Origin of the sequence: Pseudomonas sp. BN515, from assembly GCF_029873155.1 — a bacterium.
GTDB lineage: Bacteria > Pseudomonadota > Gammaproteobacteria > Pseudomonadales > Pseudomonadaceae > Metapseudomonas.
Genome location: NZ_SSOH01000093.1, coordinates 1 through 114,717 on the forward strand (window position 1 = coordinate 1; position 114,717 = coordinate 114,717).

Annotated in this window: 98 protein-coding genes and 2 tRNA genes (1 of these 100 only partly in view); 56 read left to right on the forward strand and 44 right to left on the reverse strand. The window is 65.5% G+C overall.

Annotated elements, in window-relative coordinates; all coding sequences use genetic code 11:
- The coding region (locus E8E91_RS27755; protein WP_280380374.1) for a cadherin-like domain-containing protein at window positions 1-2,314 on the forward strand (2,314 nt) is incomplete at its 5' end.
- Window positions 2,315-2,361: 47 nt separating this feature from the next.
- Here E8E91_RS27755 and E8E91_RS27760 read toward each other — a convergent pair.
- Window positions 2,362-7,266 carry an alpha-2-macroglobulin gene (locus tag E8E91_RS27760; RefSeq protein ID WP_280380376.1) on the reverse strand — a complete coding sequence of 1,635 codons (4,905 nt, stop codon included), beginning with the start codon at window positions 7,264-7,266 and terminating at the stop codon, window positions 2,362-2,364.
- A 141-nt stretch (window positions 7,267-7,407) separates the two neighbouring features.
- Here E8E91_RS27760 and E8E91_RS27765 point away from each other — a divergent pair, with 141 nt between their 5' ends.
- A complete protein-coding gene (locus tag E8E91_RS27765) occupies window positions 7,408-8,751 on the forward strand; it encodes an MATE family efflux transporter (RefSeq protein ID WP_280380378.1) in 1,344 nt (447 codons plus the stop codon).
- Window positions 8,752-8,786: 35 nt separating this feature from the next.
- Window positions 8,787-9,245, forward strand: coding sequence for a DUF2214 family protein (locus tag E8E91_RS27770; protein ID WP_280380380.1), 459 nt, complete (start codon window positions 8,787-8,789; stop codon window positions 9,243-9,245).
- A gap of 110 nt (window positions 9,246-9,355) precedes the next feature.
- Here the strand turns inward: E8E91_RS27770 and E8E91_RS27775 are convergent, their stop codons facing one another.
- The 5 genes from E8E91_RS27775 to E8E91_RS27795 form a co-directional block, all read right to left on the reverse strand.
- Window positions 9,356-9,979 carry an NAD(P)H-dependent oxidoreductase gene (locus E8E91_RS27775; RefSeq protein WP_280380381.1) on the reverse strand — a complete coding sequence of 208 codons (624 nt, stop codon included), beginning with the start codon at window positions 9,977-9,979 and terminating at the stop codon, window positions 9,356-9,358.
- Window positions 9,980-10,164: 185 nt separating this feature from the next.
- On the reverse strand, window positions 10,165-12,078 hold the full coding sequence (speA, locus tag E8E91_RS27780; RefSeq protein ID WP_280380383.1) for an arginine decarboxylase: 1,914 nt from the start codon (window positions 12,076-12,078) through the stop codon (window positions 10,165-10,167).
- Between the two features lie 132 nt (window positions 12,079-12,210).
- Complete coding sequence (locus E8E91_RS27785) at window positions 12,211-12,582, reverse strand: translation initiation factor Sui1 (RefSeq protein ID WP_280380385.1); 372 nt, start codon at window positions 12,580-12,582, stop codon at window positions 12,211-12,213.
- 460 nt (window positions 12,583-13,042) lie between these two features.
- Window positions 13,043-13,570, reverse strand: a complete 528-nt coding sequence (locus tag E8E91_RS27790) for an NUDIX hydrolase (RefSeq protein ID WP_280380387.1) — start codon at window positions 13,568-13,570, stop codon at window positions 13,043-13,045.
- Window positions 13,570-14,640, reverse strand: a complete 1,071-nt coding sequence (locus tag E8E91_RS27795; RefSeq protein ID WP_280380388.1) for a DUF2333 family protein — start codon at window positions 14,638-14,640, stop codon at window positions 13,570-13,572. Before E8E91_RS27795 ends, E8E91_RS27790 begins: the two co-directional genes overlap by 1 nt.
- A 282-nt stretch (window positions 14,641-14,922) precedes the next feature.
- Between E8E91_RS27795 and E8E91_RS27800 the strand changes: the two genes are divergently transcribed.
- The 13 genes from E8E91_RS27800 to E8E91_RS27860 all read left to right on the forward strand — a co-directional run bounded on the left by E8E91_RS27800 (window position 14,923) and on the right by E8E91_RS27860 (window position 33,105).
- Window positions 14,923-16,539, forward strand: a complete 1,617-nt coding sequence (locus E8E91_RS27800) for a PleD family two-component system response regulator (RefSeq protein WP_280380390.1) — start codon at window positions 14,923-14,925, stop codon at window positions 16,537-16,539.
- A gap of 75 nt (window positions 16,540-16,614) precedes the next feature.
- Window positions 16,615-18,579 carry a methyl-accepting chemotaxis protein gene (locus tag E8E91_RS27805; RefSeq protein ID WP_280380392.1) on the forward strand — a complete coding sequence of 655 codons (1,965 nt, stop codon included), beginning with the start codon at window positions 16,615-16,617 and terminating at the stop codon, window positions 18,577-18,579.
- A 211-nt stretch (window positions 18,580-18,790) separates the two neighbouring features.
- Window positions 18,791-20,569: a protein-disulfide reductase DsbD gene (locus tag E8E91_RS27810; protein ID WP_280380393.1), complete on the forward strand. Its 1,779-nt coding sequence runs from the start codon at window positions 18,791-18,793 to the stop codon at window positions 20,567-20,569.
- A gap of 122 nt (window positions 20,570-20,691) precedes the next feature.
- Window positions 20,692-21,135, forward strand: a complete 444-nt coding sequence (gene aroQ / locus E8E91_RS27815) for a type II 3-dehydroquinate dehydratase (protein ID WP_151137447.1) — start codon at window positions 20,692-20,694, stop codon at window positions 21,133-21,135.
- 25 nt (window positions 21,136-21,160) lie between these two features.
- On the forward strand, window positions 21,161-21,622 hold the full coding sequence (gene accB / locus E8E91_RS27820; protein WP_280370586.1) for an acetyl-CoA carboxylase biotin carboxyl carrier protein: 462 nt from the start codon (window positions 21,161-21,163) through the stop codon (window positions 21,620-21,622).
- A gap of 17 nt (window positions 21,623-21,639) precedes the next feature.
- Window positions 21,640-22,989, forward strand: coding sequence for an acetyl-CoA carboxylase biotin carboxylase subunit (gene accC / locus E8E91_RS27825; RefSeq protein ID WP_280380395.1), 1,350 nt, complete (start codon window positions 21,640-21,642; stop codon window positions 22,987-22,989).
- A 124-nt stretch (window positions 22,990-23,113) separates the two neighbouring features.
- Window positions 23,114-23,992 carry a 50S ribosomal protein L11 methyltransferase gene (prmA, locus tag E8E91_RS27830; RefSeq protein WP_280380397.1) on the forward strand — a complete coding sequence of 293 codons (879 nt, stop codon included), beginning with the start codon at window positions 23,114-23,116 and terminating at the stop codon, window positions 23,990-23,992.
- Between the two features lie 49 nt (window positions 23,993-24,041).
- On the forward strand, window positions 24,042-25,427 hold the full coding sequence (locus tag E8E91_RS27835; protein ID WP_280380399.1) for a DUF3426 domain-containing protein: 1,386 nt from the start codon (window positions 24,042-24,044) through the stop codon (window positions 25,425-25,427).
- 246 nt (window positions 25,428-25,673) lie between these two features.
- Window positions 25,674-26,669: a tRNA dihydrouridine synthase DusB gene (gene dusB / locus E8E91_RS27840; RefSeq protein ID WP_280380402.1), complete on the forward strand. Its 996-nt coding sequence runs from the start codon at window positions 25,674-25,676 to the stop codon at window positions 26,667-26,669.
- Window positions 26,666-26,986 carry a DNA-binding transcriptional regulator Fis gene (fis, locus tag E8E91_RS27845; protein ID WP_028630726.1) on the forward strand — a complete coding sequence of 107 codons (321 nt, stop codon included), beginning with the start codon at window positions 26,666-26,668 and terminating at the stop codon, window positions 26,984-26,986. The genes dusB and fis overlap by 4 nt, the downstream gene beginning before the upstream one ends.
- A gap of 113 nt (window positions 26,987-27,099) precedes the next feature.
- A complete protein-coding gene (gene purH, locus E8E91_RS27850) occupies window positions 27,100-28,707 on the forward strand; it encodes a bifunctional phosphoribosylaminoimidazolecarboxamide formyltransferase/IMP cyclohydrolase (RefSeq protein ID WP_280380404.1) in 1,608 nt (535 codons plus the stop codon).
- 219 nt (window positions 28,708-28,926) lie between these two features.
- Window positions 28,927-30,216, forward strand: coding sequence for a phosphoribosylamine--glycine ligase (gene purD, locus E8E91_RS27855; protein ID WP_280380406.1), 1,290 nt, complete (start codon window positions 28,927-28,929; stop codon window positions 30,214-30,216).
- Between the two features lie 153 nt (window positions 30,217-30,369).
- A complete protein-coding gene (locus E8E91_RS27860; RefSeq protein WP_280380751.1) occupies window positions 30,370-33,105 on the forward strand; it encodes a hybrid sensor histidine kinase/response regulator in 2,736 nt (911 codons plus the stop codon).
- A 340-nt stretch (window positions 33,106-33,445) separates the two neighbouring features.
- Here the strand turns inward: E8E91_RS27860 and E8E91_RS27865 are convergent, their stop codons facing one another.
- Window positions 33,446-34,525 (reverse strand): exo-alpha-sialidase, encoded by a 1,080-nt coding sequence (locus E8E91_RS27865; protein WP_280380408.1) that lies wholly within the window; start codon window positions 34,523-34,525, stop codon window positions 33,446-33,448.
- 21 nt (window positions 34,526-34,546) lie between these two features.
- Window positions 34,547-34,816, reverse strand: a complete 270-nt coding sequence (locus E8E91_RS27870; protein ID WP_280380410.1) for a MoaD/ThiS family protein — start codon at window positions 34,814-34,816, stop codon at window positions 34,547-34,549.
- A 140-nt stretch (window positions 34,817-34,956) separates the two neighbouring features.
- Between E8E91_RS27870 and E8E91_RS27875 the strand changes: the two genes are divergently transcribed.
- The 15 genes from E8E91_RS27875 (at window position 34,957) to E8E91_RS27945 (ending at window position 48,588) form a co-directional block, all read left to right on the forward strand.
- Entirely contained in the window at window positions 34,957-35,553 is a 597-nt protein-coding gene (locus E8E91_RS27875) for a MarC family protein (protein WP_280370566.1), read from the forward strand.
- Window positions 35,554-35,821: 268 nt separating this feature from the next.
- Window positions 35,822-37,624 (forward strand): allophanate hydrolase, encoded by a 1,803-nt coding sequence (atzF, locus tag E8E91_RS27880; RefSeq protein WP_280380412.1) that lies wholly within the window; start codon window positions 35,822-35,824, stop codon window positions 37,622-37,624.
- Window positions 37,625-37,628: 4 nt separating this feature from the next.
- Window positions 37,629-38,345 carry a GntR family transcriptional regulator gene (locus tag E8E91_RS27885; RefSeq protein ID WP_280380413.1) on the forward strand — a complete coding sequence of 239 codons (717 nt, stop codon included), beginning with the start codon at window positions 37,629-37,631 and terminating at the stop codon, window positions 38,343-38,345.
- A gap of 84 nt (window positions 38,346-38,429) precedes the next feature.
- Window positions 38,430-39,695: an urea ABC transporter substrate-binding protein gene (gene urtA, locus E8E91_RS27890; RefSeq protein WP_280380415.1), complete on the forward strand. Its 1,266-nt coding sequence runs from the start codon at window positions 38,430-38,432 to the stop codon at window positions 39,693-39,695.
- A 206-nt stretch (window positions 39,696-39,901) separates the two neighbouring features.
- Complete coding sequence (urtB, locus tag E8E91_RS27895) at window positions 39,902-41,470, forward strand: urea ABC transporter permease subunit UrtB (protein WP_280380416.1); 1,569 nt, start codon at window positions 39,902-39,904, stop codon at window positions 41,468-41,470.
- Window positions 41,470-42,558, forward strand: a complete 1,089-nt coding sequence (gene urtC, locus E8E91_RS27900; protein WP_280380418.1) for an urea ABC transporter permease subunit UrtC — start codon at window positions 41,470-41,472, stop codon at window positions 42,556-42,558. Before urtB ends, urtC begins: the two co-directional genes overlap by 1 nt.
- Complete coding sequence (gene urtD, locus E8E91_RS27905) at window positions 42,559-43,419, forward strand: urea ABC transporter ATP-binding protein UrtD (protein ID WP_280380420.1); 861 nt, start codon at window positions 42,559-42,561, stop codon at window positions 43,417-43,419.
- A 96-nt stretch (window positions 43,420-43,515) separates the two neighbouring features.
- Window positions 43,516-44,214 carry an urea ABC transporter ATP-binding subunit UrtE gene (gene urtE, locus E8E91_RS27910; protein ID WP_280380422.1) on the forward strand — a complete coding sequence of 233 codons (699 nt, stop codon included), beginning with the start codon at window positions 43,516-43,518 and terminating at the stop codon, window positions 44,212-44,214.
- A 22-nt stretch (window positions 44,215-44,236) separates the two neighbouring features.
- Entirely contained in the window at window positions 44,237-45,076 is an 840-nt protein-coding gene (locus E8E91_RS27915; RefSeq protein ID WP_280380423.1) for an urease accessory protein UreD, read from the forward strand.
- Window positions 45,076-45,378, forward strand: coding sequence for an urease subunit gamma (gene ureA, locus E8E91_RS27920; protein WP_077523691.1), 303 nt, complete (start codon window positions 45,076-45,078; stop codon window positions 45,376-45,378). The genes E8E91_RS27915 and ureA overlap by 1 nt, the downstream gene beginning before the upstream one ends.
- An 8-nt stretch (window positions 45,379-45,386) precedes the next feature.
- Window positions 45,387-45,887 (forward strand): N-acetyltransferase family protein, encoded by a 501-nt coding sequence (locus E8E91_RS27925; RefSeq protein WP_280380425.1) that lies wholly within the window; start codon window positions 45,387-45,389, stop codon window positions 45,885-45,887.
- A gap of 4 nt (window positions 45,888-45,891) precedes the next feature.
- Window positions 45,892-46,197: an urease subunit beta gene (locus E8E91_RS27930; protein WP_280380427.1), complete on the forward strand. Its 306-nt coding sequence runs from the start codon at window positions 45,892-45,894 to the stop codon at window positions 46,195-46,197.
- A 77-nt stretch (window positions 46,198-46,274) separates the two neighbouring features.
- Entirely contained in the window at window positions 46,275-47,975 is a 1,701-nt protein-coding gene (gene ureC / locus E8E91_RS27935; protein ID WP_280380429.1) for an urease subunit alpha, read from the forward strand.
- A 93-nt stretch (window positions 47,976-48,068) separates the two neighbouring features.
- Window positions 48,069-48,314, forward strand: a complete 246-nt coding sequence (locus tag E8E91_RS27940) for a type II toxin-antitoxin system Phd/YefM family antitoxin (protein WP_179062377.1) — start codon at window positions 48,069-48,071, stop codon at window positions 48,312-48,314.
- Window positions 48,304-48,588 carry a type II toxin-antitoxin system RelE/ParE family toxin gene (locus E8E91_RS27945; RefSeq protein WP_280380431.1) on the forward strand — a complete coding sequence of 95 codons (285 nt, stop codon included), beginning with the start codon at window positions 48,304-48,306 and terminating at the stop codon, window positions 48,586-48,588. The genes E8E91_RS27940 and E8E91_RS27945 overlap by 11 nt, the downstream gene beginning before the upstream one ends.
- Before the next feature lie 16 nt (window positions 48,589-48,604).
- Here E8E91_RS27945 and E8E91_RS27950 read toward each other — a convergent pair whose 3' ends face one another.
- Window positions 48,605-48,871 carry a DksA/TraR family C4-type zinc finger protein gene (locus E8E91_RS27950; RefSeq protein ID WP_280380433.1) on the reverse strand — a complete coding sequence of 89 codons (267 nt, stop codon included), beginning with the start codon at window positions 48,869-48,871 and terminating at the stop codon, window positions 48,605-48,607.
- A 97-nt stretch (window positions 48,872-48,968) separates the two neighbouring features.
- Window positions 48,969-49,835, reverse strand: coding sequence for an oxaloacetate decarboxylase (locus E8E91_RS27955; protein WP_226282820.1), 867 nt, complete (start codon window positions 49,833-49,835; stop codon window positions 48,969-48,971).
- 185 nt (window positions 49,836-50,020) lie between these two features.
- Between E8E91_RS27955 and E8E91_RS27960 the strand changes: the two genes are divergently transcribed.
- From E8E91_RS27960 to E8E91_RS27970, 3 genes are all read left to right on the forward strand, one after another.
- Complete coding sequence (locus tag E8E91_RS27960) at window positions 50,021-50,464, forward strand: YqaA family protein (RefSeq protein WP_280380435.1); 444 nt, start codon at window positions 50,021-50,023, stop codon at window positions 50,462-50,464.
- Window positions 50,465-50,604: 140 nt separating this feature from the next.
- A complete protein-coding gene (locus E8E91_RS27965; protein WP_280380437.1) occupies window positions 50,605-50,958 on the forward strand; it encodes a DUF6152 family protein in 354 nt (117 codons plus the stop codon).
- A gap of 7 nt (window positions 50,959-50,965) precedes the next feature.
- Complete coding sequence (locus E8E91_RS27970; protein ID WP_280380439.1) at window positions 50,966-51,448, forward strand: DUF6644 family protein; 483 nt, start codon at window positions 50,966-50,968, stop codon at window positions 51,446-51,448.
- Between the two features lie 23 nt (window positions 51,449-51,471).
- On the opposite strand, the gene E8E91_RS27975 is transcribed toward E8E91_RS27970, so the two are convergent.
- Window positions 51,472-51,741, reverse strand: coding sequence for a PsiF family protein (locus E8E91_RS27975; RefSeq protein ID WP_190831542.1), 270 nt, complete (start codon window positions 51,739-51,741; stop codon window positions 51,472-51,474).
- A gap of 119 nt (window positions 51,742-51,860) precedes the next feature.
- Between E8E91_RS27975 and E8E91_RS27980 the strand changes: the two genes are divergently transcribed.
- From E8E91_RS27980 to osmE (E8E91_RS27990), 3 genes are all read left to right on the forward strand, one after another.
- The gene (locus E8E91_RS27980) at window positions 51,861-53,126 is read left to right on the forward strand and encodes an Hsp70 family protein (protein WP_280380441.1); all 1,266 of its coding nucleotides are present in this window, start codon (window positions 51,861-51,863) and stop codon (window positions 53,124-53,126) included.
- Window positions 53,127-53,219: 93 nt separating this feature from the next.
- Window positions 53,220-53,579, forward strand: a complete 360-nt coding sequence (gene osmE, locus E8E91_RS27985; RefSeq protein ID WP_190831538.1) for an osmotically-inducible lipoprotein OsmE — start codon at window positions 53,220-53,222, stop codon at window positions 53,577-53,579.
- A 226-nt stretch (window positions 53,580-53,805) separates the two neighbouring features.
- Window positions 53,806-54,144 carry an osmotically-inducible lipoprotein OsmE gene (gene osmE / locus E8E91_RS27990; RefSeq protein WP_280380753.1) on the forward strand — a complete coding sequence of 113 codons (339 nt, stop codon included), beginning with the start codon at window positions 53,806-53,808 and terminating at the stop codon, window positions 54,142-54,144.
- Window positions 54,145-54,215: 71 nt separating this feature from the next.
- On the opposite strand, the gene E8E91_RS27995 is transcribed toward osmE (E8E91_RS27990), so the two are convergent.
- A complete protein-coding gene (locus E8E91_RS27995) occupies window positions 54,216-56,264 on the reverse strand; it encodes an AsmA family protein (RefSeq protein ID WP_280380444.1) in 2,049 nt (682 codons plus the stop codon).
- Window positions 56,265-56,548: 284 nt separating this feature from the next.
- On the opposite strand from E8E91_RS27995, the gene E8E91_RS28000 reads away from it, so the two are divergent.
- Window positions 56,549-57,034 (forward strand): phage infection protein, encoded by a 486-nt coding sequence (locus E8E91_RS28000; RefSeq protein WP_280380446.1) that lies wholly within the window; start codon window positions 56,549-56,551, stop codon window positions 57,032-57,034.
- Between the two features lie 563 nt (window positions 57,035-57,597).
- Here the strand turns inward: E8E91_RS28000 and E8E91_RS28005 are convergent.
- Together E8E91_RS28005 and E8E91_RS28010 are read right to left on the reverse strand one after the other, a co-directional pair.
- A complete protein-coding gene (locus E8E91_RS28005) occupies window positions 57,598-58,659 on the reverse strand; it encodes a fatty acid desaturase (RefSeq protein WP_280380448.1) in 1,062 nt (353 codons plus the stop codon).
- 8 nt (window positions 58,660-58,667) lie between these two features.
- A complete protein-coding gene (locus E8E91_RS28010; RefSeq protein ID WP_280380450.1) occupies window positions 58,668-59,768 on the reverse strand; it encodes a ferredoxin reductase in 1,101 nt (366 codons plus the stop codon).
- Between the two features lie 140 nt (window positions 59,769-59,908).
- Here E8E91_RS28010 and E8E91_RS28015 point away from each other — a divergent pair, with 140 nt between their 5' ends.
- The 6 genes from E8E91_RS28015 (at window position 59,909) to E8E91_RS28040 (ending at window position 64,295) form a co-directional block, all read left to right on the forward strand.
- A complete protein-coding gene (locus E8E91_RS28015) occupies window positions 59,909-60,544 on the forward strand; it encodes a TetR family transcriptional regulator (protein WP_190831530.1) in 636 nt (211 codons plus the stop codon).
- A gap of 171 nt (window positions 60,545-60,715) precedes the next feature.
- The gene (gene ureE, locus E8E91_RS28020) at window positions 60,716-61,216 is read left to right on the forward strand and encodes an urease accessory protein UreE (RefSeq protein WP_280380452.1); all 501 of its coding nucleotides are present in this window, start codon (window positions 60,716-60,718) and stop codon (window positions 61,214-61,216) included.
- Window positions 61,213-61,887, forward strand: coding sequence for an urease accessory UreF family protein (locus tag E8E91_RS28025; protein ID WP_280380454.1), 675 nt, complete (start codon window positions 61,213-61,215; stop codon window positions 61,885-61,887). Before ureE ends, E8E91_RS28025 begins: the two co-directional genes overlap by 4 nt.
- A 14-nt stretch (window positions 61,888-61,901) precedes the next feature.
- Entirely contained in the window at window positions 61,902-62,513 is a 612-nt protein-coding gene (ureG, locus tag E8E91_RS28030; RefSeq protein WP_280370515.1) for an urease accessory protein UreG, read from the forward strand.
- Between the two features lie 80 nt (window positions 62,514-62,593).
- Window positions 62,594-63,166, forward strand: a complete 573-nt coding sequence (locus E8E91_RS28035) for a HupE/UreJ family protein (protein ID WP_280380455.1) — start codon at window positions 62,594-62,596, stop codon at window positions 63,164-63,166.
- Window positions 63,167-63,380: 214 nt separating this feature from the next.
- A complete protein-coding gene (locus tag E8E91_RS28040) occupies window positions 63,381-64,295 on the forward strand; it encodes a glycerophosphodiester phosphodiesterase (protein ID WP_280380457.1) in 915 nt (304 codons plus the stop codon).
- A gap of 7 nt (window positions 64,296-64,302) precedes the next feature.
- Here E8E91_RS28040 and E8E91_RS28045 read toward each other — a convergent pair whose 3' ends face one another.
- On the reverse strand, window positions 64,303-65,529 hold the full coding sequence (locus E8E91_RS28045; protein WP_280380755.1) for an OprD family porin: 1,227 nt from the start codon (window positions 65,527-65,529) through the stop codon (window positions 64,303-64,305).
- A 97-nt stretch (window positions 65,530-65,626) separates the two neighbouring features.
- Entirely contained in the window at window positions 65,627-66,955 is a 1,329-nt protein-coding gene (locus tag E8E91_RS28050; RefSeq protein WP_280380459.1) for an MFS transporter, read from the reverse strand.
- Window positions 66,956-67,349: 394 nt separating this feature from the next.
- On the opposite strand from E8E91_RS28050, the gene E8E91_RS28055 reads away from it, so the two are divergent.
- Window positions 67,350-68,405: an aromatic ring-hydroxylating dioxygenase subunit alpha gene (locus tag E8E91_RS28055; RefSeq protein WP_280380460.1), complete on the forward strand. Its 1,056-nt coding sequence runs from the start codon at window positions 67,350-67,352 to the stop codon at window positions 68,403-68,405.
- A gap of 49 nt (window positions 68,406-68,454) precedes the next feature.
- Entirely contained in the window at window positions 68,455-69,402 is a 948-nt protein-coding gene (locus E8E91_RS28060; protein ID WP_280380462.1) for a PDR/VanB family oxidoreductase, read from the forward strand.
- Window positions 69,403-69,406: 4 nt separating this feature from the next.
- Here E8E91_RS28060 and E8E91_RS28065 read toward each other — a convergent pair whose 3' ends face one another.
- Together E8E91_RS28065 and E8E91_RS28070 are read right to left on the reverse strand one after the other, a co-directional pair.
- Window positions 69,407-70,111, reverse strand: a complete 705-nt coding sequence (locus tag E8E91_RS28065) for a GntR family transcriptional regulator (protein WP_280380463.1) — start codon at window positions 70,109-70,111, stop codon at window positions 69,407-69,409.
- A 31-nt stretch (window positions 70,112-70,142) separates the two neighbouring features.
- Window positions 70,143-70,907, reverse strand: a complete 765-nt coding sequence (locus tag E8E91_RS28070) for an SDR family oxidoreductase (RefSeq protein ID WP_280380466.1) — start codon at window positions 70,905-70,907, stop codon at window positions 70,143-70,145.
- 469 nt (window positions 70,908-71,376) lie between these two features.
- Here E8E91_RS28070 and E8E91_RS28075 point away from each other — a divergent pair, with 469 nt between their 5' ends.
- Window positions 71,377-71,700, forward strand: a complete 324-nt coding sequence (locus tag E8E91_RS28075; RefSeq protein ID WP_280380468.1) for an antibiotic biosynthesis monooxygenase — start codon at window positions 71,377-71,379, stop codon at window positions 71,698-71,700.
- A 330-nt stretch (window positions 71,701-72,030) separates the two neighbouring features.
- Here the strand turns inward: E8E91_RS28075 and E8E91_RS28080 are convergent, their stop codons facing one another.
- The 8 genes from E8E91_RS28080 to E8E91_RS28115 form a co-directional block, all read right to left on the reverse strand.
- On the reverse strand, window positions 72,031-72,963 hold the full coding sequence (locus E8E91_RS28080; RefSeq protein ID WP_280380469.1) for an ornithine cyclodeaminase family protein: 933 nt from the start codon (window positions 72,961-72,963) through the stop codon (window positions 72,031-72,033).
- Between the two features lie 104 nt (window positions 72,964-73,067).
- Complete coding sequence (locus E8E91_RS28085) at window positions 73,068-73,784, reverse strand: ABC transporter ATP-binding protein (protein WP_280380471.1); 717 nt, start codon at window positions 73,782-73,784, stop codon at window positions 73,068-73,070.
- Complete coding sequence (locus E8E91_RS28090) at window positions 73,781-74,656, reverse strand: ATP-binding cassette domain-containing protein (protein ID WP_280380473.1); 876 nt, start codon at window positions 74,654-74,656, stop codon at window positions 73,781-73,783. Before E8E91_RS28090 ends, E8E91_RS28085 begins: the two co-directional genes overlap by 4 nt.
- The gene (livM, locus tag E8E91_RS28095; RefSeq protein ID WP_280380475.1) at window positions 74,653-75,939 is read right to left on the reverse strand and encodes a high-affinity branched-chain amino acid ABC transporter permease LivM; all 1,287 of its coding nucleotides are present in this window, start codon (window positions 75,937-75,939) and stop codon (window positions 74,653-74,655) included. Before livM ends, E8E91_RS28090 begins: the two co-directional genes overlap by 4 nt.
- Window positions 75,940-75,942: 3 nt before the next feature.
- A complete protein-coding gene (locus E8E91_RS28100; protein ID WP_190831501.1) occupies window positions 75,943-76,857 on the reverse strand; it encodes a branched-chain amino acid ABC transporter permease LivH in 915 nt (304 codons plus the stop codon).
- A gap of 232 nt (window positions 76,858-77,089) precedes the next feature.
- Window positions 77,090-78,211 carry a branched-chain amino acid ABC transporter substrate-binding protein gene (locus E8E91_RS28105; protein ID WP_280380477.1) on the reverse strand — a complete coding sequence of 374 codons (1,122 nt, stop codon included), beginning with the start codon at window positions 78,209-78,211 and terminating at the stop codon, window positions 77,090-77,092.
- Between the two features lie 486 nt (window positions 78,212-78,697).
- Window positions 78,698-79,981, reverse strand: coding sequence for an FAD-binding oxidoreductase (locus E8E91_RS28110; RefSeq protein WP_280380478.1), 1,284 nt, complete (start codon window positions 79,979-79,981; stop codon window positions 78,698-78,700).
- 12 nt (window positions 79,982-79,993) lie between these two features.
- The gene (locus tag E8E91_RS28115) at window positions 79,994-81,484 is read right to left on the reverse strand and encodes an aldehyde dehydrogenase family protein (protein ID WP_280380480.1); all 1,491 of its coding nucleotides are present in this window, start codon (window positions 81,482-81,484) and stop codon (window positions 79,994-79,996) included.
- A gap of 209 nt (window positions 81,485-81,693) precedes the next feature.
- Between E8E91_RS28115 and E8E91_RS28120 the strand changes: the two genes are divergently transcribed.
- Together E8E91_RS28120 and E8E91_RS28125 are read left to right on the forward strand one after the other, a co-directional pair.
- Window positions 81,694-82,593, forward strand: a complete 900-nt coding sequence (locus E8E91_RS28120; RefSeq protein WP_280380482.1) for a LysR family transcriptional regulator — start codon at window positions 81,694-81,696, stop codon at window positions 82,591-82,593.
- Between the two features lie 221 nt (window positions 82,594-82,814).
- Entirely contained in the window at window positions 82,815-83,840 is a 1,026-nt protein-coding gene (locus E8E91_RS28125) for a DUF1338 domain-containing protein (protein WP_280380484.1), read from the forward strand.
- 142 nt (window positions 83,841-83,982) lie between these two features.
- Here E8E91_RS28125 and azu read toward each other — a convergent pair whose 3' ends face one another.
- Window positions 83,983-84,432 (reverse strand): azurin, encoded by a 450-nt coding sequence (gene azu, locus E8E91_RS28130; RefSeq protein WP_280370489.1) that lies wholly within the window; start codon window positions 84,430-84,432, stop codon window positions 83,983-83,985.
- Window positions 84,433-84,553: 121 nt separating this feature from the next.
- Here azu and E8E91_RS28135 point away from each other — a divergent pair, with 121 nt between their 5' ends.
- The 4 genes from E8E91_RS28135 (at window position 84,554) to E8E91_RS28150 (ending at window position 86,898) form a co-directional block, all read left to right on the forward strand.
- Complete coding sequence (locus tag E8E91_RS28135; protein ID WP_280380486.1) at window positions 84,554-85,177, forward strand: LysE family transporter; 624 nt, start codon at window positions 84,554-84,556, stop codon at window positions 85,175-85,177.
- A gap of 251 nt (window positions 85,178-85,428) precedes the next feature.
- On the forward strand, window positions 85,429-86,016 hold the full coding sequence (locus E8E91_RS28140) for a TIGR00730 family Rossman fold protein (RefSeq protein ID WP_280380488.1): 588 nt from the start codon (window positions 85,429-85,431) through the stop codon (window positions 86,014-86,016).
- Between the two features lie 58 nt (window positions 86,017-86,074).
- Window positions 86,075-86,446, forward strand: a complete 372-nt coding sequence (locus tag E8E91_RS28145) for a DUF393 domain-containing protein (RefSeq protein WP_280380490.1) — start codon at window positions 86,075-86,077, stop codon at window positions 86,444-86,446.
- A 5-nt stretch (window positions 86,447-86,451) separates the two neighbouring features.
- Window positions 86,452-86,898, forward strand: coding sequence for a GNAT family N-acetyltransferase (locus E8E91_RS28150; RefSeq protein ID WP_280380492.1), 447 nt, complete (start codon window positions 86,452-86,454; stop codon window positions 86,896-86,898).
- A gap of 210 nt (window positions 86,899-87,108) precedes the next feature.
- Here E8E91_RS28150 and E8E91_RS28155 read toward each other — a convergent pair whose 3' ends face one another.
- The 7 genes from E8E91_RS28155 to E8E91_RS28185 all read right to left on the reverse strand — a co-directional run bounded on the left by E8E91_RS28155 (window position 87,109) and on the right by E8E91_RS28185 (window position 100,114).
- A complete protein-coding gene (locus tag E8E91_RS28155) occupies window positions 87,109-87,951 on the reverse strand; it encodes a mechanosensitive ion channel family protein (RefSeq protein WP_280380493.1) in 843 nt (280 codons plus the stop codon).
- Window positions 87,952-88,142: 191 nt separating this feature from the next.
- Window positions 88,143-89,078, reverse strand: coding sequence for a transglutaminase family protein (locus tag E8E91_RS28160; RefSeq protein WP_280380495.1), 936 nt, complete (start codon window positions 89,076-89,078; stop codon window positions 88,143-88,145).
- Window positions 89,078-91,576: a circularly permuted type 2 ATP-grasp protein gene (locus tag E8E91_RS28165; protein WP_280380497.1), complete on the reverse strand. Its 2,499-nt coding sequence runs from the start codon at window positions 91,574-91,576 to the stop codon at window positions 89,078-89,080. The genes E8E91_RS28160 and E8E91_RS28165 overlap by 1 nt, the downstream gene beginning before the upstream one ends.
- 93 nt (window positions 91,577-91,669) lie before the next feature.
- Window positions 91,670-94,957 (reverse strand): transglutaminase family protein, encoded by a 3,288-nt coding sequence (locus E8E91_RS28170; RefSeq protein WP_280380499.1) that lies wholly within the window; start codon window positions 94,955-94,957, stop codon window positions 91,670-91,672.
- Between the two features lie 355 nt (window positions 94,958-95,312).
- On the reverse strand, window positions 95,313-96,422 hold the full coding sequence (locus E8E91_RS28175) for an SO2930 family diheme c-type cytochrome (protein ID WP_280380500.1): 1,110 nt from the start codon (window positions 96,420-96,422) through the stop codon (window positions 95,313-95,315).
- Window positions 96,419-97,654, reverse strand: a complete 1,236-nt coding sequence (locus tag E8E91_RS28180; protein WP_280380502.1) for a parallel beta-helix domain-containing protein — start codon at window positions 97,652-97,654, stop codon at window positions 96,419-96,421. Before E8E91_RS28180 ends, E8E91_RS28175 begins: the two co-directional genes overlap by 4 nt.
- 165 nt (window positions 97,655-97,819) lie before the next feature.
- Window positions 97,820-100,114: a YgiQ family radical SAM protein gene (locus E8E91_RS28185; RefSeq protein ID WP_280380504.1), complete on the reverse strand. Its 2,295-nt coding sequence runs from the start codon at window positions 100,112-100,114 to the stop codon at window positions 97,820-97,822.
- A 211-nt stretch (window positions 100,115-100,325) separates the two neighbouring features.
- On the opposite strand from E8E91_RS28185, the gene E8E91_RS28190 reads away from it, so the two are divergent.
- The gene (locus tag E8E91_RS28190; RefSeq protein ID WP_280380506.1) at window positions 100,326-102,233 is read left to right on the forward strand and encodes a diguanylate cyclase; all 1,908 of its coding nucleotides are present in this window, start codon (window positions 100,326-100,328) and stop codon (window positions 102,231-102,233) included.
- Between the two features lie 95 nt (window positions 102,234-102,328).
- Here the strand turns inward: E8E91_RS28190 and alr are convergent, their stop codons facing one another.
- The 8 genes from alr to rnr form a co-directional block, all read right to left on the reverse strand.
- The gene (gene alr, locus E8E91_RS28195; protein ID WP_280380508.1) at window positions 102,329-103,405 is read right to left on the reverse strand and encodes an alanine racemase; all 1,077 of its coding nucleotides are present in this window, start codon (window positions 103,403-103,405) and stop codon (window positions 102,329-102,331) included.
- Window positions 103,406-103,476: 71 nt separating this feature from the next.
- Window positions 103,477-104,871, reverse strand: a complete 1,395-nt coding sequence (gene dnaB / locus E8E91_RS28200) for a replicative DNA helicase (RefSeq protein WP_280380510.1) — start codon at window positions 104,869-104,871, stop codon at window positions 103,477-103,479.
- A gap of 113 nt (window positions 104,872-104,984) precedes the next feature.
- Entirely contained in the window at window positions 104,985-105,431 is a 447-nt protein-coding gene (rplI, locus tag E8E91_RS28205; protein WP_190831467.1) for a 50S ribosomal protein L9, read from the reverse strand.
- A gap of 21 nt (window positions 105,432-105,452) precedes the next feature.
- Complete coding sequence (locus tag E8E91_RS28210; RefSeq protein WP_190831465.1) at window positions 105,453-106,346, reverse strand: hypothetical protein; 894 nt, start codon at window positions 106,344-106,346, stop codon at window positions 105,453-105,455.
- Window positions 106,347-106,382: 36 nt separating this feature from the next.
- Entirely contained in the window at window positions 106,383-106,613 is a 231-nt protein-coding gene (gene rpsR, locus E8E91_RS28215) for a 30S ribosomal protein S18 (protein ID WP_016495030.1), read from the reverse strand.
- 28 nt (window positions 106,614-106,641) lie between these two features.
- Complete coding sequence (gene rpsF / locus E8E91_RS28220; protein ID WP_280370462.1) at window positions 106,642-107,049, reverse strand: 30S ribosomal protein S6; 408 nt, start codon at window positions 107,047-107,049, stop codon at window positions 106,642-106,644.
- 206 nt (window positions 107,050-107,255) lie between these two features.
- The gene (gene rlmB, locus E8E91_RS28225; RefSeq protein WP_271471159.1) at window positions 107,256-108,005 is read right to left on the reverse strand and encodes a 23S rRNA (guanosine(2251)-2'-O)-methyltransferase RlmB; all 750 of its coding nucleotides are present in this window, start codon (window positions 108,003-108,005) and stop codon (window positions 107,256-107,258) included.
- Window positions 108,002-110,749, reverse strand: a complete 2,748-nt coding sequence (rnr, locus tag E8E91_RS28230) for a ribonuclease R (protein WP_280380512.1) — start codon at window positions 110,747-110,749, stop codon at window positions 108,002-108,004. The genes rlmB and rnr overlap by 4 nt, the downstream gene beginning before the upstream one ends.
- Before the next feature lie 208 nt (window positions 110,750-110,957).
- Between rnr and E8E91_RS28235 the strand changes: the two genes are divergently transcribed.
- Both E8E91_RS28235 and E8E91_RS28240 read left to right on the forward strand, forming a co-directional pair.
- Window positions 110,958-111,044 (forward strand) — tRNA-Leu (locus tag E8E91_RS28235).
- Window positions 111,045-111,153: 109 nt separating this feature from the next.
- Window positions 111,154-111,240, forward strand: a tRNA-Leu gene (locus tag E8E91_RS28240).
- A gap of 115 nt (window positions 111,241-111,355) precedes the next feature.
- Here E8E91_RS28240 and E8E91_RS28245 read toward each other — a convergent pair.
- On the reverse strand, window positions 111,356-113,290 hold the full coding sequence (locus E8E91_RS28245) for a methyl-accepting chemotaxis protein (protein WP_280380514.1): 1,935 nt from the start codon (window positions 113,288-113,290) through the stop codon (window positions 111,356-111,358).
- Window positions 113,291-113,445: 155 nt separating this feature from the next.
- Window positions 113,446-114,717, reverse strand: the 3' portion of a protein-coding gene (locus tag E8E91_RS28250; RefSeq protein ID WP_280380516.1) for an adenylosuccinate synthase. 24 nt of this gene lie beyond the right edge of the window; 1,272 of the gene's 1,296 nt are visible here — the last part of the coding sequence; the start codon falls outside the window, past its right edge; its stop codon occupies window positions 113,446-113,448.

Genomic DNA, 114,717 nt, shown 5'->3' on the forward strand with positions numbered 1-114,717 from the left:
TCCGGTCAACGATGCCCCCACCACCACCCCGGTAACCCTCGCCGCCATCGCTGAGGACAGTGGAGCCCGTCTGATCACCCAGGCCCAGTTGCTGGGTAATGCAGCGGATGTCGACGGCCCCGCCCTGACTGCGACCAACCTTCAGATCAGCGCCGGCAGCGGCAGCCTGGTCGACAATGGCAACGGCACCTGGAACTACACGCCGGCGCTCAACGACGACACCGCAGTCAGCTTCAGCTACACGGTCACTGACGGTTCGCTCAGCGCCGCCGGTAGCGCCAGCCTGGACATTACTCCGGTCAACGATGCCCCCACCACCACCCCGGTAACCCTCGCCGCCATCGCCGAGGACAGCGGTGTCCGCCTGATCACTCAGGCCCAGTTGCTGGGCAATGCTGCGGATGTCGACGGCCCGGCACTGACGGCTACCAATCTGCAAATCAGCGCCGGCAGCGGCAGCCTGGTCGATAATGGCAACGGCACCTGGAACTACACGCCGGCACTGAACGACGACACGTCCGTCAACTTCAGCTATACGGTCAGCGACGGCTCGCTCAGCGCCACCGGCAGTGCCAGCCTGGATATCACCCCGGTGAACGACGCACCGGTCAACACCCTGCCCGGCGCCCAGACCACTCCGGCCGGAATACCCAAGAGCATCAGTGGCCTGAGCGTCGCCGATGTGGACGCAGGTTCAAGCAACCTGACCGTGACGCTGCAGGTCGCCCACGGCACGCTGTCCGCGCAGTCCATTTCGGGCGGGGCCTCCATTGGGGGGCTCAACACTGCGATGCTCACCCTCAGCGGCACGCTCGCCCAGATCAACACGACGCTGGCCGCCAATATCGGCTACCTGTCTGCCGCGAACTTCAGCGGCAACGACACCCTGACCATGACCACCAGCGACGGCAGCGCCAGCGACGTCGACAACCTGGGCATCACGGTCACGGCTACCCAGGTGAACGCTGCGCCAGTCGCGGTCAACGATGTGCTTTACGTGTCCAACAACACGGCGGCCTACAGCACAGCCAATGGCACGGGCATCGTCTTCTCGGTCGCCGCCTTGCTGGGCAATGACTCCGATGTCGATGGGTCGTTCCTGTCCATCACCGGTCTTGGCCTGGGAGCAGGCGCGATCTCCGAGGTGAAATTCGTCGAAGGCTCGAACAACAGCCTGATCACCTTCGCCAGCGGCAATAACCCGTCCTCCCCCACCGGCACATTCACCTACACCCTTTCGGACAATGCCGGCGGAACGGCCACGGGAACCGTGACGGTAAATCTCGTCTCCACCAATGGTGCGTCCAGCGTCAACCTGTCCGGCAACAGTTATCAGGCAGCCTTTCTCGACGGCGGCAGCAACGTGGACGCCCTGACCGGAGCGGCCGCAAGTGATCTGTTCGTCGGCGGGAATGGGGTGGACACACTCATCGGCGGTAGTGGCGAAGATCGCCTTCGCGGGGGCGAAGACAACGACGTACTGGATGGCGGTGACGGCATCGATATGCTCGATTTCTCCGATGCCACCGGCGCCCTCACCTTCACGCTCAGTCAGGGCAGCAACCCGGCTGCTGGCACCAACGGTTTCTGGGGCACGGGAGCCCTGGCCGGAATCGGCACAGACACCTACAAGAACATGGAAGGCGTGATCGGTTCGGCCTTCAGCGACACCCTGACCGGCAGCAGCGGAAATGACATTCTTCGCGGAGGCGGTGGAAGCGATGTCCTGGATGGCGGTGCAGGTAGCGATCTGCTCGATCTGTCCGACGCTACTGCAGCACTCAGCCTCACGCTGGTGCAAAGCAACAGCAACACCACTGTCGACTTGTCCACGGTTGGCCTGGGGTCCGACACCTACAAGAACATGGAAGGGCTGATTGGTTCGGCATTCAATGACAGTCTGACTGGCAGCGGCGGCGCCGATGAGCTGCGCGGCGGTGCCGGCAACGACACGCTCGTTGGCGGAGCTGGCAACGATGTGTTGTACGGCGGCCTGGGTGCGGATGTGCTGACCGGCGGCAACGGCGCTGACCTGTTCAGGTTCAACAGCCTCAGCGAGGCCGAGGACATCATCTCCGACTACAGCGCGCTCCAGGGAGACAAGCTCGACTTTTCAGGGCTGCTCGGCACCAGCGCACTGCCGCAGGCGATTGCCAACTACGTCAAGGCGGTGCAGGTAGGCGGCGACGTCTCTGTCCAGGTGGATGTCGACGGCAATGGCGCAGGAGCGACGTTCGTGGAGGTGGTCACCATCACCGGCGTCCAGCAGGTAACGGCGATCTTCGGGGGCACTGACCACATCATTCCGAGCTGAGGGTGTGCCCCCTCTCCCGACGGGGAGAGGGGGCTCCGGTTCGGTTCTTACTTGCCGCGCACCACCAGGTGCTCCGGCGCCTCGCCCAGTGCCTGCCAGTTCGGCCGGTACATGGACTCCACCGTGGGCGGCGGCACGCGGTATTTGCCGGGAGTGACGGCGCGGGCCAGGTACAGCAGGTGGGTGGTGCCGTACTCGCTGACATCCAGGGCCGCCACGTAACGGTCGTCGCGGAACTCCTGGTGTTTGATCGAGGCGTTCTGCATGGACTTCTGCCATTCCTTCACCGCGCTGCTGGCGTCGTCCAGGCTGGCGGCACTCTGGGCGAGGTTCTGGTTCTCCAGTTCCAGGCCGGCCGGCAGCAGGTCGACCACCAGGGCGTCGGGCACGCGCTCCTTCGCTTCGATGGCCAGGTGCACCAGCACCAGTTCGCCGCTGTCCAGGTTATTGAGGTCGAGGCGCTCACCATTCGCGCCGAGGAACTCGCGGTAGATGGCGAGGTTCTCGCCGCCGGCCTGCGGGGCCGTCAGCGGATAACCGGAGAGGGTCAGCTGCTGGTAGAGCGGCTCGCTGCCGGCGGAGGTGATGCTCAGCGGCTCGGTCAGCAGGGCGCCGTCCAGTTTCAGGCCGGGTTGCTGGTTGCTCAGCTCGCGCTGCTGGCCACCCGCGCTGAGCTGCGCGCTCCAGTTCGGTTCGGGCTTGCCCAGCAGGCCGCGGCCAGCCAGGTACAGCGCATTGCGCTCCTGGGTGGAGAGCCAGCGCTCGCCGGCCACCAGGTCGGCCAGGTCGAACAGGCGCTGTTCACGGGCGCTGGCAGCCAGGTCGTTCTCCTCCAGCAAGGCGAGGATCAGCGCCTGGTCGCGCAGCGGACTGCCGTAGTCGGCCAACCAGTCGTGGCTGTCACGCTGGAAGCGCAGGCCCAACTCCAGGGCCTCGTCGGCGCGCGGTGCATCGCCCATCAGCTTGAAGGCCACCGCCAGTTGCACCAGCGGCAGGCCTGAGCGGGCATCGGCACGGCGTTCCCACAGACTGCGCAATGCGCCCAGCGGCGCCTGCTGACTGCGGGCCAGGACGTAGCCGGCGTAGGCCTGCACGGCGAAGCGGGTGTGGTCGGCGTTCTGGCTGTAGCTGACTTCGATCAGGCTGCGCTCCTGCAGGTAGCGCAGCAGGCGCTCGCTGGCTTTCGTCAGGGCCTCCGGCGGCACGGCGAAGCCCTGGTCACGGGCGCGCAGGAGGAAGTCGGTGACATAGGCGGTCAGCCAGTATTCCTCTTCGCTGTCGGCGCTCCACAGGCCGAAACTGCCGTTGTAGCGCTGCATGCCCAGCAGGCGTTCGATGCCGAGGTCGATGGACTTGCGACGGGTGTCGTCCGGCTCACCTTCCAGGCCAAGGCGCTTGAGGGAGGCGGCGTCGGCATAGAGCGACGGGTAGAGGCCGCTGGTGGTCTGCTCAGCGCAGCCGTACGGGTAGGCCTTGAGGGCACGGACCTGCTCACCGAGATTCAGCGGCGGGCGGCTGGACAGCTGCAGCAGGGCCTCGCGGCCGTCCGGCTCGTACGCATCCAGCGTGCCGGCCGGCAGGCTCCAGGCATCGCCCTTGAGCACTGCGCGGAACTGCTTGAGCTGCGCCGGATAGGCCGGGCGCACGCCCAGGGTCCATTCGCGGCTGAACGGCGGCAGGTTCTCGCCTGGCAGCTCCAGGCCGTTGACCGTCACCTTGAACTGGCCCTGGCCATAACCGCCCACCGCGCGCACCGGAATGCGCAGGGTGGTGCGCTGGCCATCCTTGAGCTGGATGGGCGCGGTCTGGCCACCGGCGCTCTGGGCGAGGTCCAGTTGACCGCTGCTTTCCAGTTGCACATCCAGGCGCTGGGGTTTGCCGGAGAGGTTGGTGAGGTCCAGCGCCAGGGTGGTCTGGTCGCCACCGGCGAGGAAGCGCGGCGCCGCCAGTTCCGCCACCAGGGGCGCGGCCACCACCGTCTTCGCCTCGGCCATGCCGTAGCGTTCGTCGGTCCAGGCCTGGGCCATCAGGCGCAGCTCACCGTTGAAGTCGGGAATGTCGACGCTGACTTCGCCCTGGCCCTGCTCATCCAGGACCACCGGCGCACTTTGAAGGGCGACGATGGTGACGCTGGTCTGCGGACGCTTGCCGCCACCGGCCAGCGCGGCGTCGCCACCGAAGGCCATGGTGGCCAGGCGGCCCTGGCCGGCTTCGATCAGCTGGCCATAGACGTCGAGCTGGTCGGCGCCATAGCCCTTGCGGCCGAACAGGCTGGCGAAGGGGTCGGGCGTTGCGTAGCTGGTGATATTGAGGATGCCCACATCCACCGCGGCCACCAGCACATTCACTGACTTCGGCACGCTGCCATCGGCGTTCTTCGCCTGCACCTGGACCTTCAGCGGCTGCTTGGGCCGCATCTTCTCCGGTGCGCTGAGGGACACCGCCAGCTTGCGCGGCGCGCGATCCAGCGGCAGGTGCAGCAGGCCCACGGCGCGCTTGGGCGTGACGCTGGCCTTGCGCTCGCCGGGGCGGATCACCAGGGCGCTGACGTAGAGGTCATGGCGGGCCCATTCCTTGGCCACCGGGATGTCGAAGCTCTTGCCTTCGGCCGGCACCTCGATGGGTTGCCACCAGAGCGGGCCCTCGGCGGATTCCACCAGCAGGTAGCCGCTGCCGGCGCTGGGCGGGGTGACGGTGACTTTCGCGGTGTCGCCAGCGGTATAGCCCGGCTTGTCCAGCGCCAGCTTCACCTGATCCGGACGTACTGCGCCGCCTTCGGCGTTGTCCTGCCAGCGATAGCCGGCCCAGAAGCGCAGGCTGCTGGTGATGCCGGTCTGCGGGTCTTCCACTTCGACTCGGTAGGGGCCCCACTCCACCGGGAAACTGACCTTGGCGGTGCCGCCGGCGGCCACCTGCACCTGCTCTTCAGAGAGGTTCAGGTACTTCTCGTTGTAGTGGTAGGTCCAGCCGTCGCTCTCGGAGTAGTTCCAGTAGTAGTCGCGGCGCTCGCGCACCAGGCGCACCTTGAGGTCGTCGACGGCCAGCTTGTTACCGTCGGGGTCGGCCACCAGCAGTTCGAACTCGGCGACGCTGTCGGCGTCGGTTTCTTCACCGTCGAACAGCGCGCGCGCACCCGGCAGGCGCTCGGCCGGCCACACCGGTTGCACCAGGCGGCGGGTGATCGGGCGGCCGCCGGATTCCTGCAGGCTGGCCTGGAGGATCAACTGCACGGGCGACTTGGCCTCGGCCCAGCGGGTTTCGATGTTCAGCTCGGTCTTGCCGTCGGCATCCAGCTGGGTCTCGTCCAGTTCGATGTCCTGGCTCAGTTCGCCCTCCATCACCGAGCCGAACTGGTAGCCGGGCAGCGCCTTCACCGCTTCGCGCAGCGGACGCACGTAGAGCTGGCCGGTCAGGCGGTTGCCGGAAGCCGGCGCGCCATAGAGGTAGCGGCCGCTGACCTGGAAGCGCGCGTTGTCGCCGGGCGCATAGGGCTGATCGCTGCCCTTGAGCTCCAGGGCCATGCGTTCGGGCAGGAAGTCTTCCACGAGGAATTCATAGAGCTGCGGCTTGCCGTCGCCCAGGTCGAAGAGCAGTTGCCAGCGGCCGGTGGGCGCCTCGGCGGCGAGCGGCAGCTGGTATTGGTAGAAACCGCCCTCCCCGGCCTCCCAGACGAAGCGGCGGCTGACTTGTTCGTCGGGGCGGCGCACTTCCACGGTCACTGGCTGGCCGTCCACTGCGCGGCCATCGGCGTCGCGCAGCAGGGCGTTGAGCAGCACGGTCTCGCCGGGGCGGTAGAGGTCGCGCGGGCCGAAGACGAAGAACTGCAGGGCATGGCTGGCGGGACCGGCGATGTCGAACTCGGCCAGGTCCAGTGCCGGTGCGGACAGGCGCAGCAGGCTGGTCTGTTCATCCTTGCGGGCGATCAGCACTTCGGCCTTGGGCGCAAGCGGCAGTTCGGCGTGGCCCTTGCCGTCGGTCTTGCCTTCGGCCAGCACGCGGCCTTCGCCGTCCAGCAGTTCCAGGGCGATATCGGCCTGCGCGGCGCCGCCTTCCAGGGCCTGGGTGAAGATGTCCAGGCGATCGCTGTAACGGTGGGCGGAAAGGCCGATGTCGCTCAGGGTGAAGAGGGTCGCCGGGTTGGAGTAGGTGTAGCTGCCGGCCTCCTTCATCACCGCGAGGTAGACGCCCGGCTGCTTCATCGGTTCAAGGTTGGCAATGGGCAGCAGTAGGGTCTCGCGGGTGTTGCGCGCGGGCTTGAGGTCGAAGCGGCCGGTGTAGACCAGGTCGGCCATTTTCAGCATGTCGCGGGCCTCCCAGACGTCCAAGGCGCCACGCTTGCCCCAGCGGGCGAGGAAGCCCGGCAGGGACTCAGTCTTCACGCGGAAGAAGTCCACATCCACCTTGTCGACGTTCAGCGCGATCACCGGCAGGCCTTCGGCGAGGCGGGTGGGCAGTAGCGAACCACGGCTGGCGAAGCCGACGGTGGCCTGCAGGTCGCGGGTTTCCAGGCGGGTGACGTGCTCTTCGGCCAGCCGCGCGTCATTCACTGCGCGCAAGCCGGGGTCGATGGTCAGCACCAACTGGCGCTTGGGCTCCAGGTGACGCAGGCGCAGCTCCATCAGGTTATCGGAGAGCTCCCAGGCGCCGTCCACCGTGCCGTCCCGGCTGTCCACCAGGTGCAGCCGCTCGGCGAACGTCTGTTCCGGGTCGAGCGGCACGGAGAAGGTCACTGACAAGGCGCTGGCGCCGTCGAGCTGCACTTCGGAGACGTCTATCACCTGCAGTTCGCGGCCGGCGTAGCGTTTGGCCAGGGAGGCGGTGTCGGCGGCGGGGCGCGCCGCAGATTGATCGGCAGCCGGTGGCGACTTGCTTGCGGCTTGCTCGGGGGTGGAGGAATCGCAGGCGCTGAGCAGGCTCAGCACCAGGGCCAGAAGTAGTCCTTTCTTCGGCATGACAGGCTCTCGTTGGGGAGTGCGTACAAGCCGCGAACTATAGACCAGCCGGGCGTTCCGGTGGCATCCGGATGACGGCAGGAGCGATGCAGCTCACGAAACATCGCGCCGCTATACTGCGCGGCCTGACTGGAGCCCTGCATGAGCCTGTTCCTCGACGCCTGGCGGCATTCCCCGACCCACCGCAAGGTCTGGGCACTGGCCGCGCCCATGATCCTCTCGAATATTTCCGTGCCCCTGGTCGCCCTGGTGGACAGCACGGTGGTGGGCCATCTGCCCCACGCTCACCAGTTGGGCGCCGTGGCGGTGGGCAGCACGCTGTACATGCTGCTGCTCGGGGTGCTGGGCTTCCTGCGCATGGGCACCACCGGCTTCGCCGCCCAGGCCGCGGGCCGCGCGGATGGCGGCGCCCTGCGCCAGGTGCTGCTGCAAGGGCTTGGCCTGGCAATGGGCCTGGCGCTGTTGCTGGGCGTGCTGGCGGTTCCCTTCAGCGACCTGGCCCTGAAGCTGATGAACCCCTCGACCGAACTGGACTCGCTGACCCGCGAGTTCTTCCACCTGCGCCTGCTTGGCCTGCCGGCTGCCCTGGCCAACTACGCCCTGGTGGGCTGGTTCCTCGGCACGCAGAACGCGCGTGCGCCGCTGGCCATCCTGCTGGGTACCAACCTGGCCAATATCGCGCTGGCACTGTGGTTCGTCCTCGGGCTGGACTGGGGCGTAGCCGGTGCGGCACGCGCGGCGGTAATCGCCGAATGGAGCGGCGCGCTGATCGGCCTGGCGCTCACCCGTGGCGCGCTGCACCGTTATCCGGGCCACATCGACTGGCCGGCGCTGCAACGGTGGCGCAACTGGCGGCCACTGTTGGCGGTGAACCGCGACATTTTCATCCGTTCCCTGGCGCTGCAACTGGTGTTCTTCCTGCTGACGGTGCAGGGAGCCCGGATGGGCGACGCCACCGTGGCGGCCAACGCCCTGCTGCTCAACGGCCTGCTGGTGACCGCCTACGCCCTGGACGGCCTGGCCCATGCCGTGGAGGCCCTGTGCGGCCATGCCATCGGCGCCCGCGACCGCCTGACCCTGCGCCGCTCACTGCTGGTGGCGGGGGGCTGGTCGCTGCTGGCGAGCCTGGGCTTCGCGCTGTTCTTCGCGTTAGCCGGCGGGCTGTTCATCAACATGCAGAGCGATATCGCGACGGTCCGCGAGGTCGCCCACACCTACCTGCCCTACCTCGCGCTGCTGCCTCTGATCGCCGTCTGGAGCTACCTGCTGGACGGCCTGTTCATCGGCGCCACGCGGGCCCGCGAGATGCGCGACGCCATGCTGGTCGCCGTCGTCCTTAGCCTGCCACTGGGTTGGGGGCTACAGTTTCTCGGCAATCACGGACTCTGGCTGGCGTTCCTCGCCTTCATGGCGGTGCGCGGGCTCAGCCTGGGTTACCTGGCGTGGCACCTGCAACGCCGCGACGCCTGGTTCGCCGCACGATAACGACAACGAAAACCTGATGACCTGAAGGAGTTTCCATGGGACAAGCCGTCGCCGCCTACCTGCATTTCCTCTCGATCTTCGTGCTCTTCGCCCTGCTCGTCCTGGAGCATCGCCTGTTCAAGCAGCCACTGGACCTTGAGCGCGCGCGCAGCCTGGTGCGCATCGACATCGCCTACGGCCTGGCGGCCGGGGTGGTGCTGCTCACCGGCCTGGCGCGGGTGGTCTGGTACGGCAAGGGGCTGGATTACTACCTGCACAACTCCATGTTCCACGCCAAGATGGGGCTGTTCGCACTGATCGCCCTGTTTTCGGGCTTCCCCACCTTCGTCTTCCTCAACTGGCGCAACGCGCTGAAGGCCGGCCGCGTACCCGAGGTCAGCCCTGGCAAGGCCAAGGCGGTGATCATGGTGATCCGCCTGGAACTGCTGCTGGTGCTTCTGCTGCCGCTGTTCGCGGTACTGATGGCGCGGGGTTATGGGGTGATGGGTAACTGAGGCTGACAGCGTTTCCCCGTAGGGTGCGCTGCGCGCACCGATTCCAGGCTGGCTCCGGCGCAATGCTCAACCGCAGGTGCGCACGGCGCACCCTACCGGCGTCTCTGCCCCTACAACTGCACGTCAGGGAAGGGCTCGGGGGCGAACACCGGGTTGAATGACAGGCGCTCTCTGGCTTGCTGGAGCGCGGCGTTCACGGCTTCCTCGCCATCGGCCAGCCCCTGCAGGTGGAGGTATTCCACATGGTGCAAGCCGATGATGCCCAACACGTGGCGCAGGTAGGGGGAGAGGAAATCCATCTGCTTGGCCTTGGCGCCCAGGTAGTGGCCGCCTGAACTCAGCACCACGAAGGTCGGCCGGTCCTCCAGCAGGCCGATGCGCTGGCCGCCGTGCATTTCGAAGGTGCGGCGGATACGCACCACGTAGTCCAGCCAGAGCTTCAGCGCCGCCGGCACCATGTAGTTGTGCATGGGCGTGGAGATGATCAGGTAGTGGCTGCGTTCCAGCTCGCCGATCAGTTGCTCGGACAGGGCGAAGCACGCGTCCGACCGATCCGAGTGGCGCACCACTGCCTCGGCATATTCGGCGCAAATTGGCAGCAACGGTTCGCGCACCAGGTTGCGCACTATCACCTCGGCCTTGGGGTGGATGCGTCGGGCCATTTCCCGGGCCAACTGACCGCCGGGCGAGGCCAGGTCGTTGGGGCTGCATTCGAGCAACAGGACGCGCGGCATGGTGGGGCTCCCGACAGGTTGAAAAGGCTGGAGGGTATGAAAGCGCCGGATGAGGAATTTTGCCAGGGGGTTGGTCGGGTGGTGTCCGGAATGGGCAGGCCTACGGCCCGCATGGCGAATGAATTCGCCCCCACAAGAACCCACAAAAAAGCCCGGCACATGGCCGGGCTTTTTTCATTCACCTGTCAGGAAGACAGGTAGGACGAGCGGGTCAGCCCCAGGCGCAGGGCGTCGACGTACTGGGTGCGCTCGCGCGGGCTCAGCTTGGCGCTGGAGACCTTGTCGCGATACAGCGCCATCAGCTCCTCGGGGGACAGGTGCACATAGCGCAGCATGTCTTCGATGGTGTCGTGGGTTTCGATTCCCGCGTGGTACACGCTGCCGTCGTCATGCTGGTAGACGTTCACCGAGTCGGTGTCGCCGAACAGGTTGTGCATGTCGCCGAGGATTTCCTGGTAGGCGCCCACCAGGAACACGCCCAGCAGGTAGTCCTCGCCTTCGCGCACTTCGTGCACCGGCATGCTGGTCTCGATGCTTTGCTCGTCGACGTACTGGTTGATCTTGCCGTCGGAGTCGCAGGTCAGGTCCTGCAGCACGGCACGGCGCAGGGGTTCTTCGTCCAGGCGGTGCAGCGGGATGATCGGCAGCACCTGGCCGATGGCCCAGGTGTCCGGCAGGCTCTGGAACACCGAGAAGTTGCAGATGTACTTCTCGGCCAGCTTGTCGTTCAGCTCGTCGAGCACCTGGCGGTGGGAACGCTGGCGTGCTTTCAGCTGGTTGTGCAGACGGCGGCAGATGGCGAAGTAGGTCTGCTCGGCCAGGGCCTTCTCGGCCAGGCTCAGCTTGCCTTCGGCGTACTGGGCGGCGGCGTCGCTCATGTAATGGGTGGCGCGCCAGTAGGTCTCGGTGACCATCTCGGCGTCGGTCGGGCCCAGCAGCTCGGCCAGCCAGCGGACGATTTCCGGCTGCTCTTCCAGGTTGGAGAACTTCGGCACTTCGTCGTTGTGGCGCTCGACGTCGGTCACCTGCATTACCAGCACCGCGTGGTGCGCGGTCATGGCGCGACCGCTCTCGGAGAAGATGTGCGGGTGCGGCAGGCCCTGCGCGTCGCAGAACTCCTTGAGCATGCCCACGACCACGCCGGCGTAGTCGTCCATGTCGTAGTTGATGGAGCTGGCATTGCGCGAGTGGGTGCCGTCGTAGTCGACGCCCAGGCCGCCACCGACGTCGATGTGGTCGACTGGCAGGCCGAGGTTGCGCAGTTCGGCGTAGTAGCGGATGGCTTCCTTGAAGCCGTGCTGGTAGTCGGCCAGGTTGGCGATCTGCGAGCCCATGTGGAAGTGCAGCAGGCGCACGCCCTGGTCCAGGCCAGCCTTGCGGAAGCGCTCGACCACCGAGAGGATCTGCGCGGCGGAGAGGCCGAACTTGGATTTCTCGCCACCGGTGTCGGCCCACTTGGACGAGGCCAGGGACGACAGGCGCACGCGCAGGCCCACCTGGGGAGCGACCTTGAGTTCGGCGGCGACGTCGATGACGTACTCAACCTCGGCTTCTTTCTCGATGACGATGAAGACGTTGTGGCCGAGCTTCTGGCCCATCAGCGCCAGGCGGATGAACTCGCGGTCCTTGTAGCCGTTGCAGACGATGGTGCCGCCTTTCGGCGCCAGGGCCAGCACGGCCAGCAGCTCGGGCTTGGAGCCGGCTTCCAGGCCGATGGAGACGTTCTGGGTGGCGATGATGTTTTCCACCACCGCTTCCTGCTGGTTGACCTTGATCGGGTACAGGGCGGTGTACTTGCTCTGGTATTCCAGGCGCTCGATGTTGGCGTCGAAGGCACCGGTCAGCTGGCGCACACGGTCCTGCAGGATGTCGGGGAAGCGCACCAGCAACGGCAGCGACAGGCCCGTCTCGCGCAGGTCGCTGACGATGTCGAAGAAATCCACCGGCGCGCTGCCGGCGCCACGTGGGCGCACTTCGACGCGGCCCGCTTCGTTGATCGCGAAATAGCCGGCCCCCCAATGGCGAATGCCATAGACACTGCGGCTGTCGGCCACGGTCCAGCTGGTGCCATCGTCCTTGCGAGTGCGTCGTGCAGACATCGGTTTCCCCCTATGGGATAGAAAAGGGCCATGCCCGCCGGATCGTGCCGGGCGGGCGCAGACAGGTTAATTCGGTCGTGTGACGTTGGAGTGTTGACCGTTGCAATGACGGTCAGTTTAGAAAGCCGTGGCTCAGCCGCCGGATTTCTTGGCCTTGAAGCCGCGCTTGGCGAGTTCTTCAAGCAACAGGTCCACGTGGTCGCCCTGGATCTCGATCACGCCGTCCTTCAAGGCTCCACCGGTTCCGCAACGACGCTTGAGCGCAGTGGCCAGCTCCTTGAGCTCGTCGCCCGCCAGCGGCACGCCGCTGATGGTGGTGACGGTCTTGCCGCCACGGCCCTTGGATTCGCGGCGCACGCGGGCAATGCCATCGCCAGCAGGCACGACGGCTTGCTTGCAGATGCAGGCATCGATGGGTTGGCGGCAATCCGGGCAATGCCGGCCGCTGTCGGTGGAGTACACCAGGCCGCCCAGGGCGGCAAAGGACGAAGCTTTCTTGACCACCGGCTTTCCTCGTAGGGGTCAGGATAGCGACTGGTCGGCGGGAGCCGACCGCGAAGCCCCACTCTGGCAGGGGCAGCGCAACCCGGTGTGTGGCCGGGCTTGAAAGGCGGCGAAATTTATCAGCATTCGCGGCGAATGCTAAGTACGAAAATGCGCCATTGATCGACAGATTGGCGACCTCGTGCAGCATCCCGCACGAAAGGGTCCGGAATATTGCACAAACCCGCGCTGGGCGCGGGTTTGGCCGGGGTTAATGATGCATTTCACTGTGGATGCGATTTCTTGTAGGGGCGAATTTATTCGCCAAGCAGGCCGAAGGTCTGCCCTTCGAGATCGCGGGGCTGCTACGCAACCCTTGGCGATTGAAATCGCCCCTACAGGAAGGGCTCGCCAGCAAGCTGGCTCCTACAGGAACACTCAACCCCGCAGGTTGGGTGGAGCGCAGCGATACCCAATGGCATTACGACCGTGATGCGAGGTACAGCTTCAGCGCCTTGAGGGAGTCCGGGCAGCAGGGCTCGACGGCCAGCGCCTCGTCCACGCTCATGAAGCGCGCTTCCATCACTTCTTCCGGCTGCAGTTTCAGCGGCGCGTCGGACACAGCGGAAAACACCGCGCCCCAGAGACGGTTACCCGGCTCGTCGAAATAGAAGCGGCCATGCTCGCGCAGGGGAACCCCGCCGACGCCGAGTTCTTCTTCCAGCTCACGGGCGGCGGATTCAGCGTAGCCCTCGCCTTCCTGCACCATGCCGCCAGCGGCCACGTCCCAGTAGCCCGGGTACAGCGCCTTGCTCAGGGTGCGGCGATGCACGCAGAGCTGGCCGGCGGAGTTGAACAGCAGGATGAAGGTGCCACGGGAGATCAGCCCGCGCTCACGCAGCTCGGCGCGGGGCAGGCCGCCGAGGGGGCGGTCCTGCTCGTCGACCCAGGCGACCCGCTCGGCATCCGAGGCGGCGCGATGGGCCGCCTCGCGCGCGTCGATGGCCATCAGCCCTGCTCCAGCAACTGGCGCAGGTCGATCACGGCGGCGTTGGCGCGGGAAATGTAGTTGGCCATCACCAGCGAGTGGTTGGCCAGCACACCGTAGCCGCTGCCATTGAGCACCATCGGGCTCCACAGCGGCTCCTGGGCGGCCTCCAGTTCACGGATGATCTGGCGCACGCTGATGGTGGCGTTCTTCTTCGCCAGCACATCGGCGAAGTCGACTTCGATGGCGCGCAGGATGTGGGACAGCGCCCAGGCCTGGCCACGGGCTTCATAGAAGACGTTGTCGATCTGCAGCCAAGGGGTCTCGACGATCTCTTCGTTCACTTCCGGCACCTTGCCGGAGGCAGCGGCGGCTTCCGGGCTGATATCGGTGTTCAGGCGCACGCGGCCAACGCTGGCGGACAGGCGCTGGGACAGCGAACCCAGGCGGGTGGCAACGTCGCCCAGCCAGTTGTTCAGGTTGTCGGCGCGGGTATAGAACTGGGCATTGGGCTGGTTCGGGTTGGCCAGGCGGGCCAGGTAGCGATCCAGCGAGCGGATGCCTTCACGGTACTCGGACTCGGAGGCCGGCAGCGCCCAGCTCTTGTTGTCGAAGTTGAAGCGCGGTTCGGCCTTGGCCAGGTCCGGGTCTTCGGTGGACTGCGACTGAGAGCGGGCGAAGTCCTTGCGCAGGGCGCGGGACAGGTCACGCACCTGGACCAGCACGCCATATTCCCAGCTCGGCATGTTGTCCAGCCAGAGACCGGGCGGGGCCAGGTCGTTGGAAACGTAGCCGCCGCTCTTGTCCAGCAGGGTCTGGCCGACGGTCTTGAGGGTTTCCACGGTGGTATAGCCACTGACCATCTGGCGGCCGGCACGATCGGCGGCGGCCTGGGCGTTCTGCTGCACGGGGAAGAGGTCGGGCTCGCGGCTCCAGTACCAGCCCACCACCACACAGGCGATCAGATAGACCACCAGCAGGCTGCCGAGGGCGCGACTCATCCACATGCCACCGAGGTAGCTGCGCACATCGTCAACCGAATCATCGACGCGCTCACGCGCATCGCCCATACGCTTCTTCCAGTCCAGCATGGCAGTGTCCTTCGAATTTCGATCAGCAAGGGAAGGTTCGACCACGGTCCTTCGCGGTGGTTGTGGTCGAGTTCAGCACTATAAGGGATGAGCACGCGCGGCGCAGTGGCCGCGAGCCAAACCATCATCCGGTGCGCGCAGGTTATCGACCCTGGCGCCACCTTGCTGGCGATGCTTATCTGACGAATCACGCACATCCGGGACAGATGGCACTGGCGTACCTTCTACAAGGTGATAGCATGGCGCCATCACTTAGATCGTCTCCAGGCGACACTTCCGGCCATGACCGAGCACGAAGACCCCAGCCGCGACCGACTCAAGAACCACTTCGCCCAGCGGGTGATCAACCAGGCGCGGCACGTGCTGGAAATCTGGCAGCGCCTGCAACGCAGCGAGTGGAGTCCGGCCTGCATGACCGAGCTGGCCGAGGCCAGCCTGTACCTGCAGCGCTATGCGGAGCGCTTCGAGCAGCCCGAGCACACACGCCTGGCGATGGCCATCGGCAATTGCCTGCGCGGCGTCGAGGAAAATCGTGGCCGGTTGTCCAGCGACCTGATCACCGAACTCAGCCTGCTGATGCAGCGCCTGTCGCGCACCGGCCTGCGGCAAGGCGACCAGTTCGAGCAGACCTTCCTGCCGCCCCTGCGCAAGCCGGTGTACCTGGCGCTGCAGAGTGAGGACCGCGCCGAGCGCCTGGTCCAGCAACTGGAATTCTTCGGTCTCAACGCCCAGCTCTTCGAGAGTGCCAATGCCTTTCGCTCGGCCATGACCGAGCGGCACCCGGCGGCCATCGTGCTGGAAGTGGATTTTTCCGGACCGGGCAAGGGCCTGGAGCTGGCCCGCGAAGCCCAGCAAGGGCTGGAGCAGAAGCTGCCGATCATCTTCTTCAGCCATGAGGAAGTTGACGCCCCGAACCGCCTGGCTGCAGTGCGCGCCGGCGGCCAGGAATTCTTCACCGGCGCCCTGGATGCCTCCAGCCTGCTGGAGAAACTGGAAACCCTGACCCGCACCGCCCACTACGACCCGTTCAAGGTGCTGATCGTCGACGACTCCCGCGCCCAGGCCACCCATACCGAGCTGGTCCTCAACTCCGCCGGCGTCGTCACCCGCGTCATCACCGAGCCGGTGCAGACCCTGCTGGCCCTGGCCGATTTCCAGCCGGACCTGATCATCCTCGACATGTACATGCCCGAGTGCCTCGGCACCGAGCTGGCCAAGGTGATCCGCCAGCACGAGCGCTATGTCAGCGTGCCGATCATCTATCTCTCGGCCGAAGACGACCTGAACAAGCAACTGGATGCGATGAGCGAAGGCGGCGACGACTTCCTCACCAAGCCGATCAAGCCGCGCCACCTGATCGCCACGGTGCGCACCCGCGCCAAGCGTGCGCGCAGCCTCAAGGCGCGCATGGTGCGCGACAGCCTCACCGGCCTGTTCAACCACACCCACACGCTGCAGTTGCTGGAAGACGCCAGCTCCCGCGCGCGTCGGGAAGGCAAACCGCTGTGCTTCGCGATGCTCGACATCGACCACTTCAAGAAGGTCAACGACACCTACGGCCACCCCATGGGCGACCGTGTGATCAAGAGCCTGGCGCTGTTCCTCAAGCAGCGCCTGCGCAAGACCGACCACATCGGCCGTTACGGCGGCGAGGAATTCGCCGTGGTCCTGCCCGATACCGACCTGGAGGCGGCGCATCGGGTGCTGGAGGAAATCCGCCGTCGTTTCGCCGAGATCCGCTACCCGGCACAGCCCAACGACCTGTCCTGCACGTTCAGTTGCGGCATCGCCCAGCTGCGGGACGATCTCGACATCAACCAGCTGTCCCAGCAGGCGGACGAAGCGCTCTACCGCGCCAAGCACGGCGGTCGGAACCGGGTCGAACTGCACCTGGACTGAAGCCCGCCGTCACAGGACTGTCACCAAACAGCAATATCATCTGGCCATCCCCCTCAGCCGTTCGAAGTGGACGCGATGCGCCTGAAACTGCTCACCAACCTGATTACGCTGCTGCTGGTCACCGTGTGCCTGGCGCTCGGAGCCACGCTGTGGTGGTCGCAACGGGCACTGGAGCGCCCGTATCAACTGATGGAGCAGTACCTCGAACTGGCCCAGCGCTTCCGCAGCGAAGTGGCGGACAACGTCCAGGGCTATCTCGGCAGTGGCGACGCCTTGCGCCACAGCGCCGCCAGCCAGGGCATCGATAGCCTGGAGCAGCGCCTCGGCCAACTTCCCACCGAGTTTTCCGAAGAGCTGCTGCCCAGCTTCAACGAACTGCGCGAATTCACCCGTGGCGAACTGCTGGCGGCCGGCAAGCTGGCGGGCGATCCCCAGGGCCTGCTGATCCAGGCCGAGCGGGAGATCGCCGGCTCCCTCGACCAACTCGCCCAATACGCCAACTCCGCCAATACCCCGACGGCCGCCGAGTACCGCGCGCCGCTGTTCGCCGCCGCACAGCACCTCAATCGCCTCAGCCAGGCCCGCGCCAAGCTCGTGGAGAGCGGCCGCGACGAACTGGCCGCCGACGTCGAACGCGAACTCGAAGCCCTGGGACAGGACAGCGTCAGACTGGAACAGCTGCCCCTGCTCGGCGTGGCCGACAGCAGCACCTCGGCCGCCGATGACTTCGCCGCCATGATGGGCCTGCAAAGCAGCAATGAAGCCAACCAGGCGGAAGACCGTGGCATCGCCCTCAAGCGCGAATTGAGCGGCCTGCTCAAACGTTACCCGGGCGAGCTGGCACGCACCCGCGAGCTGATCCAGCGCCGGGCCGAGCTGGCCAAGGCCACCGCCCAGCGGGTGGACGCCCTGCAAGGCGCGCTGGCCGCCCTGGAGCCCCAAGTGCGCGCCGAACATGGCCGCATCCAGGCCGAAGTTCGCGTGATGCAGGGCCTGATGATCGGCCTGATCCTGCTGATCGCCCTGTGCATCGACCGCATCCAGCGTCGCCTGACCAATGTCCTCGGCCGCCTGGTCAATGCCCTGGGCGCCTGGGCCGCCGGCGACTTCAGCCGTCCCATCGCACTCGGTTCCAACATCCACGACCTGCGTCGCATCGAGGAATCCCTCAACCGCCTGCGCGATTACCTGGGCGAGCTGGTGGGCACCATTCGCCTGCACGCCGAGCAGGTCGCTGGCAGCAGCAGCGCCCTGGCCGAACTGAACAACGGCCTGCACACAGGCGCCGAATACCAGGCCGGCGGCACCGCACAAATCCGCGACGCCCTGGGCGAGCTGGAAAACACCATCCAGCAAGTGGCCGGCGATGCCAGCCTGGCTGCCGACGCCAGCCGCGATGCTGGACTCGCCGTGGAACAGGGCCAGAGCGTGATCGACCAGAGCCTGGCCGGCCTGCACCAACTGGTGGGCGAAGTGCAGAACAACGCCCAGGCGGTGGAACGCCTGGCCGAAGAAACCGAAACCATCGACAAGGTGCTGACGGTGATCCGCGGCATCGCCGAACAGACCAACCTGCTGGCGCTCAACGCCGCCATCGAGGCGGCGCGCGCCGGTGAAATGGGCCGCGGCTTTGCCGTGGTCGCCGAGGAAGTGCGCTCCCTGTCCCAACGCACCACTGGCGCCACCACCGAGATCCAGCAGCTGATCACCCGTCTCCAGCACGCGGCGCGGCAGTCGGTGGAAGCCATGCGCATCCAGGTGGAGCACGCCGAGGCCAGTGCCGAACAGGCCGCCGCCGCCGATGGCGCGTTAATAGAGGTGGTCAGTTCCATCCGCACCATCGCCAGCATGGCCGAGCGCATCGCCGACGCCACCGCCCAGCAGAGCGGCGCGGTCAGCGAAATTCGCGACCACAGTGAGCAGATCCACCAGCTGGGTGGCGACAACCTGGCGCGCATTGGCGAAAGCCGCAGCCAGGGCGAGCGCCTGCTGCAACTGGGCGGAGAACTGCACACGGCGGTGAAGGCCTTCCGCGTCTGAGCCAGAGCGCGACCTATTGTCGCGCCTGACCTTTCTGTAGGAGCGAGCTTGCTCGCGAAACAACTGGCACCGCGGCCTTCGCGAGCAAGCTCGCTCCTGCAATCCCACGGCCGACCTTTCACGCCGAGGACAAAACCGCTTACAGCCTGGAACCTGCAGGAACGCGTCGAGGTCCGTTATGATGCGGACATTTTCTGCCCAAGAGACCTCCATGCGCCGCCTGCTGAGCCTGATCCTGCTGCTGGTGGCCCTGCCCGCCACCGCAGGGCTGCTGGATAACCGCCCGAACCCGACCCTGGGCGCCTCCCTCAATAACAGTGCCGATTTTCTGCCCGTGCGCGAGGCCTTCGGCCTCAGCCTGGTAGAAAGCACGCCCACGTCGGTGAAGCTGCGTTTCACCAACGCCGAGGGCTACTACCTCTACCGCCATCGTTTCCAGTTCCGCGCCGAGCCTGCCGACAGCGGCCTGGGCCAGCCCGTGCTGCCCGCCGGCAAGCACAAGACCGACGAGTACTTCGGCGATGTCGAGGTGTATTACGGCGTAACGGACGTCGACCTGCCGGTGGACCCGGCGCGGAAGGCGCCCGGCGAGCTGCGGGTGACCTACCAGGGCTGCGCCGACAAGGGCCTTTGCTATCCGCCGGAAACCGAAGTGATCAGGCTGGCCGATGGTGCCGCAGCCAGTGGTGGCAATGATGTCGGCAGCGGCACCGCCGGCAAGGCCTGGAGCTGGCACGAGCTGGCGCTGTTCTTCCTCGCCGGCCTCGGCCTGACCTTCACCCCCTGCGTGCTGCCCATGCTGCCGATCCTTTCCGGCGTGGTGCTGCGTGGCCAGGCGGGCGGCAGCCGGGGGCTGGTGCTGTCGCTGGCCTACGTGCTGCCGATGGCCGCCTGCTTCGCCCTGCTGGGTGCGCTGATGGGCGTGTTCGGCGCCGAACTCAATCTCCAGGCGCGACTGCAATCCCCCTGGGTGCTGGTGCCCTTCGCCGGCTTCTTCACCCTCTTCGCACTGGCCATGTTCGGCCTCTACGAACTGCGCCTGCCGCGCTTCATCAGCGGTCCGCTGGACACCCTGGCCGGCAGCACCAAAGGCGGCTCGATCTGGAGCGCAGCCCTGCTCGGCGTGGTCTCCAGCCTGCTGGTATCCCCCTGCGTTTCCGCACCGCTGGCCGGCGCCCTGCTCTATATCAGTGCCAGCGGCGATGCCCTGGGCGGCGGCCTGAAACTCTTCGCCCTTGGCCTGGGCATGGGCGCCCCCCTGGTGCTCTTCGCCACTGGCGGCGGCGCGCTGCTGCCCAAGGTCGGCCACTGGATGATTGCCGTGCGCAACGCCTTCGGCGTACTGCTGCTGGCCGTGGCGGTGTGGATGCTCGAACGCGTCCTGCCCGGCCCGCTGGCCCTTGGCCTCTGGGGCCTGCTGGCCGGTGGTGTGGCGCTGTTCCTCGGCGCGCTGGAATTTACCCCCAAGGCCCCGCGCGAACGCCTCGCGCAATTGGGCGGCCTGGTCTTGCTGGTTTATGCCGTAGCCGCCTGGGCCGGCGCTCTCCAGGGCGAATCGGACCCGTTGCGCCCGCTGGGCCGCACGCACCTGGTTGGTGCACCGTCCGTCTCCCCGGCCACGGGCGAGTGGCAAACCATCAAGACACCGGCGGAACTCACCGGCGCCCTCGCCGCCGCCAAGAGCGCTGGCCAGCCCCTGCTGCTGGACTGGTATGCCGACTGGTGCATTAGTTGCAAGGTCATCGAGCGTGAAGTCCTTATCGCCCCGGAGGTCACCTCGCAGCTCGGCGGCTACCACCTGATCCGTTTCGACATGACCGAGAGCAACGCGGAGCAACGCGCCCTGCTCGACCGCTACAAGCTGTTCGGACCGCCGGCCATCCTGTTCTTCGACGGCAAGGGTGACGAATTGGCCGAACTGCGTGTCGTAGGTGAAGTCGATGCCAAGGCCTTCGCCGCTCGTCTGCAACAGGCGAACGCATCGCACTGATGCATGTAACGTCATATATTTGCCGTAAACACCGGGCATCTTGTCGGCTATTGTCGACAACTGGACAGCCATTTCAGCTATCCGGCATAGTGCCGCCTGGCCTCCAATAAGGAACAATCAGCATGGCCACCCTGCTCGTCCTGCACGGCCCCAACCTCAACCTGCTGGGCACCCGCGAACCCGACAAATACGGGGCTACCACCCTGGCGGAGATCAACCAGGACCTGGAGCGCCGTGCCCGCGAGGCTGGGCATCACCTGATGTACCTGCAGAGCAATGCCGAGTACGAACTGATCGACCGGATTCATGCGGCCCGTGGTGAAGGAGTGGACTTCATCATCATCAATCCTGCTGCTTTCACGCATACAAGTGTCGCCCTACGTGACGCGATGCTCGCAGTGAGCATCCCATTCATCGAAGTGCACCTGTCCAACGTGCACAAACGAGAACCTTTTCGCCATCACTCCTACTTTTCCGACGTAGCCGTGGGAGTGATCTGCGGTCTGGGTGCCACCGGCTACCGCCTGGCCCTGGACGCGGCGCTAGAACACCTTGAACGCCCCTGACCTCACCCTTGGGAGTTGATGATTAATGGATATCCGTAAAGTCAAAAAGCTGATCGAACTGCTGGAAGAATCCGGTATCGACGAACTGGAGATCCGCGAGGGCGAAGAGTCCGTGCGCATCAGCCGTCACAGCAACAAGGCCATGGCCGCCCAACCGATCTACGCCGCCGCCCCCGTGCCGATGGCCGCCCCGGTTGCCGCTGCTCCGGCTGCTGCCGCTGAAGCCGCTGCCCCCGCAGCGCCGAAACTGAACGGCAATGTCGTGCGTTCGCCGATGGTCGGCACCTTCTACCGCTCGCCGTCCCCGACTACTGCTGCCTTCGTTGAAGTTGGCCAGAGCGTGAAGAAAGGCGACATCCTCTGCATCGTTGAAGCCATGAAGATGATGAACCACATCGAGGCCGAGGCCAGCGGCGTGATCGAATCCATCCTGGTGGAAAACGGTCAGCCGGTTGAATACGACCAGCCGCTGTTCACCATCGTCTGAACCGCGGAGAGCCTGCGATGTTGGAAAAAGTCCTGATCGCCAACCGTGGCGAGATTGCCCTGCGCATCCTGCGCGCCTGCAAAGAGCTGGGCATCAAGACGGTGGCAGTGCACTCCACGGCCGACCGTGAGCTGATGCACCTGTCCCTGGCCGACGAGACCGTCTGCATCGGCCCGGCTTCGGCCGCCCAGTCCTACCTGAGCATCCCGGCGATCATCAGCGCCGCCGAACTGACCGGCGCGACTGCGATCCACCCGGGCTACGGCTTCCTCGCCGAGAACGCCGACTTCGCCGAACAGGTGGAGAAATCCGGCTTCGCCTTCATCGGCCCGAAAGCGGACACCATTCGCCTGATGGGTGACAAGGTTTCCGCCAAGGACGCCATGAAGCGTTCCGGCGTACCGACCGTGCCGGGCTCCGACGGCCCGCTGCCGGAGGACGAGGAAACCGCACTGGCCATCGCCCGCGAAGTGGGTTACCCGGTGATCATCAAGGCCGCCGGTGGCGGTGGTGGTCGCGGCATGCGCGTGGTCTTCGAGGAAGAAGAGCTGATCAAGTCGGCCAAGCTGACCCGCACCGAAGCCGGTGCAGCGTTCGGCAACTCCATGGTCTACCTGGAGAAGTTCCTCACCAACCCGCGCCACGTCGAAGTGCAAGTCCTGTCCGACGGCCAGGGCAACGCCATCCACCTCGGTGACCGCGACTGCTCCCTGCAGCGCCGCCACCAGAAGGTGCTGGAAGAAGCCCCAGCCCCCGGCATCGACGAGAAAGCCCGCGCCGAAGTGCTGGACCGCTGCGTCCAGGCCTGCATCGAGATCGGCTACCGTGGCGCCGGCACCTTCGAGTTCCTCTACGAGAACGGTCGCTTCTACTTCATCGAGATGAACACTCGCGTGCAGGTGGAGCACCCGGTTACCGAAATGGTCACCGGCATCGACATCGTCAAGGAAATGCTCAGCATCGCTGCCGGCAACAAGCTGTCGATCAAGCAGGACGACGTGGTCATCCGTGGCCATGCGCTGGAATGCCGGATCAACGCCGAAGACCCGGACAACTTCATGCCCTGCCCCGGCAAGGTGAACTACTTCCACGCACCGGGCGGCAACGGCGTTCGCGTCGATTCGCACCTGTACAGCGGCTACGCGGTTCCGCCGAACTACGACTCGCTGATCGGCAAGCTGATCACCTACGGCAAGGACCGCGACGAAGCCATGGCGCGCATGCGCAATGCGCTGGACGAGATCGTCGTCGACGGGATCAAGACCAACATCCCGCTGCACCGCGACCTCACTCGCGACAAGGGTTTCTGCAAGGGTGGGATCAACATCCACTACCTGGAAAAGAAACTCGGCATGGACAAGCACTGATCGCCAGTGCCTGATCCACGACACAGGGGCTGCCACATGGCGGCCCTTGTGTTTTTCCGGCCTGTGCTCAAGTAAGCTTGCGCGCCTGCCGAATGTGCACGCTGAATTTTCAAGAGGTCCCGCCATGCCCTGGTTACAAGTTCGACTCGCCATCACCCCGGAACAGGCCGAAACCTACGAGGACGCCCTGCTGGAAGTGGGCGCCGTCTCGGTAACCTTCATGGACGCCGAAGACCAGCCGATCTTCGAGCCGGACCTGGGCACCACCCCGCTGTGGTCCCACACCCACCTGCTCGCCCTGTTCGAGGCCGATACCGACGAAACCGCCCTGGTGGCGCACCTGGAACTGCTGACCGGCGGCGCGCTACCGACGCACCAGATCGAACGCATCGAAGACCAGGACTGGGAACGCAGCTGGATGGACAACTTCCAGCCCATGCGCTTCGGCCGCCGCCTGTGGATCGTCCCGAGCTGGCACGATGCCCCCGAGCCGGATGCGGTGAACCTGCTGCTGGACCCGGGCCTGGCCTTCGGCACCGGCACCCACCCGACCACCGCCCTCTGCCTGGAATGGCTGGACGGCCAGGACCTGAACGGTTGCGAGGTACTGGATTTCGGCTGCGGCTCGGGCATCCTCGCCATCGCCGCGCTGCTCCTGGGCGCGCGCCAGGCTGTCGGTACCGATATCGACCCGCAGGCCCTGGAAGCCTCCCGCGACAATGCCTCGCGCAACGGCATCGACCCGGCGCGCTTCCCGGTCTACCTCCCCGCCGACCTGCCTGCCAAACCCGCCGAAGTGGTGGTGGCGAACATCCTCGCCGGCCCGCTGGTGTCGTTGGCCCCGCAGATCACCAGCCTGGTGGCGCCGGGTGGACGCCTGGCGCTGTCCGGCATCCTTGCCGAGCAGGCCGAGGAAGTGCGCGCCGCCTACGCTGACGCTTTCGATCTCGATCCCACTGCAGAGAAGGACGGCTGGGTACGCATCAGTGGCGTGCGCCGCTGATTTCCAGCAGATCGAGTAAAATAGCCTTTCGTTTCGACCGGATCGCCGCATGACCGACAGCTTCGTCACCCAGTGCCCGCATTGCCAGACCAGTTTCCGCGTCAGCCGCGCCCAGCTGGCAGTGGCCCACGGCGCCGTGCGCTGCGGTGCCTGCCTGCATGTATTCAATGCAGCGCAGCAGTTGCTGGAGTCCCAGGGCCAGGCGGCCGCTCCGTCATCTCCCAAACCCAAGGCACCCGCCGCCGCAACCGCCCCGACACCCAAGCCGGCAGCGCCGCTGGCACCGGCCGCTCCAGCGGCGCCTGCAGCCCCGGTACCCAGTGTCGCCGCCGTGCTCAAGCAGCCGGTTGCAGTACAAGCCAAGCCGCCGGCCCAACCGGCCAGCAGCGAAACCCTGTGGATCCACGACGATCTGGACCTCGACAGCCTCGACCTGGACGAAGAACTGGCCAAGCTGGAGCAGGAAGAGCAACGCCTGTCCCGGGACCTGCTCGGCCCGGGCGCACCGGCGCGCAACGAGGCGCAACCGGAACCGCGCCAGGACGAAGGCTGGGCCGAAGCCCTGCTGGAAACCGAGGAACGCACGCCTCCCATGACCGCCGATGCGGATGCGGACCCGGAGCCCGACTTCGAGCTGCGCGCCGAACCCGTTGCCGAGCCGGTCAGCCGTACCCCGGCCGAACCGCCCAAGCCCACGCCGGCGCCGCGCACCGAACCGCGCCTGTCCATGGACCTGGTGGAAGACGAACCGGGCCCGGACTTCAGCCTGGGCTCCGCCCGCGACGACGAGCCGGAAGACCTGCGTGACGATTTCGACGACGACCAGGACGAACCGCAGGCCGCCGAGCCGGCGCGCCTGCAGCCCCAGCGCAATGAGCCCGGCTTGCGCGACGACGGCCTGCTCGAGCTCAACGAAGAGCCGCTGCAGCTGGACTGGCAGGAACACAAGCGCCCCTGGGGCCGCTGGATCGGCTGGACGCTGCTGAACCTGTTCGCCGTCCTGGCCCTGACCGGCCAGTACGTCTGGTACCACTTCGCTGAACTGGCCAGGCAAGACCAGTACCGCCCCTGGTTCCAGCAGATCTGCCCGGAAATCGGCTGCCAGATGCCCTCCAAGGTGGACATCGAGCTGATCAAGAGCAGCAACCTCGTGGTGCGCAGCCATCCCGAGTTCTCCGGCGCCCTGGTGGTGGACGCCATCCTCTACAACCGCGCGGCCTTCGCCCAGCCGTTCCCGCTGCTGGAACTGCGCTTCGCCGACATCAACGGCCAGCTGCTGGCCAGTCGCCGCTTCAAGCCGGGCGAGTACCTCTCCGGCGAGCTGGCCGGACAGGCGGAAATGCCGCCGCAAACCCCCATCCACATCAGCCTGGACATCCTCGACCCGGGCACCAAGGCCGTGAACTACAGCCTCAGCTTCCACTCCCCAGAATGAGCCGAAAGCGCCGGATTCCGGCGCTTCCAGCCCACCGCTAACTCCCGGCGATAAGTATGGGGCTGTTCAGAATTTGTTCAAAACAGCCTTTATCCAGTCATCGAGAGCGGGTATCATGCCCACCCTTTTTCGAACTCCCTCAGGTTCCTTGCAGAACGTCGGCGAGCACTGGCAAAACCAGGTGCAGCCCGCTTCCGTATTGACCCTGGCAGTCAACAGAGCACAGGCCCCAAACAGGGAAGACCCATGTCGGCGGTTAGCATTGGCCCATATGCCTTGCCCAATCAGGTGATCCTCGCCCCCATGGCGGGTGTGACCGACCAGCCGTTCCGTCAGCTTTGCCGCCGCCTCGGCGCCGGCCTGGTGGTATCGGAGATGGTCACCAGTGACGTGCGCCTGTGGAACAGCCGCAAGTCGCGGCTGCGCCTGCTCCACGAGGGGGATCCGGAGCCCCGCTCCGTCCAGATAGCCGGTGGTGATCCGGAGATGCTGGCGGAAGCGGCCAGGGCCAATGTCGAACTCGGTGCACAGATCATCGACATCAACATGGGCTGCCCGGCGAAGAAGGTCTGCAACAAGGCCGCCGGCTCGGCGCTGATGAAGGACGAAGCCCTGGTGGCCGACATCCTCCACGCCGTGGTCAAGGCCGTCGATGTACCCGTCACCCTGAAGATCCGCACCGGTTGGGACCGATCGAACAGGAACGGCATCAATGTGGCGAAGATCGCCGAACAGGCCGGTATCCAGGCCCTGGCCGTCCACGGCCGGACCCGCGCCGACCTGTACACCGGCGAAGCCGAGTACGACACCATCGCTGCGATCAAGCAGGCGGTGTCCATTCCGGTCTTTGCCAACGGCGATATCGATTCGCCACAGAAAGCCAAGCAGGTTCTCGACGCCACCGGCGCCGATGCCCTGCTGATCGGTCGAGCGGCCCAGGGGCGACCCTGGATTTTCCGCGAGATCGCGCATTACCTGGCGACCGGTGAACTACTGCCGGCACCAGGCTTGATCGAAGTGGAACGGATACTGCTGGAGCACCTGGCCGCATTGCACGCCTTCTACGGCGACGAGATGGGCGTTCGCATCGCCCGCAAGCATGTCGGCTGGTATCTGGCAACCCTGCCGGGCGCCAGGGAGTTTCGCGCCAAGTTCAATCGTTTGGAGTCCACGGACGCGCAGTGCGCCAACGTTCGGGAGTTCTTCGCCGAGCGTCATAACGAAGGGGAAAAGGCCGCATGACGACGATGACCGAGAATTTTTTTGATGGGGCAACACCCGTGAGCGACAACGCCAACCTGAAACAGCACCTGACGGCGCCGACCGCTGAGGGCCAGACCCTTCGCGGCAGCGTCGAAAAGGCACTGCACAACTATTTCGCCCATCTTGAGGGCGCCGCCGTCACGGACGTGTACAACCTGGTGCTTTCCGAAGTGGAGGCGCCGCTGCTGGAATCCGTGATGAATTACGTCAAGGGTAACCAGACCAAGGCTTCCGAAATGCTCGGCCTCAACCGGGGCACGCTGCGCAAGAAGCTCAAGCAATACGACCTGCTTTGACGGGCGGGAGCTGGAAGCCGGAAGCCTGAAGCGGGAAAACCCCGACGATCACGCTTCCGGCTTTCAGTTTCAGGCCTGACCGCTTAACCCTCTCCCACTCGAATGGTTCCGAAATGACCGACCAGACCACCCGCCTTCCCGTACGCCGCGCCCTGATCAGCGTCTCCGACAAGACCGGCATCGTCGAATTCGCCCGTGAACTGGCTGCCCTTGGCGTGGAAATCCTTTCCACTGGCGGCACCTACAAGCTGCTCAAGGACAACGCCATCGCTGCCGTGGAAGTCGCTGACTACACCGGTTTCCCGGAAATGATGGACGGCCGCGTGAAGACCCTGCACCCGAAGATCCACGGTGGCATCCTCGGTCGTCGCGACCTCGACGGCTCGGTCATGGAACAGCACGGCATCAAGCCGATCGACCTGGTTGCGGTCAACCTCTACCCCTTCGAGGCCACCGTCGCCAAGCCTGACTGCGACCTGCCGAACGCGATCGAGAACATCGACATCGGCGGCCCGACCATGGTCCGCAGCGCAGCGAAGAACCACAAGGACGTCGCCATCGTGGTCAACGCCAGCGACTACGCCAGCGTCCTCGAAGGCCTGAAGGCCGGCGGCCTGACCTACGCCCAGCGCTTCGACCTGGCCCTCAAGGCGTTCGAGCACACCTCCGCCTACGACGGCATGATCGCCAACTACCTGGGCACCATCGACCAGGCGCGCGACACCCTGTCCACTGAAGACCGTGGCGCCTTCCCGCGCACCTTCAACAGCCAGTTCGTCAAGGCCCAGGAAATGCGCTACGGCGAGAACCCGCACCAGAGCGCGGCGTTCTACGTGGAAGCGAAGAAGGGCGAGGCCAGCGTATCCACCGCCGTGCAACTGCAGGGCAAGGAACTCTCCTTCAACAACGTGGCCGACACCGACGCCGCGCTGGAGTGCGTGAAGAGCTTCATCAAGCCGGCCTGCGTCATCGTCAAGCACGCCAACCCCTGCGGCGTGGCTGTGGTGCCGGAAAACGAAGGCGGCATCCGCAAGGCCTACGACCTGGCCTACGCCACCGACACCGAATCCGCCTTCGGCGGCATCATCGCCTTCAACCGCGAGCTGGACGGTGAAACCGCCAAGGCCATCGTCGAGCGCCAGTTCGTCGAAGTGATCATCGCCCCGAAAATCTCCGCTGCCGCCCGTGAAGTGGTCGCCGCCAAAGCCAACGTTCGCCTGCTGGAGTGCGGCGAGTGGTCGGCTGAGCGTGCTGCTGGCTGGGACTTCAAGCGCGTCAACGGCGGTCTGCTGGTACAGAGCCGCGACATCGGCATGATCAAGGCTGAAGACCTGAAGATCGTGACCCAGCGCGCCCCGAGCGAGCAGGAAATCCACGACCTGATCTTTGCCTGGAAAGTGGCCAAGTTCGTCAAATCCAACGCCATCGTCTACGCGAAGAACCGTCAAACCGTTGGTGTCGGCGCTGGCCAGATGAGCCGCGTGAACTCTGCCCGCATCGCCGCCATCAAGGCCGAGCATGCTGGTCTGGAAGTAAAAGGCGCGGTCATGGCTTCCGACGCCTTCTTCCCCTTCCGCGACGGCATCGACAACGCCGCCAAGGCCGGCATCACCGCCGTGATCCAGCCGGGCGGTTCCATGCGTGACAACGAAGTGATCGCCGCCGCCGACGAAGCGGGCATCGCGATGGTATTTACCGGCATGCGCCACTTCCGCCACTAAGCGGATACGGCCGCACTCGGACAGGCATCTGCGGCGTTGCCCGGCCCTTCCCCCATGCTCATTGCCAGAAGGCAACTCCGCTGGGTGAAGGTCCGGGCGCCTTGCATCTACCAGCCCGATCGCGGCCTCGACTTTCGTGCGTAAGTGCTTTTGTAGGGTGGATAACGCTCTTCTTATCCACCAAACGGGCCGCAGGCCCGCCTCCTGAAGGAGAATTCAATGAACGTACTCATCATCGGCAGCGGCGGTCGTGAACACGCCCTGGCCTGGAAAGTGGCCCAGGACCCGCGCGTCGAGAAGGTCTTCGTCGCCCCGGGCAACGCCGGCACCGCGACCGAAGCCAAGTGCGAAAACGTCGCCATCGACGTGCTGGCCCTGGAACAACTGGCCGACTTCGCCGCCAAGAACGTGCAGCTGACCATCGTTGGCCCGGAAGCGCCGCTGGTGAAAGGCGTGGTCGACCTGTTCCGCAGCCGCGGCCTGGATATCTTCGGCCCCACCGCCGGCGCCGCCCAGCTGGAAGGCTCCAAGGCCTTCACCAAGGACTTCCTGGCGCGTCACAAGATTCCCACCGCCGACTACCAGAACTTCACCGAGGTTGAGCCTGCGCTGGCCTACCTGCGCGAGAAAGGCGCCCCCATCGTGATCAAGGCCGACGGCCTGGCGGCGGGCAAGGGCGTGATCGTCGCCATGACCCTCGCCGAGGCCGAAGACGCCGTGCGCGACATGCTCGCCGGCAACGCCTTCGGTGACGCCGGTTCGCGCGTGGTGATCGAGGAATTCCTCGATGGCGAAGAAGCCAGCTTCATCGTCATGGTCGACGGCAAGAACGTGCTGCCCATGGCCACCAGCCAGGACCACAAGCGCGTCGGCGACGGCGACAGCGGTCCGAACACCGGCGGCATGGGCGCCTACTCCCCGGCCCCGGTGGTCACCGCCGACGTGCACCAGCGCGTGATGGACGAAGTGATCTACCCGACCGTGCGCGGCATGGCCGAGGAAGGCAACGTCTACACCGGCTTCCTCTACGCCGGCCTGATGATCGACAAGAGCGGCGCGCCCAAGGTCATCGAGTTCAACTGCCGCTTCGGCGACCCGGAAACCCAGCCCATCATGGTGCGTCTGGAAAGCTCCCTGGTCCTGCTGGTCGAGGCCGCCCTGGCCAAGGCCCTGGACAAGGTCGAAGCCACCTGGGACCCGCGCCCCACCGTAGGCGTGGTGCTGGCCGCAGGCGGTTACCCGGGCGACTACGCCAAGGGTGACGTGATCGAGGGCCTGGCCGACGCCGCAGCCCTGGACGGCAAGGTGTTCCACGCCGGTACCGCGCAGAAGGACGGCAATATCGTCACCGCCGGCGGCCGCGTGCTCTGCGCCACCGCCATCGGCGCCAGCGTGTCCGACGCGCAGCAGCAGGCCTATCGCCTGGCGGAGAAGATCCGCTGGAACGGCTGCTTCTACCGCAAGGACATCGGCTACCGGGCCATTGCCCGGGAACGCGGCGAAGGGTAAGAAGTCAATAAATAGTGCTCACCAAGGCGGCCCGATGGCCGCCTTGGTCATATTCCGCCCGAGAAGGCCTTGTCTATAATCCGGCCACTCACCCACGAAGGGACCTCGACCGTGCCCCGGCTCAGGATTGCCACAGGATTGATCGCCAGTCTGATGCTGGCCCTGATTTATCTGCTGCCCGCCCAGGCGGCCGAGCAGCGGCAATGGAGCATGCTGCTCGATCCCAGTGCCAACCTGCAGTTGCAGGAAATCCGCACTCAGCAAGCCCTTTCCCAGTTCGCCCCGATCGACCTCGACCAGCTCTACACCCCCGGCGGCAACAGCGCCCTGTGGCTGCACTACCAGCTTCCGCCCGGCCAGCACGAGCAATTGCTGCGGGTCTTCGCCCCCTACCTGGCCTACCTCGACCTCTACGTCCTCAAGGGCGACGAGCTGGTAGCCCATACCCGCACCGGCAGCCGCCTGCCCTTCAGCGAACGCCCGCTGCCCAGCCGCGATTTCCTTCTGCCCCTGCCCGTCCAGCAGGAGCCCCTCGATCTCTACCTGCGCATGGCCTCGGAACACGCCCTGCGCCCCACCGTGACGCTGCAATCCGCTGCACTGATGGCCGCCGACGACACCCGTCCGCTGCTCTTCGGCCTGCTGCTCGGCGGCCTCGGCATGCTGATCTACTACAACCTGGTGCGCTACGCGTACTCACGCGCCGCCGTCAGCCTCTGGCTCGCCGCCGCACAGAGCGGCCTGATGGTCACCGGCATCAGCCTGTTGGGCATCAGCTCGCCCTGGCTGGGTGACTGGCAGAGCGCGCAGCCGCAGATCGCCAACCTGGCCATGCTGACCGCCATGGTCTGCGCCCTGGCCTTCACCGTCAGCTTCTTCCACAAGGTCTGCCCGAGCACGCCACTCACCGGCCTGCTGCTGGGCGAGATCGTGATGATCGGCCTGACCGCGATCCTGCTGCTGATCATCACCGAGCTGCAGTTCAACCAGCTGGTCTACGTACTGGCCGCCATCGCCAGCCTCAGCATGTTCGCCCTCGCCATCGTCCACTGGCGCCATGGCTATCGTCCGGCGCGGCTGTTCAGCCTGGCCCTGGGCGTGTTCTGCATCGCCATCCTCGGCGCCCTGCCGGCCCTGTTCGGTTACTGGCACATGCAGTCCGACTGGCTGGCCTACGCCCTGCTGGCGATTTCCACCATCAGCGGCGTGTTCCTCAGCATGGCCCTGAGCGAACGCCAGCGACGCCTCCAGCACGAAGCCTTCAGCGCCAGCCGCGCCCTGGCCGCCAGTTCCGCCGAACTCAAGGCCAAGGGTGAGTTCCTCGCCAAGATCAGCCATGAAATCCGCACCCCGATGAACGGCGTGCTGGGCATGACCGAGCTGCTCCTGGGCACCCCGCTATCGGCCAAGCAGCGCGACTACGTGCAGACCATCCACAGCTCCGGCAACGAACTGCTCACCCTGATCAACGAGATCCTCGACATCTCCAAGCTCGAATCCGGCCAGATCGAGCTGGACGACGTACAGTTCGACCTCAACGCCCTGATCGATGACTGCCTCGACATCTTCCGCGCCAAGGCCGAGCAGCAGCGGGTCGAGCTCATCAGCTTCATGCAGCCCCAGGTTCCCCGCGTCGTCAGCGGCGACCCCACCCGCCTGCGGCAGATCCTCCTCAGCCTGCTGGACAACGCCTTCAAGCAGACCGACGAAGGGGAAATCCTCCTGGTGGTGGCCCTGGACAACAGCGCCCCCCAGCCGCGCCTGCGCATCGCCGTGCAGGACAGCGGCCGGCCCCTGGACGCCAGCGAACGCGAGGCGCTGCTCAACGCGGAACTGCAGAGCAGCGACTTCCTCGCCACCTCCAAGCTCGGCGGCCGCCTGGGGCTGGTCATCGCTCGCCAACTGGTACGCCTGATGAACGGCGAGTTCGGCATCCAGAGCGGCTCCGGCCAGGGCAGCACGCTCTGGCTGACCCTGCCGCTGGACGCCCAGCACCTGATACGCCCCACCGCCGACCTCGACAGCCCGCTGGAAGGCGCCCGCCTGCTGGTGGTGGACGACAACGACACCTGCCGCAAGGTGCTGGTGCAGCAGTGCAGCGCCTGGGGCCTGCAGGTCAGCGCCGTGCCTTCCGGCAAGGAGGCCCTGGCCCTGCTGCGCACCAAGGCGCACCTGCGCGAATATTTCGACGTGGTCCTGCTGGACCAGGACATGCCCGGCATGACCGGCATGCAGTTGGCGGCCAAGATCAAGGAAGACCCCAGCCTCAGCCACGACATCCTGATCATCATGCTCACCGGCATCAGCAACGCGCCGAGCAAGATCATCGCGCGCAACGCCGGCATCAAGCGCATCCTCGCCAAGCCGGTGGCCGGCTACACGCTGAAGACCACGCTGGCGGACGAGCTCAACCAGCGCAAGGACGGCGGCGCCATCTCCCTGCCGGGCTCGCAGGTCAGCGAACCGCTGCATGTACCCAGTGACTTCCGCATCCTGGTGGCCGAGGACAACAGCATTTCCACCAAGGTCATCCGCGGCATGCTGAGCAAGCTCAACCTCGAGCCGGATACCGCCAGCAACGGCGAAGAAGCCCTGAGCGCGATGAAGAACCAGCACTACGACCTGGTGCTGATGGACTGCGAAATGCCGGTGCTCGACGGCTTCACCGCCACCGAAATGCTGCGCAACTGGGAAAACCTGGAGCAGCGCCCGCGCACCCCGGTAGTCGCCCTGACCGCCCACATCCTCAGCGAACACAAGGAACGCGCCCGCCTCGCCGGCATGGACGGCCACATGGCCAAGCCGGTGGAACTCTCGCAACTGCGCGAGCTGATCGAGTACTGGGTGGCCGAAAAGGAAATGCGCGACCGCCACGCGATGCATAGCTGATTGGGCAAACGCCCTGCAGGGGCCCCTGTAGGAGCGAATTCATTCGCGAAAGCAGGACGCAGTCCTGCCATTCAACTCCCTGCCGAACTCACCCTCCCTCTCCCCTGTCCCCTCTCCCTGAAGAGGAGAGGGGGGACTCGCGCCGGCAAGCTCGCGCAGTACCTGTAGGGGCGAATTCATTCGCCAAGCAGGACGCAGTCCTGCCATTCAACTCCCTGCCGAACTCACCCTCCCTCTCCCCCGGCCCCTCTCCCTGAAGAGGAGAGGGGGGACTCGCGCCGGCAAGCTCGCGCTGTACCTGTAGGGGCGAATTCATTCGCCAAGCAGGCCGCAGGCCTGCCTACCCCCACCTCACCGCAAAAATCGGCGGCAAATGCCCCGCCACCAGCTTCCAGCTGTCCCCCTGGTCCTCGGATATCCACAGATGCCCTGTGGTGGAGCCCATTGCCAGGCACTGCCCGCTGCCATCCACGTCCAGCCCGTGGCGATACACCAGGTCGTAGCAGAGCTGCTGCGGCAGCCCCTGCTCCAGCACATCGAAACGCTTGCCACCATCGCGGGTACGGGTAACCCGCAGACGCTGGTCGGCGGGCACGCGGCATTCATCCTTCACCGCCGGCACGAACCAGGCGCAGTCCGGGTCGGACGGGTGCACCGCCACCGCGAAGCCGAAGGTAGAGGGACCGGCCTGCTCGATCTCCCGCCAGTTCAAACCACGATCGGAACTGACGAAAATGCCGCTGTGATGCTGCACCCAGAGTCGCTCTGGGCCTGCCGGGCAGGCCACCATGCGGTGCGGGTCCTGGATGTCCGGGTCTTCGGCGCGTTCCGGCGGCATGTAGGCGGCGCGCATGCCACGGGTTCGGTGGTTCCAGCTGGCGCCTTCGTCCTCGCTGTGCCAGATGCCGCCGCAGGACACCGCCAGGGTCAGGTGTCGGCTGTTGCGCGGGTCGACGCAGATGGAGTGGATGCCCGGCTTGTCATAACCGCCGCCGAACCAGTTGGCCCGCTCCGGACGCTGCCAGAGGCTGTCCACCAGCTCCCAGGAACTGCCCCGGTCGCGGGACTTGAACAGGCCGCCGGGAATGGTGCCCGCCCAGAGCACGCCGGGCTGGTCGGCGCCCCCCGGTTCCAGGCACCAGATCATCTCCACCGAGGGCCCTTCCTCGCCCTCCGCTGCCGGGGCGAAGGCCGGGGCGGCCACTTCCGTCCAGCTCTGACCGGCGTCCGCCGAGCGCCACAACTTGGGGCCGAAATGGCCCAGGTTCAGGGCGGCATAGAGGTGGCCGTCACGCGGGTCGGCCAGCAGCATGCTCACGGGTTCGCCAAGAAAATCCTGGCGCGCCAGGCGCCAGCCGTCGCCCTCGGGCTCGAAACGCAGCAGCCCCTTGCGGGTTGCCACATGGATGCATCGGCTCATGGTGATTCTCCTTGTGCCGGCTCAACCGCCGGACAGCGCCTGGACAACGAAGATGTCGCTGGCCGGCCCCACCGAATCGGTGAGGCGGCGACGGTCGCTGACTTGCTGGGCATCGACGAAGATCGCCACATGACGGCGCAGGCGGCCCTGGTCATCCAGCAGGTAGCTGCGCAGGCGCGGATTGGCGACGAAGGCGGCTTCCAGCGCCTCGGCCACGGAAGCCGCCGCGACGTCAAGTTCGGGGACATCGAGGTGACGTTGCAGGTTGGGAGTGAAGCTCATGTGCGCCATCAACGGCTCCCTGCGCGACGAAACAACCCGGTTGAATCAGGTTAGCCGACGACCTTGACGCGGTTATAGTTGTGCGCCCAATGGCAGGGCAGCCTCTACACTCATCAGCGGCCCTCGCAGTCACGAACGGATGCCCCCCAATGCTCGAAAGCCTTTCCAGCCTGTACCTGAAGATGCTGGTGCTCTACAGCCCCTTCTTCGTGCTCTCCTGCTTCATCAGCCTGACCCGTGGCTACACGGTGAAGGAGCGCAAGAAGCTCGCCTGGAAAGTCGCCCTGGGCACCTTGATCGCCAGTGCCCTGCTCTACCTGTTCGGCCAGGCCATCTTCAATGTCTTCGGCATCACCATCGACGCCTTCCGCATCGGCGCCGGTACCGTGCTGTTCATCTCCGCCCTTGGTATGGCCCAGGGCAAACCGGCGGTGCAGGCAGACAACGTGCAGCAGGACGTCACCATCGTGCCGCTGACCATCCCGCTGACCGTCGGCCCCGGCACCATCGGCGCCATGCTGGTGATGGGCGCCGGACACGTGCAGTGGGCGGACAAGCTCACCGCCCTTATCGCCATCGCCATTGCTGCCGCCACCGTGGGCGCCATCCTCTACCTCTCCGACCGCATCGAACGCATCCTTGGCGACCAGGGCCTGCAGATCGTCAGCCGCCTGATGGGCCTGTTCGTCTGCGCCCTGGCTGCGCAGATCATCTTCACCGGGGTGAAAAACTACCTGGTGCTGTAGCTCCGTGCGCTCCAGCGCAGCCCCGTAGGATGGGTTGAGGTACGAAACCCATGCGGGCCATGGTCGATGGGTATCGCTGCTCTCAACCACCGCACATTGCACCAGCCAATGACCCTTGCGCCTTCGCGCGCCCCAGCGCAGTGCGCCAGATGCCCGGGGCACACCCGACTCTTCGCGACCGACGCCAGTAACCACGCGCCTTTCCGGAACCTGGCACCGCCCTTGCTCAAGGGAATTCCAACTTGGATACAAGATGGAACTCCAGAGTATGTCCGACGCCCCCCTCGCCTTCACCCTCGCCGACTGGCAACAGGCCTATCGCGACCAGATTCAACCCGCCGACCTGCTGCACGCCCTGCTCCAGCGCCTTGACGCGAACGACAACGCCTGGATCAGCCTGGCCAGCGCCGAGCAGCTCGACGCCCAGCTCGTCGAACTGGCGGCCCTGCTGGATGCCGTCGAGGGCCAGCGGGAGCGCCTGCCCCTCTACGGCATCCCCTTCGCCATCAAGGACAACATCAACGCCGCCGGCTGGACCACCACCGCCGCCTGCCCGGCCTTCGCCTATGAAGCTGCCGAGGACGCCACCGTGGTCGCCCGCCTGCGCGCGGCCGGCGCGATCCTGATCGGTAAGACCAACCTCGACCAGTTCGCCACCGGCCTGGTGGGCACGCGATCCCCCTATGGCGCCGTAGCCAATGCCTTCGATCCGGACTACGTCAGCGGCGGCTCCAGCTCAGGGTCGGCCTCGGTGGTCGCCCGTGGCCTGGTGCCCTTCGCCCTCGGCACCGACACCGCCGGCTCGGGCCGGGTACCCGCCGGCTTCAACAACATCGTCGGCCTGAAGCCCACCAAGGGCTGGCTGTCCACGACCGGCCTGGTGCCGGCCTGCCGCACCCTCGACTGCATATCGGTGTTCGCCCTGACCGTGGCCGACGCCGAAACCGTGGCACGCATCAGTGGCGGTTACGACGCCCGCGATCCTTACTCCCGGCAGAATCCCAACAGCGCCCCCGTGGGTATCGGCGCCCAGCCGAAATTCGCCGTGCCGGACACGCTGGAGTTCTTCGGCGACGAGCAGACCCGCGCGGTGTTCGAGTCGGCCCTGAACAGGCTCCGCACGCTCGGTGCCGAAATCACCCCGATCGACTTCAGCCCCTTCCGCCAACTGGCGGCGCAGCTCTACCAGGGCCCCTGGGTGGCGGAACGCACCGTGGCGGCCGGGGTGATCTTCACCGACCAGCCTGACGCCATGGACCCGGTGGTGCGCGGCATCCTCGACAACGGCCCGAACTACAGCGCCTGCGACGCCTATCGCGCCGAGTACCTGCGCGCTGAACTGGCACGACGCATCAACGACGCCCTGGCGCCCTTCGACGCCCTGGTAGTGCCCACCTCGCCGACCATCCGCCGCATCGCCGAAATGGCCGAGGAACCGGTGCTGTTCAACGCCCAGTTCGGCACCTATACCAACTTCACCAACTTCTCCGACCTCAGTGCCCTCGCCTTGCCCGCTGGGTTCCGCGCCGATGGCCTGCCCGCCGGCATCACATTGCTCGCCCCGGCTTGGCACGACGCGGCCCTGGCCAGCTTCGGAAAACGCTGGCAAGCCAGTCTCGACCTGCCCCTTGGCGCCACCGGCCGCGCCCTGCCACCCCAGCCCGCCGCCGCGCAGGCGCCCGGTTGTGTACGCGTCGCAGTAGTCGGCGCGCACCTTACCGGTATGCCGCTGAACTTCCAGCTCACGAGCCGCAACGCGGTGCTGGTGGAAGAAACCCGCACCGCCGCCGACTACCGCCTGTTCGCCCTGCCCGGCACCGTGCCGCCCAAGCCAGGGCTCGCCCGTAGCCAGGATGGCGCCGAGCTGATCGTCGAACTCTGGGATATCCCATTGGCGCGCTTCGGCGAATTCGTCGCAGAGATCCCGGCGCCGCTGGGTATCGGCAACCTGCAGCTGGCGGATGGCCGCTGGGTCAAAGGCTTCATCTGCGAGCCCTACGCACTGGAAGGCGCCCGCGACATCACCGCCTTCGGCGGTTGGCGCGCCTTCATCGCCAGCCAGGTGCGCTGAGGCCATGGAGCTCGCCAGCCCGCGCAGCAGGCGCCAGGAGCGCCCCGACAGCCTGGCCGGGCGCATCTACGCCCGGCTCAAGGACGACATCAGCGAATTTCGCCTACTGCCCGGTGACCGCTTCAGCGAGGGGGACGTGGCCGAGCGCATGGACGCCAGTCGCACGCCGGTGCGCCAGGCCCTGCATCGCCTGGAGCGCGAGGGCTACCTGGAGGTGCGCTTTCGCAGCGGCTGGCAGGTGAAAGCCTTCGACTTCGACCATTTCGAGGAGCTGTACGAGCTGCGCATCGTCCTCGAGATGGAGGCGGTACGTCGCCACTGCACCCGCCCTACCGAGGAGCAACTCGAAGCACTGCAACGGCTCGGGCGCACCTGGATGGTGCAACCGCGGCTGGAAGACGGCTTCGAGGTGTCGCGCCTGGACGAGGACTTCCACTGCCAATTGGTGGAGGCCGCAGGCAATCGCGAGATGGCCCGCATCCACCGCGAAGTCAGCGAAAAGATCCGCATCATCCGCCGCCTGGACTTCACCCAGGCGCCTCGCATCGACGCTACCTACGCCGAACACGCGGCGATTCTCCAGGCCATTGCGCGTCGTCGATGCGAAGAGGCACAGCAATTGCTGAGGACCCATATCGAAACCAGCAAGGCCGAAGTACGCAAGATCACCCTGCACATGTTGCACAGCGCTCGGCAAAGACCGCAGCCAGTCCAAGGGTGACGAGGAAGCCCCTTTGAAAACTGCCCTGACAAGAACGCAGAACAACGCAGTTATTCGAAAACTTGTGAGAATGGAGACCGACCCATGCAACGTCGCAGCCTGATCAAGGCCTTCACCCTTTCCGCATCCATCGCCGCCATGGGCATGTCCTGGACCATCCAGGCAGCCGAGACCATCAAGGTCGGCATCCTGCACTCCCTCTCCGGCACCATGGCGATCTCCGAGACCTCGCTGAAAGACATGGCGCTGATGACCATCGACGAGATCAACGCCAAGGGCGGCGTGAACGGCAAGCAGCTCGAACCGGTGGTGGTGGACCCGGCGTCCAACTGGCCGCTGTTCGCCGAGAAGGCCCGCCAGTTGCTGACCAAGGACAAGGTGGATGTGGTCTTCGGTTGCTGGACCTCGGTATCGCGCAAGTCCGTGCTGCCGGTTTTCGAGGAGCTGAACGGCCTGCTCTTCTACCCGGTGCAGTACGAGGGTGAAGAACTCTCCCCCAACGTCTTCTACACCGGCGCAGCGCCGAACCAGCAGGCCATCCCGGCGGTGGAATACCTGATGAGCGAGGACGGCGGCAGCGCCAAGCGCTTCTTCCTGCTGGGCACCGACTACGTCTACCCGCGCACCACCAACAAGATCCTGCGCAGCTTCCTGCACAGCAAAGGCATCGCCGACAAGGACATCGAAGAGGTCTACACCCCCTTCGGCCACAGCGATTACCAAACCATCGTCGCCAACATCAAGAAGTTCTCCGCCGGCGGCAAGACCGCGGTGATCTCCACCGTCAACGGCGACTCCAACGTGCCCTTCTACAAGGAACTGGCCAACCAGGGCCTGGAAGCGACCGACGTGCCCGTGGTGGCCTTCTCGGTGGGCGAAGAAGAACTGCGCGGCATCGACACCAAGCCGCTGGTGGGCCACCTGGCCGCCTGGAACTACTTCGAGTCCGTGGATAACCCGGTCAACGGCAAGTTCGTCGAGCAGTGGAAGGCCTACGCCAAGGCCAAGAACCTGCCCAACTACCAGACCGCCGTGACCAACGACCCCATGGAAGCCACTTACGTGGGCATCCACATGTGGGCCCAGGCCGTGGAGAAGGCCGGCACCACCGATGTGAACAAGGTCCGCGAGGCCCTGGCCGGCCAGTCCTTCGCCGCGCCGTCCGGCTACACCCTGACCATGGACAAGACCAACCACCACCTGCACAAGCCGGTGATGATCGGCGAGATCCAGGAAGACGGTCAGTTCTCGGTGGTCTGGCAGACCGAAGGCCCGCTGCGTGCCCAGCCGTGGAGCCCCTTCATTCCGGGCAACGACAAGAAGCCGGATTACGCGGTGAAGACGAACTGAGCTGAATGAGGCTGTCCGGGGAATCCGAGCTCGGCATGGCATCCCTCACCCCCGGCCCCTCTCCCAGGGGGAGAGGGGTGACGCGCTGCCGGGCACCGAGCTTTCCCCGAGACACCGGACGGTTCCCCTCTCCCTCCGGGAGAGGGGCTAGGGGTGAGGGCTGTGTCCGTTGGCACAGAGCCAGGCCCATCAACCAGGACCACCCAATGCCCAAAGCCCTATCCCAAATCCTCCTCGCCCTGGCCCTGCTACTTCCCCTCGAAGCCCTGGCCGGCGATGCCAACGACTTCGCCGCCGCCAACCCGGCGCAGCAGGCGAAGCTGCTGGAACATTGGGCCACCGAGCCCGACGCCGCGCGTCAGCCGCTGCTGGACGCCCTGCAACAAGGCCGCTTCGCCATCGACAGCAAGCTCGCCTTCATCGAACAGGACGGCACCTTCATCGCCGCCGAAGGTGATGCCTCCCCCGCCGGCACACCAAAAAAACTACGCCTCAACAACCGTCTGCGCGGCCTGCTGATCACCGCCCAGGCCAGCCACCTGTTGCTCGCCAGCGACCCCGCCACGCGCCTGGAGGCCGCCCGGCAATTGCAGAAGAGCGCCAAGCCCGCACAATTGCCGTTGCTCAACCAGCGCATGGTGGCCGAGGAAGATAGCGGCGTACGCGACGCCATCAGCCTCGCCCTGGCCAACCTGCAACTGGTCGACGCCGATCCGGCCATCCGCCTCAACGCGGTACGCCTGCTCGGCGAAACCGGCGACCCGTTGGCCCGCACCCGCCTCGAAGCGCTACTCGACCCGAGCGTGGAAACCGACGCCGGCGTACGCACCGCTGCCGAAACCAGCCTGGCCCAGGTCAAGCGCCGGTTGCTGGTGGGCGAGTTGCTCGGCCAGACCTTCAGCGGCCTGTCCCTCGGTTCCATCCTGCTGCTGGCAGCCCTCGGCCTGGCCATCACCTTCGGCCTGCTCGGGGTGATCAACATGGCCCACGGGGAGATGCTGATGCTCGGCGCCTACGCCACCTACATGGTGCAGCTCGGCTTCCAGCGTCTCGCCCCCGAGATGCTCGCCCTCTACCCGCTGGTGGCGCTGCCGGTGGCCTTCTTCGTCACCGCCCTGATGGGCATGGCGCTGGAGCGCACGGTGATCCGCCACCTCTACGGCCGTCCGCTGGAAACCCTGCTCGCCACCTGGGGCATCAGCCTGATCCTGATCCAGCTGGTGCGGGTGATCTTCGGCGCGCAGAACGTCGAGGTGGCCAACCCCGCCTGGCTGTCCGGCGGGATGCAGGTGCTGCCCAACCTGGTGCTGCCGTACAACCGCATCGTGATCATCGGCTTCGCCCTGTTCGTGGTCGCCCTGACCTGGCTGCTGCTGAACAAGACCCGCCTCGGCCTCAACGTTCGCGCCGTCACCCAGAACCGCAACATGGCCGCCTGCTGCGGCGTGCCCACCGGCCGCGTGGACATGCTCGCCTTCGGCCTGGGCTCGGGTATCGCCGGCCTTGGCGGCGTCGCCCTGTCGCAGATCGGCAACGTCGGCCCCGACCTCGGCCAGGGCTACATCATCGACTCCTTCCTGGTGGTGGTGCTGGGGGGCGTCGGCCAGCTCGCCGGCAGTGTCATGGCCGCCTTCGGGCTTGGTGTGGCGAACAAGATCCTGGAACCTTCGATCGGCGCCGTGCTGGGCAAGATTCTCATCCTCGCGCTGATCATTCTCTTCATCCAGAAGCGGCCCCAGGGTCTCTTCGCCCTGAAAGGACGGGTGATCGACTGATGACTCAACCCCTCAACCAGACCCTGCTCGCCCGCGCCACGGCCACCCTCGGCCCGCGCACTTCGCTGGCCATCGGCCTCGCCGTACTGGCGGTCCTGCTGGCCCTGCCGCTGTTGCACCTGCTGCCGGCGGACAACCCGCTGCAGGTCTCGGCCTACACCCTGACGCTGGTGGGCAAGATCCTCTGCTACGCCATCGTCGCCCTCGCCCTGGACCTGGTCTGGGGCTACGCGGGGCTGCTGTCCCTCGGTCACGGGCTGTTCTTCGCCCTCGGCGGTTACGCCATGGGCATGTACCTGATGCGCGAAGCGGCGGGCGACGGGCTGCCGGCCTTCATGAGCTTCCTCGCCTGGACCGAGCTGCCCTGGTACTGGGCCGGCACCCAGCACTTCCTCTGGGCCCTGTGCCTGGTGGTACTGGCGCCCGGCCTGCTGGCGCTGGTGTTCGGCTTCTTCGCCTTCCGCTCGCGGATCAAGGGCGTGTACTTCTCGATCATGACCCAGGCGCTGACCTTCGCCGGGATGCTGCTGTTCTTCCGCAACGAGACCGGCTTCGGCGGCAACAACGGCTTCACCGACTTCAAGCGCATCCTCGGTTTCGACGTCACCGCGCCCGGCACCCGCGCGGTGTTGTTCCTGGCCACGGTGGCGCTGCTGGTGGGCAGCCTGCTGCTGGGCTGGCGCCTGGCCCGGAGCAAGTTCGGCCGCGTGCTCACGGCGCTGCGTGATGCAGAGAACCGCCTGATGTTCTGCGGCTACGACCCGCGCGGTTACAAGCTGTTCATCTGGGTACTGTCGGCGGTGCTTTGCGGCTTGGCCGGCGCGCTCTACGTGCCGCAGGTGGGCATCATCAACCCCAGCGAGATGTCGCCCACCAACTCCATCGAAGCGGCCGTGTGGGTGGCACTCGGCGGTCGCGGTTCGTTGGTCGGCCCGCTGCTCGGCGCGGGCCTGGTCAACGGCATGAAGAGCTGGTTCACCGTGGCCTTCCCGGAGTACTGGCTGTTCTTCCTCGGCGCCCTGTTCATCCTGGTCACCCTCTATCTGCCCAAGGGCGTGATTGGCCTGGTGAAACGGGGGGACAAGTAAATGCGTGCAGCCCCGGTACCTGAACTCATGCTCGAGCCCGCCTTCGATCCCAACCGCGACGCCGGCAGTGGCCGCGACTCGCTGGGCCTCGGCCGTGTCGCCGGCCAGGGCCTGGACGTGCGCCACGGCACCATCCTCACCCTGGAAGACATCAGCGTCAGCTTCGATGGCTTCAAGGCCCTGCGCGACCTCAACCTCTACATCGGCGTCGGCGAACTGCGCTGCATCATCGGCCCCAACGGCGCAGGCAAGACCACGCTGATGGACGTGATCACCGGCAAGACCCGCCCCGACACCGGCAAGGCCTGGTTCGGCGAAACCCTCGACCTCACCCGCATGAGCGAAGTGGAAATCGCCCAGGCCGGCATCGGCCGCAAGTTCCAGAAGCCCACCGTGTTCGAGGCGCTCTCGGTGTTCGAGAACCTGGAGCTGGCGCAGAAGACCGACAAATCGGTGTGGGCCAGCCTGCGGGCGAAGCTCAGCGGCGAGCAGAAGGACCGCATCGACGAAGTGCTCGCCGTGATCCGCCTGGAAGCTTCGCGCAATCGCCCGGCGGGCCTGCTCTCCCACGGCCAGAAGCAGTTCCTGGAGATCGGCATGCTGCTGATGCAGGACCCGCAGTTGTTGCTGCTCGACGAACCGGTAGCGGGCATGACCGACGCCGAAACCGAATTCACCGCCGAGCTGTTCAAGGGCCTCGCCGGCCAGCATTCGCTGATGGTGGTGGAGCACGACATGGGCTTCGTCGGCAGCATCGCCGACCACGTCACCGTGCTGCACCAGGGCCATGTGCTGGCCGAAGGCTCCCTGGCCGAAGTACAGGCCAACGAACAGGTGATCGAGGTCTACCTGGGCCGCTGAAAGACGGTGCGCACCGCGCACCCTACCTGGCACGGCGTCACTCGTAGGGTGCGCCGCGCGCACCGAATCGCGCCGCATGGCAACAAGGACATACACATGCTGACAGTCGACAAGCTCCACCAGTACTACGGCGGCAGCCATATCCTTCGCGGCCTGTCGTTCGACGTGAAGATCGGCGAGGTGACCTGCCTGCTCGGGCGCAATGGCGTGGGCAAGACCACCCTGCTCAAATGCCTGATGGGGCTGATCCCGGCGAAAGAAGGCGCAGTGAACTGGGAAGGCCGCGCCATCACCGGCTTCAAGCCGCACCAGCGGGTGCATGCCGGCATCGCCTACGTACCCCAGGGCCGCGAGATCTTCCCGCGCCTGACAGTGGAAGAGAACCTGCTGATGGGGCTGTCACGCTTCAGCGCAAAAGAGGCCAAGACAGTGCCGGAATCCATCTACGAACTCTTCCCCGTGCTGCGGGAGATGAAGCATCGTCGTGGCGGTGATCTCTCCGGTGGCCAGCAGCAACAGCTCGCCATCGGCCGCGCGCTGGCCAGCCAGCCGCGCCTGCTGATCCTCGACGAGCCCACCGAAGGTATCCAGCCCTCGGTGATCAAGGAGATCGGCGCAGTGATCCGCAAGCTTGCCGAGCGTGGCGACATGGCCATCCTGCTGGTGGAGCAGTTCTACGACTTCGCCGCCGAACTGGCCGATCAGTACCTGGTGATGAGCCGGGGCGAAATCATCCAGCAGGGACGCGGAGAAAACATGGAAGCCGAAGGCGTGCGCGGCCTGGTGACCATCTGACGAAAGCACGACGACAGCAACCATGAACGCACCTGCCAACCCTGCCTTCTTCACCCCCAGCTGGCACGCCGAGCTGGAGCTGGCCTATGCCCTCGACGGCGCCACGACACGGCCCGTGCAGCGCCGCCACAAAGGTCCGCTGCGGGTGCAGAAACACCTGCACGCCGAGGGCCCGCAGGTGTGCCAGCACATCATCGTCCACCCACCCGGCGGCATTGCCGGTGGCGATCGTCTCGACCTGACCGCACGCGTTGGCGACGGCGCCTGGGCGCAGCTCACCACCCCCGGCGCGGCCAAGTGGTATCGCGCCGCCAGCCCGGCGTTCCAGGAGGTCGAACTCAAGGTCGAAGCCGGCGCCACACTGGAGTGGCTGCCGCAGGAAACCATCGTCTACTCCGGTGCGCGCGCCGAACTGGCCACCCGCATCGAACTGGCCGACGACGCCCGGCTGTTCTACTGGGACATGGTCGCCCTCGGCCGACCCGCTGCCGGCGAGCGTTTTGCCGCAGGCCACTTCCAGGCCCATCTGGATATCCACCGCAACGGCACCTTGATCTGGCACGAGCGCCAGCGCGTCGAAGGTGACGACGGCCTCCTCGATTCCCCCATCGGCCTCGCCGGCCAGCCGGTATTCGCGACCCTGATCGTCACCGGTGAAATCGACGCCCACCTGCTCGAACGCTGCCGCGAACGCCCCTGTGCCGGGCGCGGCGACCTGACCCAACTGCCCGGCCTGCTGGTGGCCCGCTGTCTCACCGCCGAGGCGCTGCACGCCCGCGCCTGGCTGATCGACCTCTGGCGCCTGTTGCGCCCTGCCTTGCTTGGCCGCGAAGCCAAGCCTCCGAGAATCTGGAGTACCTGATGGACCTCACCCCAAGAGAGAAAGACAAGCTGCTGATCTTCACCGCCGGGCTAGTGGCCGAACGGCGACTGGCTCGTGGCCTCAAGCTCAACTACCCCGAAGCCATGGCGTTGATTTCAGCCGCCCTTCTGGAAGGCGCCCGCGACGGCCAGACCGTGGCCGAGCTGATGCACTTCGGCACCACCCTGCTGTCCCGCGATCAGGTGATGGAGGGGGTGCCGGAGATGATTCCGGAGATCCAGATCGAAGCCACTTTCCCGGACGGGACCAAGCTGGTCACCGTCCACCAGCCCATTGCCTGAGTCCTGCCATGTCCTACGTCATTCGTGATGCTGCCGAAGCCGAGCTACCCGGCATCCTCGCCATCTACAACGACGCCGTGGAGAACACCACGGCGATCTGGAACGAAACCCTGGTGGACCTGGCCAACCGCCGAGCCTGGCTGGCCGATCGCGCAGCCGCCGGCTTCCCGGTGCTGGTAGCGGTGAACGCGGCAGGCGATGTGCTCGGCTACGCCAGCTATGGCACCTGGCGCACCATCGAAGGCTTCCGCCACACCGTCGAGCATTCGGTGTACGTACGCGGCGACCAGCGCGGCCAGGGCCTCGGTCCCGCACTGATGCAGGCGCTGGTCGAACGCGCCCGCCAAGCGGGACTGCACGTGATGGTCGCTGCCATCGAGAGCGAGAACACCGCCTCCATCCGCCTGCACGAGCGCCTCGGCTTCGTCATCACCGGGCAGATGCCCCAGGTGGGCCGCAAGTTCGACCGCTGGCTCGACCTCACCTTCATGCAACTGATCCTGGAGTGACGCGATGATCCCCGGCGAATACCAGATCCAGGACGGCGAGATCGAACTCAACGCCGGCCGCCGCACCCTGAGCCTTTCGGTGGCCAACACCGGCGACCGCCCGATCCAGGTCGGCTCGCACTACCACTTCTTCGAAACCAACGACGCGCTGGCCTTCGACCGCGCCAGCGCCCGCGGCATGCGCCTGAACATCCCGGCAGGCACCGCCGTGCGCTTCGAACCGGGCCAGAGCCGCGAGGTGGAGCTGGTGGAACTGGCCGGCCTGCGCCGCGTGTATGGCTTCGCCGGCCGGGTGATGGGCGACTTGTAACGAGTAGGGTGCGCCGTGCGCACCGGGGAATTGGCACAGCGATTCGGTGCGCGCAGCGCACCCTACGGGACGAACGAATGAAGATCAGCAGACAAGCCTACGCCGACATGTTCGGCCCCACTGTCGGCGACAAGGTGCGCCTGGCCGACACCGACCTGTGGATCGAAGTCGAGAAGGACTTCACCACCTACGGCGAAGAAGTGAAGTTCGGCGGCGGCAAGGTGATCCGCGATGGCATGGGCCAGGGCCAGCTGCTGGCGGCCGACGTGGTCGACACGCTGATCACCAACGCCCTGATCATCGATCATTGGGGCATCGTCAAAGCCGATGTCGGCCTCAAGGACGGCCGCATCAAAGCCATCGGCAAGGCCGGCAACCCGGACATCCAGCCCGACGTCACCATCGCCGTGGGTGCCAGCACCGAGGTGATCGCCGGCGAGGGCATGATCCTCACCGCCGGCGGCATCGACACGCACATCCACTTCATCTGCCCGCAGCAGATCGAAGAAGCGCTCATGAGCGGCGTCACCACCATGATCGGCGGCGGCACCGGCCCGGCCACCGGCACCAACGCCACCACCTGCACTTCGGGGCCCTGGCACATGGCGCGCATGCTCCAGGCCGCCGACGCCTTCCCGATGAACATCGGCTTCACCGGAAAGGGCAACGCCAGCCTGCCGGAACCGCTGATCGAGCAGGTGAAAGCCGGCGCCATTGGCCTGAAGCTGCACGAAGACTGGGGCACCACCCCGGCGGCCATCGACAATTGCCTGTCGGTCGCCGACCTGTACGACGTGCAAGTGGCGATCCACACCGACACGCTGAACGAATCGGGCTTCGTCGAAACCACCCTGGGCGCATTCAAGGGCCGCACCATCCACACCTATCACACGGAAGGCGCAGGCGGCGGCCACGCCCCGGACATCATCAAGGCCTGCGGCTTCCCCAACGTGCTGCCCAGCTCGACCAACCCGACCCGGCCCTTCACCCGCAACACCATCGACGAGCATCTGGACATGCTCATGGTCTGCCACCACCTGGACCCGAGCATCGCCGAGGACGTGGCCTTCGCGGAAAGCCGCATCCGCCGTGAGACCATCGCCGCCGAAGACATCCTCCATGACCTCGGCGCCTTCAGCATGATCAGCTCCGACAGCCAGGCCATGGGCCGCGTCGGCGAAGTCATCACCCGTACCTGGCAGAGTGCCGACAAGATGAAGAAACAGCGCGGCGCCCTGCCCGAGGACGCCCCCGGCAACGACAACTTCCGCGCCAAGCGCTACATCGCCAAATACACCATCAACCCGGCCATCACCCACGGCATCAGCCATGAAGTGGGCTCGGTGGAAGTGGGCAAATGGGCCGACCTGGTGCTCTGGCGCCCGACCTTCTTCGGCGTGAAGCCGACGCTGATCCTCAAGGGCGGGGCCATCGCCGCCAGCCTGATGGGCGACGCCAATGCCTCCATCCCCACCCCGCAGCCGGTGCACTACCGCCCGATGTTCGCCAGCTTCGCCGGCAGCCGTCATGCCACCAGCATCACCTTCATCAGCCGGGCGGCATTCGAGGCGGGCGTGCCGGAGCAATTGGGGTTGAAGAAGAAAATCGGCGTGGTGAAGGGTTGCCGCGACGTGCAGAAAAAGGACCTTATCCACAACGGCTACACGCCAACCATCGAGGTCGACCCGCAGAACTACCAGGTGAAAGCCGACGGCCAGCTGCTCTGGTGCGAGCCGGCGGACGTGCTGCCGATGGCGCAGCGGTATTTCTTGTTCTGAGTCATGACGCTGCGCAATTCACAGGCCAATCGACGACTTGAGTCCGAGCCATAAAAAGACCAGAATTTGGCTCCAAATACAGGAGCCAAATTCATGCAAAGCGTACTTGCCAACGTTGCCGTCAGCGTTTCCGAGCTGAAGAAAAATCCCTCGGCCGTGGTGTCGGGCGCCAAGGGTGCGCCTGTGGCTGTTCTCAACCACAACAAGGTCATGGCCTACATGGTTCCGGCTGAAACCTTCGAAGCACTGATGGAGTATCTGGACGATCAGGCACTCGCGGAAATTGTCCGCAGTCGTGCTCACGAGAAGGGAGTGAAAGTCAGCCTCGATGACCTATGAACTGGAGTTCTTGCCCTCGGCGCTAAAGGAATGGCGCAAGCTCGGCGATACCGTCCGGGACCAATTCAAGAAGAAGCTGAAAGAGCGGTTGCAACGGCCGCGGATCCAGGGCGATGCACTTCACGGGATGCCCGACTGCTTCAAGATCAAACTCCGCACCGCCGGTTACCGACTGGTGTACCGGGTGGAAGACCAACGCATCACGGTGGTGGTGATCGGAGTCGGCAAGCGCGAAGGTGGTGCGGTCTACGACAAGGCCAAAGGCCGTTTGTAACCCTGCAAGCCCTGCCTCAACGCAACTGACTATCCTTGCTCCCCCGCCGGTTGTAACCGGCATAGGCCGCGCTTTCCTTGTCGTGCTCGGTCTGGCAGGCGACGCACAGGTGCACGCCGGGGATCGCCTTGCGGCGGGCTTCGGGGATGGGGGCGTCGCACTCTTCGCAGTGCGTCAGGCTTTCGCCCTTCGGCAACTGGCTGCGCGCGCGCTGGATGGCATCTTCGATGGTGCTGTCGATCTGTTCCTGGACGGCGCCATCGCCGGCCCAACCACTGGCCATGCTGACCTCCCACTTGCTCAAGGCTCAATGGAAGATTTGGGCTTTCTTCCGGCCTTTTGCAAGGGGGGCGGTCGTCAGGCGACAAGTGGAGGTCGCGCTACTCCTTCACGTTCATGAATTCCTCGGCCCAGATGATGTAGTCCTCGGGCAAGGTGTACTTGTGGGTCAGTTCGGTGGCATTGAGCTCGGTGCCAGTGGCGACCTGGCGCTGTTCGCGCAGGCAGTCGTAGGTGGCCTTGATGGCAGCGAAGTAAGCCGCATGACCATTGACCACGATGCGCACGCCAAGGCGGGCGAGGCGTTCGTTGTCGCGCAGCTTGGGGTTGCCGTAGGTGACCAGCATCAGCGGAATGCTCAGGTGTTCGGCGATCTTTTCCAGGTGCTCGAAGTCGGCCACGCCGACCATGCAAATGCCGTCGGCGCCAGCGGCCTGGTAGGCCTTGGTGCGCTTGATCACTTCTTCGGTGCTGAGCACGCCGGCGTTGGTGCGGGCGATGATGGCGAGGTCCGGATCGACACGCGCTTCCAGAGCCGCGCGGATCTTGCCAACGCCTTCTTCCACAGGGATGAGGTCGGTGGACTTGCGGCCGAACTGGGCCGGCAACAGGGTGTCCTCGATGGTCAGCGCGGCGATGCCGGCACGCTCCAGCTCGACCACGGTGCGCATCACGTTGAGGGCGTTGCCGTAACCGTGGTCGGCATCGGCAATCACCGGCAGGCGCGAAACGCGGCCAATGCGGGTGGCCTGTTCGACGAATTCGCTCAGGGTGATCAGGGCGAAGTCGGGCGCGGCCAGCACTTGAAGGGAAGCGACCGAACCGCCGAGGATGCCGACTTCGAAACCGAGGTCGGCGGCGATACGGGCGGACATGGGGTCGAACACCGAGGCGGTGTGAAAACAGGAATCCGAGTCCAGCAGCGCACGAAAGGCCGTGCGCAACTCGTGATGAGAAGCTCTACGCATAAAGGCACCAAAGATCAGAGGGGGGTCAGGATGAAGCCGGCTCCGTAACTCTGGAGTCGGCGCCCCCGTATTTCCATTGTCAGACTGCGCCCATTCTAACGGATCAGCCTTTCAATTCGCTTACCGGCTTGTCCGCTCGTGCCGGGCTCGCCACACTGGCGCCCCTTTTCCCCGAGACACCCCGCGTGCTGGCACTCACCGCCTACCTGGGCCTGTTCCTGTCCGCCTTTGGCGCCGCCACACTGCTGCCCCTGCAGTCGGAAGCCGTGCTGGTCGGGCTGCTGCTGGCCAAGGCCTATCCGGCATGGGCGCTGGTGGCCGTGGCCACCTTCGGCAATGTGCTGGGCTCGCTGCTGAACTGGCTGTTGGGACGCTATGTCGAGCACTTTCGCGAACGCCGCTGGTTCCCGGTGAAGCCGGCGCAGATGGAGCGGGCGCAGGCCTTCTATCACCGCTACGGGCGCTGGTCACTGCTGCTGGCCTGGGTGCCGGTGATCGGCGACCCGCTGACTCTGGTGGCCGGGGTGATGCGGGAATCCTTCTGGACGTTCCTGGCGCTGGTGACCCTCGCCAAGGCGGGACGATACCTGGTGCTGGCGGCGCTGACCCTGGGCTGGAGCGCCCTGTAGGAGCGAGCTCTGCTCGCGAAGCGGTTCGCGAGCAAGCTCGCTCCTACCCAGCGCCGCCATTGTGTTTCGGAATACTGCCCGGGCGGCGACAGGCTGAACGAGGGCCTACGCTTTCCGGGTCGCAGACTGGAGGCCATCCCGTGAGAAAGCTCGCCCTGCTTATCGCCTTCTTCGCCCTGGTGCTCGGTGCTACCGCTGCCTTCGCCCACCACGGCTGGAGTTCCTACGATGCGGACAAGCCCCTGACCATCGAAGCACCGGTCAAGACGCTCTCCTACCGCAATCCCCACGCTCACATCACCATCGACTACGAAGGCCGCGAATGGCACGTGGTGCTGGCACCGATCAGCCGCATGGAATCGCGCGGGCTGCCGGAAAAAGACCTGGCACCGGGCAAGACGGTGACGGTGATTGGCTATCCACGCAAGGACGGCACGGCGGAAATCCGCGCCGAACGCCTGATCGTCGATGGGCGCACGGTGGAGCTGCGCTGAGGCGGCGATGGAGTTCATCCTGCGCTGGGCGGAACGCCTGGAGGCTTCGCACTTCGGTGAGCTGATGCGCGAATCCTCGTTGTTCTACCCGGCGGCCAACCTGCTGCACCTGCTCGGGTTGGTGATGCTGCTGGGCTCCATGCTGCTGCTCGACCTGCGCCTGCTCGGGTTCGCCCGCGAAGTGCCGCTGCTGGAGGCCTCGCGGCGCCTGACGCCCATCGGCATCGCCGGTCTGCTGCTCCAGTTGGCCACCGGTTTCTGCCTGTTCGCTGCCGACGCCGTCCCTCTCACGGGCAACTGGCTGCTGCAGCTCAAGCTGGCACTCGTAGGCGCCGGGATTGCCAATGCGCTGCTGTTCCGCGCCTGCTGGGCAAGGCGGCTGGCCGACTGGGACCGACGACCGCCCCTTGCGGGACGGCTGCAGGTAGCGTTGTCGATCCTGATCTGGTGCGGAGTAATGGCGGCCGGGCGATTGCTGGCGTACGTCTAGCCAACCTACACGCGAACCATGCGCTAATCCTTCTTCAGGCACTGGCTCATGAAGGTCTTGCGCTCGTCGCCTTTCAAGGCCTTTTCCGAAGCGTTCTTGTTGCAGGCGGTCATGCGCTCTTGCTGAGTCATGCTCAAGCACTTGCTCATGAAGGCTTTGCGTTCGTCGCCCTTGAGCGCCTTGGCCGTGGCGTCGGCGTTGCAGGTCTTCATCTTTTCCTGCTGGGTAGCGGCGAAGCCCTGGCCGGCGGCCAGCAGGGCGATGAGCATTACGGGCAGGCATAGTTTCTTCATGGAAGGGTCTCCCTGTTTATCCACTGCCAAGCAGTCTAGCCAGCACGACGAACTGTGCCGGACAACCTGATTCCGCTCGCGTAAACTGCGCGGCCGTTTTTTTCCGGAACACCCGCGACATGAACAACGTCCTCTCCGCCCAGGCCCTGGGCATCGACTTCGGAACCTCCAACTCCACCGTCGGCTGGTGGCGCCCGGACGTGGAGCCGCTGATCGCCCTGGAGGACGACAAGTTCACCCTGCCTTCGGTGGTGTTCTTCAACACCGAAGAACGTCGCCCGGCCTATGGTCGCCAGGCACTGCACGAGTACCTGGAAGGCTACGAAGGCCGCCTGATGCGCTCGCTGAAGAGCCTGCTGGGCTCGCCCCTGCTCAAGAGCGAAACCACGGTGCTCGGCAGTGCCATGCCCTTCAAGGACCTGCTGGGCCTGTTCATTGGCCAGCTCAAGCAGCGCGCCGAAGCCGCCGCCGGCCGGGAGTTCGAGCAGGTGGTGCTGGGCCGCCCGGTGTTCTTCGTGGACGACGACCCGGAAGCCGACCAGGAAGCCCAGAACACCCTGGTCGCCGTGGCGCAGAAGCTCGGTTTCAAGGACGTGTCCTTCCAGTTCGAACCCATCGCCGCGGCCTTCGACTACGAGCGCGGCATCCAGCGCGAGGAACTGGTGCTGATCGTCGACATCGGCGGCGGTACTTCGGACTTTTCCCTCGTGCGCCTGTCGCCCGAGCGCCGTGAAGTGGCCGAGCGCCAGGACGACATCCTCGCCACCGGTGGCGTGCACATCGGCGGTACCGACTTCGACAAGCAGCTCAGCCTGCAAGGCGTGATGCCGCTGTTCGGCTACGGCAGCCGGATGAAGAGCGACGCGCTGATGCCCACCAGCTTCCACCTGAACCTGGCCACCTGGCACACCATCAACGCCGTGTACGCGCAGAAGTCGCAACTGGCGCTGAAGAACATGCGCTACGACATCGTCGACGCCACCGGCATCGACCGCCTGTTCAGCCTGATCGAGCAGCGTGCCGGCCACTGGCTGGCCATGCAGGTGGAAGACAGCAAGATCGAGCTGACCGAGGCGCAGAGCCGCCGCATCGACCTGGCGCGCGTCGAGCCGGGGCTGGACGTGGAACTGACCCGCGCACTGTTCGAGAACGCCATCGACGACCTGCTGGTACGCATCCGCGCCAGCGTCGATGCCCTGCTGACCCAGGCCGGCGTGCGCGCCGACCAGGTCGACACCCTGTTCTTCACCGGCGGCTCCAGTGGCATCCCGGCGTTGCGCCAGAGCGTCGCGGCCATGCTGCCCAATGCCCGCCAGGTGGAAGGCAACCTGTTCGGCAGCATCGGCAGCGGCCTGGCCATCGAAGCGAAGAAACGCTACGGCTGACCGTTCATCGGCAAACCTGCTGTCCTCCGCTGGTCGGCGCCGACCAGCGGTCTAGGCTCAATCCCGACGAGTGACACACAGGGATATGCCTACATGAGCAAGCACGCGCTGATCCTGGGCTGCGCCCTGGCCGCCGTGGCCGGATGCGCCAGCAAGATGGAAAACCCCACCGACTTCTACACCTACCGCAACCAGCCGCTGGTCAAGCAGGTGGAGGAAGGCATGACCGAAACGCAGGTGCGCAACATCGGCGGACCGCCTTCATCTTCGATTCGCCGCAAGGTCAACGCGGGGCTCTGCAACAACTACATCCTCAACCAGGATGGCCACCAGCAGGCCTACCATGTCAGCTTCGACGGCAGTGGTCGGGTGGAGGAACAGGGCTTCATGAGCTGCGAGCAGCGGGAACAGGTGGAGCTGGAAAAGGCCAAGAAGGCCAGTTCGAGCTATTGATACCGCTTATGCAGATGGTATTGGCATCCGACATCAGGTAGCCATCAAGCCAAACTGAAAGCCGCGCCAGCCGCGGCTTTCCCGTCTTTCCCCCGGCATTTGGCCAGCTGCTGGCGCAATGCCGTCCATCGCCTGCTCCGTTTCGGGGCGTTCTCGGGCGAACTCTCCCCACTCTCCGATGTTCCAAGCGCAGTGTTTCAACTGCGTTAACCCACGAGGACCCATGATGTACAAGCAAGCGCTTGTCATGGCTTGTGCCCTGGCATCGATGGCGGGCTGCGCCAGCAAGTTAGAAAACCCGACGGACTACATCACCTTCCGTAACCAGCCCCTGGTGGAGGATGTCGAACCCGGCATGAGCCGACAGCAAGTGCTGATCATCGGCGGCCGCCCCTCTTCTGTCGTCCAGCGCAGCGTGCACCCGGGTTCCTGCAACAACTACATCCTCAACGAGAAAGGCCACCAGCAGCCTTACCACATCAGCTTCGACAGCACCGGCCGGGTCCGCCACAAGGGCTTCATGACCTGCGGCCAGCGCGAGCAGACGGAACGCGACCAGCTCTGAGTCGCGCCTGGCATCTGATTGAAAAAACGCTAACGATGCATTGGCAACGCAGGTAGTTTTTCAACGGCCTGCTAACGCTTGCGCATCTGCTGCAGCAGCGGCGCACAGGTATTGCCCTCCTCGCCACCAGCCGCCGGCGCCACCAGTGCCAACAGGGCCGCCGCCGGTGCCACCGCCACACCCAGCGCCAGCATGCCCGCCCCGCGAACCATCAGCGGCACCGTCTGTACCCCAGCCAGGGGATTCTTGAAGGTTCCGCGCACGTAGAGCGGCGAACGCAGGGAAAACAACCGCACCCCCTTGGACTCCGGCGTAACGCGCAGATCCAGCCGCTCATTGCGGAAGTTGGCGTTGCCGTCGATCTGCACCAGCGCATTCTCGGTATCGAAGACGAACAGCCGCGGCGTCATCAGCCCGTCTTTCAGGCCCAGATCCGCCGCCGCGCAGTTGATCTTCACCTCCTCGTCGCCGAACAGCCTGCCCACCACGTAGTTACCAACGTTGAGCCCGGCGATCTCCATCAGGTTGCGGCTGATGGTGCCGTCATTGACCAGCATCTGCAGGTTGCCGTTGGCGGTACCCAGCAGGGCCGCCACCGAATTGCCGGTGCCGGACAGGTCCGCCGTGCCGTTCAGCTCGCCCAGGCTGTTGCGCATGGCCTGGACGTTGGGAAACAGCTCCTTGAGCTTGAAGTGACGGGCCTTGAGCTGGGCCCTGCCAGTGAGCGGCGCGCGGCGCCCATCCAGGCGGACGACGGCGTCCAGGTTGCCACCGGCCACGCCGAAGCGCAGGGGGTCCAGGCTGAGCTGGCCATCGTCGAGCAGCACATGAGTAGACAGGTCGGTGACCGGCAGTTTCTCGCTGTGCTGGATGCGCTTGCCGGTAAAGCGGACATCGGCGTCCATCGTCCGCCAGCGCTCGGTGCGGAATGCTTCGACCGGCAGCACCTTGTCCGCCGGTTGGCGCGTGGCGACGCCTCTGGCCTTCTGACCGGCGCTGGAGTCGGCACCGATCAGCGGCGCCAGGTCAGCGAAACGCAGTTGCTCGGAAGTCAGGGTGCCGGAAAGTTTCGGTCGGGGCTGGCTGGCGACATAGGTGAGGTCGCCATGGATATCGCTGCCGCCGATGCGGCCGTTGAAGCCCTGGTAGTGGAACTTCGCCCCGGCGGGCTCATTCAGGCTGGCCACCAGCCGGCCATCGGTGGAATAGGCCGGCGTCTCCGGCAGGGTGACGCCGGTGAGGGAATAGAGCTGGGCCAGACTCTTGCCGGAGAGCTGCAGGCGCAGGTCCAGGGCACCCAGCTCGCGCGGATCGGTCAGGGTGCCCAGCAGGACGATGCGGGTGTCGCCGGCCCTGATCTCGGCCTGCAGCGGGAACGGCAGGTCGGCATTCTGCAGCGCCAGCAGACCACCTACCTTGCCTTTGCCATCCAGCGGTTGCCCCTTGTAGCTGCCCTTGGCCTGCCAGCCGAAGGCGTAATCCTGGGCGGTGACCTTTTTCGGCCTGGCGCCCTTGGCTGGCAGCAGTTCGCTGAACGGGATCGGCTTGCCGAGGGGGTCGATGACCAGGTCCAGGCGGGTGCCGGTCTGGGCGTCATCCACCTGCACCTGACCCTTGTCGAAACCGATGGTGCCGATGTCCAGGGTCCAGCCGGAGGGTTGTTGCGCTTCGCCTTCCGGCTTGGCCGGCAGCTCGAAGGTCCAGTTATTGCGACCGTCGGCCAGGCGACGGACGCTGGCCCGCGGGCCACCCAGTTCGATACGCGGAATGCTCAGTTGCTGCCAGAGCAGGGGCAGCGGCGCGATACGGAATTCCACCCGGTCGAGGCTGACGAAATCGCCACCCTTGGCCCATTCCGGATTTCCCAGGCGCAGCTTTTCAGCAGCGAAGTGCGGCCAGGGCACCAGTGCGCGCCAGCCACCCTCGCCTTCCTCACGTTGCCAGATGACGCGGAGGTCCCCTTCGATGGCGAACTCGCGCCCCAGCTCGGCGGACGCCCGCTCGTTGAGCGCGGGTTTGATGCGGTTCCAGTCGAAGGTGGCGACCAGCACCAGCAAGGCCGCCAGCAGCAGCACCAGCGCCAGGACCGTCCTGGCCAGGATGCGAAGACCTCGTGTCATGCACTTCTCCCCTTTATCCACGACAACCCCTGGGGGCTGTGTGAAGTCCATGCCTTATCGACCCACGAACGTGCCGAGATGCTCCATTCAATGACCTGGCTTTCATTGCCGGAGCCCCGCCAAGCGGCCTTAAAAATACCGCAAGAGCTTGATTATAAAAGCCTCTTCACAACATCAATGGCGTTGATGTTCTCTATCGGGAGTGATCACTTTTTAATCGACGCCCCATCCGTAAGATTGGCTCCGTACCCAGTTTCCAGCCCCCCATCGAGGAGCCCACGATCATGAAAACCCAAGCCTTCGCCGCCCTGTTCATCGCCGCCCTGAGCACCAGCGTGTTTGCCCTGCCGTCGGATTCCCAGCCGGTTCTGGGCGAGTCGAAGGAAGGCACCTACATCCAGGTCATCGACCCGGTTGCCGCTGAAGGTAGCTTCATGGTCCTGGACCGCGTGGCTGAAGGTGGTGCCGACCGTACCGGTGCCAACCGCATCGCCGAAAGTGGCTCTGACCGCACTGGCGCCAACCGCGTCGCCGAAAGCGGTGCCGACCGCACCGGCGCCAACCGCGTCGCCGAAAGCGGTGCCGACCGTACCGGCGCCAATCGTGTCGCCGAAAGCGGTGCCGACCGCACTGGCGCCAACCGCATCGCCGAAAGTGGCTCTGACCGCACTGGCACCAACCGCGTCGCTGAAAGTGGCTCTGACCGTACTGGCGCCAACCGCGTCGCTGAAAGTGGCTCTGACCGTACTGGCGCCAACCGTATCGCCTGATCGCACACTGCAAAACCTCAAAGCCCGGCAAATGCCGGGCTTTGTGTTTATGGGCGCTTATACCCTGTAGGGGCGAATTCATTCGCCAGGGGTCGCAGCGCGGCCCCGTAGGTTGGTCCGGGCCACGCTGGTCGAGCAGAGCGAGGCCCAACGAAGCATCGCTCGACCCCGCACCGTTGGGCTTCGCTGCGCTCTGCGGAACGCCGCCCGGCCCAACCTACAAGAGCCAGTTCATTCGCCAAGGGGCGCAACGCAGCCCCACAAGAGCGCGTTCGTTTGAACTTGGGAAACCACGTCCTGAGGACGTGGTCATGAGTCATCGGCTCTGCCTGTGACGATTCGACTGCTTGGGCTAGCAGGATGAAAGCGATCGGGTAGGGTGCGCCGTGCGCACCGGCGGTTTGGCCTGGTGCCGAAGCGGGTCCTGAAGTCGGTGCGCACAGCGCACCCTACGGTCCAGACCGGGCGAAAGAGGTCGGCGTTGTGCTCGGTAGTGGATTCGCCCCCTTCCAGGGGGCTACCGCAAGTCCACGTTCTACGAACGTGGATGTTTACTCGCGAAATCACGCCAACCGGTACTTCCAGATGCGCTTCATCACGCTGCCGAACTGCACCGACAGCCGCCCGCTGTTGTAGACCTGCCCATACCGTCCGGCGATCTCCCTCACCACCTTGGCCATCTCGGCATAGCGCCGCGCCGGCAGGTCGGGGAACAGGTGGTGTTCGATCTGGTGGCTGAGGTTGCCGGTGAGTATGTGAAACAGCGGTCCGCCTTCCAGATTGCTGGAGCCGCGCAATTGGCGCAGGTACCAATGACCTCGGCTTTCTCCTTCCAGAACGCTGGGTGGAAAGACTGCCGCGCGCTCGGTGAAGTGGCCGCAGAAGATCACAGTGAAGGTCCACAAGTTGCGGATCAGATTGGCCAGCAGGTTGCCCACCAGCACCGCTGTCGCGCTCCCGCCCACCAGCAATGCCAGCACGGGAAACAGCAGGTAATCCTTCACCGACTGGCGCAGCACCTTGGCGTTGAACTGGCGCAGTCGCGGGCGCAGCTCATCGCGGCTCATGCGGCCCTTGAAGTACTGGTCCAGGCGCAGGTGCTGCACCGCCACCGAGTACTGGAACAGCGCCGCCTGCAGCGTCACCCACAGCGGTTGCCAGCGATAGAAAGGCTTCCAGCGTTGTTCGGGGAAGAGCCGCACCACGCCGTAGCCCACATCGTCGTCCTTGCCCAGCACATTGGTGTAGCTGTGATGGATGTGGTTGTGGGTATGCCGCCAAAAGTCGGAAGGGCCGGCGATATCCCACTCATAGCGGGTGCCACGCAGCTCGGGGTCGTTCATCCAGTCGTACTGGCCATGCATGACGTTGTGGCCCAGCTCCATGTTCTCGAGGATCTTGCCCAGACCGAGCAGGGCCACGCCCAGCAGCCAGGTGGGCGGGAACCAGCCGAGCAGCAGAAGCGCGCGGCCGCTCCAGCAGCAGACGCGCACGGCTGTGCGGATACGGCGGATATAGCGGGCATCACGTTCGCCCAGATCATCCAGAGTGCGCTGGCGCAGGGCATCCAGCTCGGCGCCGAAGGCATCGAGTTCGGCAAGGGTGAGTTCGCGGTCGAATCGCATCGCAAGTCCTAGAGTTCCAGTTCCACATCGCCTACCGGCGCGCTGACGCAGAGGCGGATCGGCAGCCCCGGTCCGTGGGTCATGGCGCCGGTGCGCAGGTCACGCACGCTGCCGGCCAGCAACTGGCAGGTGCAGCCGGTGCAGATGCCCTGGCGGCAGCCGTGAGATGGACGCAGGCCATGGGCTTCGGCCTGCTCCAGCAGATTGGCGGCGCTGTTGCCGGGCAGCTCCCGATGGGAGCGGGCAAAACGCAGGCGCACCGCCTCCCCCGCTTCGGCGGTCGACGCCGGGGCAGTGAACGCCTCCCATTGCAGACGCCCGTCGCGCGGCTTCGCCTGCCACCAGTCGCGCACACTCGCGACGAATCCGTGGGGTCCGCAGGCCAGCAGGCTGTGAGCCGGCAGCCCGGCCAGGTGATCCACCTGGAAGCGCCCGGCCAGCTCATCGGCCGCCGCCTCGCCGCTGATGGCCCAACGCACCTGGAAGTTGGGGTAGCGCGCCATCAGCCCCTGCAACTCTTCGCTGAAGGCGCGCTGGGCGCGGTGGCGCACGTAATGCAGCAGGGTCACCGGCGCGGTGAAGCCACGAGCCAGGGCCTGGCGCAGCAGGCCGAGCAAGGGCGTGATGCCGCTGCCGGCAGCCAGCAACAACACCGAGGCAGCATCCTGCGGCCAATCCAGGTCGCCCTGGGCCGGGTCCAGCTCCAGCACGGAGCCGACCTCCAGCCGGTCCAGCAGCCAGTTGGACAGCCGCCCTTGCGGCTGGCGCTTCACCGCCAGTTCGAGGCGCCCGTTCTCCCGCACGCTCACCAGGCTGTAGCTGCGGCCCTGGCGCACGCCATCCAGCTCCAGGTAGAGGCGTACATGCTGGCCGGGCCGCCAGCCACGGGCGTTGCCGTTGGTACGCAGGCCAATGGCGAGCATGTCGTCGGCCACCCAGCGGCGGGATTCGACACGGGCGAATACGCGGTTGAGGCGCAGAACGGGATGTACGCGGCGCAGCAGGCAGTCCAGGTCGGCTTCCTGCAGCCAGCCGCCGCCGGCCAGCGCGCGCAAGGGGCCCAGCGCGGAGCCGAATTGGCGCGCCAGGGAGAGAGGTACGAGGGGCATGACAAGACTCTAGTGAACACTCGTGCACTAGGCTGCCCGAAGACACGAAATACAGTCAACAGTTGTTCACTGAAGCAGGTTCGACGCCCGCGAAGCCCTTTTGCTAGAGTGCGCCGCACATTCGCCAACGGCCGCGCCCCATGACCCAACGCTCGGAACAGAAGCAGCAGACCCGCCACGCCCTGATGGATGCCGCGCGCCTCCTGATGGACAGCGGCCGTGGCTTCGGCAGCCTGAGCCTGCGGGAAGTGGCGCGCAACGCCGGCATCGTGCCCACTGGCTTCTACCGCCACTTCAACGACATGGATGAACTGGGCCTGGCCCTGGTCGAAGAGGTGGGCGAAACCTTCCGCGCCACCATCCGCAAGGTGCGCCAGAACGAGTTCGAGCTGGGCGGCATCATCGAAGCCTCCGTGCGCATCTTCCTCGACGCGGTGCTCGCCAACCGTGGCCAGTTCCTGTTCCTCGCCCGCGAGCAGTACGGCGGCTCGCAGCCCGTGCGTCAGGCCATCGGCGCCCTGCGCCAGCGCATCACCGACGACCTGGCCGCCGACCTCAAGCTCATCAACCGCATGCCGCAACTGGACGAGGAAGGCGTCGACCTGGTGGCCGACCTGGTGGTGAAAACGGTATTCGCCACGCTCCCCGAGCTGATCGACCCGCCGGCGGACAACCTGCCGCCGCACCTCCTGCCCGCCGCCAAGATCACCCAGCAGCTGCGCTTCATCATGATCGGCGGCAAGCACTGGCTGGGACCGGGCCAGCCGAAAAACTGACCGCATCGCCAGCATCCGCGCACTGCATCGGTGCGCTGCGCACCATCGCGGACCAGCCGCACGCCCCACAGACAGGCACAGTACCGCGCAAGGCCCGGTGAACGGGCGTCTGGCCATTTTGGCAAGGGGCTTGCTCGGCATCCCGGCATTGCACACTGCCGGATCCATCCGATGCTGGTCATCCACGAACGAATCGAAGCCCGGTCGAGCTGGGACGAAGAGCTGCTGCTGACCTATGAAGCGCGCAGCAAGAGCCGCTTGCGCTGCTTCACGGCAAAAGGCGAAGACGTCGGCCTGTTCCTCGAACGCGGCCAGCCGCCCCTGCGCGACGGCGATTGCCTGCGCAGCAAGGATGGCCGCGTCGTACGAGTCAGCGCGCGCCCGGAAGCCCTGCTCCACGTCACCTGCGCCAGCGCCTTCGAACTGACCCGCGCCGCCTACCACCTGGGAAATCGCCACGTCGCCCTGCAGATCGGCGAGGGCTGGCTGCGCCTGCTGGATGACTACGTGCTGAAGGCGATGCTCGAGCAACTGGGCGCCACAGTGGAAAACATCGAAGCCGGCTTCCAGCCCGAACACGGCGCCTATGGCGGGGGCCATCACCATTCCCATCAGCTCGAAGCCGACTTCAGCTACGCGCCACGCTTGCATCAGTTCGGTGTGCGCACGTGAACAAGGCCTGGCAGCTCCTGAGACTTGCCAGCCCCCAGCTGCCCATCGGTGGCTACAGCTATTCCCAGGCACTGGAGCTGGCGGTGGACTCGGGCCTGGTGCATGACCCCGACAGCGCCGCCCGCTGGATCAGGGATCAGCTGCTGCTCAACCTCGCGCGCTTCGAGGCACCCTTGCTGCTGGCCCATTGCGAGGCAGCAGCACGGGACGACTGGCGCGAACTGAAGGCCCTGGCCGAACGTCACCGCGCCAGCCGCGAAACCCGTGAGCTGCAGCTGGAAAGCCGGCAGATGGGTTATTCCCTCCAGCAGCTGTTGAACGACCTTCCCGAACAGGACGAGGCCGCACGTCAACTGCTCAGTGAGTTGGATGAGCCCGGCCTCGCGGTGGCCTGGGCCCTGGCTGCACGGGCCTGGGCCATCACCCCGCAGGACGCCCTGGCCGCGTGGCTCTGGGGCTGGCTGGAAAACCAGCTGGCGGTGCTGATGAAGACCCTGCCGCTAGGCCAGCAGGCCGCCCAGCGCCTGACCTCCGCCCTGCTGCCCAGCCTGGAGCAGGCGCAGCGCGAAGCCAGTGAAATCCCCCCGACCCGCTGGGGCAGCGCCGCGTTTGGCCTGGCCCTGGCGAGCATGGCGCATGAGCGCCAATACAGCCGTCTGTTCCGTTCCTAGGAGATGCACAGCACATGAACAGCCAACCCCTGCGCGTCGGTATCGGCGGCCCGGTAGGTTCCGGCAAGACCGCCCTCACCCTGGCCCTCTGCCGCGCCCTGCGCGAGCGCTACAACCTGGCGGTGGTGACCAACGATATCTACACCCAGGAAGACGCCCAATTCCTGGTACGTAACGAGGCGCTGGCGCCGGAACGCATCATCGGCGTCGAGACCGGTGGCTGCCCGCACACGGCGATCCGCGAAGACGCCTCGATCAACCTCGAAGCCGTGGAACAGCTCAATCGCCGCTTCCCCGGCCTGGACCTGATCCTGGTGGAGTCCGGCGGCGACAACCTGTCCGCTACCTTCAGCCCGGAACTCTCCGACCTGACGATCTACGTGATCGACGTTTCCGCCGGCGACAAGCTGCCGCGCAAGGGCGGCCCCGGCATCTGCAAGTCGGACCTGCTGGTGATCAACAAGGTGGACCTCGCGCCCATGGTCGGCGCCTCGCTGGAAGTGATGGACCGCGACGCCCGCAAGATGCGCGGCGAGCGGCCGTTCGTGTTCAGCAACCAGAAGGTCGGCCAGGGCCTCGACGAGATCATCGCCTTCATCGAGAAGCAGGGCCTGCTGACTCATTAACTCCCCTCTCCCTCTGGGAGAAGGGCCGGGGGAGAGGGAGGTTTTCCCCACTCCCGTTCTCATGTGAAAGGAGCTTCACCATGAACTTGCGCAAGTCGCTCTTCGCCATTGCCCTGTTTCTCACCCCGGCCCTGGCCTTTGCCCACGCCGGCCACGACCATTCCGGCCTGATGGCGGGCGTCGCCCACCCGGTCACCGGCCTCGACCACCTGCTGGCCATGCTCGCCGTCGGCCTCTGGGCGGCACAACAGCAAGGCTCGGCACGATGGGCACTGCCGCTGACCTTCGTCAGCACCATGCTGCTGGGCGGCTTGCTGGGCTTCGCCGGTGTGGAAATGCCGCTACTGGAAACCGGCATCGCCGGCTCGGTACTCGCCCTCGGCCTGCTGGTGGCCGTGGCGGTGCGTCCGCTGCTGTGGCTGGCCATGGGCCTGACCGCGCTGTTCGCCCTGGCCCATGGCGTCGCCCACGGCCTGGAGCTGCCGGACCTGGCCAGCCCCTGGGGTTATGCCGCCGGGTTCGTCGCGGCTACCGCCGTCCTGCATGCCGCTGGCTACGGCCTGGTCCGCGCCCTGCCGCGTGCCGCCGCACCGCTGGTGCGGATTGCTGGTGGTGTTTCCGCGGGTGCCGGAGTGTGGTTGCTGGCGGGCTGAGTCCCGCGCGGCCTAACCGAACGATTCGCGAATGAATTCGCTCCCACAGGTGAGGTGCGTGCACCCTTGTGGGAGCGAATTCATTCGCGATAGATCTCGCAACGCGCTCCCCATCCCAACCCGCACACCTCCCCCTCGCCTCACCGTCACGTCTTTGTCATAGTCCCCGCGTTTGATTCGGCACGCCCGCCCACGTCTTACGGATAAGAACAACATGAAGCGCTTCGCCCGATTCTTTCTCGCTCCCCTCTTCCTCGTCGTAGCCGGCCTGCTCGCGCTGGCCCTGACCAGCAGCCCGGCGGAACGGCCCGGCGTGCTCGCCGGCTTCGGCGACCAGCCCCTGGTCATCGCCCATCGCGGCGGACGCGGTCTGTGGCCTGAGAACACCCTGTTCGCCTTCGAACGCGCCGCCGCTCTCAAGGTGGATATGCTGGAAATGGACGTGCGCCGCACCCGCGACGGCCAGTTGGTGGTGCTGCACGACGCACGGGTGGATCGCACCACCAATGGCGACGGCAAGGTGGCCGACCTGACCCTTGCCGAGGCACAGGCCCTGGATGCCGGCTACCGCTGGAGCGCCGATGGCGGCGAGAGCCATCCCTATCGTGGCCAGGGCATTCGCATCCCCACGTTCGAGGAAGTGCTGAAGCACTTCCCGGAACAGGCCAAGGTTGTCGAGATCAAGGTGCCCGACGTAGGTATGGAAGAGCAGCTGTGCACCCTGCTGGATGAGCACGAGCAGCGTGAACGGGTGCTGGTGGGAAGTTTCTACGAGCGCAGCCTGAAGCGCTTCCGCGAAGTCTGCCCGGGCGTCGCCACTTCAGCCGGCCCAACTTCGGTGCGCCTGCTGGTGGCGCTGAACTGGGTCGGCCTGGGCAGCCTGGTCAGCCCGTCCTACCAGGCCCTGCAGATTCCCGAGAGCAGCGGCGGCCTGCAGGTGGCCACCGACAGCCTGATGAAGACTGCCCTGCAACGCGGCCTGGCGGTCCAGATGTGGACCATCAACGAGCAACCGGCCATGCGCCACCTGCTGGACATGGGGGCGAATGGCCTGATCACCGATTACCCGGATCGCGCCCTGCAACTGCTCGGGCGCTCAACCCGCATCACGTCGCTGAGCGAGCAGTAGCCCCGGCCTAGAGGCTGATGGGGTAGTTGATGATCAGCCGGGTCTGGTCGAAGTCCGGCCCGAAGCTGCGCCGGTTGCTGGCGTGGTTCACACGCAGGTTGAGGTACTTCAGCGGTCCGCCCTGCACTGTGTAGTTCAGCTCTAGGTCGCGCTCCCATTCCTTGCCGCCGCTGCCGAAACGGGTGGTGGCGTTGCTACCGCGACCGTAGCGGATCATGCTGCCAAGCCCGGGAACACCGAGGGCGGCGAAGTCGTAGTCGTGGCGCAATTGCCAGGAGCGCTCGTCGGCATTGGTGAAGTTGCCGTTGTACATGTCGTTGCCTATGGTCCGCCCGCTTGCGCCATACACCGACTGCCAGCCACCCGTGCCACCAACCTTCTGCACGCCGACCCACAGGGTGTGTCCGGCACGGCCGGCGGAAAGCAGGGCGAAGCCGGTGTGACTGTCGATCTCGCCGGCCAGGGCGCGTCCTTCGTCACGGTCCATGAACAGCCCCAGGTTGGCGCCGAGGGTCCAGCCGCCCAGCACCTGCTTGTGCACCAGGTTCAGGTAGCTCTGCCGGTATATGTCGTCCAACTGCGCATGCCAAGCGCCGGCCAGGGTGCGGTCCGCATTGAACCGGTACTCGGCGCCGGCATAACTGAATCCGTCCGACTCCGCGCCGGGAGCCGACCAGGACGAGAGCTTCTGCATGTTCGCCGAATGGCGCAGGCTCACCTCCCGGAAGTGCCCCGCGTAGAGACCCAGCCCGTTGATCTCGCGGGAGGTCATGGCCGCTCCCTGGAAGGTCTGCGGCAGAAGGCGGCCATCGTCGTAACGCAGCACCGGAACGTCGGGCAGCATCTCGCCCACCTTCAGCTCGCTGGCCGACAGCCGCAGCTTCAGCGCCGCGCCGGCGCGCCCGTAGTCGCGGGCCGCATGGCCATCGTCGTGCACCGGCAGCAGCTCCGAACCACTGTGTTCCGGCGAGCTGTCCAGACGCACGCCGAGCAGGCCAATAGCGTCGAGACCGACGCCAACCACACCCGGCGTGTAGCCCGAGGTGAACTTCAGGATGAAACCCTGGGCCCACTCGTTGATCACGCTCTTGCCCGCGTCGTGGCTGCGGAAGTCGCGATTGAAGGCATAGTTGCGCAGCAGCAGGTCGGTGCGGGCGCCGTCAAGGAAGCCGCTTTCCTCGCCGAGGACCGGCATGGCCGGGAGCAGTGCCGCGCAGGCAAGGGCAAGGGGCATCGCGGAACGATGAATCATTGTTCTTGTTCTCCGTTTCTTGGGGACGACCGCCCCCGGACGCTTCCGTTGGGAAGCGCCTGGGGTGGGCGATGGAAGGTCAGGCGCTGGTGGCGGCCAGGACAGCCGGGGATTGGCTGCGACGCAGCCCGAGCAGCACCAGGGCGGCGGCCACGAACACCACGGCGAACAGGCCGTAGAGGTGCAACGGCTGCCAATGGGCGTCGAGCAGGACACCGGCCACGGTGGGCGAGAGGATGGCGCCGAAGCGGCCGATGCCGATGCCCCAGCCCACGCCGGTGGCGCGCAGCGAAGCATCGTAGACGGTGGGGGACAGGGCATAGAGGCCCGCCACGCAGCCGTTGGCGAACAGGCCGATGAACAACCCGAGGCCGAGGGCGGTGGCCAGGGAAGTGGCACCGAAGACGAAAGCCACCAGCAGGGAGGCGGTGACCAGCATGAAGGCACCGAGTACCCCGGCCAGGCGGAAGCGTGCCGACAGGCCGCCCAGCAATGCGGCGCCGAAGATGCCGCCGACGCTCAACAGCACGCCGCCGGTAATCCCCTGCTGCGCCGAGAGCCCCGCCGCCACCAGCAGCTTCGGTGTCCAGCTCATGATGAAGTAGAAACCGAACATCACCAGGAAGAAGGTCGCCCAGATCAGGAAGGTGGTGTGCCGCACGCTGGGCGCGAACAGTCCACGAACGCCGATCTCGGCTGCCGTCCGGGGCACTGCCGGCGGCAGCGCCTCCAGTGGCTCCAGCCCCAGGCGCCGGCACAGCGCGTTGACCCTGGCCAGGGCGTCGCGCGGCCGCCGCTCGATGAGAAAGTCCAGCGACTCCGGCAGCCACAGCAGCACCAAAGGGATCACCGCCAGGGTCGCCAGGCCGCCGGCGAAGAACACCGAGCGCCAGCCCCAGTGGCCAATCAGCCAGACCGCGAGCATGCCGCCGAAGGTGGCACCCAGGGCATAGCCAGTGGATTGCAGGCTGACCGCCAAGCCACGCCAGCGCCGCGAGGCGTATTCGGCGGCGACCACGTTACTGCTGGCCAGGATGCCGCCGACGCCGAGGCCTGTGAGGCCGCGCAAAAGGGCGAGTTGGAGCGGACTCTGGCTCAGCGCCGAGAGCAACATGCCGACGGCGGACAGGAGCAAGCAGAAGAGGATCAGCGGCCGGCGCCCGAAACGGTCGGCCCAGGGAGCGATGAACAGCGAACCGGCAGCCATGCCGAAGAGCCCGGAGCTGAGCAACAGGCCCACCTGGGCGCCGCCAAGGCCCCATTCGGCAGAGACCGACGCCGAGGTGAACGCCATCACCAGCACGTCGAAGCCATCGATCATGTTCAGCACGATGCAGATACCGATGGCCAGCCACTGGAAGCGCTGCATCGGTCCGTTGTCGATGACGTCTTTGGGGTCGCGGCTCATGCCACCACCCCCGGCCGGCGGGCCGTCGATAGCAGGTTTGCAGGCAGGAGGACGAAGCTCCGGGGCACGGTGAAATCCTTCATGGTTGGATCCCTTGTTGTTGTTTTTCGAGCCCCGCCACCCTCGCCGCCTTTTCGGGCAATTGCAAGATTATTGGATCCAAAAACCGATCAACGTCGATTGGGGTGAAATGATTCAGGTGATCGGAGAAATGTTCCACACACCAGCAGATCTGCGGCTCTCACCGATAAATCAGCCCATCCGAATTCGGTGTTCGCTGATCGAACAGATTATTTTTTAACCATTTTCTCAGCCTGCCGGGTTGACACGGGGCAGGTCTGACTCGAATCATTGGATCCAATAACAACCACAAGACATGATGAGGATCTGCCCCATGTTTCCGAAGAACGCCTGGTACGTGGCCTGCACGCCCGACGAGATCGAGGGCAAACCCCTGGGCCGTCAGATCTGCGGCGAGAAAATGGTCTTCTACCGCGCCAACGAAGGCCGGGTAGCCGCCCTGGAAGACTTCTGCCCGCACCGTGGCGCGCCCCTTTCCCTGGGCTTCGTCGAGGACGGCCGGCTGATCTGCGGCTACCACGGCCTGGCCATGGGCTGCGAAGGCCGCACCGAATCCATGCCCGGTCAGCGCGTACGCGGCTTCCCGGCGATCCGCAGCTTCCCGGTGGTGGAACGCTATGGCTTCATCTGGGTCTGGCCGGGAGATGCCGAGCAGGCCGACCCGGCGCTGATCCATCATCTGGAATGGGCCGAGAACCCGGCCTGGGCCTACGGCGGCGGCCTCTACCACATCGGCTGCGACTACCGCCTGATGATCGACAACCTGATGGACCTGACCCACGAGACCTACGTCCACGCCTCCAGCATCGGCCAGAAGGAGATCGACGAGGCCGCCCCCAGCACCCGCGTCGACGGCGAGGAAGTGATCACCGAGCGCCACATGGAAGGCGTCATGGCCCCGCCCTTCTGGCGCATGGCCCTGCGCGGCAACGGCCTGGCCGACGACGTGGCGGTGGACCGCTGGCAGATCTGCCGATTCACGCCGCCGAGCCACGTACTGATCGAAGTCGGCGTGGCCCACGCCGGCCATGGCGGCTACCACGCCCCGGCGCAGCACAAGGCCTCCAGCATAGTGGTGGACTTCATCACCCCCGAGAGCGACACCTCCATCTGGTACTTCTGGGGCATGGCGCGCAACTTCAAACCCGACGACCAGGCCCTCACTGACACCATTCGCGAAGGCCAGGGCAAGATCTTCGCCGAGGACCTGGAGATGCTCGAACAGCAGCAGCAGAACCTGCTGCGCCATCCCCAGCGCAACCTGCTCAAGCTCAATATCGATGCCGGCGGCGTCCAGGCCCGGCGCATCCTCGAGCGCCTGGTGGAAGCCGAACGGCCGGGCGCCAGCGCCCTGATCGCCAGCGCCTGACCCGCCCTTCCATTGCTGGCCCCCGGGCCGCCCCATTGAGACCCTCGCCGTGCTCGACGTCGTCATTACCGCCATCCGCCCGGAAGCCCGGGACATCCTCAGCCTGGAACTTGCCCGCGCAGACCACGGCCCGTTGCCGGCTTTCAGCGCCGGTGCGCACATCGACCTGCACCTGCCGAACGGGCTGGTGCGCCAGTACTCGCTATGCAACCACCCCGGGGAAAACCATCGGTACCAGATCGCCGTACTGCGCAGCAGCGACTCTCGCGGAGGTTCCGAAGCGGTACACCAGCTACGCCCCGGCCAGGCACTGCGCATCGGCACGCCGCGCAACCTGTTCCCCCTGGCAGAAGGTGGTGGACGCAGCCTGCTGATGGCCGGCGGTATCGGTATCACGCCCCTGCTGTGCATGGCCGAACACCTGGCATCGAGCGGGGCCGACTTCCAGTTGCACTACTGCGCCCGCTCGGAAGAACACGCAGCCTTCGTCGAGCGCCTCGAAGGAAGCCCCTTCGCTGGACGGGTGCAGCTGCACTTCGACGACGGAGCGCGGGGCCGCCTGGATATCAGTCGCCTGCTGGCCGACCAGCCGGGTGATACCCGGCTGTACACCTGCGGCCCCGCCGGGTTCATGCAGCACGTGCTGGATAGCGCTCGCGAACTTGGCTGGGCAGAGGCCCGCCTGCACCGCGAATACTTCAGTGCCGAGGCGGCGCCGCAGGGCGCGGCCGATGCATTCGAGGTGCAGCTGGCCAGCAGCGGTCAGGTGCTGCGGGTCGAAGCCGGGGAGAATGTGGTGGAGGCCCTGCGCAAGGTCGGCGTGGAGGTGCCGGTGGCCTGCGAGCAGGGCATCTGCGGCACCTGCCTGACTCGGGTGCTGGAGGGCGTGCCGGAGCACCGCGACCTGTTCCTCACCGAGGAGGAGCAGGCCGCCAACGACCAGTTCACGCCTTGCTGCTCGCGAGCCAGGAGTCCGCGCCTGGTACTCGACCTCTAGGCCCTCAGCCCTTCTGCAACAGGGTCACGCCCTGGCGCTGGGGCAGGAAGTACTCGGCGTAGCGCAGAGTGGCGTTGGCATGCTCGCGCATGAGCGCCTCGGCCCGCGCGCCCTGGCCACTGACCAGGGCATCGAACACGGCGTGGTGCTGCATGTGGGCGAAGTTGAAGCGGCGGAACTCGCGGGCCAGATCATTGCGGTCCACCGCCAGGGAACTCACCGAGGCGAACGGCAGGTGGTCGTTGCGAGCCAGCGCCTCGGCGATGGCGCGGTTGCCGCTGGCGTCGATGATCGCCCGATGGAAGCGCATATTCAGGCTGTGGTAAGTCTCCAGCTCCTCGAGCAGGACATGGCCTTTCTCGAACAACTGGTCGCCCTCGTCCAGGCAGCCTTGCAGCACCTGGCGCGTGGCTTCGTCGATGCCACGCTCGGCGGCCTGGCGTGCCGCCAGGCCCTCCAGCACGCCGCGCACCTCCACCGCCCCGGCGATGTCTTCGGCTGTGACCTCGCGCACCGTGTAGCCCCGGCCGCCGGACTTGATCAGAAGCCCCTCCTGCTCCAGCTCCCGCAATGCCATGCGCACCGGCATGCGGGACACCTGCAGGCGCTCGGCAGTGGGGATCTCGACAATGCGCTCCCCTGCCGCCAGTTCGCCGGAGGCGATCATCTTGCGCAGTTCCGCCAGCACGCGCTGGCCCGGCTTGCTCATCGACAGGACTCCGGGAAAGGACTGCGCGCCATCACTTCACCGAACGATTGACGGCGAAACCGGCCCAGGTCTGGCTCACCGGCATCAGCTCCAGGCTGTTGATGTTGATGTGAGCCGGCTGGTTCATGATCCAGAAGATGGTTTCGGCGATGTCTTCCGGCTGGATGGCTTCGGCGCCGGCGTAGGTGGCTTCGTACTTGGCCTGGTCACCGCCGAAGCGCACCAGGGAGAACTCGCTCTCGCACAGCCCTGGCTCGATGTTGGAAACACGCACGCCAGTGCCCACCAGGTCGTTGCGCAGGCTCAGGGAAAACTGCCCGACGAAGGCCTTGGTGGCGCCATACACGTGACTGCCCGGATAGGGCCAGTTGCCCGCCACCGACCCCAGGTTGACGATGCTCGCACCACGGCCGTGGGCGATCAGGCGCGGCAGCAGCAGGCGGGTGCTGTACATCAGGCCTTTGACGTTGGTGTCGACCATGGTGTCCCAGTCATCCAGGTCGCACTTGGGCGCAGGGTCGGCGCCGAGCGCCAGGCCGGCGTTGTTGATCAGGCCACGAATCTTCTCGTACCCGGCCGGCAGGCCGGCGATGGCGGCTTCCATGGCCTTGCGGTCACGCACATCCAGCTCCAGGGTGAGCACGTCGGTCTGGGCCGAGAGCTCATCCTTGAGTGCCTGCAAACGCGCGGCGCGGCGGCCCGTCAGCACCAGCGACCAGCCGGCCTGGGCGAAGCGCCGGGCGCAGGCTTCGCCGAAACCCGAGGTGGCGCCGGTGATGAATACGGTGGAAGTCATGCTGTTCTCCTTGCTCTGGGGCACGGGCCCGTTGCGAATAGACCGGCATAGGTTACGCCATCCACAGGTGCGAGCTCCTGGCGAAAAAATCGCCAGCACCATACAGCCCGCGCCGCAACTGCACCGCAGCGATTACTCCCAAGTTTATCCACAGCTTTTCGCACAGTTGCCGGGGACAAGTCCGGGTAACCGTGCAAACGCTCGGCCGGTCGTATAGCCCACTGTTTACGTGGGAGAAACCGAAGATGATCAAATTTTGAACGCACTCCTGGGCACAGCGTAAACCGGGCGATCCGGGCAGGTATCACCAAGTTATCCACAAGGTGCTTCACAGAGATTGTGAGCAGAGCCCTGGTGCAGGCTCTAGCCCCGCGAGGGCTGTCTGTGGATATCCCTATCGGACGGGCGGGACCGCCCCACCTGTTCACGGACCTAGACTTCCCTGGCTAACCACAGAGGAGATCGGGCCATGGTCAAAGTCGCCTTGCTGGTACGCCTGGAAGCCAGGCCGGGGAAAGTCGCCGAAGTGGAGGAATTCCTCCGTGGCGGCCTGCCGCTGGTGCAGGCAGAGCCCGAAACCACGGCCTGGTTCGCCTTGCGCATGGGCCCCCAGAGTTTCGGCATTTTCGATGCCTTCGACAGTGAACGTGGGTTGCAGGCCCATATGGCCGGCCAGGTGGCCGCCGCCCTGATGGAGCGCGCCGGGGACCTGTTCAGCACGCCGCCACAGATCGAGCGGGTGGAGGTGCTGGCGGCCAAGTTGCCCGAGGCTGCGGACGAGGAGGAGTTCTAAATCCTCGTGGGAGCGAATTCATTTGAACGTGGGAAACCACGTCCTGAGTCACGGGCGTTGCCTGTGACGATTCTAATGCTCGGGCTAGCAGGATGAGGTCGATCGGGTAGGGGGCGCCATGCGCACCGGCGGTCTGACCTGGCGTCGAAGCTGGTCCTGAAGTCGGTGCGCACAGCGCACCCTACGGGCCAGTCCGGGCTAAAGAGGTCGGCGTTGTGCTCCGTGGTGGATTCGCCCCCTTCCAGGGGCTACCGCAAGTCCACAAGGCTGCCATAACGGGGCCGCTGCGCGGCCCTTGGCGATTGAAATCGCCCCCACAAGGAGCGCTACCTACGCGGCCTGGGACAACAGCACCTGCGCCGCAATCAGGTCTTCCAGGGCATAGCCCACTGACTTGAACAGGGTGATCTCGCTGTTGGTCTGACGATGGCCACGGCCATGCAGCAGGTCGGCCAGTTCGAAGTGGATGCTCTGCTCGGTGATGGCGCCCTCGGCGATGGCGAAGAGCAGGTCGCCGGCCTCCTCCAGTGCACCGGCGCGGGTGTCGACCACGATGCGCGAGCGGGCCACGGCGGCGCTGTCGGTCTCCCGCATGCTGGGCAGGAAGGCGCCCACCAGGTCGAGGTGGGTCCCCGGCCGCAGCCAGTCACCAAGGATCAGCGGTGAGGTGGAGGTGGTGACGCAGCTGATGCAATCGGCCTGCTGGGCGCAGGTCTGCAGGTCGGGCGCCACGTGCACGGGGTAGCCCTCGGCGGCCAGCGTGCGCACCAGTTCGGCGGCCTTCTCCGGGTGGCGTCCCCAGATATCCACACGCTCGTACTGGCGCACCACGCAATGGGCGCGGACCATGTGCGCGGCCAGGGTGCCGGTGCCCACCACCAGCAGGCGACTGGCGTCGTGGCGCACCAGTGCGCTGGCGGCCAGGGCCGAGGTGCAAGCGGTGCGCCGGGCGGTGAGTTCGGAAGCCTCCAGCACCGCCAGTGGCTTGCCGGTGGCGTCGTCGAACAGGGTGAACAACGCGGCGACCGAGGGCAGGCCCTTCTCGCCGTTGTGGGGGAATACGGTGACCAGTTTCACCCCCACACCCTGCCCTGTCTGCCAGACCGGCATGCAGAGCAGCGTGGCGTCCTGCGGCAGGGCATGGCAGGCGCGCACCGGCGCCTCTGCCGGGTTGGCCAGGCCGTGGCGCAGGGCTTCGATCAGTTGTGGATAAGACAACGCCGCGGCGACATCGGCGTTGGTGAAGAAGCGCAGGGTTTGCATTGTGGACTCCCTGGTGAATCTGGGCTTAGCAAACATCCCTCTCCCCCGGCCCCTCTCCCTGAAGGGAGAGGGGAGACGCTCAGGGAAAGGTTGGAGGCGGCGGGTCAGTGACCGCCGAGGTAGGCGTTGCGGACTTCCTGGTTGCCCAGCAGTTCCTCGCCCGTGCCGCTCATGCGGATTTCCCCGGTGACCATCACATAGGCCCGGTCGGAGAGCTTGAGCGCGTGGTTGGCGTTCTGCTCCACGAGGAAGATGGTCATGCCGGTCTGGGCCAGTTCCTTGAGGGTCTGGAAGATCTGCTTGACCACGATGGGCGCCAGGCCCAGGGAAGGCTCGTCGAGCAGCAGCAGCTTGGGCCGGCTCATCAACGCGCGGGCGATGGCGAGCATCTGCTGCTCGCCGCCGGACATGGTCATGGCGCGCTGGTTTCGCCGTTCCTTCAGACGCGGGAAGAGGTCGAACATGCGTTGCATGTCTTCGTCCGCATGGTCCATGCCGACGGGAATGGTGCCCATCAGCAGGTTCTCTTCCACGCTCATGTCAGGAAACACCCGGCGTCCTTCCGGCGACTGGGCGACGCCGTTGGACGCGACATAGTGCGCCGACCTGTGGGTGATGTCGGTACCGCCGTAGACGATGGCGCCGCCCGCCGCGCGCGGCTGGCCGAAGATGGACATCAGCAGGGTGGACTTGCCCGCGCCGTTGGCGCCGATCAGGCTCACCGTCTCGCCTTCGTTGATGTGCAGGCTGACCTTCTTCAGTGCCTGGATCGGGCCGTAGAAGACGTCGACATCCTTGAACTCCAGGAGGGGTGCACTCATGCCACTTCCTCCTCTTCGGCGCCGAGGTACGCGGCGATCACCTTGGGATCGTGGCGGATATCGTGGGGGGTGCCCTCGGCAATCACTTCGCCGTGGTCCAGCACCACGATGTGGTCGGAAATGCTCATCACCATGCCCATGTCGTGTTCGATCAGCAGTACCGTCTGGTCGTGTTCGTCGCGCAGCTTGCGGATGATCCGGCTGAGCGCTTCGGTCTCGGCCGGGTTGAGGCCGGCGGCGGGTTCGTCGAGGCAGATCAGCTGCGGCCGGGTGCACATGGCGCGGGCGATCTCCAGGCGGCGCTGCTGGCCGTAGGAGAGTTCGCCGGCCAGGCGGTTGGCGCAGTCCACCAGGTCCACCACTTCCAGCCAGTAGAAGGCGTGATTCAGCGCGTCGTCCTCGGCCTTGCGGAAGCCCGGGGTGTTGAACACGCCGGCCAGCAGGTTGCGGTTGACCCACATGTGCTGGGCCACCAGCAGGTTCTCCACCACCGACATTTCCCGGAACAGGCGGATGTTCTGGAAGGTGCGCGCGAGGCCCGCGCGGTTCACCAGGTGGGTGCCGCCGAACATCTTGTAGTGCAGGCGGCTGGCGAACTGCGCCGGGTTGACGAAGTCGGTGGGCTGGAAGGGTTCGCCCAGCACCTTGATGATGTCCGTGGTCGCGCCACGGGTATTGAGGTGGATGCGTCCGCCGGTGGCCTTGTAGAAGCCGGTCAGGCAGTTGAACACGGTGGTCTTGCCAGCGCCGTTGGGGCCGATCAGCGCGGAGATCGAGCCGCGCTTGATCTTCAGGCTGACGTCGTTGAGCGCCTTGATGCCACCGAAGTGCATCATCAGGTGCTCGACGCTGAGGATGTTTTGGTCGCTCATGGGGCTACTCCTTTACGCGGGGTGAAGCCGACACGGCTGATACGGATCAGCCCGCGCGGTCGCCAGATCATCATCACCACCATGAGCACGCCGAACAGCAGCACACGGTAGTCGGCGAAGGTGCGAAGCAGCTCCGGCGCGACGGTGAGGACGAAGGCGGCGATCACCACCCCGACGGTGGAACCCATGCCCCCGAGCACGACGATGGCGAGGATCAGCGCCGACTCGAAGAAGGTGAAGGACGAGGGGTTCACGAAGCCCTGGTAGCTGGCGAAGAACACCCCGGCGAGCCCTGCAGTGGAGGCGCCCAGCATGAAGGCCGAGAGCTTAACCAGCACATGGTTCAGGCCCATGGCGCGGCAGGCGATTTCATCTTCGCGCAGCGCTTCCCAGGCGCGGCCGACCGGCATGCGGGTCAGGCGGTGCTTGATGTAGAGCACCAGCAGCACCACCAGGAAGAGCACCACGTAGATGAACAGGAACTTCAGGTTGGGGTTGTAGGCGAAGCCGAAGTACTCGTGGATGGGCACCCCGCCATCCTTCGCCCGGCGACCGAACTCCAGGCCGAAGAAGGTCGGCGACGGTACCGACATGCCGTTGGGGCCGCCGGTGAAGCTCAGCCAGTTGTTGAGGATCAGGCGGATGATCTCGCCGAAGCCCAGGGTCACGATGGCCAGGTAGTCACCGTGCATGCGCAGCACCGGGAAGCCCAGCAGCGCACCGGCCAGCGCTGCGGTGAGCGCGGACAGTGGCAAGGCGGCCCAGAAGCCGAGGCCCAGGTGGTCGTAGCCCAGCGCCAGGCCATAGGCACCGATGGCGTAGAAGGCCACGTAGCCGAGGTCGAGCAGGCCGGCGAGGCCGACCACGATGTTCAGGCCCAGGCCCAGCAGCACGTAGATCAGGCCGAGGATGACCACGGTGAGCAGGTACTTGCTGGCGAAGAACGGGAAGATCACCGCGGCGACGATCAGCAGCGGCAGGATCCAGCGCAGCCGGCTCTTGTAGTCGGGATCACGCACGTGCACACCGGAGCCGGTGGTCTCGAAGCGCTGCATCAGCACTTCGCCGCGCGGGGTCTGCAGGTAGAGGCTGAGGAAGAAGCGGCCGAGCATGACCACGGCCATCATCACGCCGACGCGCTTGAACTCCAGGTTGAAGCTGTAGCCATCGAGCACCACGCCCATGATGGGCCCGAAGACGATGAGGGCGAGCAGACCGGCGATAACGGCGTCGATCAGGCTCTTCTTGATATCCAGGGGTTTCCTGGCAATGGCAGAAGTCATGATTTACACCTTGGCGACGTGCGGACGGCCCAGCAGGCCCTGGGGACGGAAGATCAGGATCAGTACCAGCAGCGAGAAGCTGAACACGTCCTTGTAGTCGGTGTTGACCATGCCGGAGAACTGCGCTTCGGCGATCCCGAGGATGATGCCGCCGAGCATGGCGCCGGGCAGCGAGCCGATGCCGCCGAGCACCGCGGCGGTGAACGCCTTGATGCCGATGATGAAGCCTGCGTAGAAGTCGAAGGTGCCGTAGTTCATGGTGATCAGCACGCCGGCCAGGGCGGCCATGGCAGCGCCGATGACGAACACGTAGGAGATGACCCGGTCGGTGTTGATACCGAGGATCGACGCCATCTTGCGGTCCTGCTGGGTGGCGCGGCACATACGGCCGAGCTTGGTGCGCTGGATGATGTAGGTCAGCACCCCCATACCGATGAAGGCCGCCACCAGGATGAACACCTTGGTGTAGGTGAGCTGCACGAAGCCATCACCGATGTGGAACTTCAGCGCGCCGTCGAGCAGGGTGGGCACGCCTTGCTGGCGGGCACCCTGGCTGAGCTGCACGTAGTTCTGCAGGATCAGCGACATGCCGATGGCGGAGATCAGGGGCGCCAGGCGAGTCGAGTTGCGCAGCGGCTTGTAGGCGATGCGCTCGATCACGAAGCCGTACACGCCAGTCACCGCAATGGTGAACAGCAGGGTGCCGAGGATCAGCAGCGGGAAGGATTCAAGTCCGAAGAAGGCCAGGATGGCCAGGGTGATCGCGGCGATGTAGGCGGAGATCATGTACACCTCGCCGTGGGCGAAGTTGATCATGCCGATGATGCCGTAAACCATGGTGTAGCCGATGGCGATCAGACCGTAGACAGACCCGAGGGTCAGCCCGTTGATCAGCTGTTGCAGGATAATACCGTCCATCACTCTGTCTCGTCTTTTGGGGGTCCGGCCTTGGGTTCGGCCAGCTCCCGCGAGTGGAATCAGACGGGCACCACTGAAAAACCATGTCAAATCGAGCGGTTCCCCGCCCGGCTCAAGCAGAAAAGGACTTCAGCAGTTTCCCGGAATACACCGACCGGCCAGATGCGGGTGGCATGTGGCCGGTCAGCCGAGCTATGTCCAGTCAGGATCGAAGAAGCGATCCCGCCGGCTTTTACTGCTGGGCGTACTTACCCTTGTCGTCCCACTCGTAAATTACATAGTCGGAGACTTTCAGGTCGCCCTTGGCATCCCATTCCTTCTTGCCCATCACGGTCTGCACCGGATGGCTCTTCAGCCATTCGGAAGCCTTGGCCGGATCGTTGGAGCCTGCGCCATTGAAGCCGGCAGCCAGGGCTTGCAGGGTTGCGTAGGCGTACAGGGTGTAGCCTTCCGGCTCGAAGCCGCCGGCGCGGAATTTCTCGATCACGGCCTTGCCGTCAGCGATCTTGCGCGGGTCGGCGCCGAAGGTCATCAGCACACCCTTGGTGTACTGCGGGCCGCCAGCGGTGGTGACCAGTTCGTCGGTGACGATGCCGTCGCCGGAAAGGAACTTGGCGGTCAGGCCCTGCTCACGCATTTGGCGAACCAGCGGGCCGGCTTCCGGGTGCAGGCCACCGAAGTAGACGACTTCGGCACCGGAGGCGCGAATCTTGGTGACCAGGGCGTTGAAGTCTTTCTCGCCACGGGTCAGGCCTTCGTACAGGACTTCCTTCACGCCGCGCTTGGCCAGTTCCGCCTTGGTGGCATCGGCCAGGCCCTGACCGTAGGTGTCCTTGTCGTGGATGATGGCGACTTTGGTGGCCTTCAGCACGTCGACGATGTAGTCACCAGCCACGATGCCTTGCTGGTCGTCACGGCCGCACATACGGAACATGCCGGACAGGCCGCGCTCGGTCACTGCCGGGTTGGTGGAGCCGGGGGTCATGGCGATGATGCCCGCCTCGTCATAGACCTCGGAAGCAGGGATGGTGGAGGAGGAGCAGAAGTGACCGACAACGGCGATGGCCTTGTCCTGGTCGACGAGACGGTTGGCAACGGCCACGGCCTGTTTCGGCTCGCAGGCGTCGTCAGCTTTCACCAGTTTGATCTTCTCGCCGTTGATACCACCGGCGGCGTTGAGGTCTTCGGCGGCCTGGGAGGCGCCGCGCCAGTATTGTTCCCCAAAGGAGGCGTTCGCGCCGGTGTGCGGCCCGGCTACGCCAATGACTACATCAGCCTGTACTACGGAAGAAACGCCCAGTGCGGTGGTAACCGCCAGAGCCAGAAAGCCTTTTCTGAAAATCTTCTGCGACATGGAGTTTTGCTCCTGAGGTTTTTAGGGTTAGCGCTCGTGTTCAGCAAGTGGCGTGCCATTAATTCTTGTAGTTGCTCCGCGCCCTGAAAGGCTTTTCCCACCTCCTAGGTTTCTTATTTTTATTCTTTAAAATCAGTAACTTCCAAATCGCTTCAAGAAAACCTGGGACAGGCCTGGAAGCCGCACAGCATCAAGGTGCCAGCACGTGCGGTAACAATAGACTCGCGGTACTCATTTGCACATCGCTGGTGCGCGAATATTCCCACTCCGCACTGTTACTGCCCCGCTCTGGACTCCCCAATCCTGCAAGAAACAACCCTGCGCCTCATAGCGGTGCAGTGCAACTTTTTTGCGACTTTCATCACGTCCCCAATGACCAGCCCAGACTTTCCGTAGGGTGGAAATCGCTTTTCATTTCCACCGTTCGAGACCGCCCATGGTGGACCGGTGAAGCGTGGTCCACCCCACTCCAATCTTCCCTTCCTGCTAGATCACCACGCGCAGGCACTGACCTGCGTGATAGAGCGAAAAACCCGCTTCGTAGAGCGAACTCCTGAGCCCCACCGCAGACACCGCACGCATGGGCTGGAAGGGCATCGGCAACACTGTTTCGTCACCGCTCAGAAGGTAATCGGCGAAGGCCTTGCCCACCACGCTGCCGGTGGTCACGCCACGGCCGTTGTAGCCGGTGAAGGCGAGCAGGCCGGGCGCCGGCTCGTAGAGCCGCATCAGGTGGTCGGGAGTGAAATCGATGCAACCGGTCCAGGTGAATTCCCAATCCACCTTGCCCAGATACGGGAAGTAGTGGCGCTGGATACGGTCGGCCCAGGCGCGCAGGAACCAGGCCGGCTTGCGCGAGCCGTTGCCCAGGCTGCCGAGCAGCAGGCGGCCGGCGGCATCGCGGCGGATGCTGCTGAGCACCTGGCGGGTATCCCAGGAACCTTGCCCGCCCGGCAGGATGCGCGCGGCGGCCTCGCCCGAAAGCGGCGTGGAGGCCACCTGGTAATAGAAACCGGGGAAGAAGTGGCGGCGCAGTTCGGTCCACTCGCCTTCGGTGTAGGCGTTGGAGGCGATCACCACCTGCGGGGCGATGGCCACGCCGTGTTCGCCGTGCACGCACCAGTTGGCGCCTTGACGCTCCAGACGCAGTACGGGCGAATGTTCGAAGAGCTGGCCGCCGAGGTACTTCACCGCGCGGGCCAGGCCACGGGTGTAGCCCATGGGGTTGAGGGTGCCGGCGCGGCGGTCGAGCAGCGCGGCGGCGATCTTGTCGGTGCCGGTGGCTTCGCGGCAGGCGTTGCCGGTCAGCAGTTCAACCGGCGCACCACGGCGCTGCCACTGCGCGCAACGGCTGGCGAGGTCGGCCTGGCCACGGGCGTTATGGGCCATGTGCAGGGTGCCTTCGCGGCGCAGCTGGCAGTCGATGTCGTAGCGGTCCACCAGGGAAAACACCAGTGATGGCGCGGCCCCCAGGGTGCGATTGAGGCGCTCGCCAACGGTTTTGCCGAGGCCGGCTTCGATCTCATCCGGCGGAATCCACATGCCGGCATTGACCAGTCCGACGTTGCGCCCGGAACCGCCATGACCGGCGGTGTGAGCCTCCAGCAGGCAGACACGCTTGCCCGCCTCCAGAAGATGCAACGCGGCGGAGAGGCCGGTGAAACCGGCCCCGATCACGCAGACATCGGCCTTGACCTCGCCGTGCAGCACAGGGCCTTCCGGCAGTTGTGGCGTCAGATATTCCCAGAGGCATTCCTGGCGCAGGGTCATGGAGTGCAATCCTTAATCGAAGGTGATGCCCTGGGCCAGCGGCAGTTCGTGGGAGTAGTTCACGGTATTGGTCTGACGGCGCATGTAGGCCTTCCAGGAGTCCGAGCCGGATTCGCGGCCGCCACCGGTTTCCTTCTCGCCACCGAAGGCGCCACCGATTTCCGCGCCGCTCGGGCCAATGTTGACGTTGGCGATGCCGCAGTCGCTGCCCACCGCCGACTGGAACAGCTCGGCTTCACGCACATCGGTGGTGAACACGCAGGACGACAGGCCCTGGGGCACGGCGTTGTTGAGGGCGACGGCGTCTGCGAAGTCGCTGTAGCCGATCACATAGAGAATCGGGGCGAAGGTTTCGTGGCAGACCACCGCGCTCTGGCCGGGCATTTCGACGATGGCCGGGGATACGTAGTAGGCATTCGGGAACTGCCCTTCGAGCTGGCGTTCACCGCCGAATACCTGGCCGCCTTCGGCACGCGCCTGCTCCAGGGCGCGCTGCATGCCGTCGAAGCTCTGCTTGTCGATCAGCGGGCCGATCAGGTTGCCTTCCAGCGGATGGCCGATGCGCACTCGGGAATACGCAGCCTTCAGGCGCTCGACGATCTCGGCCTTCACCGACTCGTGGGCGATCAGCCGGCGCAGGGTGGTGCAACGCTGGCCGGCGGTTCCGACAGCGCTGAAGAGAATTGCGCGCACCGCCAGATCGAGGTCGGCGCTGGGAGCGAGGATCATGGCGTTGTTGCCACCCAGTTCCAGCACGCTGCGGGCGAAACGGGCCGCCACGCGGGGCGCCACTTCGCGGCCCATGCGGGTGCTGCCGGTGGCGCTGACCAGGGCCACGCGCGGGTCGTCCACCAGGGCTTCGCCAGCTTCGCGGGCGCCGATCACCACCTGGCTGAGGTGGGCGGGGGCCTCACTGAAATTCTTCGCTACGCGCTCGAACAGCGCCTGGCAGGCCAGGGCGGTGAGCGGGGTCTTCTCCGAGGGTTTCCACACCACCGGGTTACCGCAGACCAGCGCCAGCGCGGCGTTCCAGGACCAGACGGCGACCGGGAAGTTGAAGGCGCTGATCACACCGACCACGCCCAGCGGGTGCCAGGTCTCGCGCATGTGGTGGCCGGGACGCTCGGAGGCGATGGTCAGGCCGTAGAGCTGCCGCGACAGGCCGACGGCGAAGTCGCAGATGTCGATCATTTCCTGCACTTCACCCAGGCCTTCCTGGGTGATCTTGCCGGCCTCCCAGGAGACCAGTTCGCCCAGCTCGGCCTTGTACTGGCGCAGCACTTCGCCGTACTGGCGGATCAGCTCGCCGCGACGCGGCGCCGGCACCTTGCGCCAGGCCTGGAAGGCCTCCGCGGCACGGGCGATCTTCGCTTCGACTTCGGCGCGGCTCTCCAGGCGGACGGTGCCGATGCGGCTGCCGTCGATGGGCGAATGAACGGCGTGATCGCCTTGCTGGTAGAGGGATGAATCGACACCGAGGCGGTCAAGCAGTGCGGCAACCATGGGGAACTCCTGTCTCAACGAGTTGGTGGCGCGATCCCTGTAGGAGCCAGCTTGCTGGCGAAGGCTTCGCGAGCAAGCTCGCTCCTACCGGTCCGGCCCTGAATCTGAATGGCACCAGTAATAGCTGCGAAAAGGGCTTGCCAACAAACGACCTTTCCGACACATATCATTCCGTTAATTCATGATCCTGCCCGCCACGAGAAACCCCGATGCTCAAACGCCACATGCCCTCGATCACCGCCCTGCAATGTTTCGAGGCAGTGGCCCGGCACCTCAGTTTCACCCGTGCGTCCGAGGAGCTGAGCCTGACCCAGAGCGCGGTGAGCAAGCAGGTGGCGCAGCTGGAGGAGTTGCTCCAGCACCTGCTGTTCCGCCGTGTGCGCCGGCGCCTGCAACTGACCCCGGCCGGCTCGCTGTACCTGACTGAGGTGCGCAAGATCCTCGCCCAGGTAGAGATGTCCACCCACTACATGCTGTCCTACGGCGGCGATACCGAAGTGCTGCGGGTTGCCACGCCGCCGACCTTCGGCGCGCGCTGGCTCATTCCGCGCCTGAAGGGCTGGCGCCTGCGCCATCCGAACATCCACCTGGACCTGCGCAACGAGCTGGAGCCGAACGCCCTGGTTCAGGGCCGCAGTGACGTAGCCTTCTACTTCGGCCACGGCGCTCTGCCCGGCGCCGAGTGCATCCGCCTGTTCAGCGAGGAAGTGGTACCGGTCTGCGCGCCCAGCGCGATGCCCGAGAAGCCCTTCACCGAGCCCACCCAGCTCACCGACCTGGTGCTGCTGCAGAACGCCACCCGCCCCGAAGCCTGGCACGAGTGGTTCCAGAGCCAGGACCGGCACACCGAGCACAGCTACCACGGGCCGCGCTTCGACACGTCCTACATGTGCATCCGCGCCGCCCAGGCCGGCTGCGGCGTGGCCCTGCTGCCGCGTTTCCTGGTGGAAGAGGAACTGGCCGAAGGCAAGCTGGTGATCCCCTGGGACCATCCCCTGCCCAGCCGCAATGCCTATTACCTGGCCTACCCCGAGCACGCGGCGGAAGTGCCGAAGGTGAAGGACTTCGTGCGCTGGATGCTGGAGCAGTTGGATCGAGAACTGCCCTGACAGGATCAATGCGGACTGCTTGTCTGTAGGAGCGAATTCATTCGCGAAGGGCCACGGAGTGGTCCGTTGGTTCGCATCGCGAATGAATTCGCTCCCACAAGGAATCCTGGCCCCTCGTATTTCAGGAAAAAACGGAATGAACCCGCCGGATTTTTTCGTTTGCCCCGCCGCCGCCGGGCTGCTTGGATAGGCTCATCTTTCCTTCAGCCCGGAATCGCTCCATGTCCACCAACGAACGCCTGTTTACCCTGGTCGCCAGCGTGATCGGTGAACCCGCTGCCCGCTGGGTCGAAGCCCACGTGGAAGTCCCCGCTGGCCTGTCCGCATTCCCCTTCAGCGAAACCGCCGTGCATCGCGCCTGGCTGGCCGAGGCGCTGAACCTCTGCCTGTTCCACAAACTGGTGGAGGCGGTCCCCATCGGCCGTACCTACGTGGAAGAACAGCGCGCCAAGGGCCGCCATGTGGTGTTCGACCACGGCGCGATCCGCACCGTCGACTGGCCGGACAACGGCGCCCTGCCCCGTGGCCGCCAGGCGTTCGCCCGCCTGCTGGAACCCCTGGGCTTCGCCGACGTGCGCACCTATCCGCTGACCCGGCTGAAGATGACCGGCTACGCCTACCGGCAGATGGACCTTCCCGAGGACATCGCCCAGTTCTTCGTTTCGGAGCTGCATCCGGGCCGGTTCAGCGAGAGCTTCCAGCTCGCCGTGACCCGCGTGGTGGGCGACAGCCGCGACCCGCTGGACGCCAGCCACAAGACCGTGCTCGACACGCTCTGGCGCCAGCGCCAGTGCAGCTTCGCCGAAGCCCGGCACCTGCTGCCGGCGCTCTACCGTGCCTTCGACCGTCAGCACGGCGTGGTGCACGAGCAGGACTACGAACTGCTGCGCGAGGAAAGCGTGGAGATGGCCTGGATTTCCACCGAGGGCAATATGTTCAACCACCTCACCGATCGGGTCGCCGACCTGCAGGCGGTGGTGGACGAGCAGAACGCCAAGGGCCGGCCGATGAAGGCCAGCATCGAGGTCTCGGCCTCGGGCCGGGTGATGCAGACCGCCTACCGTGCGGTGCAGGTGCAACGCGACTTCGTCGATGCCGGCGGACGCGCCGTGCAGCGCGAAGTGCCCGGTTCCTTCGTCGAGTTCATCCAGCGCGATATCGATCCCGACGAAGCGCGCCTGGACCTGAACTTCGACAGCAGCAACGCCCAGGGCATCTTCAAGATGACGGCGGGTGATCGCCTGTAGGAGCGAATTCATTCGCGAAGGGCCGCCGGCGGCCCGTGGTCCCAGGCCGTTTCACGGCCTATCGCGAATAAATTCGCTCCCACAACAACCCCATGAAAAAAGGCCGCTACACGGAGCGGCCTTTTTCGTGTTCACCTCAGGGTCAGTCGACCAGGGCCAGGGTGCCCTTCATCATCGATACGTGGCCGGGGAACGAGCAGAAGAACTCGTAGTTCTCACCGGCAGCCAGCTTGGCCACATCGAAGGTTACGCTGTCGCTCTCGCCACCACCGACCATTTTGGTGTGTGCGATGATGCGGGCGTCGTCGGCCTTCAGGTAATCCTTGTCGAGGCCGGCGGTCATGCCTTCGGTGGCAATGGCCTGGGCATCGGCGGTCTTGCTCAGCACCCAGTTGTGACCCATCACGTTCTTGGCCAGCTTGCCGACGTGCTTGAGGTTCACGGTGAAGGTCTTGCAGCTCTTGCTGACCTTGATCTCTTTGGTATCGAAAGTCATCTGATCGGTGGCCTGCACATCCACGGTACATTCAGCAGCCAGCAGAGGTGCACTGGCCAGGGCCAGCACGGATGCAACGACGAGCTTGCGAATCATGGGAGTCTCCTTGGCAGAAAGGGCAGAAATGCCCCAGAAGGGAGACTGCCCCATTCGTCAGCGAGTTCCCATGACCTGCGGCAACAGGCCGCAATCCTGAAAACAAGGAAGTTCACGCCCCATGCTGTCGTTCTTCATCGCCGCCATGCTCCTCGGATTCGTGTTCAATGCCGCGCCCGGCGCGGTCTTCAGCGAGACCCTGCGGCGCGGCCTGCGGGATGGCTACCGGCCCGCGCTGATGGTGCAGATCGGTTCCCTGGTGGGCGACGCCACCTGGGCCGCCCTGGGCCTCACCGGCCTGGCCCTGCTGCTGGACAGCGCCACCGTGCGCTACCCCCTGACCATCGCCAGCGCCCTGTACCTCGCCTGGCTGGGGCTGCAATCCCTGCGCGACGCCCATCGCCCGCCGCAACCTTCGACCGAGGATGCCGGCGCCACGGGCGGCGCCTTCGCCTCGGGGGCCGCGCTGTCGCTGACCAATCCGCAGAACATCGTCTACTGGGCCGCCATGGGCGGGGCCATGGCGGCCGTTGGCGTAGCCGAGCCGACGCCCACGCACCTGGCGGTGTTCTTCGGCGGCTTCATGCTGTCGTCGCTGCTCTGGTGTTTCATCTGCGCCGGCCTGGTGGACTGGTTCCGTCGCGCCGCGTCCACCCTCTGGCACCGGGTCACCTACCTCGCCTGCGGCCTCTGCCTGCTGGCCCTTTCGGGGATGACGGCGGCGGAGTTGATGAAGATCGCCTGAGCTATCGGACCGATCGAAACAAACTACGGGCGGGCCGCCGGGGCACCGTCCTAGCATGGCGCCATTCATCCACAAGGAGATACGCCATGGACTTCCTGCAAAGCCTGCTCGCCGCCTATGCCGCCGGGGCTTGCGGCGCCTCCGCAGAGTGATTGCACCCCCTACCGTTCGGAAGCTGACTACTCGAACAACTTGGAGCCCGAGGACGAAGCCGGTACTCTTGCGCGCTTTTTTCGCACCAGGAGTCCTCCATGTCCTTGCGTTCCGTCTGCGTGTTCTGCGGCGCCAGCCCCGGCGCCAAGCCGATCTACCGTGAGGCAGCCGCCCTCCTGGGCCACACCCTGGCAGAACGCGGCATCACGCTGGTCTACGGCGGTGGTGCAGTGGGTCTGATGGGCACGGTGGCCGACGCGGCGCTGGCCGCCGGTGGCGAGGTCATCGGGGTGATTCCGCAGAGCCTGATGGACGCCGAAATCGGCCACAAAGGGCTGACCCGCCTGGAAGTGGTGGACGGCATGCACGCGCGCAAGGCCCGCATGGCCGAGCTGTCCGACGCCTTCATCGCCCTGCCCGGCGGCCTGGGCACCCTGGAAGAACTGTTCGAAGTCTGGACCTGGGGCCAACTCGGCTACCACAGCAAGCCGCTGGGCCTGCTGGAAGTGAACAGCTTCTACGACAAGCTCACCGACTTCCTCGACCACCTGGTGGAAGAGCGCTTCGTCCGCGACCAGCACCGCGGCATGCTGCAGGTCGGCGGCCACCCGGAAATCCTGCTGGACCGCCTGGAAGCCTGGCGTCCGTCCAGCGCGCCCAAGTGGGTCGATCGCAAGCCGCACTGACTGCCCGCCCGTCCCGGTCTTACACTGTCCGGGACGAACCTGGGGCCAGGAGTGATCGATGGCGGACGACGAGCGGATCAAGGTCTACTACAACAGCGCCTGCCCAGTGTGCAAAGCCGGCATCGAAGGCCAGAAGGGCAAGACCACCGCTTGCCAGGTGGAATGGGCTGACGTCCACCAGGACAACCGCGCGGTGGAAGAAATCGGCGAGAACCTGGAATACGTCCGCGAGCGCCTTCACCTGGTGGACGAACAGGGCGTCAAGCGCATGGGAATGGACGCCTTCATCGTGCTCTGGCGCCATTCGCCACGGGAGCGTTGGAAAGCCCGGCTGTTCTCCCTGCCGTTGATCCACGGCCTCTCTCAACTCGCCTACAAGGCCTTCGCCCGCGCGCTCTATCGCTGGAACAAGGCCAAACACCACTGGTGACATGCATGACCACTGCAATCGAAACCCTGACCGCCCTCTCCCCCGCCGACCGCCAGCGCCTGGTCGACGTCTGGGAAGGCGCCGTGCGCGCCACCCACCACTTCCTCACTGAGGACGACATCCAGTTCTTCAAGCCTCTGGTGCGCGATGCCTACCTGGATTCAGTGAGCCTGGCCTGCTTGCGCGGCGCCGACGGGCAGATCGCCGGTTTCATCGGCACGGTCGAGGACAAGGTGGAGATGCTCTTCGTCGACCCGGCGCAACGTGGCCAGGGCATCGGCCGCGCCCTGATGGAGCAGGCCTTGGCCCACGGCGCACGATCCGTGGATGTGAACGAGCAGAACCCGCAGGCGGTGGGTTTCTACCTGCACCTGGGGTTCGTCCAGCATGGCCGCTCGGACGTGGATGGCGCGGGCAAGCCGTTTCCGATCCTGCATCTGCGCAAGGACTGAAGCCGGCCAATCTTTTGTCGTGCTGTGGGGCGTTGATGGGTATCGCTCCGCTCCACCCATCCTACGAAGCTAAGCTGCGCGCGTTTCCTGTAGGGGCGAATTCATTCGCCAAGCAGCCCGAAGGGTTGCCCCTCAAGACTCCCAGCATTCGCTGACTACCCTCACCCCAACCCTCTCCCAAAGGGAGAGGGGGGCAGTAAGTGATCACCCCTACGGCTGTTGCACGATGATGGTCTGCGCCGGCATGGGTGCCGGGAAGTCCGCGCCCAGGGCCTCCTTGATCACCCGGTTGGTATCGAAATACACCTGCCAGTAGTTGTCGTTGTGGCAATAAGGCCGTACCGCCAGCACCGGTCCCACCAGGTTGAACTCGAGGATTTCCACATCCACCGGCGGCTCGGTGAGCACGTTGGGGATGGCGGCGATGCGCGCCTTGAGAACAGCCGCGGCAGCGTGCCAGTCGGCGGCGCCGGAGAGCTGGGCCTTGAGTTCCACGCGGCGGAATTCGTTGTGGCTGTAGTTCTGGATGGTGTCGCTGAAGATCTTGTTGTTGCCCACCAGGGTCATCACGTTATCCGGGGTGTTGATCGCGGTGGCGAACAGGCCGATCTCCTTCACCGTGCCGGTCACGCCGCCAGCGCTGATCATGTCGCCCACCTTGAACGGCCGCAGGACGATGATGAAACCGCCCGCCGCCAGGTTGGCCAGCAGACCGGACCAGGCCATGCCGATGGCCAGACCGACCGCCGCGATCAATGCCGCGAGGCTGGTGGTCTGGATGCCGAAGAAGCCGAGGATGCCCACCACCAGCAGGACGTTCAGGGTGACGGTGATGAACGAGCCGACATAGCGCAGCACGGTCGGGTCCACCTTCTGTCGCTCCAGGGAGCGCTGGACCAGTCCGACTGCGAAGCCGATGAGCCAGCGACCCACCACCCAGAAGGCGATGGCCGCGAGAATCTTGACGCCGAAGGTAGTGGCGTACTGCATGACCGTGGTCATAAACGCGCTGACCTTCTCGGTACCCACATTAACGATGGTTGTTTCATCCATGGCAAAGCACCTTGCAGGAGAGAAGTGGCCCCGAAAAAGCTAGCACGGCGCCGGCAAAGTGCTCGCGGCAACAGCCCGCGCGCTTTTGTAGGTTGGGCTGAGGTACGAAGCCCAACGAGACGGAGTCCCGCCTGAGGCACCGACGTTGGGCCTCGCTACGCTCGGACCAACCTACAGGAGCGGCAGGAGGGTCAGATGGCGAGTTCCCAGAGCGGCATGACGGTGACGCGGACTTCCGGGTCGTGGCTGCCGCCGCCGAGGATGACCCCGCGCAGCGGCGAGACATCGGAGAAGTCGCGGCCCCAGGCCAGGGTGATGTGTTCCAGGTTGGGCAGGATGTTGTTGGTAGGGTCGAAGTCCACCCAGCCATTGTGCGGGCAGTACACCGAGACCCAGGCGTGGGAGGCGTCGGCGCCGATCAGGCGCGGCTGGCCGGGGGGCGGCTGGGTCAGCAGGTAGCCGCTCACATAGCGCGCCGCCAGCCCACGGGAGCGCAAGCAGGCCAGCATCAGGTGGGCGAAGTCCTGGCAGACGCCACGGCGGCGCTCCAGCACCTCGGTCAGCGGCGTCGCTACCTGGGTGGCTTCGGCATCGAAGGAAAACTCGCTGAAGATCTTTTCCATCAGCGCCGCCGTGCCCTGCAGCAGCGGCCGCCCGGCGGGGAAACAGCCGGCGCCGAACTCGGTGAACTGGCGCTTGATGCGCACGTAGGGCGACTCCACCCGGTAGCGGCAGGCTTCCAGTTCGATGGACGACAGGGCGCGGCCGGTAAAACCAAGGGTGGCCGGGACTTGCTCCCAGGCCGGTGAGGCGGCGAGGTCCAGCGGCGCATGGGGCAGGACTTCGATCTGCAGTCGGGCGTTCACCTGCAGCTCATCGTGGGGCCGCTCGAAGGCCAGGCGCGTCAGCGGGTTGCCAAAAACGTCCGTGAGGTCCTGCCGCAGCGTGGGTTCGGGATTGATCAGCAGCTCCTGGCCGCTGCACAGCTGCCAGGGACAATCGCGCGGCCAGAGGTGCACCAGTTGCTGGGACAGGGATACCGGCGCCGAATAGCGGTAGTGGGTGTCGTGGAACACCTGGTAGCGGGCGCCCTGCACAGGGGCGATGGATTGGGCTTGCGCGCGCATCAGGTGGATACCGTTTGCTGGCTGACATCATCGACGTGGGCAAAATAGCGCAATCCGAGGCGGTCGGAGACCTGGCCGACGTTCTGCGCGATTTCCCGCAGCAACCCCGCCAGCCCGGCAAGCACCTCGGCCACGCTTTCGCTGCCGAACAGGGGGTCTTCCAGGGTGGCCAGGTCGAAGGCCAGCAGGCGCCCGATCAGACCACTCAGCACCAGCTCCTGGGGCGCGCCGAACTCCAGGTGCAGGCGTCCCAGGGAGCGCTCCAGGGCTTGCAGCTGGAAGCGCAGGGCGTGGGGGTTCTGTTCGTGCAGCAACAGCAGGTCGAGCACCGGAATCAGCTGTGGCGAGGCGAGGTAGCGTGAACGGTAGGTGATGGTGCTGTTACCCAGTTCCAGCAGCCACTCCAGGGCAACCGGGTCCCAGGCGGCACCGCCTTCGAGGAAGCCGGCGATGGCCTCGGCGTAGAACTGCACGCGCTCGATGCGGCGGCCGATCATCAGGAAGCGCCAGCCGTCGTCGCGGGTCATGTCGTCGAGGGCGAAGCCGGACAGAGCGGCCAGGGACATCAGCAAGCGGTTGAGGAATTCCAGCGCTTCGCCCAGGTCGGTGCGCTTTGGGTCCAGCGCCAGCGCATCGCGGTTCAGTTCCAGCACCGCGTGCCAGTTCTCCCGCGACAGCCGCCCACGCACCTGGGCCGCGGCCCAGTGCAGGCGGCGCAGGTTGGCGCTGACGCTGCTCGGCCACTCCTCGTCCAGCAGGGCCGCCAGAAGGCGCTGTTCCAGCGGCTCATGACCGCGCGGCACCAGGCCGACGGCGCTGGCCAGGTGCAGGGCCGATTGCAGGGCCTGTTCGTCGCCATCGGCATCCACATAGCGCGACAGCACCACCCGCAGCAGGCGGGCGCCGTCGTCACAACGTTCGCCGTAGCGGCCGAACCAGTAGAGGTTTTCCACCACCCGCGAGGGCAGGTACGGGTCCTGGCGGATCAGGTCACGTGCACCGAGGGAGCGCGGACGCAGAGGTTCTCCCACCACCGGCAGGTCAGCCAGCACCCAGGTGTCCTTGCTGGCGCCGCCGCGCTGCATGGACACCACTTCGGCATCGGCCGCCGACGCCACCCGCGTCAGGCCACCGGGCATCACCCAGTAGCGGCCGTCGCTTCCGGCCACGGCAAAGACGCGCATGCCGATGGCCCGCGACTGCAGCTCACCTTTCTGCTCGTCGCCTTGCCAGACCGGCGCCTGGGACAGCTGCGCCATGCGCTGGGCGACGTAGGCATGGGGATGGGCCTGGAGGCGCTTGCGCAGGGACTGCAACGCGCCATCGTGCAGGGCATGGCCAAACAAGGGCTCGAAGCTCTGGCTGGGGAACGCGGGCTTGAACACCAACCCGTCCAGGCCCTGCAGCGATTTCTCCAGCAACTGCCCCTGGCCGCACCACCAGGTGCCCAGGGTCGGCAGCAGCAGGTCTTCCCCAAGCAGGCGCTGGCTGACCTTCGGCAGGAAACCGAGCAATCCTGGCGACTCCAGCACGCCGCTGCCCAGGGCATTGGCCACCAGCACCCGCCCCTGACGCGCCGCATCCAGCAGGCCGGGCACACCCAGGGCGGAGTCGGTGCGCAGTTCCAGGGGGTCGCAGTAATCGTCGTCGAGGCGGCGCAGCACCGCATGGACGCGTTTCAGGCCGCCAAGGGTCTTGAGGTAGAGGGTGGCGTCGCGCACCGTCAGGTCGTGGCCTTCCACCAACGGGAAGCCCAACTGGCGGGCCAGGTAGAGGTGTTCGAAATAGGTTTCGTTGAATCGCCCCGGCGTCAGCAGCACCACCAGCGGCGTCTCGCCATCGCTGGGGGCATGGCGGATCAGGGTTTCCTGCAGGGTGCGGAAGTAGCCGGCCAGGTACTGCACGCGCAGGTCGCGATACAGCTCCGGCAGGGCGCGGGAGACGATCTGCCGGTTCTCCAGGGCGTAGCCGGCGCCGGACGGCGCCTGGGTGCGGTCGGCCAGCACGTGCCAGCGGCCGTCGGCATCGCGGGCCAGGTCCACCGCGTAGCTGTGCAGGAATATGCCGCCGGCCGGCTGCACGCCCTGGCAGGGCCAGAGGAAATTGGGGTGGCCAAAGACCAGTTCGCTGGGCAGCAACCCTTCGGCCAGCAGGCGCTGTTCGCCGTAGAGATCGGCCAGCACGGCATTGAGCAGGCGCGCGCGCTGGGCCACACCGGCGGCGATGGGCTGCCATTCCTCCGCCGAAAGCAGGTTGGGCAGCAGGTCCAGCTCCCAGGGGCGGTCGGTGCCTTTGGGGTCGGCGTAGACGTTGTAGGTAACGCCGTTTTCCTGGATCTGCCGCACCAGCAGCTCCTGGCGCTGCAGCATCTGCGCCGGACTGCTGCGCTCCATCTGCTGGAACAGGCGCTGCCAATGAGGGCGCACCCGGCCCTCCGCATCCAGCAGTTCGTGGTAGGCCGTGGCAGTCAGGGGGTAGTTGGCTAGCAGCTCGGACATCAACAGGCTCGGCAGAAGGGCAGCAGGGAAACTTTAGCGGACGGCAAGGCGCCCGGCCGCTGCATCAGCGGCTGGGGCGCTCCGTGCGTCCACCTAGCGGCGACGCAGATCCAGGGTCATGGGCAGTTCATCGTCTATCACCGGCGCGGCGGCCTGCAGCTTGCCCGGCGTGTGCCCGTGGCGGAAGAAGCGCGCCAGGCGGCGGCTCTCGGCCTCGTAGGCGTTCACCGGGAAGCTGTCGTAACTGCGCCCACCGGGGTGGGCCACATGGTACTGGCAGCCGCCCAGGGAGCGTTGCATCCAGGTGTCCACCAGGTCGAACACTAAGGGCACCTGCACGCCGATGGTGGGTTGCAGGCAGGACGCCGGCTGCCAGGCACGGTAGCGTACCCCGGCGATGAACTCACCCACCCGGCCGGTGGGCCGCAGCGGCACCGGTACCCCGTTGCAGGTGAGCACATAGCGGTCCTGCGCCATGCCGTTGACCTTCACCTGCACCCGCTCCAGGGACGAATCCACATAGCGCACGGTACCGCCGCCGGCGCCCTCCTCCCCCAGCACATGCCAGGGCTCCAGGGCCTGGCGTAATTCCAGGTCGACGCCCTTCACCTGGTAATCGCCGTATTTCGGGAAACGGAACTCGAAATGTGGGGCGAACCACTCGCTGCGCAATGGATAGCCGGCGGCATTGAACTCATGGACCACGTCGTCGAAGTCCTGCTGGACGAAGTGCGGCAGCAGGAAACGGTCGTGCAGTTCGGTGCCCCAGCGCACCAGCTTCGGCGGCTGGTAGGGCTCGTTCCAGAAGCGCGCCACCATCCCGCGTAGCAGCAGTTGCTGGGCCAGGCTCATGCGCGCATGGGGCGGCATCTCGAAGGCACGCAGCTCCAGCAGGCCGAGGCGGCCGGTGCTGCTGTCGGGCGAGTAGAGCTTGTCGATGCAGAACTCTGCACGGTGGGTGTTGCCGCTGACATCCACCAGCAGGTTGCGCAGCAGGCGATCCACCAGCCAGGGCGGGCAATCCGCGCCAGGCTCGGGCATCTGCCGGAAGGCGATTTCCAATTCGTAGAGGGCGTCGTTGCGCGCCTCGTCCACCCGCGGCGCCTGGGAGGTGGGGCCGATGAACAGACCTGAGAACAGGTAGGACAGCGAGGGGTGGTTGTGCCAGTAGCTGATCAGGCTGCGCAGCAGGTCCGGACGGCGCAGGAAGGGCGAATCCGCCGGCGTGGCGCCGCCCAGGACGAAGTGGTTGCCGCCGCCGGTGCCGACGTGGCGGCCATCGACCATGAACTTCTCGCTGGAAAGACGGCTCTGCCGCGCGGCCTCGTAGAGGAATTCGGTGCGCTCCACCAGTTCGTCCCAGTTGGCCGAGGGGTGGATATTCACCTCGATCACCCCAGGGTCGGGGGTGACGCGGAAGTTGGTCAGGCGCGGGTCGCTGGGCGGCTCGTAGCCCTCCAGCAGCACCGGGCACTTAAGCTCGCCCGCCGTGGCTTCGATGGCGGCCACCAGTTCCAGGTAGGCCTCCAGTTCGGACAGCGGCGGCATGAACAGGTAGAGCCGGCCTTCGCGGGGTTCGGCGCACAGTGCCGTGCGGGTGATGCCGGCGGCGGATTCCTGCATTCCAGGCGCACGGGGCTCGCCGGGACGTGCGGGGGTGCCGTCGCGCAACTGCTGGCGGATCAGCGCCGCGTGGCGCAAGGGTGGGAACTGCTGGCTCGGGTCGGCCGGGTTCACGTAGGGATAGTCCGCCTCGCTGACCCAGGGCTGGGAGTCCAGCGGCAGGCGATATCCCATCGGCGAATCGCCGGGGATCAGCCGGCAGTGTTCATCGCGGAGGAACCAGCGACCGCTTTCCCAGCCATCACCCGCTGCGCTGCGCGCCAGCGGCAGGATCTGGCCCACCACCTCTCCCAGGCCGCGCTCGAATATCCGGCGCAGGCGCTCACGTTCCAGCGGATCGGCCAGGCGGGCGTCTTCCGGCGTGACGTTGGCGGGCAGCTTGCGCTCACGCCAGAGGTAGTAGAACCAGTCCTCGAAGGCCGGAAACTGGTTGTCCCCCGGCACGCCCAGTCGACTGGCCACGCGACTGAGGAAGCGCGCCGCAAGGGGGGCATCGGCGCCGTAGCTACGGCTTTCATCGGCGTAGAGGGCCGGGTCCTGCCAAATCGGCTCGTTGTCCTTGCGCCAGTAACAGTTCAACGACCAGCGCGGCAGCTGTTCGCCGGGATACCACTTGCCCTGGCCGAAGTGCACCAGGCCGTGGGGTGCGTAGTGCCTGCGCAGGCGATGGAACAGGTCGGCAGCCAGGCGGCGCTTGTTCGGCCCAAGGGCGGCGGTGTTCCACTCCGGGTCGTCGGGATAGTCGATGGCGATGAAGGTGGGTTCACCGCCCATGGTCAGGCGTACATCGCCCGCGACGAGGTCAGCATCGATGCGCGCACCCAATTCGCGGATGGCCTGCCACTGCTCCTCGCTGTAGGGCCGGGTCACCCGGGGGGCTTCCCAGACCCGCTCGACGCGCATGTCGTGAGAAAACTCGCACTCGCTTTCATCCACCCCACCGCTGATGGGCGCCGCCGAGGAAGGCTCCGGGCTGCAGGCCAGCGGGATGTGGCCTTCGCCTGCGAACAGGCCGGACGTGGGGTCGAGGCCGACCCAGCCGGCGCCCGGCAGGTAGACCTCGCACCAGGCATGCAGGTCGGTGAAATCCACTTCGGTGCCACTGGGGCCGTCGAGGGACTTCTGGTCGGCGGTGAGCTGGATCAGGTAGCCCGAGACGAAGCGTGCCGCCAAGCCCAGGTGACGCAACAGCTGCACCAGCAGCCAGGCCGAGTCGCGGCAGGAGCCGGAGGCCAGTTCCAGGCTTTGCTCCGGCGTCTGTACGCCGGGCTCCATGCGGATCAGGTAGCGGATATCCCGCGACAGCTGCTGGTTGAGCGCCACCAGGAAATCCACCGTGCCCTTGGGCGTGAGGTCGATGCGGCCGAGGTAGTCGGCGAACAGCGGCGTGGCCGGCAGGCGGCTGAGATAGGGCGCCAACTCGCGCTGGTCGTCAGCCGTGTAGCTGAAGGGGAACTGGTCGGCGATGGGTTCCAGGAAGAAATCGAAGGGGTTGAACACCGCCATCTCGGCGACCAGGTCCACTTCGACCTTCATCTCGCGGGTCTTGTCCGGGAACACCAGGCGCGCCAGGTAATTGCCCTGGGGGTCCTGCTGCCAGTTGATGAAGTGTTTGCCTGGCGACACCTTCAGCGAATAGCCGAGGACGCGCGTGCGACTGTGGGGTGCCGGGCGCAGGCGGATGATCTGCGGACCGAGGTTGACCTCACGATCGTAGCGATAGTGGGTGACGTGATGCAGTGCGACATGGATCGACACGGCGTGCCTCCTGCGAGCCTGGGCGATGACGGGAGTCGCGCAAGACTTGTGCCAGCCCCCGAACCACGGATTTCGGCCCTTCCGAGCACCGGAAGAGGGCCACCTTCGCACCCGGATGACCCGGCCGCACAAAAATGGTTCGCGGCGGGCCAGCAGGTGAGACTCAAGCCTAGCGGTCGAAGATGAAGGAGAAGGGAACACGCACCGGACTGGTTAGGCCGATTGGGTATAAGTCCCAACGGGACCTGTAGGAGCGAATTCATTCGCGATGCAGGCCAACGGCCTGCTATTGAGGTCAGAGGCCGCTCCGCGGCCATTCGCGAATGAATTCGCTCCCACAAAAAGCCTGGGCTGCTCAGCACCCGTCCGGCAAGCCAGCGATCCAGCGCGTCAGCATCTCCAGCCCCTCGCGGTGGACGGTGGAGCGTCCCAGCTCGGGCATCATCACGCTGGGGTCGGTGCTTTCCACGCGGTAGATCAGCACGGACGCGTCGGGCTGGCCGGGGTGGATATCCACCAGGCGGTCGCCGGAGCCCTTGCCCGCCGCCGCCGGCTGCTTGCACAGGCCGAACGGGATGCCGAGCGGCGTGGCCGGGTCGAGGTAGAGGCCGGAAGTGCGCGCCGGGCCCTTGGGGTTGTGGCAGTGGGCGCAGTTGATGTCGAGGTAACTGCGCGCCTGCTGCTCCAGGCTTTCATCCTTGCGCGGGGCACTGGCCAGGGCGTTGCGCGGGATGCCTTCGGGCGCCGGCAGTCCTTGCAGCAATCCCTGGCGCTGCCAGCGTTGCAGCTGGTTATCCACAGCGTCCGTATAGGCCAGGTCACGGTTCAGGTGACGGGCCTTGGGGCCCAGCGGCTGCACGCCTGCGCCATGGCGTTCCTCGTGGCAGCCGGCGCACTGGTTGGCGTCGGGCACCTGGTAGTCCACCGCCAGGCTGCCGCCCTGCCCGTCCTGCAGTTCCAACGCCGCACTGGCGCCGGTCCATTCCAGGGTGGCTTCCTGCTGCGCCTCGTCCCACACATAGGGCAGCGCCACCCAGCCCTGTCGCTGGCGCAGCAGCACGCGGGTCTCCACCAGCTTCACCTTCGCGAGGTCCAGCCCCTTGGCCGGGCCGCAGTCATCCGTGGTGTTCTTCAGCAACCTGCCCTGTTCGTCCTTCGGGTAGTAGAACGTCTTGGTCAGCACGGTGCCGACGGGAAAGTCGAAGCGCTCCTCGCCATAGCGTGCCGCCTGCCCCGCCGGCATCCAGACGGTGCGCAGCTTGTGGGCGTAGTCGCTGAACAGGGGCGTATTGAGGTCGTAGACCAGGGCTTCTGTGACTGGACGCAGGTGGCCATCGGCGCGCTGCAACATGCCCCAGCCGCTGAGCTTTTCCGGGTAGGCCTCTCCCTCTGGCAGATAGAGGGGTTCATCCTGCTGGCCACAACCAGACAGCAGCAGGAACGCCAGGCAGATGGCGAGCCTCATGAACCCTCGCGCTCCCCGGCGCTGGCCAGCACCACTTCCGGCAGCGGTGGCAACTTGCAGCGGTGAGAATCCATGTCGGTGCTGATGTTCTTGAAGTTGTTCGGCCCGTCGACATTGACCAGGGTGGCCGCGCCGTTGTCGACGCAGATGCCCAGCTCCTCCGGCAGCTTACCGTCCACCAGCCGGGCCGGATTCACGTAGCCGTCCCAGAGGATGTCCGGCAGGCGGCCATTGATTCCGAACTGGGCGATCTTCAGGGCCTTCAGTTCCAGGTGATCCGGGCTGTCGCCGGCAGGGCCGAAGCGGTTGCCGTGAATGGCGATGCGTTCGGGGTAGGGATCGAAGTCCTGGGTGGTGGAGAGGTCGCTGTAGCCGGTGCTGAAGTAGCTGCTGACGATGATGTTGGCAGTGCGGTGGTTGCCGATGTCGTTGTCGAAGATTTCCACATCGTCGTTGGAGTTGATCACCACCCCGGAGCCGGCCGGTACGCTGGCCACTGGTGTGCCCTTGTGGCCGAAGTTGTCGTGGTTGTTGCCCTCCACCTTGTTGCGGTAGATGCGTGTGCCGTGCCCCGGCTGCTGCAGGTTGGGCATGTTGAACACCAGGATGCCGCCGGTATTACCCGTAGCGACGTTGTCGTAGACGTCTGCGCCGATGGTGTTCTCGATCTCGATGCCGGCGACGTTGCGTTCGGCGCGGCTATTGCGCACCACCGCGTTGCGCGACTGGCCGACGTAGATGCCGGCGTCGGACGCACCGATGGCCACTGCGCCTTCGATCAGGGTGTTCTCCGTCTGCACCGGGTAGATGCCATAGGCGCCGTTCTCAGTGGCCGGGCCGTTGGTCCATTCGGTGCGCACATTGCGGATGACGATGTTCCGTCCGCCAACCACCTTGAGGGCGTCGCCCTTGCTGTCTTCCAGGGCGAGGTCTTCGATGGTGAAGTCCGAGGCGTCCACCAGCAGCCCTTCGGCACCGGCCTTCTGGCCCTTGAAGCTGAGGATGGTCTTATCCATTCCGGCGCCCTTGAGGGTCACGCCGCTGACCTTGAGGCTGAGGCCTCGGTCCAGTTGCCAGGTGCCGGCGGGGATTTCGATGACGGTGCCGGGTTTGGCCTTGATCAGGCGTGTCTGCAAGTCCTTCTGGAAATCGGCATGGGTAACGGGGGATTCGGCCTGTTCGCCGCAGCCGGCAAGCAGGAGGGCAAGAGCCAGTAGAGAGGAGGGGCGCATGGGGCGGTACCGGGTTCTTCTTGTAATTTTGGCACTGTAGTGCCAAGCGTCATTCTGTAGGAAGAAGCCGACAGACGACAGTGTAGGAGCGAGCCATCGCGAGCAGAGCTCGCTCCTACCAAGAGCCCGGATACGAAAACGCCAGCCCGAAGGCTGGCGTTTTTATCAGCGCGGCGCGACGGGCCGCTTGGCGGGCTTCTTCTTGCCCCCCTTCTCCGACGCTGCGGCCTTGTTCTCGGCCTGCTTGCGGGCGAAAGCGGCGGCCTTGGCCTGTTCGCGCTTGTCCCAGGGCTTGCTGCCGTCGCTGGCGCGGGGCGGCAGGCCGGTGTGCTGGGTGAGCATCTTGCCGGCGGCGCCGACCTTCTTGCTGCCGGCCGGGGTGGAGTTCTTGCGACGGGCGCTGTGGTACTCGTCACTGGCAGGCTGGTAGGTCGGAATCAGGTGGTGCTTGCCGTTGCCTATCAAGTCAGCGCGGCCCATGCGCTCCAGTGCGGCGCGCAGCATCGGCCAGCCCTTCGGATCGTGGTAACGCAGGAAGGCCTTGTGCAGACGACGCTGTTCCTCGCTCTTGACGATCGTCACCCCGTCGCTCTTGTAGGTGACCTTGCGCAGGGGGTTCTTGCCCGAGTGGTACATGGCGGTGGCGCTGGCCATGGGCGACGGATAGAAGGCCTGCACCTGGTCCGCGCGGAAGCCATTGCGCTTGAGCCAGAGGGCGAGGTTCATCATGTCCTCGTCCGTGGTGCCGGGGTGCGCGGCAATGAAGTACGGGATGAGGTACTGCTCCTTGCCCGCTTCCTTCGAGAACTTCTCGAACATCTGCTTGAAGCGGTCGTAGGAGCCGATCCCCGGCTTCATCATCTTGTCCAGCGGACCGCGCTCGGTGTGTTCCGGAGCGATCTTCAGGTAGCCGCCGACATGGTGGGTGACCAGCTCCTTGACGTACTCCGGCGACTCCACCGCGAGGTCGTAGCGCAGACCCGAGGCGATGAGGATCTTCTTCACACCCGGCAGGGCGCGCGCCTTGCGATACAGCTCGATAAGCGAGCTGTGGTCGGTGTTGAGGTTTTCGCAGATGCCCGGGAACACGCAGGACGGCTTGCGGCAGTGCTTCTCGATCTCCGGGTCCTTGCAGGCGATCCGGTACATGTTCGCGGTCGGCCCGCCGAGGTCCGAGACCACGCCAGTGAAGCCCGGAACCTTGTCGCGCATCTCTTCGATCTCACGAATGATCGAATCATGCGAGCGGTTCTGGATGATCCGCCCTTCGTGCTCGGTGATGGAGCAGAAGGTACAGCCGCCGAAGCAGCCACGCATGATGTTCACCGAGAAGCGAATCATCTCGTAGGCCGGGATCTTTTCCTTGCCGTACGCGGGGTGCGGAACGCGGGCGTAGGGCATGCCGAAGACGTAGTCCATCTCTTCGGTGGTCATCGGGATGGGCGGCGCGTTGAACCACACGTCCACCTCACCATGACGCTGCACCAGCGCGCGGGCGTTGCCGGGGTTGGTCTCCAGGTGCAGCACGCGGTTGGCGTGGGCATAGAGCACCGGGTCGTTGCGCACCTTCTCGAACGACGGCAGGCGGATCACGGTCTTGTCGCGGGTCAGGCGCGGGTTGGGCAGCAGCTGCACCACCTTGGCCTCTTGCGGATCGTCGACCGGGCCCTTCTCCTGCTCGATGGCGCAGGCGGCGGTGTCCTGGGTGTTGACGTAGGGGTTGATGATCTTGTCGACATGGCCCGGGCGGTCAATCCGGGTGGAGTCGATCTCGAACCAGTCCGCTGGGGTGTCACGGCGAATGAAGGCGGTGCCACGCACGTCGGTGATGCTTTCGATGGATTCGCCCCAGGACAGGCGCTGGGCGATCTCGACCACGGCCCGCTCGGCGTTGCCGTAGAGGAGAATGTCGGCGGTGGCGTCCATGAGGATGGAGCGGCGCACCTTGTCCTGCCAGTAGTCGTAGTGGGCGATACGGCGCAGGGAGGCCTCGATGCCGCCCAGTACCACTGGCACGTGGGTGTAGGCTTCCTTGCAGCGCTGGCTGTAGACCAGGCTGGCGCGGTCCGGGCGCTTGCCGGCGACGCCGCCGGGGGTGTAGGCGTCGTCGGAACGGATCTTCTTGTCCGCGGTATAGCGGTTGATCATGGAGTCCATGTTGCCCGCCGCCACGCCGAAGAACAGATTCGGCTCGCCGAGCTTCATGAAGTCGTCTTTCGAGCGCCAGTCCGGCTGGGCAATGATGCCCACGCGGAAGCCCTGGGCTTCCAGCAGGCGGCCGATGATGGCCATGCCGAAGGACGGATGGTCGACGTAGGCATCGCCGGTCACGATGATGATGTCGCAGGAGTCCCAGCCGAGCTGATCCATCTCTTCCCGGCTCATCGGCAGGAAGGGTGCGGGACCGAAACACTCGGCCCAGTACTTCGGATAGTCGAACAGCGGCTTCGCAGCTTGCATATTTTTTGACCAGCAGGCGTTTTTACGGGGCGCGGAATATAGCACAAATTTTGAGCAAATCCGACGCTGACACTCGGTTTCTTCAGGGGCTGAATGCAAGGCTGTAGGAAATAGCGTACAAAGTGATCACAAATACTCCGGGTCGCTATACTTCTGCCGACCTACAAACCGCCAGGCCGCAGTAGTAAATAACTTACAAGGAGCGTGTGCGGTGCGACGTCCGATCCTTACCCTCTTCCTGCTCTTGTGCTGGCTGGGCCTGACCGTGCCGGCCCAGGCAGCCTTCGATCTGACGCCGCAGAGCAGCGGTGCGACGCTCAATGGAGCGATCGACCTGCTGGAAGACCCGGACGGCACGCTGGACATCCAGGACATGGCCAGGCCAGAGGTGCAACAGCGCTTCACCCCAGCCAACGGCCGCGCCACCGTCGGCCAGAGCCGCAGCGTGTGGTGGGTGCGGGTGCAGCTCAGTCGCAGCGGCGACACTCCGCAGCAATGGTGGCTGGAGAACTCCGGCATCACCGTCTATCGCGTCAGCCTGTTCCTGCCGGATGGCCAGGGCGGCTGGAGCCGGCGGGAAAGCAGCGAAGCCCTGCCGTTTGCCGAAACCCGCGACTATTCCTACCGGCGCATGCTGTTCAAGCTGCCGGAAATCGGCGCTGAGCCCCTCACCCTGTACTTGCGCAGCTATGACCCGGCGGGCAATTCCTTCCCCCTGAAGGTGTGGCAACTGGATGACCTGAAGGAGCTGAAGTCCACCGAGAACCTCGGCTTCGGCCTGGTCTACGGGGTGATCCTGGCGCTGTTTCTCTATAACCTGTTCATCCTCGTGGCGCTGCGCGACAAGGCCTATCTCTGGTACGTGCTGGCCACGTCCTCGGCGCTGGTGTTCATCCTCAGCATGACCGGGCACGGCTTCCAGTACTTCTGGCCCGATGCACCGGTACCGGTGTGGCTGGACCGCATCACCCTGCCCTCGCTCTGGGGCATTTTCGTCATGCGCTTCACCCAGGAGCTGCTCTACACCAAGCGCGGCCTGCGCTGGTCCGACCGCCTGTTCAACGTGGCCTGCGTGCTCTACGCCGTCGCCATCCTGATCAATTTCTTCGGTTATCGCGCCGAGGGCGCCGTCCTGATCGCCGTCACGCCGATCGTGACCGTGCCCACCGCACTGATCAGCGCGGTGATCCGCTGGCGCCAGGGCTTCATTCCGGCGCGCTTCTACCTGATCGGCTACGGCACCGTGCTGGTCAGCACTGCGGTGCTGGTGATGCGCGCCGCCGGCCTGATACAGCCGATCAACTTCACCGCCTACATGTTCCCCGTTGCCATCGCTGCGGAGTCGATCCTGTTCTCCTTCGCCCTTGCCTACCGCATCCAGATGCTCAAGCAGGAGCGCGCCGCCGCCCTGGTGCAGGCCGACCGCGAGAAGGCCGCCCGCCTGGCACAGATGCAGGCCAGCGCCGATGAACTGCAGGCCGCCGTCATCGCCCGGACCGCCGAACTGGCCGCCGCCAACCTGCGCCTCTGCGAGCGCGAACGGGAGCTGGAACACGCCGCCTTCCACGATGCACTGACCGAACTGCCGAACCGTCGCTACCTGATCGAACGCACCGAATCGGCGCTGGCCAACGCCAAGCGACACGAGGAACCGCTGGCGCTGATGCTGATCGACCTCGACCACTTCAAGCCGATCAACGACCGCTTCGGCCATGACGCCGGCGACGAGATGCTGCGCACCATTGGCCGGCGCCTGCGCCAGCATGTACGTGGCGGCGATGCGGTGGCGCGCCTGGGCGGCGACGAATTCGCCGTGCTGATCGGTGGTGCGGATGCCGAGGCCGAGGCGTGCGACCTGGCCCGACGCCTGCTGGAAGAGCTGGCCGCTCCCATGTGCTACGGCGCGGAGCAACTGACGGTAAGCATCAGCATCGGCATCGCCCTGTTCCCGCAGCATGCCCGGCACTTCTCCGGGCTCTACCAGACCGCCGACCAGGCCCTGTACAAGGTCAAGGCCCGGGGTCGCTCGGGCATGGTGTTGTTCGGCGAGGACGGCGAGCTGTCGGAGGAGGCCAGCCTGCAGCTGGATGTGCTGAAGATCCGCAGCGGATTGCTTTAAGAGGCCGCCTAGCGGCCTCTCTTCCTTCGCCAGCAGCGGGCTGATTACAGGCAGGAATCATTGGTGCGCGGCGCACCCTACCCTCTACACGCCACTCAGGCGAGATAGCGCCTCGGCACCCGCGCGGTGACCTTGGTCAGCAACTCGTAGCCGATGGTGCCGCACGCCTGGGCCAGTTCATCCACCGGAAGCTGGGCGCCCCAGAGCTCGACCGGGTCGCCAACCCGGGCGTCCGGCAAGTCACTGAGGTCCACGGCGAGCATGTCCATGGACACCCGCCCCGCGAGCGGCACGCGCTGGCCGTTGACCACCACCGGAGTGCCACTGGGCGCGTGTCGCGGATAGCCGTCGGCGTAGCCGCAGCTCACCGTCCCGATACGCGACGGCCGGGTGGCTTCCCAGGTCGCGCCGTAGCCGACGCTTTCCCCCGCCGCGATCTCGCGCACGGCGATCAGTTGCGCGCTGAGGGTCATGGCCGGCTTCAGGCCCAGCTCGGCAGCGCCGAGGTCTGCAAATGGTGTCGCACCGTAGAGCATGATGCCGGGACGCAGCCAGTCCATATGAGAGGCGGGCATGGTCAGGATCGCGGCGGAGTTGGCCAGGCTGCGCTGATCGAAGTCGAGCTCCAGCAAGTCGAGGAAGGCCTCCAGCTGCACCTCGTTCAGGGTGTGGCCACGCAAGTCGGCGCAGGCGAAATGGCTGATCAGGTTGAGCTCGGCAACCTGAGCCGCGCCGCGCAGGCGGGCATGCCAATGGCGCAGTGCCTCGGGGGAGAAACCCAGGCGGTGCATGCCGGAATCCAGCTTGAGCCAGACGTTCAGCGGGCGCACCAGCGGCGCGGCGAGCAGCGCTTCAGCCTGTTCCGCGCCCTGAACCACCAGGTCCAGGCCGAGTTGGGCGGCCAGCTGGTATTCAGCCGGTTCGAAGCAGCCCTCCAGCAGCAGCACACGCGCCTCATCATCAAGGGCGCGCACCTCAGCGGCCTCTTCCAGACAGGCCACGGCAAAGCCATCGGCCTCGCCACGCAGGCTGGCAACCACCTCGCGCACGCCATGGCCGTAGGCGTTCGCCTTGACCACCGCAAAGGCCTGCCGGCCCGGCGCGCAACGCTTGGCGACGGCGTAGTTGTGGCGGATGGCGGAGAGGTCGACAGCGGCGATCAGCGGGCGCATTGAGGCGGGCTCATGAACGAAAACGGGCGCCCATCATACCGCCTGGTCGCCCGTATTCATTGATCTGCAGCTTATTCGTCGTCGAACTGGTAGGCGCCTGGCGCGAGGTTCTCGAAACGCGAGTACTTGCCGAGGAAGGCCAGCCGCGCGGTGCCCAGCGGACCGTTACGTTGCTTGCCGATGATGATTTCGGCCACGCCCTTGAACTCGGTCTCGGGGTGGTACACCTCGTCGCGGTACACGAACAGGATGATGTCGGCGTCCTGCTCGATCGCACCGGATTCGCGGAGGTCGGAGTTGATCGGGCGTTTGTTCGGGCGCTGTTCGAGGCCCCGGTTCAGCTGGGACAAGGCGATCACCGGGCAGTTGAACTCCTTGGCCAGGGCCTTGAGCGAGCGCGAGATCTCGGAGATCTCGTTCACCCGGCTATCGCCGCTGGAACCGGGAATCTGCATCAGCTGCAGGTAGTCGACCATGATCAGGCCGATCTCGCCGTGCTCGCGCGCCAGGCGGCGGGTACGTGCGCGCATCTCCGAGGGCGAGATGCCGGCGGTGTCATCGATGAACAGCTTGCGGTCGTTGAGCAGGTTGACGGCGGACGTCAGGCGCGGCCAATCGTCGTCGTCGAGGCGGCCTGCGCGGACCTTGGTCTGGTCGATGCGGCCGAGGGACGCGAGCATACGAATCACGATGGATTCGGAGGGCATTTCCAGGGAATACACCAGGATCGCCTTGTCGCTGCGCATCAGGGCGTTTTCCACCAGGTTCATCGCGAAGGTGGTCTTACCCATGGACGGACGGCCGGCAACGATGATCATGTCGGCCGGCTGCAGGCCACTGGTCAGGTTGTCCAGATCGGTGAACCCGGTGGACAGGCCGGTGATGGCGTCACCCGCGTTGAACAGTTCGTCGATGCGGTCGATGGCCTTGACCAGGATGTCATTGATCCCCACCGGGCCGCCGGTCTTCGGCCGCGCCTCGGCGATCTGGAAGATCAGGCGCTCGGCTTCGTCGAGAATCTCCGCTCCAGTCCGTCCCTGGGGCGCGTAGGCGCTGTCGGCGATTTCGGTGCTGATGCCGATCAGCTGGCGCAGGGTGGCGCGCTCGCGAATGATCTGCGCGTAGGCCTTGATGTTCGCCACCGACGGTGTGTTCTTGGCCAATTCACCGAGGTAGGCCAGGCCGCCCACCTGGGGCAGTTGCCCTTCCTTGTCCAGTTGCTCGGACAGGGTCACCACGTCGAATGGCGAGTTGCGCTCGGCCAGCTTGAAGATGGCGCGGAAGATCAGCCGATGGTCATGACGATAGAAGTCGCCGTCGGACACCTGGTCGAGCACGCGCTCCCAGGCATTGTTGTCCAGCATCAGGCCCCCGAGGACGGCCTGCTCGGCCTCGATGGAGTGCGGCGGCACCTTGAGGGCGGCAGTTTGCAGGTCGAACTGTTCCGGGGCGGTGATTTCGTTCATGGGCTCGGAAAATTCTCGGGCTGGAAAGACATCGGGCACGTCACCGCTTTCGCAATGACGTGCCCGATGTTAGCGAGCCGGCACCTGAGTGCAAGCTCACTTCGACGGCTTGCTTAGCCGGCAATCACGATCAGCTTGACCGCAGCTTCGACGTCGGTGTGCAGGTGCAGTGCAACGTCGTACTCGCCAACTTGACGGATGGTGCCGTTCGGCAGGCGGACTTCAGCCTTGGCAACCGGAACGCCAGCGGCGGTCAGGGCGTCAGCGATGTCGTGGGTACCGATGGAACCGAACAGCTTGCCTTCGTCGCCGGCGCTGGCAGTGATGGTCACTTCCAGTTCGGACAGCTGGGCAGCGCGGGCTTCGGCAGCGGCTTTCTTGTCAGCAGCCTGCTTTTCCAGCTCAGCGCGGCGAGCTTCGAACGCAGCAACGTTCTCGGCGGTAGCAGCGGTGGCCTTGCCTTTCGGCAGCAGGAAGTTACGGCCGTAGCCGGACTTTACGTTCACCTTGTCGCCCAGGTTGCCCAGGTTGGCGATTTTTTCCAGCAGGATGACTTCCATTTGGGAATTACCTCTTAACTTTTAACCTTCACCGTTCGCAGGGCCGGCGCCATTCTTGCGCGCCTTGCGTCCGCGAAAATCAATCAGACTGTCGACGATGGCCAGAACCACCAGCAACGGATAGATCAGTTGCATGAACAGCAGCAGCGACACGTACAAGCCCACCAGCCAGAAACCGGCCAGCCCACCCTGCTTCGCCAGACCGTGCACCAGGGCCAGGCCGGCGAATGCCAGCGGCACGCTGCAGATCGGCGTCAGCATCGCCAGCTCCAGGCCCAGGTTCGGACCCAGCAGCATGGCGGCCAGCAGGCCGAAAGCCAGTGCCGGCGGCAGCTTCAGCGCACGAAACTCGTCGCCGAAACCACCGGGGTTGTACAAGGCTGCCTGCCAGTAGCGGCCGAGCATCAGGCTCAGCACGCTGACCAGCTGCAGCAGCGACGCGATCAGGCCGGTCAGGACCGGCGCGACCATGGCTCCCAGACGCGCTCGCTCGTCATCCGCCAATTGCGAATAGACGTTACCCATCACCTGCGGCATGAGCTTCTGCAGCTCAACCGCCATGGCGGTTATGGGTTCGCGGAACACCGCGCCCAGCACCAGGCCGTACAACAGACCAAGCGCCACGCTGATCATCAGCACCCGCGTCCAGGACACGCTGGAACGCAGCACCAGGGCCAACCCCAGCGCGCCAAGCAGCACCATCAAGGTGCGCGGCTCGCCGAAGTACCACCAGCCAAGAGCTGGCAGCAGAGCCCAGGCAATGATGCCGAGAGCATCGTTCACACCACGCCGCAGCAGCACCAGGCTGCCCGCGGCTGCGCTCAGCCAGAACATCAGGGGCAGGGCCGCTGCACCTACCACCACAAGGGTGGCCTGCACACGACCGCGCATGATGAACTCTGCCAGAGCGCGCATTGCGATCTATCCCTTACCTAGGTCGACCGACCGAGATCAACGGCCGTGGCTGTCGGTGTAGGGCAGCAGGGCCAGGTAGCGGGCGCGCTTGATAGCGGTAGCCAGCTGACGCTGATACTTGGCTTTGGTGCCGGTGATACGGCTCGGAACGATCTTGCCGGTTTCGGAGACGTATGCCTTCAGGGTGTTGAGATCCTTGAAGTCGATCTCTTTCACGCCTTCAGCGGTGAAACGGCAGAACTTACGACGACGGAAGAAACGTGCCATGAACTTGGCTCCTCAATAGATCCGTGGATTACTCGTCAGCGTTGTCGCTGTCTTCGCCTTCGGCGGCAGCGTCAGTCTCAACGCGCTCACGGCGCTCACGGCGCTCGTTGCGGTTTTCCTCGGCCTTGAGCATCTCGGACTGGCCAGTGATGGCTTCGTCGCGACGGATGACCAGGTTACGGAGGACGGCGTCGTTGTAGCGGAAGTTGTCTTCCAGCTCGGCGAGGGCTTTGCCGCTGCACTCAACGTTCAGCATCACGTAGTGAGCCTTGTGAACGTTGTTGATGGCGTAGGCCAGCTGACGACGGCCCCAGTCTTCCAGGCGGTGAATCTTGCCACCGTCTTCTTCGATGAGCTTGGTGTAGCGCTCAACCATGCCGCCAACCTGCTCGCTCTGGTCCGGGTGAACCAGGAAGATGATTTCGTAATGACGCATAAATGCTCCTTACGGGTTGTAGCCTGCCAACATCGTGGTCAGGCAAGGAGTGAATATCTCGTTTGGGCTTGCCGGGCCGGGGACGTGCGCGAGCCTGCCCCCACGGCAAGGGGCGACATTCTAGAGAAGGGCTGAATGCCGCGCAAGGTGAATTGGCGAAACTTTGAACAACCCCGGACGGCAGCGTAGCCGTCCGGGGCAAACCGTCATTGGGGACGGCTGCGGCGCTGGCGGACCGCCTCGAACAGGCAGACGCCGGTGGCCACGGAGACGTTGAGGCTGCTGACGCTGCCGGCCATGGGCAGTTTGACCAGGTAGTCGCAGTGCTCGCGGGTCAGGCGGCGCATGCCCTTCCCTTCCGCGCCCATGACCAGCACGGTCGGCCCGGTCATGTCCTGCTGATAGACCTCCTGCTCCGCCTCGCCGGCGGTACCGACCACCCAGAGGCCCTTCTTCTGCAGTTTTTCGAGGGTGCGCGAGAGGTTGGTCACCGCCACCAGCGGCATGACCTCCGCCGCGCCGCAGGCCACCTTGCGCACGGTGGCGTTGAGGGTGGCGGACTTGTCCTTGGGCACGATCACCGCCAGCACGCCGGCAGCATCGGCGGTGCGCAGGCAGGCGCCCAGGTTGTGCGGATCGGTGACGCCATCCAGGGCGAGAAGCAAGGGCGCGCCGGGGGTGCGCTCCAGCAGCTCGTCGAGCATGTTCTCGCCCCAGACCTGGCTGGGGCTGACCTCGGCCACCACGCCCTGGTGGACGCCTTCGGCCCATTCGTCCAGCTCGTGGCGATCCTTGTGACCCACCGCGATGCGATGCTGCCCGGCCAGGTCGAGAAGGACCTGGACCCGCGGATCGTGCCGGCTTTCCGCCAGCCACAGCTGCTTGACGCGTTTGGGGTGATGGCGCAGGAGCGCCTCCACGGCATGCACGCCGTAGACCTTTTCCAACTGACTCATTTCTTGACCTTGCTACCGGGCGCCTTGGGTTTCGGCGGCCCTTTACGGTGTTTCGTGGGTTTGCTGGCAGCCTTCGCCGCCTTGGCTTTCTTTTTCGGCGGTTTGGCGGTGGCCCTGGCGTCGTCCTTACCAGGCTTGTCCAGCGGCTTTTGCGCCGGACGCGCGCCCTTGCTGGACTTTGCGCCCTGACGCGCTTCGTTGAGCAGAGCCTGCTTCACCGCGCGGCTCTTGCTCACATCGGTGTTGCCGAGCATCTCCTCGGCCTGGGCGAGCATCTCCGGCGGCACGGCAGGCAGCGCCTGGACCTTGCCGGCGCGCTGCCGACGCGGCGCCACGGCTGCCCTCGGCTCCTGCTGGAGCGTGGAAGTGTCCCGCTGGGCGTGGCGAGCAGCCCCCTTGGCGCCCCGGCTGCGGCCCTTGCCGACCTTGGGCTCGGCGGCCTTGGCCTTGCCTTTGGCCGGAGCGGACTTGTCGGTACCGCGATTCTTGCGCCCGACCGGCGCAGTGAGGACGCTGTCGGAGAGCTCGAAATCGATCTTGCGTTCGTCCAGATCGACCCGCGCTACCACGACCTCCACCTGGTCACCCAGACGGAAGCTGCGGCCACTGCGCTCGCCGGACAGACGATGGTGAATCGGGTCGAAGTGGTAGTAGTCACCCGGCAGCGCCGTCACGTGCACCAGGCCTTCGACATAGATGTCGATCAGCTCGACGAAGATGCCGAAGCCGGTCACCGCCGAGATCACACCGGGGAAGGTTTCGCCCACGCGGTCGCGCATGTACTCGCATTTCAGCCAGTTGGTGACGTCGCGGGTTGCCTCGTCGGCGCGCCGCTCGGTCATCGAGCACTGCTCGCCCAGCTGGAACAGGCGCGCCTCGTCGTACGGATAGATGCGCGCCTTGGGCATGCTCGCCGCACCAGCGCGCTGCACGTGCGCACTCTCGCGCTTGGAGCGGATCAAGCTGCGGATGGCACGATGCACCAGCAGGTCCGGATAGCGACGGATGGGCGAGGTGAAGTGGGTGTAGGCGTCGTAGTTGAGGCCGAAGTGCCCCTCGTTGTCCGGGCTGTACACGGCCTGACTGAGGGAACGCAGCATCACTGTCTGGATCAGGTGGAAGTCCGGGCGCTCGCGAATTTTCTCCAGCAACGCCTGGTAGTCGCTCGGCGTCGGCTCGTTCTTGCCACGATTGAGAGACAGACCCAGTTCGGCGAGGAACTGACGCAGCTTGTCCAGACGCTCGCTCGGCGGACCTTCGTGAATACGGTAGAGCGAGGGGATCTCGTGCTGCTGAAGGAAGCGCGCGGTGGCCACGTTGGCGCACAGCATGCATTCCTCGATCAGCTTGTGGGCATCGTTGCGCTGGGTCGGCAGGATCTCGGAGATCTTGCGATCGGCGCTGAAGACGATGCGGGTTTCCTGGGTCTCGAAGTCGATTGCCCCACGCACCTGGCGCTGGGCTAACAGCACCTTATAGAGCTTGTAGAGCTGCTCCAGGGGCTTGACCAGATGCGGCAACTGCTCGGCGAACTGCTGGGCTTCGGTGGATTCCGGAGTTTCCAGGAACTGGCTGACCTTGGTGTAGGTGAGCCGCGCGTGGGAATGGATGACCGCTTCGTAGAACTCGTAGCCAGTCAGCTTGCCCGCGCGGGAGATGGTCATGTCGCAGACCATCGCCAGGCGATCCACCAGGGGGTTCAGGGAGCAGAGGCCATTGGACAGCACCTCCGGCAGCATCGGGATGACCTTCTCCGGGAAGTACACCGAGTTGCCGCGGTTGCTCGCTTCCTCATCCAGCGCCGAACCCACCTTTACATAGTGGGAGACGTCGGCGATGGCGACGATCAGGCGCCAGCCGCCACCCTTGCGGGCCTCGGCATACACGGCGTCGTCGAAGTCGCGGGCGTCCTCGCCGTCGATGGTGACCAGGGGCAGGTCACGCAGGTCGATGCGCTTCTCCTTGTCCTTCTCGGCCACTTCGGGCTTGAGCTTGGCCGCTTCCTTGATCACGCCGGCAGGCCATTCATGGGGGATGTCATAGCTGCGCAGGGCGACTTCGATCTCCATGCCCGGCGCCATGTATTCGCCCAGCACCTCCACCACTTCGCCCTGGGCCAGGCGGAAGTTGCTCGGCCACTGCTCGATCTTCACCTGGACGAACTGACCATGCTTGGCAGCGCCCTGCTTGCCGCTGGGCACCAGGACTTCCTGCTGGATCTTCGGGTTGTCGGCCACTACCCGGGCTATCCCGCTTTCTTCAAAGAAGCGGCCAACCAGTGTTTCGTGGGCCCGCTCGATGATCTCCACCAGTGCGCCTTCGCGGCGGCCTCGGCGGTCGACACCAGCCACCCGGGCCAGGGCGCGGTCGCCATCGAACACTAGGCGCATCTGTGCAGGGCTGAGGAAAAGGTCTTCGGAGCCGTCGTCGGGAATAAGGAAACCGAAGCCATCACGGTGGCCGCTGACGCGTCCGCAGATGAGGTCGAGTTTGTCCACAGGCGCGTAGGTACCGCGACGGGTATAGATGAGCTGGCCATCGCGCTCCATGGCACGGAGCCGGCGGCGCAGTGCCTCCAGCTGCTCATCAGTGGTCAGGCCGAACTCTTCCACCAGCTGTTCACGACTGGCTGGGGCGCCGCGCTCATCGAGGCGCTGCAGGATCAACTCGCGGCTGGGGATGGGGTTTTCGTATTTTTCCGCCTCGCGAGCGGCCTCGGGGTCGAGGTTCTGCCAATCGGCCATCAGGGGGTGATCACCTTTTTATCCATAGAGGGATTTGCCATGGGTCTTATTGAAGCGCGAATTCCGATTGTCGGTCAGCTTAGTCCGAAGAATAATTTTTTTCGCGCTCAGGGGTTTACAACACAAAAGTCGGCTCGTATAGTTCGCGCCCACAGCGTCGCTGAGACGTTGTGAAGGAAGCAGATGAGCAATCATCGCATCCAGAAGTGCCCAGGTGGCGGAATTGGTAGACGCACTAGGTTCAGGTCCTAGCGGTGGCAACACCGTGGAAGTTCGAGTCTTCTCCTGGGCACCACTTCTTTGAAGCCGAGCCGCAAAGCTCGGTTTCTCGTTTAACGGATCGTATGGTTCCGTATCGTTCAACGATGAACACCATATAAGTCGATGAGCAATCATCGCAATGTGCCCAGGTGGCGGAATTGGTAGACGCACTAGGTTCAGGTCCTAGCGGTGGCAACACCGTGGAAGTTCGAGTCTTCTCCTGGGCACCACTCTTAAACAAAGCCGAGCTCTGCTCGGCTTTGTGCTTTCTGGCTTCCGGACATTCCGCGAAGACCGCCAGATCAGGGGCCGAACTTGCGCCCGCCCCCTCGTCCGAATTCCCTTTTATGCCTTGAACTGCCCCAGACTGGCTTTGAGCTGGTCAGCCAGGCCGGCCAGCACGCGCCCGCTGCTCGCGGTCGCCGCCACTGCCTCAGCCGCCAGGCTGGCTTCGGCATGAATCACATCCACCCGGCCACGTACGCCATCGGCGCCCGCCGCCTGGTGTTCCGCTGCTCGAGCCGCAGCCTGCACCGCGCCATGCACCTGCTCCACCGCCTGCTGCACGCTTTGCTGCAAACGCTCGCTGTCACGCAGCGCTTCCAGCCCTTCCACGGCGCGCTCGCGAGCCTGGGAAATGGCCGAAACCGCCTCCCGCGCCCCGGTCTGCAGCGCGGCGATATGCTCCTGGATGTCGCCCGTGGATTGCTGGGTCTTGCTGGCCAGCGCGCGCACTTCGTCGGCAACCACGGCGAAACCCCGACCACTCTCCCCCGCCCTCGCCGCTTCGATGGCCGCATTCAGCGCCAGCAGGTTGGTCTGCTCGGCAATGCCGTGAATCACCGACAGCACCATTTCGATCTGCTCGCTCTGGCGGGCCAGCCGCTCGATCACCTCGGAACCGTTCTGCACCCGCGCTTCCAGGTTCTCGATCAGGCCGCCAACCTTGCGCGCAATTGCCGCGTTGTCCTGCGCAGCCTGACGGATATCACCCACCTGGCGCAGGGTGTCCTGCATGGCCTGGCTCTCGGATTGAGCCTCGGCCACCATGCCCGCCAGCGCACTGAGACTGCCTTCCACTTCGCTGCGCTGGCGATGGGCCGCCGATTCGGCAGACTGGCTGCGCTCGGACAGCGCCTTGATCTCCAGCCCGGTGCGCTGCGCTACATCACCCGCCTCGCGGACGATGGGCTGCAGCTTGTCGACGAATCGGTTTACCGCTGTGGCCATTTCCCCGACCTCGTCACGACTGTCGATACGAACCCGACGCGTCAGATCACCCTCTCCGGCCGCCAGATCGTTCAGCGCATCGATCAGCAAACGCAGACGAACCACCACGCGGCGCCCCAGCACCACGGCCAGCACCAACAGCACGCCAAGCCCAACCAGCGCCAGCCCCAGGCCGATGCGCCAGCGCAGCTCATCAGCCGCGGATTCCACGGCCTGGCGAGTACCCGCACTCATGCTTCCAGCCGTCTCGCGAGCTGATTGCAGGCGCGCGGTGAGCGCGGCACTGCTCTCGCTGGCGGCGCCGGAAAGGCTTTCGCCCACCAGCTCGCCACCACTGGCGATCAGGGCGGAGAAGCGCTGGTCCAGCGCCTTCAACTGCTCCTCCACTGCGGCAGTGGAAACACCCATTCGCACCTTGCCGATCTCCACACCGTTGGGGCTGATGGAGGCTTCCACCAGATAGACGGAGGGATCGCCGGCGGCCGCATTCAGCACCTTGTCCAGCGCACGCTCGCCCTGCCCCTTGGCCAGCAACGCCTTGATCAGCGGGTTCTCGCGATTGAGATAGCGGGTCAGGTGCTGCCCACTGGCATCGTCATAGATGACGAAGAGCACATTGGGATTGCGCTGGGCGCGGCGGGCGAATTCGGAAAGCGTGGGCACGTCGTTGTCCCACATGGCCCGAGGCGCCACGGCGGCGAGCAATTGGGCGAGGTCGTTGGCCGACTCCTTGAGGTTCTGCTCAAGGGTCTGGCGCAACTGCCCCTGCTCCTGCTGGAGGCGCGCACTGAGCGCAGCCCCCAGGCGTTCGCGCGTCTTGCCGGAAAGCGCACTGAGGCTACCGGATACTTCCTGTCCGGCCTGTTCGAGATCACCCGCCAGGCGCTGGGTGTCACCACCCAGGCGAACACCCAGCTCGTCCACCAGGGAATTCACGGTGCTCCGCGTGAGGGCAACGGCCACCAGCACCTGCACCAGCAAGGCAACCCCGAGGGCAATGAACACCGGACGCAACAAACGGCTCTGCAACAAAGACAGGATGGCTGACACGACTTGTGGCTCCTTAACGACCGTTACCGCTATAACGGCGACAACCCGGATTTATAAAGTGCCAGCAAGGTGCGTGCCGACCAGCAGCGCGACATTTGAAACCACCAAAACGACGAAGGGCCGCACTAGGCGGCCCTTCTGGGGAGTCGGAAGACTCAGGCGTACGGGTGACGCAGGACAATCGTCTCGTTACGGTCGGGACCAGTGGAGATGATATCGATGGGCGCACCCACCAGCTCTTCCACGCGCTTGATGTAGGCGCGGGCGTTTGCCGGCAGTTCTTCCAGGCTCTTGGCGCCGACGGTGGATTCGCTCCAGCCCGGCATTTCCTCGTAGATCGGCTGCAGGCCGATGTAGCTGTCGGCATCGGTCGGCGCATCTTCCAGCAGCTCGCCGTTGGCACCCTTGTAGCCGGTGCAGATGCGGATGGTTTCCAGACCATCGAGCACGTCCAGCTTGGTCAGGCACAGGCCGGAGATGCTGTTGATCTCGATGGCGCGACGCAGGATCACGGCATCGAACCAGCCGCAGCGACGGGCGCGGCCAGTGGTCGAACCGAATTCATGACCACGCTTGGCCAGGAAGGCGCCGGTCTCATCGAACAGCTCGGTCGGGAACGGACCAGAGCCCACGCGAGTGGTGTAGGCCTTGGTGATACCGAGGATGTAGTCGAGGTACAGCGGGCCGAAACCGGAGCCGGTGGCGGTACCGCCAGCGGTGGTGTTGGAGCTGGTGACGTACGGGTAGGTGCCGTGGTCGATGTCCAGCAGCGAGCCTTGCGCGCCTTCGAACATGATGTAGGCGCCCTGCTTGCGCAGCTGATGCAGGCGCGCGGCGACGTCGGTCATCATCGGCTTGAGCAGCTCGGCGTAGGCCAGAGCTTCGTCGAGGGTCTTCTGGAAGTCGACCGCCGGCTCTTTGTAATAGTTCTGCAGGACGAAGTTGTGGTAGTCCAGCAGCTCGCCCAGCTTGGCGGCAAAACGCTCGCGGTGGAACAGGTCGCCGATGCGCAGGCCGCGACGGGCCACCTTATCTTCGTAGGCCGGGCCGATACCGCGACCGGTGGTGCCAATCTTGGCGTCGCCACGGGCCTTTTCACGCGCCTGGTCCAGGGCAACGTGGTACGGCAGGATCAGGGTGCAAGCCGGGCTGATGCGCAGGCGCTCGCGCACCGGTACACCTTTCTCTTCCAGCTTGGTGATTTCGCGCATCAGCGCATCGGGCGCTACCACGACGCCGTTGCCGATCAGGCACTCGACATTCTCGCGCAGGATGCCGGACGGGATCAGGTGCAGCACGGTCTTCTCGCCATCGATCACCAGGGTGTGACCGGCGTTGTGGCCGCCCTGGTAACGCACGACGGCGGCAGCCTGGTCGGTCAGCAGATCGACGATCTTGCCCTTACCCTCATCACCCCACTGGGTGCC

Excerpts from the sequence above, each read along its gene's own strand:
- E8E91_RS27995 (WP_280380444.1), bottom strand. The coding sequence starts at position 56,264 with ATGACACGAGGTCTTCGCATCCTGGCCAGGACGGTCCTGGCGCTGGTG.
- E8E91_RS28180 (WP_280380502.1), bottom strand. The coding sequence starts at position 97,654 with ATGCGCCCCTCCTCTCTACTGGCTCTTGCCCTCCTGCTTGCCGGCTGC.
- ureG (WP_280370515.1), top strand. The coding sequence starts at position 61,902 with ATGAACAGCCAACCCCTGCGCGTCGGTATCGGCGGCCCGGTAGGTTCC.
- E8E91_RS27760 (WP_280380376.1), bottom strand. The coding sequence starts at position 7,266 with ATGCCGAAGAAAGGACTACTTCTGGCCCTGGTGCTGAGCCTGCTCAGC.
- E8E91_RS28070 (WP_280380466.1), bottom strand. The coding sequence starts at position 70,907 with ATGACTTCCACCGTATTCATCACCGGCGCCACCTCGGGTTTCGGCGAA.
- osmE (WP_190831538.1), top strand. The coding sequence starts at position 53,220 with ATGAGCAAGCACGCGCTGATCCTGGGCTGCGCCCTGGCCGCCGTGGCC.
- E8E91_RS28145 (WP_280380490.1), top strand. The coding sequence starts at position 86,075 with ATGGCGGACGACGAGCGGATCAAGGTCTACTACAACAGCGCCTGCCCA.
- E8E91_RS28010 (WP_280380450.1), bottom strand. The coding sequence starts at position 59,768 with ATGCCCCTCGTACCTCTCTCCCTGGCGCGCCAATTCGGCTCCGCGCTG.
- E8E91_RS28005 (WP_280380448.1), bottom strand. The coding sequence starts at position 58,659 with ATGCGATTCGACCGCGAACTCACCCTTGCCGAACTCGATGCCTTCGGC.
- E8E91_RS28085 (WP_280380471.1), bottom strand. The coding sequence starts at position 73,784 with ATGAGTGCACCCCTCCTGGAGTTCAAGGATGTCGACGTCTTCTACGGC.
- E8E91_RS28045 (WP_280380755.1), bottom strand. The coding sequence starts at position 65,529 with ATGCCCCTTGCCCTTGCCTGCGCGGCACTGCTCCCGGCCATGCCGGTC.
- E8E91_RS27805 (WP_280380392.1), top strand. The coding sequence starts at position 16,615 with ATGCGCCTGAAACTGCTCACCAACCTGATTACGCTGCTGCTGGTCACC.
- E8E91_RS27810 (WP_280380393.1), top strand. The coding sequence starts at position 18,791 with ATGCGCCGCCTGCTGAGCCTGATCCTGCTGCTGGTGGCCCTGCCCGCC.
- E8E91_RS27835 (WP_280380399.1), top strand. The coding sequence starts at position 24,042 with ATGACCGACAGCTTCGTCACCCAGTGCCCGCATTGCCAGACCAGTTTC.
- E8E91_RS27795 (WP_280380388.1), bottom strand. The coding sequence starts at position 14,640 with ATGCTGGACTGGAAGAAGCGTATGGGCGATGCGCGTGAGCGCGTCGAT.
- urtB (WP_280380416.1), top strand. The coding sequence starts at position 39,902 with ATGCCCAAAGCCCTATCCCAAATCCTCCTCGCCCTGGCCCTGCTACTT.
- E8E91_RS28160 (WP_280380495.1), bottom strand. The coding sequence starts at position 89,078 with ATGCGCGCGCAAGCCCAATCCATCGCCCCTGTGCAGGGCGCCCGCTAC.
- E8E91_RS27775 (WP_280380381.1), bottom strand. The coding sequence starts at position 9,979 with ATGCCGCGCGTCCTGTTGCTCGAATGCAGCCCCAACGACCTGGCCTCG.
- livM (WP_280380475.1), bottom strand. The coding sequence starts at position 75,939 with ATGACTTCTGCCATTGCCAGGAAACCCCTGGATATCAAGAAGAGCCTG.
- E8E91_RS27770 (WP_280380380.1), top strand. The coding sequence starts at position 8,787 with ATGGGACAAGCCGTCGCCGCCTACCTGCATTTCCTCTCGATCTTCGTG.
- ureE (WP_280380452.1), top strand. The coding sequence starts at position 60,716 with ATGCTGGTCATCCACGAACGAATCGAAGCCCGGTCGAGCTGGGACGAA.
- E8E91_RS28120 (WP_280380482.1), top strand. The coding sequence starts at position 81,694 with ATGCTCAAACGCCACATGCCCTCGATCACCGCCCTGCAATGTTTCGAG.
- E8E91_RS27800 (WP_280380390.1), top strand. The coding sequence starts at position 14,923 with ATGACCGAGCACGAAGACCCCAGCCGCGACCGACTCAAGAACCACTTC.
- dusB (WP_280380402.1), top strand. The coding sequence starts at position 25,674 with ATGTCGGCGGTTAGCATTGGCCCATATGCCTTGCCCAATCAGGTGATC.
- E8E91_RS28155 (WP_280380493.1), bottom strand. The coding sequence starts at position 87,951 with ATGGATGAAACAACCATCGTTAATGTGGGTACCGAGAAGGTCAGCGCG.
- E8E91_RS27870 (WP_280380410.1), bottom strand. The coding sequence starts at position 34,816 with ATGGCGCACATGAGCTTCACTCCCAACCTGCAACGTCACCTCGATGTC.
- E8E91_RS27865 (WP_280380408.1), bottom strand. The coding sequence starts at position 34,525 with ATGAGCCGATGCATCCATGTGGCAACCCGCAAGGGGCTGCTGCGTTTC.
- dnaB (WP_280380510.1), bottom strand. The coding sequence starts at position 104,871 with ATGAACGAAATCACCGCCCCGGAACAGTTCGACCTGCAAACTGCCGCC.
- fis (WP_028630726.1), top strand. The coding sequence starts at position 26,666 with ATGACGACGATGACCGAGAATTTTTTTGATGGGGCAACACCCGTGAGC.
- E8E91_RS28080 (WP_280380469.1), bottom strand. The coding sequence starts at position 72,963 with ATGCAAACCCTGCGCTTCTTCACCAACGCCGATGTCGCCGCGGCGTTG.
- E8E91_RS27955 (WP_226282820.1), bottom strand. The coding sequence starts at position 49,835 with ATGCGTAGAGCTTCTCATCACGAGTTGCGCACGGCCTTTCGTGCGCTG.
- aroQ (WP_151137447.1), top strand. The coding sequence starts at position 20,692 with ATGGCCACCCTGCTCGTCCTGCACGGCCCCAACCTCAACCTGCTGGGC.
- urtC (WP_280380418.1), top strand. The coding sequence starts at position 41,470 with ATGACTCAACCCCTCAACCAGACCCTGCTCGCCCGCGCCACGGCCACC.
- E8E91_RS28065 (WP_280380463.1), bottom strand. The coding sequence starts at position 70,111 with ATGAGCAAGCCGGGCCAGCGCGTGCTGGCGGAACTGCGCAAGATGATC.
- E8E91_RS28185 (WP_280380504.1), bottom strand. The coding sequence starts at position 100,114 with ATGCAAGCTGCGAAGCCGCTGTTCGACTATCCGAAGTACTGGGCCGAG.
- E8E91_RS28090 (WP_280380473.1), bottom strand. The coding sequence starts at position 74,656 with ATGAGCGACCAAAACATCCTCAGCGTCGAGCACCTGATGATGCACTTC.
- purD (WP_280380406.1), top strand. The coding sequence starts at position 28,927 with ATGAACGTACTCATCATCGGCAGCGGCGGTCGTGAACACGCCCTGGCC.
- E8E91_RS28125 (WP_280380484.1), top strand. The coding sequence starts at position 82,815 with ATGTCCACCAACGAACGCCTGTTTACCCTGGTCGCCAGCGTGATCGGT.
- E8E91_RS28140 (WP_280380488.1), top strand. The coding sequence starts at position 85,429 with ATGTCCTTGCGTTCCGTCTGCGTGTTCTGCGGCGCCAGCCCCGGCGCC.
- E8E91_RS27945 (WP_280380431.1), top strand. The coding sequence starts at position 48,304 with ATGACCTATGAACTGGAGTTCTTGCCCTCGGCGCTAAAGGAATGGCGC.
- E8E91_RS28175 (WP_280380500.1), bottom strand. The coding sequence starts at position 96,422 with ATGAGGCTCGCCATCTGCCTGGCGTTCCTGCTGCTGTCTGGTTGTGGC.
- urtD (WP_280380420.1), top strand. The coding sequence starts at position 42,559 with ATGCGTGCAGCCCCGGTACCTGAACTCATGCTCGAGCCCGCCTTCGAT.
- E8E91_RS27915 (WP_280380423.1), top strand. The coding sequence starts at position 44,237 with ATGAACGCACCTGCCAACCCTGCCTTCTTCACCCCCAGCTGGCACGCC.
- ureC (WP_280380429.1), top strand. The coding sequence starts at position 46,275 with ATGAAGATCAGCAGACAAGCCTACGCCGACATGTTCGGCCCCACTGTC.
- speA (WP_280380383.1), bottom strand. The coding sequence starts at position 12,078 with ATGTCTGCACGACGCACTCGCAAGGACGATGGCACCAGCTGGACCGTG.
- E8E91_RS28115 (WP_280380480.1), bottom strand. The coding sequence starts at position 81,484 with ATGGTTGCCGCACTGCTTGACCGCCTCGGTGTCGATTCATCCCTCTAC.
- E8E91_RS28075 (WP_280380468.1), top strand. The coding sequence starts at position 71,377 with ATGGTCAAAGTCGCCTTGCTGGTACGCCTGGAAGCCAGGCCGGGGAAA.
- rplI (WP_190831467.1), bottom strand. The coding sequence starts at position 105,431 with ATGGAAGTCATCCTGCTGGAAAAAATCGCCAACCTGGGCAACCTGGGC.
- ureA (WP_077523691.1), top strand. The coding sequence starts at position 45,076 with ATGGACCTCACCCCAAGAGAGAAAGACAAGCTGCTGATCTTCACCGCC.
- E8E91_RS27970 (WP_280380439.1), top strand. The coding sequence starts at position 50,966 with ATGGAGTTCATCCTGCGCTGGGCGGAACGCCTGGAGGCTTCGCACTTC.
- E8E91_RS28055 (WP_280380460.1), top strand. The coding sequence starts at position 67,350 with ATGTTTCCGAAGAACGCCTGGTACGTGGCCTGCACGCCCGACGAGATC.
- E8E91_RS27875 (WP_280370566.1), top strand. The coding sequence starts at position 34,957 with ATGCTCGAAAGCCTTTCCAGCCTGTACCTGAAGATGCTGGTGCTCTAC.
- rnr (WP_280380512.1), bottom strand. The coding sequence starts at position 110,749 with ATGGCCGATTGGCAGAACCTCGACCCCGAGGCCGCTCGCGAGGCGGAA.
- rpsF (WP_280370462.1), bottom strand. The coding sequence starts at position 107,049 with ATGCGTCATTACGAAATCATCTTCCTGGTTCACCCGGACCAGAGCGAG.
- E8E91_RS28210 (WP_190831465.1), bottom strand. The coding sequence starts at position 106,346 with ATGCGCGCTCTGGCAGAGTTCATCATGCGCGGTCGTGTGCAGGCCACC.
- E8E91_RS28000 (WP_280380446.1), top strand. The coding sequence starts at position 56,549 with ATGAAAACCCAAGCCTTCGCCGCCCTGTTCATCGCCGCCCTGAGCACC.
- E8E91_RS28110 (WP_280380478.1), bottom strand. The coding sequence starts at position 79,981 with ATGACCCTGCGCCAGGAATGCCTCTGGGAATATCTGACGCCACAACTG.
- E8E91_RS27885 (WP_280380413.1), top strand. The coding sequence starts at position 37,629 with ATGGAGCTCGCCAGCCCGCGCAGCAGGCGCCAGGAGCGCCCCGACAGC.
- E8E91_RS28135 (WP_280380486.1), top strand. The coding sequence starts at position 84,554 with ATGCTGTCGTTCTTCATCGCCGCCATGCTCCTCGGATTCGTGTTCAAT.
- accC (WP_280380395.1), top strand. The coding sequence starts at position 21,640 with ATGTTGGAAAAAGTCCTGATCGCCAACCGTGGCGAGATTGCCCTGCGC.
- E8E91_RS28100 (WP_190831501.1), bottom strand. The coding sequence starts at position 76,857 with ATGGACGGTATTATCCTGCAACAGCTGATCAACGGGCTGACCCTCGGG.
- alr (WP_280380508.1), bottom strand. The coding sequence starts at position 103,405 with ATGCGCCCGCTGATCGCCGCTGTCGACCTCTCCGCCATCCGCCACAAC.
- E8E91_RS27765 (WP_280380378.1), top strand. The coding sequence starts at position 7,408 with ATGAGCCTGTTCCTCGACGCCTGGCGGCATTCCCCGACCCACCGCAAG.
- osmE (WP_280380753.1), top strand. The coding sequence starts at position 53,806 with ATGTACAAGCAAGCGCTTGTCATGGCTTGTGCCCTGGCATCGATGGCG.
- E8E91_RS28050 (WP_280380459.1), bottom strand. The coding sequence starts at position 66,955 with ATGAGCCGCGACCCCAAAGACGTCATCGACAACGGACCGATGCAGCGC.
- E8E91_RS27930 (WP_280380427.1), top strand. The coding sequence starts at position 45,892 with ATGATCCCCGGCGAATACCAGATCCAGGACGGCGAGATCGAACTCAAC.
- E8E91_RS28150 (WP_280380492.1), top strand. The coding sequence starts at position 86,452 with ATGACCACTGCAATCGAAACCCTGACCGCCCTCTCCCCCGCCGACCGC.
- azu (WP_280370489.1), bottom strand. The coding sequence starts at position 84,432 with ATGATTCGCAAGCTCGTCGTTGCATCCGTGCTGGCCCTGGCCAGTGCA.
- E8E91_RS27950 (WP_280380433.1), bottom strand. The coding sequence starts at position 48,871 with ATGGCCAGTGGTTGGGCCGGCGATGGCGCCGTCCAGGAACAGATCGAC.
- rlmB (WP_271471159.1), bottom strand. The coding sequence starts at position 108,005 with ATGAGTCAGTTGGAAAAGGTCTACGGCGTGCATGCCGTGGAGGCGCTC.
- E8E91_RS27790 (WP_280380387.1), bottom strand. The coding sequence starts at position 13,570 with ATGGCCATCGACGCGCGCGAGGCGGCCCATCGCGCCGCCTCGGATGCC.
- atzF (WP_280380412.1), top strand. The coding sequence starts at position 35,822 with ATGTCCGACGCCCCCCTCGCCTTCACCCTCGCCGACTGGCAACAGGCC.
- prmA (WP_280380397.1), top strand. The coding sequence starts at position 23,114 with ATGCCCTGGTTACAAGTTCGACTCGCCATCACCCCGGAACAGGCCGAA.
- E8E91_RS28015 (WP_190831530.1), top strand. The coding sequence starts at position 59,909 with ATGACCCAACGCTCGGAACAGAAGCAGCAGACCCGCCACGCCCTGATG.
- E8E91_RS27940 (WP_179062377.1), top strand. The coding sequence starts at position 48,069 with ATGCAAAGCGTACTTGCCAACGTTGCCGTCAGCGTTTCCGAGCTGAAG.
- E8E91_RS28165 (WP_280380497.1), bottom strand. The coding sequence starts at position 91,576 with ATGTCCGAGCTGCTAGCCAACTACCCCCTGACTGCCACGGCCTACCAC.
- E8E91_RS27925 (WP_280380425.1), top strand. The coding sequence starts at position 45,387 with ATGTCCTACGTCATTCGTGATGCTGCCGAAGCCGAGCTACCCGGCATC.
- urtA (WP_280380415.1), top strand. The coding sequence starts at position 38,430 with ATGCAACGTCGCAGCCTGATCAAGGCCTTCACCCTTTCCGCATCCATC.
- E8E91_RS28040 (WP_280380457.1), top strand. The coding sequence starts at position 63,381 with ATGAAGCGCTTCGCCCGATTCTTTCTCGCTCCCCTCTTCCTCGTCGTA.
- E8E91_RS27860 (WP_280380751.1), top strand. The coding sequence starts at position 30,370 with ATGCTGGCCCTGATTTATCTGCTGCCCGCCCAGGCGGCCGAGCAGCGG.
- accB (WP_280370586.1), top strand. The coding sequence starts at position 21,161 with ATGGATATCCGTAAAGTCAAAAAGCTGATCGAACTGCTGGAAGAATCC.
- urtE (WP_280380422.1), top strand. The coding sequence starts at position 43,516 with ATGCTGACAGTCGACAAGCTCCACCAGTACTACGGCGGCAGCCATATC.
- rpsR (WP_016495030.1), bottom strand. The coding sequence starts at position 106,613 with ATGGCACGTTTCTTCCGTCGTCGTAAGTTCTGCCGTTTCACCGCTGAA.
- E8E91_RS27975 (WP_190831542.1), bottom strand. The coding sequence starts at position 51,741 with ATGAAGAAACTATGCCTGCCCGTAATGCTCATCGCCCTGCTGGCCGCC.
- purH (WP_280380404.1), top strand. The coding sequence starts at position 27,100 with ATGACCGACCAGACCACCCGCCTTCCCGTACGCCGCGCCCTGATCAGC.
- E8E91_RS28035 (WP_280380455.1), top strand. The coding sequence starts at position 62,594 with ATGAACTTGCGCAAGTCGCTCTTCGCCATTGCCCTGTTTCTCACCCCG.
- E8E91_RS27980 (WP_280380441.1), top strand. The coding sequence starts at position 51,861 with ATGAACAACGTCCTCTCCGCCCAGGCCCTGGGCATCGACTTCGGAACC.
- E8E91_RS28105 (WP_280380477.1), bottom strand. The coding sequence starts at position 78,211 with ATGTCGCAGAAGATTTTCAGAAAAGGCTTTCTGGCTCTGGCGGTTACC.